The 112,483-nt window shown below is 63.5% G+C and carries 106 protein-coding genes, 2 tRNA genes, 1 other RNA gene and 1 riboswitch (2 of these 110 only partly in view); of the genes, 66 read left to right on the forward strand and 43 right to left on the reverse strand.

Annotated elements, in window-relative coordinates:
- A protein-coding gene (locus AC1DMY_RS15170) for a (Fe-S)-binding protein (RefSeq protein ID WP_477165770.1) crosses the window boundary here: on the reverse strand, positions 1-418 show its start. It extends 791 nt beyond the left edge of the window; the window shows 418 of its 1,209 coding nt (coding positions 1-418); its start codon is at positions 416-418; the stop codon falls past the left edge of the window.
- Positions 419-558: 140 nt separating this feature from the next.
- Here AC1DMY_RS15170 and rplM point away from each other — a divergent pair, with 140 nt between their 5' ends.
- From rplM to AC1DMY_RS15185, 3 genes are all read left to right on the forward strand, one after another.
- A complete protein-coding gene (rplM, locus tag AC1DMY_RS15175; RefSeq protein ID WP_046972628.1) occupies positions 559-987 on the forward strand; it encodes a 50S ribosomal protein L13 in 429 nt (142 codons plus the stop codon).
- 9 nt (positions 988-996) lie between these two features.
- Positions 997-1,389: a 30S ribosomal protein S9 gene (gene rpsI, locus AC1DMY_RS15180; protein WP_046972627.1), complete on the forward strand. Its 393-nt coding sequence runs from the start codon at positions 997-999 to the stop codon at positions 1,387-1,389.
- 66 nt (positions 1,390-1,455) lie between these two features.
- A tRNA-Gln gene (locus tag AC1DMY_RS15185) sits at positions 1,456-1,529 on the forward strand.
- 109 nt (positions 1,530-1,638) lie between these two features.
- Here AC1DMY_RS15185 and AC1DMY_RS15190 read toward each other — a convergent pair.
- From AC1DMY_RS15190 to AC1DMY_RS15220, 7 genes are all read right to left on the reverse strand, one after another.
- Entirely contained in the window at positions 1,639-2,742 is a 1,104-nt protein-coding gene (locus AC1DMY_RS15190; RefSeq protein ID WP_477165771.1) for a hypothetical protein, read from the reverse strand.
- Positions 2,743-2,897: 155 nt separating this feature from the next.
- Positions 2,898-3,536 carry a ribose-5-phosphate isomerase RpiA gene (rpiA, locus tag AC1DMY_RS15195; RefSeq protein ID WP_477165772.1) on the reverse strand — a complete coding sequence of 213 codons (639 nt, stop codon included), beginning with the start codon at positions 3,534-3,536 and terminating at the stop codon, positions 2,898-2,900.
- 26 nt (positions 3,537-3,562) lie between these two features.
- Positions 3,563-4,027 carry an EVE domain-containing protein gene (locus AC1DMY_RS15200; RefSeq protein ID WP_477165773.1) on the reverse strand — a complete coding sequence of 155 codons (465 nt, stop codon included), beginning with the start codon at positions 4,025-4,027 and terminating at the stop codon, positions 3,563-3,565.
- Positions 4,024-4,644: a 5-formyltetrahydrofolate cyclo-ligase gene (locus tag AC1DMY_RS15205; protein ID WP_477165774.1), complete on the reverse strand. Its 621-nt coding sequence runs from the start codon at positions 4,642-4,644 to the stop codon at positions 4,024-4,026. Before AC1DMY_RS15205 ends, AC1DMY_RS15200 begins: the two co-directional genes overlap by 4 nt.
- A gap of 79 nt (positions 4,645-4,723) precedes the next feature.
- Positions 4,724-4,910: non-coding RNA, 6S RNA (gene ssrS, locus AC1DMY_RS15210), on the reverse strand.
- A gap of 6 nt (positions 4,911-4,916) precedes the next feature.
- Positions 4,917-5,240: a cell division protein ZapA gene (locus tag AC1DMY_RS15215; protein WP_441605644.1), complete on the reverse strand. Its 324-nt coding sequence runs from the start codon at positions 5,238-5,240 to the stop codon at positions 4,917-4,919.
- Positions 5,233-5,472 carry a TIGR02449 family protein gene (locus AC1DMY_RS15220; RefSeq protein ID WP_441605643.1) on the reverse strand — a complete coding sequence of 80 codons (240 nt, stop codon included), beginning with the start codon at positions 5,470-5,472 and terminating at the stop codon, positions 5,233-5,235. The genes AC1DMY_RS15215 and AC1DMY_RS15220 overlap by 8 nt, the downstream gene beginning before the upstream one ends.
- A gap of 103 nt (positions 5,473-5,575) precedes the next feature.
- Here AC1DMY_RS15220 and AC1DMY_RS15225 point away from each other — a divergent pair, with 103 nt between their 5' ends.
- Both AC1DMY_RS15225 and AC1DMY_RS15230 read left to right on the forward strand, forming a co-directional pair.
- Positions 5,576-6,136: a UPF0149 family protein gene (locus AC1DMY_RS15225; RefSeq protein WP_441605642.1), complete on the forward strand. Its 561-nt coding sequence runs from the start codon at positions 5,576-5,578 to the stop codon at positions 6,134-6,136.
- A gap of 2 nt (positions 6,137-6,138) precedes the next feature.
- Positions 6,139-7,443 carry an aminopeptidase P N-terminal domain-containing protein gene (locus AC1DMY_RS15230; protein ID WP_477165775.1) on the forward strand — a complete coding sequence of 435 codons (1,305 nt, stop codon included), beginning with the start codon at positions 6,139-6,141 and terminating at the stop codon, positions 7,441-7,443.
- A gap of 101 nt (positions 7,444-7,544) precedes the next feature.
- Here the strand turns inward: AC1DMY_RS15230 and cydX are convergent, their stop codons facing one another.
- From cydX to rph, 11 genes are all read right to left on the reverse strand, one after another.
- On the reverse strand, positions 7,545-7,676 hold the full coding sequence (cydX, locus tag AC1DMY_RS15235; protein WP_121882642.1) for a cytochrome bd-I oxidase subunit CydX: 132 nt from the start codon (positions 7,674-7,676) through the stop codon (positions 7,545-7,547).
- 15 nt (positions 7,677-7,691) lie between these two features.
- Positions 7,692-8,822, reverse strand: coding sequence for a cytochrome d ubiquinol oxidase subunit II (gene cydB / locus AC1DMY_RS15240; protein ID WP_477165776.1), 1,131 nt, complete (start codon positions 8,820-8,822; stop codon positions 7,692-7,694).
- 10 nt (positions 8,823-8,832) lie between these two features.
- Entirely contained in the window at positions 8,833-10,419 is a 1,587-nt protein-coding gene (locus AC1DMY_RS15245; RefSeq protein ID WP_477165777.1) for a cytochrome ubiquinol oxidase subunit I, read from the reverse strand.
- A complete protein-coding gene (locus tag AC1DMY_RS15250) occupies positions 10,416-10,658 on the reverse strand; it encodes a hypothetical protein (protein WP_477165778.1) in 243 nt (80 codons plus the stop codon). Before AC1DMY_RS15250 ends, AC1DMY_RS15245 begins: the two co-directional genes overlap by 4 nt.
- 329 nt (positions 10,659-10,987) lie before the next feature.
- The gene (locus AC1DMY_RS15255; protein WP_477165779.1) at positions 10,988-12,532 is read right to left on the reverse strand and encodes a glucosyltransferase domain-containing protein; all 1,545 of its coding nucleotides are present in this window, start codon (positions 12,530-12,532) and stop codon (positions 10,988-10,990) included.
- Positions 12,533-12,562: 30 nt separating this feature from the next.
- On the reverse strand, positions 12,563-13,888 hold the full coding sequence (gene pepQ / locus AC1DMY_RS15260) for a Xaa-Pro dipeptidase (protein WP_477165780.1): 1,326 nt from the start codon (positions 13,886-13,888) through the stop codon (positions 12,563-12,565).
- Positions 13,889-14,988: 1,100 nt separating this feature from the next.
- Positions 14,989-15,348: a PilZ domain-containing protein gene (locus tag AC1DMY_RS15265; protein WP_477165781.1), complete on the reverse strand. Its 360-nt coding sequence runs from the start codon at positions 15,346-15,348 to the stop codon at positions 14,989-14,991.
- Positions 15,345-17,630, reverse strand: a complete 2,286-nt coding sequence (locus AC1DMY_RS15270; RefSeq protein WP_477165782.1) for a DUF1631 family protein — start codon at positions 17,628-17,630, stop codon at positions 15,345-15,347. The genes AC1DMY_RS15265 and AC1DMY_RS15270 overlap by 4 nt, the downstream gene beginning before the upstream one ends.
- Positions 17,631-17,711: 81 nt before the next feature.
- Entirely contained in the window at positions 17,712-18,878 is a 1,167-nt protein-coding gene (gene hemW, locus AC1DMY_RS15275; protein ID WP_477165783.1) for a radical SAM family heme chaperone HemW, read from the reverse strand.
- A gap of 3 nt (positions 18,879-18,881) precedes the next feature.
- Positions 18,882-19,481 (reverse strand): RdgB/HAM1 family non-canonical purine NTP pyrophosphatase, encoded by a 600-nt coding sequence (rdgB, locus tag AC1DMY_RS15280; protein WP_477165784.1) that lies wholly within the window; start codon positions 19,479-19,481, stop codon positions 18,882-18,884.
- Between the two features lie 11 nt (positions 19,482-19,492).
- Entirely contained in the window at positions 19,493-20,224 is a 732-nt protein-coding gene (gene rph, locus AC1DMY_RS15285) for a ribonuclease PH (RefSeq protein ID WP_477165785.1), read from the reverse strand.
- Positions 20,225-20,300: 76 nt separating this feature from the next.
- Between rph and AC1DMY_RS15290 the strand changes: the two genes are divergently transcribed.
- The 7 genes from AC1DMY_RS15290 to AC1DMY_RS15320 all read left to right on the forward strand — a co-directional run bounded on the left by AC1DMY_RS15290 (position 20,301) and on the right by AC1DMY_RS15320 (position 25,597).
- Positions 20,301-21,161 carry a YicC/YloC family endoribonuclease gene (locus tag AC1DMY_RS15290; RefSeq protein WP_477165786.1) on the forward strand — a complete coding sequence of 287 codons (861 nt, stop codon included), beginning with the start codon at positions 20,301-20,303 and terminating at the stop codon, positions 21,159-21,161.
- Positions 21,158-21,799 carry a guanylate kinase gene (gmk, locus tag AC1DMY_RS15295; RefSeq protein ID WP_477165787.1) on the forward strand — a complete coding sequence of 214 codons (642 nt, stop codon included), beginning with the start codon at positions 21,158-21,160 and terminating at the stop codon, positions 21,797-21,799. Before AC1DMY_RS15290 ends, gmk begins: the two co-directional genes overlap by 4 nt.
- Positions 21,800-22,044: 245 nt before the next feature.
- Positions 22,045-22,881 carry an ABC transporter ATP-binding protein gene (locus AC1DMY_RS15300; protein WP_477165788.1) on the forward strand — a complete coding sequence of 279 codons (837 nt, stop codon included), beginning with the start codon at positions 22,045-22,047 and terminating at the stop codon, positions 22,879-22,881.
- Entirely contained in the window at positions 22,878-23,648 is a 771-nt protein-coding gene (gene mlaE, locus AC1DMY_RS15305; protein ID WP_441604506.1) for a lipid asymmetry maintenance ABC transporter permease subunit MlaE, read from the forward strand. Before AC1DMY_RS15300 ends, mlaE begins: the two co-directional genes overlap by 4 nt.
- 58 nt (positions 23,649-23,706) lie before the next feature.
- On the forward strand, positions 23,707-24,567 hold the full coding sequence (mlaD, locus tag AC1DMY_RS15310) for an outer membrane lipid asymmetry maintenance protein MlaD (protein WP_477165789.1): 861 nt from the start codon (positions 23,707-23,709) through the stop codon (positions 24,565-24,567).
- Positions 24,568-24,620: 53 nt separating this feature from the next.
- On the forward strand, positions 24,621-25,295 hold the full coding sequence (locus AC1DMY_RS15315; protein ID WP_477165790.1) for an MlaC/ttg2D family ABC transporter substrate-binding protein: 675 nt from the start codon (positions 24,621-24,623) through the stop codon (positions 25,293-25,295).
- A gap of 17 nt (positions 25,296-25,312) precedes the next feature.
- On the forward strand, positions 25,313-25,597 hold the full coding sequence (locus AC1DMY_RS15320; protein ID WP_477165791.1) for an STAS domain-containing protein: 285 nt from the start codon (positions 25,313-25,315) through the stop codon (positions 25,595-25,597).
- Positions 25,598-25,670: 73 nt separating this feature from the next.
- On the opposite strand, the gene AC1DMY_RS15325 is transcribed toward AC1DMY_RS15320, so the two are convergent.
- Positions 25,671-26,519, reverse strand: coding sequence for an MlaA family lipoprotein (locus AC1DMY_RS15325; protein ID WP_477165792.1), 849 nt, complete (start codon positions 26,517-26,519; stop codon positions 25,671-25,673).
- 203 nt (positions 26,520-26,722) lie between these two features.
- Here AC1DMY_RS15325 and rpoZ point away from each other — a divergent pair, with 203 nt between their 5' ends.
- From rpoZ to AC1DMY_RS15360, 7 genes are all read left to right on the forward strand, one after another.
- Positions 26,723-27,013, forward strand: coding sequence for a DNA-directed RNA polymerase subunit omega (gene rpoZ, locus AC1DMY_RS15330; RefSeq protein ID WP_046972139.1), 291 nt, complete (start codon positions 26,723-26,725; stop codon positions 27,011-27,013).
- Between the two features lie 130 nt (positions 27,014-27,143).
- Positions 27,144-29,306, forward strand: coding sequence for a RelA/SpoT family protein (locus AC1DMY_RS15335; RefSeq protein ID WP_477165793.1), 2,163 nt, complete (start codon positions 27,144-27,146; stop codon positions 29,304-29,306).
- Between the two features lie 121 nt (positions 29,307-29,427).
- Positions 29,428-29,811 (forward strand): RidA family protein, encoded by a 384-nt coding sequence (locus tag AC1DMY_RS15340; RefSeq protein ID WP_477165794.1) that lies wholly within the window; start codon positions 29,428-29,430, stop codon positions 29,809-29,811.
- Between the two features lie 80 nt (positions 29,812-29,891).
- Positions 29,892-32,009, forward strand: coding sequence for an ATP-dependent DNA helicase RecG (recG, locus tag AC1DMY_RS15345; protein WP_477165795.1), 2,118 nt, complete (start codon positions 29,892-29,894; stop codon positions 32,007-32,009).
- Between the two features lie 176 nt (positions 32,010-32,185).
- Positions 32,186-33,112, forward strand: coding sequence for a nucleoside hydrolase (locus AC1DMY_RS15350; protein ID WP_477165796.1), 927 nt, complete (start codon positions 32,186-32,188; stop codon positions 33,110-33,112).
- Positions 33,113-33,219: 107 nt separating this feature from the next.
- Positions 33,220-33,465, forward strand: a complete 246-nt coding sequence (locus tag AC1DMY_RS15355) for a type B 50S ribosomal protein L31 (protein ID WP_046972144.1) — start codon at positions 33,220-33,222, stop codon at positions 33,463-33,465.
- Positions 33,466-33,722: 257 nt separating this feature from the next.
- Positions 33,723-35,018 carry a citrate synthase gene (locus tag AC1DMY_RS15360; protein WP_477165797.1) on the forward strand — a complete coding sequence of 432 codons (1,296 nt, stop codon included), beginning with the start codon at positions 33,723-33,725 and terminating at the stop codon, positions 35,016-35,018.
- Between the two features lie 144 nt (positions 35,019-35,162).
- On the opposite strand, the gene AC1DMY_RS15365 is transcribed toward AC1DMY_RS15360, so the two are convergent.
- Both AC1DMY_RS15365 and AC1DMY_RS15370 read right to left on the reverse strand, forming a co-directional pair.
- The gene (locus tag AC1DMY_RS15365) at positions 35,163-35,837 is read right to left on the reverse strand and encodes a hypothetical protein (protein WP_477165798.1); all 675 of its coding nucleotides are present in this window, start codon (positions 35,835-35,837) and stop codon (positions 35,163-35,165) included.
- Positions 35,838-35,922: 85 nt separating this feature from the next.
- Complete coding sequence (locus AC1DMY_RS15370) at positions 35,923-38,451, reverse strand: penicillin-binding protein 1A (protein ID WP_477165799.1); 2,529 nt, start codon at positions 38,449-38,451, stop codon at positions 35,923-35,925.
- 249 nt (positions 38,452-38,700) lie between these two features.
- Here AC1DMY_RS15370 and AC1DMY_RS15375 point away from each other — a divergent pair, with 249 nt between their 5' ends.
- The 11 genes from AC1DMY_RS15375 (at position 38,701) to AC1DMY_RS15425 (ending at position 51,076) form a co-directional block, all read left to right on the forward strand.
- On the forward strand, positions 38,701-39,759 hold the full coding sequence (locus AC1DMY_RS15375) for a pilus assembly protein PilM (protein WP_046972148.1): 1,059 nt from the start codon (positions 38,701-38,703) through the stop codon (positions 39,757-39,759).
- Complete coding sequence (locus AC1DMY_RS15380) at positions 39,759-40,481, forward strand: PilN domain-containing protein (protein WP_477165800.1); 723 nt, start codon at positions 39,759-39,761, stop codon at positions 40,479-40,481. The genes AC1DMY_RS15375 and AC1DMY_RS15380 overlap by 1 nt, the downstream gene beginning before the upstream one ends.
- Positions 40,481-41,170, forward strand: coding sequence for a type IV pilus inner membrane component PilO (locus AC1DMY_RS15385; protein WP_477165801.1), 690 nt, complete (start codon positions 40,481-40,483; stop codon positions 41,168-41,170). The genes AC1DMY_RS15380 and AC1DMY_RS15385 overlap by 1 nt, the downstream gene beginning before the upstream one ends.
- Positions 41,167-41,703 carry a pilus assembly protein PilP gene (locus tag AC1DMY_RS15390; RefSeq protein WP_477165802.1) on the forward strand — a complete coding sequence of 179 codons (537 nt, stop codon included), beginning with the start codon at positions 41,167-41,169 and terminating at the stop codon, positions 41,701-41,703. The genes AC1DMY_RS15385 and AC1DMY_RS15390 overlap by 4 nt, the downstream gene beginning before the upstream one ends.
- 54 nt (positions 41,704-41,757) lie before the next feature.
- Entirely contained in the window at positions 41,758-43,881 is a 2,124-nt protein-coding gene (locus tag AC1DMY_RS15395; RefSeq protein WP_477165803.1) for a type IV pilus secretin PilQ, read from the forward strand.
- Between the two features lie 156 nt (positions 43,882-44,037).
- Complete coding sequence (locus AC1DMY_RS15400) at positions 44,038-45,033, forward strand: AAA family ATPase (protein WP_477165804.1); 996 nt, start codon at positions 44,038-44,040, stop codon at positions 45,031-45,033.
- Positions 45,030-45,962: a DUF58 domain-containing protein gene (locus AC1DMY_RS15405; RefSeq protein WP_477165805.1), complete on the forward strand. Its 933-nt coding sequence runs from the start codon at positions 45,030-45,032 to the stop codon at positions 45,960-45,962. Before AC1DMY_RS15400 ends, AC1DMY_RS15405 begins: the two co-directional genes overlap by 4 nt.
- On the forward strand, positions 45,959-46,492 hold the full coding sequence (locus tag AC1DMY_RS15410) for a DUF4381 family protein (protein WP_477165806.1): 534 nt from the start codon (positions 45,959-45,961) through the stop codon (positions 46,490-46,492). Before AC1DMY_RS15405 ends, AC1DMY_RS15410 begins: the two co-directional genes overlap by 4 nt.
- A complete protein-coding gene (locus AC1DMY_RS15415) occupies positions 46,489-47,469 on the forward strand; it encodes a VWA domain-containing protein (RefSeq protein ID WP_477165807.1) in 981 nt (326 codons plus the stop codon). The genes AC1DMY_RS15410 and AC1DMY_RS15415 overlap by 4 nt, the downstream gene beginning before the upstream one ends.
- Complete coding sequence (locus AC1DMY_RS15420) at positions 47,466-49,382, forward strand: VWA domain-containing protein (protein ID WP_477165808.1); 1,917 nt, start codon at positions 47,466-47,468, stop codon at positions 49,380-49,382. The genes AC1DMY_RS15415 and AC1DMY_RS15420 overlap by 4 nt, the downstream gene beginning before the upstream one ends.
- Complete coding sequence (locus tag AC1DMY_RS15425; RefSeq protein WP_477165809.1) at positions 49,379-51,076, forward strand: BatD family protein; 1,698 nt, start codon at positions 49,379-49,381, stop codon at positions 51,074-51,076. The genes AC1DMY_RS15420 and AC1DMY_RS15425 overlap by 4 nt, the downstream gene beginning before the upstream one ends.
- Here AC1DMY_RS15425 and AC1DMY_RS15430 read toward each other — a convergent pair.
- Positions 51,060-51,581 (reverse strand): O-acetyl-ADP-ribose deacetylase, encoded by a 522-nt coding sequence (locus tag AC1DMY_RS15430; protein WP_477165810.1) that lies wholly within the window; start codon positions 51,579-51,581, stop codon positions 51,060-51,062. The genes AC1DMY_RS15425 and AC1DMY_RS15430 overlap by 17 nt on opposite strands.
- Before the next feature lie 74 nt (positions 51,582-51,655).
- Between AC1DMY_RS15430 and AC1DMY_RS15435 the strand changes: the two genes are divergently transcribed.
- From AC1DMY_RS15435 to AC1DMY_RS15445, 3 genes are all read left to right on the forward strand, one after another.
- Positions 51,656-52,120 (forward strand): MarR family winged helix-turn-helix transcriptional regulator, encoded by a 465-nt coding sequence (locus AC1DMY_RS15435; protein ID WP_477165811.1) that lies wholly within the window; start codon positions 51,656-51,658, stop codon positions 52,118-52,120.
- Positions 52,121-52,417: 297 nt separating this feature from the next.
- A complete protein-coding gene (locus AC1DMY_RS15440; RefSeq protein ID WP_477165812.1) occupies positions 52,418-53,548 on the forward strand; it encodes an efflux RND transporter periplasmic adaptor subunit in 1,131 nt (376 codons plus the stop codon).
- Between the two features lie 8 nt (positions 53,549-53,556).
- Positions 53,557-56,658 (forward strand): efflux RND transporter permease subunit, encoded by a 3,102-nt coding sequence (locus AC1DMY_RS15445; RefSeq protein ID WP_477165813.1) that lies wholly within the window; start codon positions 53,557-53,559, stop codon positions 56,656-56,658.
- 163 nt (positions 56,659-56,821) lie between these two features.
- Here AC1DMY_RS15445 and AC1DMY_RS15450 read toward each other — a convergent pair whose 3' ends face one another.
- The 3 genes from AC1DMY_RS15450 to AC1DMY_RS15460 form a co-directional block, all read right to left on the reverse strand.
- On the reverse strand, positions 56,822-58,261 hold the full coding sequence (locus AC1DMY_RS15450; protein ID WP_477165814.1) for a M20/M25/M40 family metallo-hydrolase: 1,440 nt from the start codon (positions 58,259-58,261) through the stop codon (positions 56,822-56,824).
- A gap of 140 nt (positions 58,262-58,401) precedes the next feature.
- Positions 58,402-58,818 (reverse strand): large-conductance mechanosensitive channel protein MscL, encoded by a 417-nt coding sequence (mscL, locus tag AC1DMY_RS15455; RefSeq protein ID WP_477165815.1) that lies wholly within the window; start codon positions 58,816-58,818, stop codon positions 58,402-58,404.
- Between the two features lie 79 nt (positions 58,819-58,897).
- Complete coding sequence (locus AC1DMY_RS15460; RefSeq protein WP_477165816.1) at positions 58,898-59,584, reverse strand: fumarylacetoacetate hydrolase family protein; 687 nt, start codon at positions 59,582-59,584, stop codon at positions 58,898-58,900.
- A 226-nt stretch (positions 59,585-59,810) separates the two neighbouring features.
- Between AC1DMY_RS15460 and AC1DMY_RS15465 the strand changes: the two genes are divergently transcribed.
- From AC1DMY_RS15465 to AC1DMY_RS15485, 5 genes are all read left to right on the forward strand, one after another.
- Entirely contained in the window at positions 59,811-61,058 is a 1,248-nt protein-coding gene (locus AC1DMY_RS15465; RefSeq protein WP_477165817.1) for an efflux RND transporter periplasmic adaptor subunit, read from the forward strand.
- A 72-nt stretch (positions 61,059-61,130) separates the two neighbouring features.
- On the forward strand, positions 61,131-61,817 hold the full coding sequence (locus AC1DMY_RS15470) for an ABC transporter ATP-binding protein (protein WP_441604476.1): 687 nt from the start codon (positions 61,131-61,133) through the stop codon (positions 61,815-61,817).
- 10 nt (positions 61,818-61,827) lie between these two features.
- A complete protein-coding gene (locus AC1DMY_RS15475) occupies positions 61,828-62,994 on the forward strand; it encodes an ABC transporter permease (protein WP_477165818.1) in 1,167 nt (388 codons plus the stop codon).
- Between the two features lie 10 nt (positions 62,995-63,004).
- Positions 63,005-64,324 carry an ABC transporter permease gene (locus AC1DMY_RS15480; RefSeq protein ID WP_477165819.1) on the forward strand — a complete coding sequence of 440 codons (1,320 nt, stop codon included), beginning with the start codon at positions 63,005-63,007 and terminating at the stop codon, positions 64,322-64,324.
- 94 nt (positions 64,325-64,418) lie between these two features.
- A complete protein-coding gene (locus tag AC1DMY_RS15485) occupies positions 64,419-65,504 on the forward strand; it encodes an alpha/beta hydrolase (RefSeq protein ID WP_477165820.1) in 1,086 nt (361 codons plus the stop codon).
- On the opposite strand, the gene yedA is transcribed toward AC1DMY_RS15485, so the two are convergent.
- From yedA to AC1DMY_RS15500, 3 genes are all read right to left on the reverse strand, one after another.
- A complete protein-coding gene (gene yedA / locus AC1DMY_RS15490; protein ID WP_477165821.1) occupies positions 65,479-66,393 on the reverse strand; it encodes a drug/metabolite exporter YedA in 915 nt (304 codons plus the stop codon). The genes AC1DMY_RS15485 and yedA overlap by 26 nt on opposite strands.
- Before the next feature lie 126 nt (positions 66,394-66,519).
- Positions 66,520-67,398: a methylated-DNA--[protein]-cysteine S-methyltransferase gene (locus AC1DMY_RS15495; RefSeq protein WP_477165822.1), complete on the reverse strand. Its 879-nt coding sequence runs from the start codon at positions 67,396-67,398 to the stop codon at positions 66,520-66,522.
- Positions 67,399-67,563: 165 nt separating this feature from the next.
- Entirely contained in the window at positions 67,564-67,836 is a 273-nt protein-coding gene (locus AC1DMY_RS15500; protein ID WP_477165823.1) for a hypothetical protein, read from the reverse strand.
- Between the two features lie 78 nt (positions 67,837-67,914).
- On the opposite strand from AC1DMY_RS15500, the gene AC1DMY_RS15505 reads away from it, so the two are divergent.
- Positions 67,915-68,259 carry a Rieske (2Fe-2S) protein gene (locus tag AC1DMY_RS15505; RefSeq protein WP_477165824.1) on the forward strand — a complete coding sequence of 115 codons (345 nt, stop codon included), beginning with the start codon at positions 67,915-67,917 and terminating at the stop codon, positions 68,257-68,259.
- Between the two features lie 56 nt (positions 68,260-68,315).
- On the opposite strand, the gene AC1DMY_RS15510 is transcribed toward AC1DMY_RS15505, so the two are convergent.
- The 5 genes from AC1DMY_RS15510 to AC1DMY_RS15530 form a co-directional block, all read right to left on the reverse strand.
- A complete protein-coding gene (locus tag AC1DMY_RS15510) occupies positions 68,316-70,403 on the reverse strand; it encodes a YjbH domain-containing protein (protein ID WP_477165825.1) in 2,088 nt (695 codons plus the stop codon).
- Between the two features lie 80 nt (positions 70,404-70,483).
- Positions 70,484-71,260, reverse strand: coding sequence for a capsule biosynthesis GfcC family protein (locus tag AC1DMY_RS15515; RefSeq protein ID WP_477165946.1), 777 nt, complete (start codon positions 71,258-71,260; stop codon positions 70,484-70,486).
- Positions 71,260-71,964, reverse strand: coding sequence for a YjbF family lipoprotein (locus tag AC1DMY_RS15520; protein ID WP_477165826.1), 705 nt, complete (start codon positions 71,962-71,964; stop codon positions 71,260-71,262). The genes AC1DMY_RS15515 and AC1DMY_RS15520 overlap by 1 nt, the downstream gene beginning before the upstream one ends.
- 47 nt (positions 71,965-72,011) lie before the next feature.
- Complete coding sequence (locus AC1DMY_RS15525; RefSeq protein WP_477165827.1) at positions 72,012-73,112, reverse strand: polysaccharide biosynthesis/export family protein; 1,101 nt, start codon at positions 73,110-73,112, stop codon at positions 72,012-72,014.
- Positions 73,113-73,194: 82 nt separating this feature from the next.
- Entirely contained in the window at positions 73,195-73,518 is a 324-nt protein-coding gene (locus tag AC1DMY_RS15530; protein ID WP_477165828.1) for a hypothetical protein, read from the reverse strand.
- A 307-nt stretch (positions 73,519-73,825) separates the two neighbouring features.
- Here AC1DMY_RS15530 and AC1DMY_RS15535 point away from each other — a divergent pair, with 307 nt between their 5' ends.
- The 10 genes from AC1DMY_RS15535 to AC1DMY_RS15580 all read left to right on the forward strand — a co-directional run bounded on the left by AC1DMY_RS15535 (position 73,826) and on the right by AC1DMY_RS15580 (position 86,936).
- Positions 73,826-74,266: a low molecular weight protein-tyrosine-phosphatase gene (locus AC1DMY_RS15535; protein ID WP_477165829.1), complete on the forward strand. Its 441-nt coding sequence runs from the start codon at positions 73,826-73,828 to the stop codon at positions 74,264-74,266.
- A 110-nt stretch (positions 74,267-74,376) separates the two neighbouring features.
- Positions 74,377-76,578, forward strand: coding sequence for a polysaccharide biosynthesis tyrosine autokinase (locus AC1DMY_RS15540; protein ID WP_477165830.1), 2,202 nt, complete (start codon positions 74,377-74,379; stop codon positions 76,576-76,578).
- A gap of 260 nt (positions 76,579-76,838) precedes the next feature.
- Positions 76,839-78,275: an undecaprenyl-phosphate glucose phosphotransferase gene (locus tag AC1DMY_RS15545; protein ID WP_477165831.1), complete on the forward strand. Its 1,437-nt coding sequence runs from the start codon at positions 76,839-76,841 to the stop codon at positions 78,273-78,275.
- 101 nt (positions 78,276-78,376) lie between these two features.
- The gene (locus tag AC1DMY_RS15550; RefSeq protein WP_477165832.1) at positions 78,377-79,213 is read left to right on the forward strand and encodes a WecB/TagA/CpsF family glycosyltransferase; all 837 of its coding nucleotides are present in this window, start codon (positions 78,377-78,379) and stop codon (positions 79,211-79,213) included.
- Between the two features lie 7 nt (positions 79,214-79,220).
- On the forward strand, positions 79,221-80,489 hold the full coding sequence (locus AC1DMY_RS15555; RefSeq protein ID WP_477165833.1) for a hypothetical protein: 1,269 nt from the start codon (positions 79,221-79,223) through the stop codon (positions 80,487-80,489).
- Positions 80,490-80,545: 56 nt separating this feature from the next.
- A complete protein-coding gene (locus AC1DMY_RS15560; protein WP_477165947.1) occupies positions 80,546-81,604 on the forward strand; it encodes a glycosyltransferase in 1,059 nt (352 codons plus the stop codon).
- Between the two features lie 42 nt (positions 81,605-81,646).
- Positions 81,647-82,930 carry an O-antigen ligase family protein gene (locus tag AC1DMY_RS15565; protein ID WP_477165834.1) on the forward strand — a complete coding sequence of 428 codons (1,284 nt, stop codon included), beginning with the start codon at positions 81,647-81,649 and terminating at the stop codon, positions 82,928-82,930.
- A 3-nt stretch (positions 82,931-82,933) separates the two neighbouring features.
- Positions 82,934-83,539: a phosphatase PAP2 family protein gene (locus tag AC1DMY_RS15570; protein WP_477165835.1), complete on the forward strand. Its 606-nt coding sequence runs from the start codon at positions 82,934-82,936 to the stop codon at positions 83,537-83,539.
- A 26-nt stretch (positions 83,540-83,565) separates the two neighbouring features.
- Positions 83,566-85,767, forward strand: a complete 2,202-nt coding sequence (locus AC1DMY_RS15575; RefSeq protein WP_477165836.1) for a hypothetical protein — start codon at positions 83,566-83,568, stop codon at positions 85,765-85,767.
- An 80-nt stretch (positions 85,768-85,847) separates the two neighbouring features.
- Positions 85,848-86,936 (forward strand): acyltransferase family protein, encoded by a 1,089-nt coding sequence (locus tag AC1DMY_RS15580; protein ID WP_477165837.1) that lies wholly within the window; start codon positions 85,848-85,850, stop codon positions 86,934-86,936.
- Between the two features lie 20 nt (positions 86,937-86,956).
- On the opposite strand, the gene AC1DMY_RS15585 is transcribed toward AC1DMY_RS15580, so the two are convergent.
- From AC1DMY_RS15585 to AC1DMY_RS15605, 5 genes are all read right to left on the reverse strand, one after another.
- Positions 86,957-88,774, reverse strand: coding sequence for an SLC13 family permease (locus tag AC1DMY_RS15585; RefSeq protein ID WP_477165948.1), 1,818 nt, complete (start codon positions 88,772-88,774; stop codon positions 86,957-86,959).
- Positions 88,775-89,615: 841 nt separating this feature from the next.
- Positions 89,616-90,341: a tRNA (guanosine(46)-N7)-methyltransferase TrmB gene (trmB, locus tag AC1DMY_RS15590; protein WP_477165838.1), complete on the reverse strand. Its 726-nt coding sequence runs from the start codon at positions 90,339-90,341 to the stop codon at positions 89,616-89,618.
- A 2-nt stretch (positions 90,342-90,343) separates the two neighbouring features.
- Positions 90,344-91,144 carry a thiazole synthase gene (locus AC1DMY_RS15595; RefSeq protein WP_477165839.1) on the reverse strand — a complete coding sequence of 267 codons (801 nt, stop codon included), beginning with the start codon at positions 91,142-91,144 and terminating at the stop codon, positions 90,344-90,346.
- Between the two features lie 60 nt (positions 91,145-91,204).
- Entirely contained in the window at positions 91,205-91,405 is a 201-nt protein-coding gene (gene thiS, locus AC1DMY_RS15600; RefSeq protein ID WP_046972188.1) for a sulfur carrier protein ThiS, read from the reverse strand.
- Between the two features lie 89 nt (positions 91,406-91,494).
- A complete protein-coding gene (locus AC1DMY_RS15605; RefSeq protein WP_477165840.1) occupies positions 91,495-93,831 on the reverse strand; it encodes a DUF6600 domain-containing protein in 2,337 nt (778 codons plus the stop codon).
- Between the two features lie 332 nt (positions 93,832-94,163).
- Here AC1DMY_RS15605 and AC1DMY_RS15610 point away from each other — a divergent pair.
- The 6 genes from AC1DMY_RS15610 (at position 94,164) to AC1DMY_RS15635 (ending at position 98,547) form a co-directional block, all read left to right on the forward strand.
- A tRNA-Gly gene (locus tag AC1DMY_RS15610) sits at positions 94,164-94,237 on the forward strand.
- A gap of 88 nt (positions 94,238-94,325) precedes the next feature.
- A complete protein-coding gene (locus AC1DMY_RS15615) occupies positions 94,326-94,781 on the forward strand; it encodes an ATP-dependent zinc protease family protein (RefSeq protein ID WP_441604448.1) in 456 nt (151 codons plus the stop codon).
- Entirely contained in the window at positions 94,778-95,695 is a 918-nt protein-coding gene (gene rimK, locus AC1DMY_RS15620) for a 30S ribosomal protein S6--L-glutamate ligase (protein WP_477165841.1), read from the forward strand. Before AC1DMY_RS15615 ends, rimK begins: the two co-directional genes overlap by 4 nt.
- Before the next feature lie 117 nt (positions 95,696-95,812).
- Positions 95,813-96,298 (forward strand): hypothetical protein, encoded by a 486-nt coding sequence (locus AC1DMY_RS15625; protein WP_477165842.1) that lies wholly within the window; start codon positions 95,813-95,815, stop codon positions 96,296-96,298.
- A gap of 292 nt (positions 96,299-96,590) precedes the next feature.
- Positions 96,591-97,277 (forward strand): response regulator transcription factor, encoded by a 687-nt coding sequence (locus AC1DMY_RS15630; protein WP_046972192.1) that lies wholly within the window; start codon positions 96,591-96,593, stop codon positions 97,275-97,277.
- A complete protein-coding gene (locus AC1DMY_RS15635; RefSeq protein ID WP_477165843.1) occupies positions 97,261-98,547 on the forward strand; it encodes a sensor histidine kinase in 1,287 nt (428 codons plus the stop codon). Before AC1DMY_RS15630 ends, AC1DMY_RS15635 begins: the two co-directional genes overlap by 17 nt.
- Positions 98,548-98,821: 274 nt before the next feature.
- On the opposite strand, the gene AC1DMY_RS15640 is transcribed toward AC1DMY_RS15635, so the two are convergent.
- From AC1DMY_RS15640 to metF, 3 genes are all read right to left on the reverse strand, one after another.
- The gene (locus tag AC1DMY_RS15640) at positions 98,822-99,739 is read right to left on the reverse strand and encodes a branched-chain amino acid transaminase (protein WP_477165844.1); all 918 of its coding nucleotides are present in this window, start codon (positions 99,737-99,739) and stop codon (positions 98,822-98,824) included.
- A gap of 96 nt (positions 99,740-99,835) precedes the next feature.
- On the reverse strand, positions 99,836-100,444 hold the full coding sequence (locus AC1DMY_RS15645) for a DUF4124 domain-containing protein (protein ID WP_477165845.1): 609 nt from the start codon (positions 100,442-100,444) through the stop codon (positions 99,836-99,838).
- 28 nt (positions 100,445-100,472) lie between these two features.
- Positions 100,473-101,300: a methylenetetrahydrofolate reductase [NAD(P)H] gene (gene metF, locus AC1DMY_RS15650; protein ID WP_477165846.1), complete on the reverse strand. Its 828-nt coding sequence runs from the start codon at positions 101,298-101,300 to the stop codon at positions 100,473-100,475.
- A gap of 206 nt (positions 101,301-101,506) precedes the next feature.
- On the opposite strand from metF, the gene ccoN reads away from it, so the two are divergent.
- The 10 genes from ccoN to AC1DMY_RS15700 are packed head-to-tail and all read left to right on the forward strand — an operon-like array spanning position 101,507 to position 110,335.
- Entirely contained in the window at positions 101,507-102,952 is a 1,446-nt protein-coding gene (ccoN, locus tag AC1DMY_RS15655) for a cytochrome-c oxidase, cbb3-type subunit I (protein ID WP_477165847.1), read from the forward strand.
- Positions 102,953-102,962: 10 nt separating this feature from the next.
- A complete protein-coding gene (gene ccoO, locus AC1DMY_RS15660; RefSeq protein ID WP_477165848.1) occupies positions 102,963-103,604 on the forward strand; it encodes a cytochrome-c oxidase, cbb3-type subunit II in 642 nt (213 codons plus the stop codon).
- A 1-nt stretch (position 103,605) separates the two neighbouring features.
- Positions 103,606-103,746, forward strand: a complete 141-nt coding sequence (locus AC1DMY_RS15665; RefSeq protein ID WP_477165849.1) for a cbb3-type cytochrome c oxidase subunit 3 — start codon at positions 103,606-103,608, stop codon at positions 103,744-103,746.
- Complete coding sequence (ccoP, locus tag AC1DMY_RS15670; protein ID WP_477165850.1) at positions 103,743-104,678, forward strand: cytochrome-c oxidase, cbb3-type subunit III; 936 nt, start codon at positions 103,743-103,745, stop codon at positions 104,676-104,678. The genes AC1DMY_RS15665 and ccoP overlap by 4 nt, the downstream gene beginning before the upstream one ends.
- Complete coding sequence (locus AC1DMY_RS15675; protein WP_477165851.1) at positions 104,675-104,983, forward strand: hypothetical protein; 309 nt, start codon at positions 104,675-104,677, stop codon at positions 104,981-104,983. Before ccoP ends, AC1DMY_RS15675 begins: the two co-directional genes overlap by 4 nt.
- Entirely contained in the window at positions 104,980-106,533 is a 1,554-nt protein-coding gene (locus AC1DMY_RS15680) for a 4Fe-4S dicluster domain-containing protein (protein WP_477165852.1), read from the forward strand. The genes AC1DMY_RS15675 and AC1DMY_RS15680 overlap by 4 nt, the downstream gene beginning before the upstream one ends.
- Complete coding sequence (locus AC1DMY_RS15685; protein ID WP_477165853.1) at positions 106,530-107,012, forward strand: hypothetical protein; 483 nt, start codon at positions 106,530-106,532, stop codon at positions 107,010-107,012. Before AC1DMY_RS15680 ends, AC1DMY_RS15685 begins: the two co-directional genes overlap by 4 nt.
- Positions 107,013-107,014: 2 nt before the next feature.
- Positions 107,015-109,420: a heavy metal translocating P-type ATPase gene (locus AC1DMY_RS15690; RefSeq protein WP_477165854.1), complete on the forward strand. Its 2,406-nt coding sequence runs from the start codon at positions 107,015-107,017 to the stop codon at positions 109,418-109,420.
- Positions 109,417-109,623: a cbb3-type cytochrome oxidase assembly protein CcoS gene (gene ccoS, locus AC1DMY_RS15695; protein ID WP_477165855.1), complete on the forward strand. Its 207-nt coding sequence runs from the start codon at positions 109,417-109,419 to the stop codon at positions 109,621-109,623. The genes AC1DMY_RS15690 and ccoS overlap by 4 nt, the downstream gene beginning before the upstream one ends.
- Positions 109,613-110,335: a sulfite exporter TauE/SafE family protein gene (locus tag AC1DMY_RS15700; protein ID WP_477165856.1), complete on the forward strand. Its 723-nt coding sequence runs from the start codon at positions 109,613-109,615 to the stop codon at positions 110,333-110,335. Before ccoS ends, AC1DMY_RS15700 begins: the two co-directional genes overlap by 11 nt.
- A gap of 134 nt (positions 110,336-110,469) precedes the next feature.
- Here the strand turns inward: AC1DMY_RS15700 and ahcY are convergent, their stop codons facing one another.
- Positions 110,470-111,903: an adenosylhomocysteinase gene (gene ahcY / locus AC1DMY_RS15705; RefSeq protein WP_477165857.1), complete on the reverse strand. Its 1,434-nt coding sequence runs from the start codon at positions 111,901-111,903 to the stop codon at positions 110,470-110,472.
- A gap of 38 nt (positions 111,904-111,941) precedes the next feature.
- Positions 111,942-112,041: riboswitch (S-adenosyl-L-homocysteine riboswitch) on the reverse strand.
- Between the two features lie 140 nt (positions 112,042-112,181).
- On the opposite strand from ahcY, the gene AC1DMY_RS15710 reads away from it, so the two are divergent.
- A protein-coding gene (locus tag AC1DMY_RS15710) for a S9 family peptidase (RefSeq protein ID WP_477165858.1) crosses the window boundary here: on the forward strand, positions 112,182-112,483 show its 5' end (the start). The gene runs 2,200 nt beyond the window's last position; only the first 302 of its 2,502 coding nucleotides appear in the window; its start codon is at positions 112,182-112,184; its stop codon lies beyond the right edge, outside the window.

Genomic DNA, 112,483 nt, shown 5'->3' on the forward strand with positions numbered 1-112,483 from the left:
CGGCGAGACGCGGCTTCCAGTGCGCCAGGCCGGTCGAGCCGCCTACACGCGCCGCCAGTCTCAACAGGCTGGGCTGCTTGAGCATCGCCAGCAATTGCTTGGGGCGCCGCGGCGACGGGCCGATCAGCGCGCGAGTTTCCACCAGCAATTCGTCGTATTTGACGTTGGCGGGGCAGACGCGCTGGCAATTGAGACAACCCAGGCAATGGTCCAGATGGATGCGCAGGGCGTCCGTAGGCTCGGCGTCGCCCCGCGCCAGCGCGGCGGCAATGGCGATACGGCCGCGCGGGGACTCCGCTTCATTGCCGTCCAGACCGTAGGTCGGACAGGTGGGAAGGCACAGGCCGCACTGCACGCACTGGTCGGCAAGAGAGGCGATCTTCTGTTTTCGAGTGTGAGGGGGCTTTTCAAGCGCCATGGTCGTCATGCTATCATTGCCAGCTCGCATCCCACCGGTCGGTGGGCTTGCGCGATTGATGAAAACTCCGTTATCATCTCGCGCCTTTGTTCCACCGATTATGTGAACCGCCCTAGAGGCGGCAGACTAGGTATTCTGAAATGAAAACGTTCAGCGCCAAGCCGGAAAGCGTCAAGCGCGATTGGTTCGTGATTGACGCCACGGACAAGACGCTCGGTCGTCTGTCGACCGAGATCGCCCGCCGTCTGCGTGGCAAGCACAAGCCGGAATTCACCCCGCACGTCGACACCGGCGATTACATCGTCGTGGTCAACGCTGAGAAGGTGGCCGTCACGGGTGCCAAGCTGGACGACAAGATGTACCACCGTTTCACCGGTTACGTCGGCAACCTCAAGACCATGAGTCTGAAGGACCTGCTCGCCACGCATCCGGAGCGCGTCATCGAGATTGCCGTCAAGGGCATGCTGCCGAAGAATCCGCTCGGCCGCGCGATGTACCGCAAGCTCAAGGTGTACGGCGGCGCCGAACATCCGCATACCGCTCAGCAGCCGCAGGCGCTGGAACTCTAAGGAATCATTATGGCGATCCAGCAGAACTACGGCACCGGCCGCCGCAAGACCTCCGCCGCTCGCGTGTTCCTGCGCAAGGGCAGTGGCGCGATCACGGTCAACGGCAAGACTCTCGACCAGTTCTTCGGTCGTGAAACCTCGCGCATGATCGTGCGTCAGCCGCTTGAGCTGATCGAGGCGACCGACAAGTTTGACGTCAACGTGACCGTCGCCGGCGGCGGCATCACCGGCCAGGCCGGTGCGATCCGCCTCGGCATCGCTCGCGCCCTGATCGAGTACGACGAAAGCCTGAAGTCCCAGCTCCGCAAGGCTGGCTTCGTGACCCGCGACGCCCGCGAGGTCGAGCGCAAGAAGGTCGGTCTGCATAAGGCCCGCCGCGCTACCCAGTTCTCGAAGCGCTAATTCTCCTCGGAGAGTTGCTTCGACGGTCCGGTGCACCAAGTCAGAGCGCACCGCTCCGCAGGGTTTTGGGAGATCGTCTAACGGTAGGACAACGGACTCTGACTCCGTTTATCTAGGTTCGAATCCTAGTCTCCCAGCCAAAATAAAAAGCCCGCCTAAATGGCGGGCTTTTTATTTTGGCTGGGAGGGTCAGGAGGCGGACCTCGTTCGACAAATTTGTCTGGAACAAATTTGGACAACGCGCAGCGGTTATCGCGGTACCAGCATCGGAGTCGCCCCGCTTACAGCGTGCCTCTGGCTGAGGCGGGTCATCACCAGCACGAGCTGTGGATTGTCGAAACTGACGTCGATGCCATCCACTGTCCTGAACGTTGGCAACGGAACCTTGGTTGCCTTGCCATCGGAGTCGATCCTGTAAAGACCATCCGTACCGACGGCCCAGAGTGAGCCGCCGCTGGCAGTGAGGCCAAAAAAGGCCACGGTCTGCGGCAGTTGCCCACGTTTCCCATCTTTGATGGCGAACGAGGTGCTGAAGGGTTTCTCGAAAAGCGGGCGCACGTCGTCCCCACACACCTCGACGATGCCTCCGCGCTCCATCATCAAATGGACGAGCCCAACCGCAACGGCATCGCATCTCGTGTTCCATGGTTCGGTGGCGATGCCGTGGACCGAATCGCATGCCGCGTTCAAAGGGCCGCTGCATAAGTCGCTGCTGTCCTTGCGCTCGATGGCGGCGACGACCCCGCTGGCTTTGTCGATCCGTTGCAGTCCGCCGCCCCATTCGCCGGCGTTGATGGCGACCAGCAGGGTCGTGCTGGTGTCGTGCACGGCAGTGACGGTACCAAAAGGCAGCTTCGCGGCAAGATTGGTGACGCGCATCGTGCCGCTCTTTCCCAGTTGAATGACGCGTGCCGACGTCAGCAGGGTCGTGTCGTTTGCGCTGCAACTCATGGCGGCCAGGCCCTCATCCTGGCGTGTCACGGTTGAGATCGCGTTCCATGTTGTTCCACCCAACTGGCGAATCGTCCAGTCACCGGTGTTGGTGCCGGTAATGACCTGAACCTGGTCACCGGCAGCGCACACGTCAAGAACCGGTTCGGGAAAGTCGAGTGTGACGCGCTTATCGGCGTTCGGTGTGATGGTCGACAGTTCCCCCGCGTCGGAGAGCAGCCAAAGGCGGCCATTGGAAAAAAGCGCACGCATGAGAAAGGATTGTTGGTCCTGTCGTACCGGCTCCGTGGCTTGCGCGTGCATCGGAGTGCAGGCGATCAGCGTCGCCAACATCGTCGACGCTACGGTGACCGTGACGCCGGTGAACATGGCGAGCCGGCGCGGGAAAACCGTCGAGCCCATGTCGTTCCTCCCCGTTGTTTCGCCGAGGATAAGCGATTGCCGGCCGCAAGGGCGGCCCGCCCTTGCGGTGACGCTCGAGAGGCACTCCCTCGCCAACGAAAAACGCCGACCTTCGGGCCGGCGTTCTTCATGACCTAGATAGCCCCGGGCAGGGATCACATCACCCGATCACCCACCAACACCACATCCGCCGCCCGCCGCGCGAACAGGCCTACGGTGACTACTCCCGGAATCTGGTTGAGGTCATTCTCCAACCCCACCGGATCGACAATCTGCCACCCGTGCACGTCGATCACCCAGTTCCCATTGTCGGTAACCACGCCATCGCGCCACACCGGGGTGCCGCCGCGCTTGACGATTTCACGGCCGACCAGGCTGCGCGCCATCGGAATCACTTCGATCGGCAGCGGAAACTTGCCCAGCAACTGCACCTGCTTGCTCGAATCGATGATGCAGACGAACTTGGCGCTCGCTTCGGCGATGATCTTCTCGCGCGTGAGCGCAGCGCCGCCGCCCTTGATCAAGCGCTTGTGCGTATCGCACTCGTCGGCACCGTCCACGTAGAGGTTCAGCGGACCGGTGGCGTTGAGGTCGAGCACTGGAATACCCAGGCGCTTGAGGTGCGCGGTGGACTGCTCGGAGCTGGAGACCGCACCTTCGATGCGGTCCTTGAGGTCCGCCAGGGCATCGATGAAGAAGGCAACCGTGGAGCCGGTGCCGACGCCCACGATGGCTCCGTTTTCGACGTAGCGGATGGCGGCTTCGCCGGCCTGGCGTTTTTCGTTGGCGCTCATGATGTGGATCCGATAAGAGGTAAGCGTTATTCCATCGTCAGGATATGGCGCCATTCCTCGGCGCCTACCGGCATGACGGAGAGTCGGTTGCCTTTGCGCACCAGTGCCATGTCGGCGAGTGCGGGCTCGGCCTGCAGCTGCTTGAGCGTGATGGTGTGCTTGAACTTCTTGACGAACTTCACGTCCACCAGCATCCAGCGCGGATTGTCGCGCGAACTGCCGGCGTCGAAGTATTTGCTCTTGGGGTCGAACTGGCTCGGATCGGGATAGGCATCGGTGGCGACTTCGGCAATGCCGACGATGCCGGGTTCGGCGCAGTTGGAGTGATAGAAGAAAACCTTGTCGCCCACGCGCATCCCGTCGCGCATGAAGTTGCGCGCCTGGTAATTGCGTACGCCGTCCCAGTGTTCCTGGCCTTTGCCCTTGAGATCGTCGATGGAAAAAGCGTCTGGCTCCGATTTCATCAGCCAGTACTGCGTGGTTTTACTCATGCGTGCGCCTCTCCATCTTCGCGCGTGGCGTGGCAGTCGATCAGTTCGCGATCCGTGGCGATGAAATCGAGCGGCACGTCCCAGGGCTCTTCACCGATCTCGGGCAGTTCCTGGAACGCATAAGCGATGCCAACCAGCAGTGGTTCGGTGGGGCGCACCTGTTCGTTGAGGAAGGCAAACGCGCGATCGTAGTAGCCACCTCCCGTGCCCAGCCGGTTGCCGCGCCGATCGAAGGCGGTCAGCGGCAGCAGCACGAGGTCGAGCTGGAAGGGTTCCAGCAGTTCCTTCGGCTCGGCGGGTTCAGGAATGCCGTAACGATTGGGCTCGACGGCTTCGCCCGAATGCCACGGTGCAAACCGCAGCTGATGATTCGGACCGATCACCGGCAGCAGGAATTGTTGTCCCCGCGTCGCCAGCGGCGGAATGATCAGGTTGAGCGGCAGCTCTCCGTCGTGGGCCCAATAACCGGCGACACGGGCATCGGTGAGGTATTCGGGCAGCTGATCGAGGCTGCGGCGCAGCCCCTGGGCGGCGGCGATGCGCTGGGCCGGCGCCAGGGCGCGGCGCTGTTCGGCCAGTTGCCGGCGTAGTTCGCGTCGCTGGGCGTTGGCGTCCACGTTCGCGTCTCCTGCGGTGCGAGCGAGTGGCCTTTCGAACTTACGGCGCCCAAGGGCGCCGTAAGTTAAGGAATAGGTGGCGTTAACCGCGATGCCGCTGCCCACCGAACGACCTTGATCCACGATGGATCAGGTGGGAGGGCGACATGGTCTCGAGGCTTTCCGCACGCGGCGGACATGCACAACAACCGATGAAAAGCCGACCCGGGGCCGTATTTAGGAACAAGGCAAATGTAAGAGTGTGCTGGCGCACACCGCAGATAACGCCGTGACTATTTTATGGTGCCGTCTAGTGCGGCTTCAAGCTTGCGACGCAGTGCAGTAATACCGTCAGTCACGCTCTGATCAGAGCCGGTGTGCTGCTTGCGCAGCGCAAGGAACTCATGCGTGACGCTGATGGCGGCAAGTACGGCAAGGCGATCGAAGCCTGGCGCCTTGGCGTTGGCACGCAATTCGCGCATCTTGCGATCGAGGTAGGCGGCCGATTCCAGCAGGCCTTCGCGCTCTTCCGGCGCGCAGGCGATCAGGAATTCGCGATCCACCAGGCGCAGGGCGACCGGTTCGTTGGCGGTGGTACCCACGCTGCTCTCAGCCATTGCTCTCAAGCGCCTTCAGTCGCTGGATCATTGCTTCGACGCGGCTGCGCGCCTGTTCGTTGCGCGCCATCAAGCCGGCCCGTTCGCTGGCCAGTTGTTCCTGGCTGTGACGCAGGCTACGGTTTTCTTCCGTAAGACGGCGTACCGCGTCGATCAGGCGATCGACCTGCTCGCCGAGTACGGCAAGCTCGTGCTTGACAGGATCTGGCTTGACGGAATCGGGCGCGCTCATGGGCCGGAACTATAGCAGGAGGTCTGGCCAAAGCAGCAGGCTCAAAGGCGTTTCGGGAACCAGTGCATTAAACTGCCCGCTTGTCTTGAAGAGGAACCAGGCCATGAGTGCGAACGAGCTGATCGGCTACGACGAACTGGACGCTGCCGCCGCCCGTCTGCAGTTGGCGGAAGACGCCAGCGGCCTGCATGGATCGCTATGCGGTTTCCTGGCGGGAGGCGGCCGGATCGGGCGCCAGTCGCTGGTCGAAGCGCTGCATCTGGATGCCGAAGCGGCCACCCCGTCGGCCGGTGATCAAGGCGTGCTCGATCGCCTGGTCAAACAGACCCAGGCCGAACTGGCCGATCCGGAACTGGGCTTCGAGCCGATGTTGCCGGCGGACGATCGTCCGTTGACCGAACGGGCCGACGCCCTGGTCGACTGGTGTCGCGGGTTTCTTGGCGGCTTCGGCCTGGCTGGTGCGGAAACGCATAGCAAGTTGTCCGAGGAAGCGCAGGAAATCCTCAAGGACCTGGGCACCATCGCGGCGTCGTCGTTCGAATTCGGCGATGAAGCCGAGGACGAGGATTCGCTGATCGAAGTGCATGAATTCGTGCGTCTGGGCGCGATGCTGTTGTTCGCCGAATGTTCTAACCGCGGCCCGAACAGCGACACCGTGCATTGACCATGTCGTCCGAGGAATACGCCCGTCGCCGTCGCCAGTTGATGCGCATGGCGGGCGACGACGCGGTGGTCCTGGTCGCTGCCGCACCCGAGCGCGTGCGCAACGCGGACGCCAACTGGCCCTACCGCCAGGACTCGGACCTGCACTATCTCTCGGGTTTTCCTGAGCCCGAAGCCGTGCTCGCCTTGATGCCGGGGCGCAAGCACGGGGAGGCTGTGCTGTTCTGTCGCGAGCGCGATGCAGAACATGAGCGCTGGCACGGCGAGTCCATCGGCACCGACCGTGCCGTCAGCGAGCACGGCATGGACGACGCGTTTCCGATCGACGATATCGACGACATCCTGCCCGGCATGATCGAGGGCAGGGCGCGCGTGTACTGCCACTTCGGCCGCGAGCCGGAGTTCGACGCCCATCTGCTGGGCTGGATGCGCCGCCTGCGCCAGTTGCGCGGCGGCGGCGTGGTGCCGAAGGAATTTGTCGCGCTGGGGCACCTCCTGCACGACCTTCGCCTATACAAATCGCGTGGCGAGCTGAAGCTGATGCGTTCGTCCGCCAACATCGCGGCCGAGGCGCATCGGGCGGCAATGCACGCGGCGATCGCCGGGCGCCATGAATACGAAGTCGAGGCGGAAGTTCTTCGCGTGATGCGCCGTCACGGCGCCGTTCCCGCGTTCCCGCCCATCGTGGCCAGCGGCGCCAATGCCTGCGTGATGCACTACACGGCCAATCGCGCCGTGTTGCGCGATGGCGATCTGTTGCTGGTGGATGCGGGCGCCGAAGTGGACTGCTATGCCTCCGACATCACTCGCACCTTTCCCATCAGCGGTCGTTACAGCCGCGAACAGCGGGCGCTGTACGAAGTGGTGCTGGCGGCGCAACTGGCGGCGATCGACGAAGTGCTGCCCGGGCGCGCGTTCAATGCCGCGCACGAAGCCGCCGTGCGGGTGATCTGCGAAGGCTTGTGCGCGCTGGGCCTGCTCAAGGGTTCGGCCGACGACGCCATTGCCGAAGGAAGCTACAAGCGCTTTTTCCCCGCCAAGACCGGCCACTGGCTGGGCCTGGACGTCCATGACGTGGGCGACTACCGCGTGGACGGCGAACCCCGCGTGCTCGAGCCCGGCATGGTGGTGACGGTGGAGCCGGGTATCTATGTGCCACCGGGCGATTTCACCGTGGCCGAGCGCTGGCGCGGCATTGGCATCCGCATCGAAGACGATGTGGCAGTGGTGAAGGAAGGCAATGACGTGCTGACGCGTGACGTGCCCAAGGATGCGGACGAGATCGAGGCCTTGCTGGCCTCGCGCTAACCGACCTACCTCTGTGGGAGCGCACCCTGTGCGCGACTGCCGCGGCATGCAAGCTCGACGCAGTCGCGCACAGGGTGCGCTCCCACAAAAAAATCAGTGCCTCACTTTCCTGCCGGACGCGGCTCCTTGCGCTGATGCGCCTCATCGTCCGCATGCACCTCGTACCACATCGCGTTGAGGATGCCGAACGCGCAGGCAAGGCCGAGGCCGAGCATCCAGGAGAAATACCACATGGCGTCGTTCCTCTCTCAGTAAGTGCTGCCGGAATGGCGCACGTGCTCCAGCGTCACGCGACCGCGCATCACGCGGTACACCCAGCTGGTGTAGATGATGATCAGTGGCAGGAAGATCGCCGTCATGGCGAGCATCAGGCCCAGCGTGCCCTTGCTGGAGGAGGCATCCCACACCGTGAGGCTGGAACGCGGATCCAGCCGCGACGGCAACAGGAACGGAAACAGTGCAAAGCCGGCGGAAAGTATCGTGCCCGCCACCATCAGGCTGCTGCACAGGAAACCGCCCAGTCCTTTCTTGCCGACCGTGAGCTGCACGCCGATGGCGCCGGCGAAAGCGACGATCGGGGCAAGCCAGAACGAGGGATGCTCAAGGTAGCTGGCAAACCAGCTGCTGCCGTGCGCGACCTGCTTGTAGAGAGGATTTGACACGCCGTCCCTGACCACCGGCCCCACGATCGCGTAGCCCGCCACGCCGTAGGCCAGCCAGATGCCCGCCGCGACGTAGACCACTACATAGGCCAGCGTGGCCCAGCGCGCGACGCGTACCGCCCGGTCGGCGACCACGTGGTCGGCCTTGTAGGCCGCCCAGCAGGCCCCGTGCGCCAGCAACATGCTCAGCGAGACGAGACCGGCCATCAGCGCGAATGGGTGCAGCAGTTCGAAGAAACTGCCGTGCCAAGTCATGCGCAGGTCGTTGTCGAACTGGAACGGTGCGCCGAGGAAGAGATTGCCGAACGCCACCCCGGAAATCAGCATCACCACGATGCCCGAGGTGGTCAGCACGCCATCCCACAGGCTACGCCAGCGCGGATCGTGCACCTTCCCGCGAAAGTTGAAACCCACCGGCCGCAGGATCAGGGCCAGCAGCACCAGGAAGATCGCCAGGTACATGCCGGAGAACGACACCGCATACAGCTGCGGCCACGCCGCAAATGCCGCGCCGCCGCCCAGCACAAACCACACCTGGTTGCCTTCCCAGGTGGGCTCGATGGTTTCCAGCATCACCAGTCGTTCGTCTTCGGTCTTGCCCAGCACGCGCAAGAGCGCGGCGATGCCGAAGTCAAAGCCATCCATGATGGCGAAGCCGATCAGCAAGGTGCCGAGCAAGGCCCACCAGATCACGCGTAGCGTTTCATAGTCGAACATGACGTTCTCCTCAGGCGCCTGCGTGGGCGGCAACGTTGGTGATGGGCGGCACCGGTTCGGAAGGTGGCCACAAGCCCAGGCCATCCGGCCCCTTCTTCGCGTACTTGACCATCAGCACGGCGTCGATGACGGCCAGCACGCTGTAGAACAGCACGAAGCCGCCCAGCGAGGTCCACACCTGGCCCGTGGTGACGCTGGATACGCCCAGCGCGGTCGGCAGTACGCCTTCGATCGCCCACGGCTGGCGCCCGTATTCGGCCACGATCCAGCCCAGCTCGGTGGAAATCCACGGCAGCGGCAGGCTCCATAGCGCGAGCTTGAGATACCAGCGACGCTTGTCGAGCTGGCGCGTGCTCGCCTGCCAGAACGAGAACGCGAACAGCACAATGAAATAGAACCCCAGGCCGACCATGATGCGGAACGACCAGAACAACACCGGCACATTCGGAATGGTGCTCTCCGCCGCCTTCTGGATATCGGCCGGCGTCGCTTTGCGCGGATCGTCCATGAAGCGCTTGAGCAGAAGGGCGTAGCCCATGTCCTTGTCGTGCGCCGTGAGGATGGCCTGGGCCTGCGCGTTGTTCTTGTCGTCGCGCAGGACGAGCATCGCATCATAGGCCTGGATACCGGTGTTGATGCGGCCCTTGGTGTCTTCCACCAGGTTGACGATCCCGGGGATCGGCTTGTCGATCGAGCGCGTGCCGATCAAGCCCATCACCCACGGAATGCGCAGTGCGTAGTGGGTGGTGTGGTTCTCCACATCCGGCAGGCCAAACAAGGTGAACGATGCGGGCGCCGGTTCGGTTTCCCACATGGCCTCGATGGCCGCCATCTTCATCTTCTGGTTTTCCGAAACGGCATAACCCGATTCGTCGCCCAGCACCACCACGGAGAGCGCCGCGGCCAGGCCAAAACTTGCCGCCACTGTCATCGAGCGCTTGGCAAAATCGACGTTGCGACCGCGCAGCAAATACCAGGCGCTGATGGAGAGCACGAACATCGAACCGATGACGTAGCCGGCACTCACCGTGTGCACGAACTTGGCCTGCGCGACCGGGTTGAACATCACCTCGCTAAACGAAGTCACCTCCATGCGCATGGTCTGCACGTTGAACGCCGAACCCACCGGGTTCTGCATCCAGCCATTGGCGATGAGGATCCATAGCGCGGAGAGGTTGGTGGCAAACGCGAGGAACCAGGTGGTGAGCAGGTGCGCCATGCGCGACATGCGGTCCCAGCCCACGAAGAACAGGCCGACCAGGGTCGCTTCCAGGAAGAATGCCATCAGGCCTTCAATGGCCAACGGCGTCCCGAAGACATCGCCCACGTAGTGCGCGTAATACGCCCAGTTCATGCCGAACTGGAATTCCATGGTGACGCCGGTGGCGACACCCATGGCGAAGTTGATGCCGAACAGCACGCCCCAGAACTGCACCATGCGCTTCCAGACTTCGCGCCCGGTCATCACGTAGACGGCTTCCATGATGGCCAGCATCCACACAAGGCCGAGCGTGAGCGGTACGAACAGGAAGTGATAGAGCGCAGTCAGCGCGAACTGCAGGCGTGAGAGCGTGACGACCTCGGGATCAATGATCATGGGCTGCCTGCTTGCGATGAGGAAGAAGAGGACGCCGGCGCGAGCAGATGCTCGATGGCGGCGGGACGGGTATCGGGGCGTGCGTAGTGTGCGGCGACCGCCCACCAGACCAGGGAAATGAACACGATCTTGGCGAGCACCAACGCGATCAGCTTGCGCGCCAGGCGACGCAGCGGCGACTTCGGCAGGTCAACGGGAGCCGACACCGGCGCGGCCGGTTCGGCAGACGGCATGGACATGCAGCAAGCCCCTAGCTGTACCTTGAAGCGAGCATACGCAACCCATGTGAAGTTGTCGTGCGGAGGGTTGCCGCAGCGGCGGATCGCCGCCGAGACGCTCTGCCGCGCCACTTTCAAGGCGTTTGGGTGTAGGTGCCTTTAAGTACGCGACTGCCCGGGCATGGATCGCCGCCGCCATGCCGTTCTCGTCCGATCAGCTTCCGGGCGCCGAGGTGCAAGAACGGAGTGGCGCCGAGGGTGCCGGCCCGAGCGATGTCCATCAGGCCGGTCCGCCGGCGGTGCATGCTCGGCTTCGGTGAGGAGGATGCTGTCCGGCTTCCGCGGAAGTCTCAGTGACAGCTCTTTGGGCGGCCGGAGGGAAAAGTCGCCACAACCGTGTCGTCCACGATTCGCAACGCGTAATTGCTGGAGACGTTGTTCACGGAGGCCTTACAGATCTGGGCAAGGATGGACGCAACGCGGAGCTGTGAATCGGGTTCGCGCGCAAGCTCAGGCGTTTCCCGCAGGTAATAGCGAAGATAATACGCTGTGCGAAAGTCGGCTTGCTGGAGGTAGGGGGAAACGAGTGTGTTGATCAGAGGAAACTGTTGCGCTGCCCGCAGAGTGACCGGGGCGAGCCCCACAGAGCCGTCGATCAGGATGAATCGAATGGGTTGCTTGGCTGCAATGGCCGCCACGTCGTTTGATAGCTGGGCCACCACTCTGTCCTCGAAGGATTTCTGCGCTGCGAGCGCATTGCCGTAGATGGCCGCAAAACTGGCCATTCCCAGCGCCCAGAGCCCCGCGCATGTCAGGATCCAACGGTCTGAAAGCCGCCACGCACGCATGAGAAGGCAGCTGCTCACGAGGCTGGCACACAATAGTGCTCCCACACCCATGAAAACCCTCGGCATGACCACCGGGCTACGCAGCGGAAGCATGGGCAGCGTAATTGCCAGAACAGCGAAAACGGGTATGAGCAGGCCGGCGCCCAGCCAGGCAAGGCGTTGCACGTGTCCTGTCTGGGGCCTTTGACGGACATAGCGGATGGCCGCCAGGACAGGCACGGTACCAGCCAGCAGAAGCAGTGCCGCTGCGCAGCGCACCCAGTGGATATTGAACGAATGGGCGATATAGCTATAGAAATTGCCGGCGTTGGCTTTCAACGCCCCTAGTTCTCGGAAACTGCCGATCGTGGCGCTGTGTTGCTTCAGCCAGTCATCGATGGCCGGCGCCACGATGATCTGGTACGCCACTACCGCCACGACGCACTGGGCCATGCGCCAGCCCATGGCGCTCAGCAGTTCGCGAGGATCGCGTCCATCAAGCTGGGCGACCACCCATTCAACCAGTGCAAATGTGAGAAACGCACTGAGGGCAGGCTGGTAGAGGCACAGGCTGGCAAATAGCGAGATTTGCCCGAGCGCGCGTCCTTTGTAGTCACCCCTGCACGCGAGGAAGGGAAGCAGGGCGAACAACAATGCCAGGGACATTCCCAGGGCATCGAACCGATAGGACAAGTTCTCCAGGTAAAACGGTTGTGCCCCAAGAGGAAAGCTGACCAGTGCAGCAAGCCAGGGAGAGCCCAGACGATATCGCCGCGCAATGAGCACTCCGATGGCGGATAGCACAGCTATCGCGCCCATCTGCGGCAGCGGGGAAATATCCACCAGTTGCCGCAGATTGAACTGAAGCAGCCGCATCACCAGCGTAGCCAGCGGGCGGCCGTTGATATCCCAGCCGTAGAACCCTGTTATCGCCCTGGCGACATCGTCGTTGTAGTAACGATCGGCCCGCAAGATCGGAAACAGGATGAACAGGAAAAGCAGCGCAAACGAAACGTAAAACGTGCGCCAAAGAGTTGGATTGGCCGTCGTGGCGGTTTGGGCTTGCATGGGCATCCGTTTCCCTTGGAATCGTGTCAATTATGACGTCGCAAAGGCATCTCGCGTAAGGTTTTCGGGCGCGCTGTCGGTGCACACGACGTCGTCTTCGATGCGGATGCCGCCGTAGGGGCGGAAGCGATCCACCTGGGCCCAGTCGATCTCGCTGGCCGCCGGCTTGGCGCGCAATTCCTCCAGCAGCATGTCGATGAAGTAAAGGCCCGGCTCGATCGTCACCACCATGCCCGCTTCAAGCACCCGCGTCATGCGCAGGTAGGGATGGCCTTGAGGGCGGGCGATGGTGCCGCCCGTTTCGGACGCCTGGAAGCCGGCGACATCGTGTACCTGCAGGCCAATGGGATGACCCAGGCCGTGCGGGAAGAATGCCGAGGTGACGCCCGACGCCACGGCGCTCTCCGCGCTCATGCGCACGATGCCGTGCTCGCGCAGTACGTCGGCCAGCACGTGATGCGCATGGATATGCAGTTCCGGATAACTCTGGCCCACGCGCACCTTTGCGGCGAAACCCCGCTGCGCGACATCGACGCTGTCGATCAGTGCCTGGAATTCCGCGTGTCCCTTGGCTGCATACGTGCGGGTGATGTCGCTGGCGTAACCCGCGGCGCTGGCGCCGGCATCGATCAGAAAAGAGCGGCTTTGTGCCGGCGGCTGGCGGTCGAAGTGCGTGTAATGCAGCACCGCGCCGTGCTCATTGAGGCCCACGATGCTTGAGTAAGGCAGCTCGGCGTCGTTCTGGCGCGCGGCGGCGAGATAGGCGAGGTGGATGCCAAATTCGCTTTCGCCTGCGCGGAACGCCTGCTCCGCAGCGTGATGGGCACGCGCGCCGATGCGGCTTGCTTCGCGCATCAGTTCAAGCTCGTAAGGCGTCTTGTAGGAGCGGTGCCAGTGCAGGTAATCGAGGACCGCCTGTGGGTTGTTCGCTTCGGCGCCAGGTACGCTCGGACACTCAGGTCCCAGGATGGCGCGACGGGTCTTGGCATCCGGCAGCAGCGCCACGGCGTCGGTCGCTTCGCGCACGATCTCGATATCGAAATGCTCGACCCAATAACCGCTCGGGGCGGCCGGCACGACGTGCCAATAATCCTTGGGCTGCAGGAAGATCAGCTTCGGCTTCTGGCCCGGCGTATAGACGATCCAGCTCCCCGGCGTGTCCGTGAGCGGCAGCCAGTGGCGGAAATGCGGGTTGGCGACGAAGGGGTAGTCCTGGTCGTCCAGGAATTTGCGCAAGGGCGTCCCCGCTGCAATCACCAGGTGATCGAAGCCGCCGCCCAGGGCTAGCGCCTTGTCGGCACGATCGCGCAGCGTGGCGAGGTGCTGGGGATAGAGCGAGGCGAGACGGTCGTGCATGGTGACTCCGGGCGGCGGCGCCTGGCGGTGTTGGGTGCCGGGCGGGTGGGGGAGGGGACATGATGGCGCGGAGGGGAGGGGATCGCTAGTTGACGGTGTTGGGGCTGGCGCTGGTGGCTTCACCTCGGCGTGCTGGCACACTCGCCTTTTTGTTCGTCGTCCGTGCCCGTAACGGTTTTTTTGGTCGTCATCCCGGCGCATGCCGGAGGCGCGTTTCAACAGCCGAATGGCTGGTCATCCAGAGCCTCGGCGTTTGGTTTTAGCGATATCGCGACTTGGCCCGCCTGCCGCGGGCTTCCGTCCTCCTGCCGGCGACGCGAAGCTAGTCCCCTCTTTGGGAAGGCCGGGTCACTTTTCTTTGCTTGCCCACGCACGCGCTTCGAGCGCGTGTGAACGGCGAAGCCGGCCCGAAGGGCGGAGGGCAGGATGCCCGGAGTAAAGAAAAGTAACCAAAAGAAAGGGCCCCCGGGGTCAAGAGCCGCATCAAGAGCCGCGCTACACCCGGTGCTGCCGGGCATTCTTGTAGGAGCGCACTTGTGCGCGACCACCCAACGGAGAGGTAAACCCTGGCGCCGCGGTCGCGCACAAGTGCGCTCCTGCAAGGGAAACGCTGGCCTGTGGATGGCGGATCAAAGWGCCGGCGCGGCAGGGGTTGGAGCGATGCCAAAAGCCGTTGCGCAGCGAGGCAGCGCTTTAAGCCCTCTTCGCGGTGTAGCCCAATCGCCTGTCGGACGATCGCCACGCTTCCGAACCCCTTGAGCGACAGGCGATCGTATCCAGCACGACGCTACGAGCCCTTGCACTTTTAGGCCACTCTCTTTGGGTTACTTTTCTCTTACTCCGGGCATCCTGCCCTCCGCCCTTCGGGCCGGCTTCGCCGTTCGCATGCGCTCCTGCGCATGCGTGGGCCAGCAAGAGAAAAGTGACTCGAACGGCGGCAGCCGTTCGAAACGCCCGCCGCGTAGGCGGCCAGATCGCCGTAACGCGACAGCCGGAGACTGGCGAAACCGGATGACCTGCCATTCGGCTGTTGAAAAGCGCCTCCGGCCTCCGCCGGAACGACGAGAAAAATCGCCCTACGCCGCGACGACAAGCAACCCCTAACCCCTCTCCGGCTGCTCCAACCACGCATCCAACATCGCCGCATCCGCATCATCGATCGCCACGATGCGATAGCCCGACCACACCTGCCCGGGGCTGGCAGCGGCTTCGTGCCACTGCTCCTGGATGCCGACTTCGATACTCTGCGGCGCACTGCCCAGGCCGGGCAGGGAAAGGCTGACCTGATAAATCGCCTCGCTGCGTGGCGGATGGGTGCTGATCAGCAGCATGCCGTTGGCGGAGAGATTGCCCAGATGGCCGATCGGTTGGCCAGAGATCACGTCGGTGACCACGGCAGTGAAATTGGCGCGTTTGCGCAGGGCGCGGCGCTGATCGATGGAGGCAATGTTCTCGCTCACGTCGATGCTCCGCTGCGCGATGCGACGGGTTGGCCGCTGGTGATCTGGCGCAGGTGGCTGGTGAGTGCATGCCAGGCGCGATCGAGCAGATTTTCGCGCACCGGAGGCATTTCGCGCACGCGGCCACAGGCCATTTCGTGGGCGAGCTGTTCCAGCGTCATTTCCTGGCCGCGCAGGCCGCGACGGGTGACAAACAGGCTGTTGCCCGATACCGGCGAATACCAGGCCAGCTTGCGTTCGGTGATGCGCCCGTTGGACGGATCGATGAATTCAAACCAGCTGCCGAAGGGCAACTGGCGCAGGCGCTGGCGGATGCGGCGCTCCGGTGACTCGGGCGGCGGTGTCGGAGCCGGCGGTGCGGCGGGAGCGGCCACCGGCGTTTCCAGTGCGGCATGCTCGCCCAGTCGCTGATGCTGTTTCAGCTTGAGCGCGAGCTCGGTGGTCGTCGCCGCTTCGTTGGTGGCCGGGCTGTTGGCCGGAATACCCAGCAGGCGCTGCGCGACTTGCACGGATTCCTCGGCGTGCATGCCGATCTGTTGCAGGCCCGATTCCACCTCGGCCTGCAGCAGGTTGCGATCGAGCACGGGCTGCTGGCCAAGCAACTGATCGGTAATGCGCAGGCGCAGCGTAAAGGCTTCGCTGTCTTCGCCGTGGCGCAGCAGGGTGAGCGCGAGTACGTCGGACCAGGCGCGCTCCAGCAGCGTGCGCAGCAAGCCGCGTGGATTGCACTTGTCGAAGCGCTCGGTCATCAACTCGGCGGCGCGATGGCGCGCCTGTTCGAGCCGTTCGCGGCCTTGCATGGCCTCCACCTGGCGGCGTTCGGCAATCTGCGCCTTGCGGTTGAGCAGGCCCAGATGATGTTCGATATCGGCCAGCAGGCTGGTGTAGAGGCCGGTGCTGGGTGGCTCGCGGCGTGCACGGTCGACCAGTTGGTTGATCTTCGCTTCGAGCGAGCGATCGACATCGCCTTCGGGCCCGTCCAGCCAGTCATTCGCCGCTTCGGCGACGAGGCCAAGCAGTTTGCGTGCGGGATGTTCGCGCTGGTTGAAGAAGCCTTGGTCAGCCACCGCCATGCGCAACAGCGGCAACTGGAGATCGCCGAGCAGTGAGTGTGCGTTGCTCTTGTTGGGAACCTGCCGGTCCAACTGTTCAAACAGCATGGCGACCAATTCCACTGTGTCGCCTTGCTCTTCGGTCAGATGCATTTGCGCCGAGCCTGCCGGTCGGCCCGCGTTGAGCTGGGTGATCAACTCCTCGCGCAGCGCTTGCGCGCTGAGCAGTTCGCGTCGCGCTTGCTCGGCCACGTCGCTCACGTGCAATTGCAGGGCGTCGAGCGCGAGCTGGAGTTCGCCCGGAGTCGCCGCGCGTCCGCCGTCCTGATAGCTAAGTGCGCCCTGGCCCGCGCGATGGTGCGCGAGCATTTCGCGCAGATTGTCGAGCACGGCGATGCTGTCGCTACGCGGCGCGGCCGCTGCGGCAGGCGCTGTCGCGGCGGCTGCCTGGCGGGGCAACGGCACCGGCGGATTGTCGTTCGCGCCCGGGCGAGGCTGGCGTTCGATCGGCGCACGTGTGGTCGGGAAGGCGCGCAATTGCGGCAGGATGCCGTCAGCGCGCAGATGTTCGTTGACTGTGTCGTAGAGCGTCGACAGCCCTTGCACCACAGCCAGGTCGAAGCACTGCAACAACAGCAGGCGATGTTCGACCGGCAGCTCCAGCGTGCTCATGCCATCGCGGAAGGCATTGGCCAGCGCCTGTGGCCCCAGGGGCAGGCTTTCGCCTTCCAGCGGCGGCAGGCTGGCCAGTACGGCGAACCGATAGCCAAGTTCAAACAGCGCCGTGCCATGACGCGCTTCGCCGCGCGCGACCAGTTTGTCGAGCGCCACGTTCTGTTCGTGTTCGGTGGGGTCGAGCAGCTCCAGCGGTCGGCGTGGCGCGTCGGCGTGCACCACTTCCGGCTCGTGCACCGTGCCCACGCTGCCGAAATGCTTGCGCACGCCCTCGGTGAAGCGACGCTCCACAGGCGCGCGCTGCTGTTGAATCAGCTGGCGGGAATACAGGCACTGCTGCTGTTCGGTGGGGTTGCGCGAGCGCTCGGCCTGCGCGTACAGGCGTTGCTCGGCCTCGAGGAAGCACTGGCGTAGCGGTGCCTCCAGCCAGCTGGTGCACAGGGAGTGCGTTTCTTCGATCAGGCGACGGGCACGCGGCGGCCAGGCTGCATTGTCGGGACGCGAGTCCCGATCAGATGCATGCGGCGGCCGTCGACCCTGCTGTTCGACTTCCATGACAGACCTTGGTTGATTCCCCCCGGATGGCACAGAGTCTAAAGCGGGTATGCCGTGCACGCCATCGGCCGCACGGTGGATTCAGTCAAGGAATCCGGAAATGACGTCATTGAGGAAGCGTTGGCCGAGCGCCGTGGTGTGCAGACGGCCCGGGTCGTCCACCAGCCAACCCCGTTGGCGGGCATGGGCGAGGGCGCCGGCGATGCGCTCGGGCGGCAGGCCGGTGCGCTCGACAAAGTCGGCCATGGGCACGCCGTCGATCAAGCGCAAGGCGTTGAGCATGTACTCGAATGGCAGCTCGTCCTGGGCTACGGCCGCGCTGCCGCCGATGCGTCCTGCGCCGCCGGGCGTCGCCAGATAGGCCTTGGGAAGGCGGGTCTTCCAGCGGCGGATGATCTGCCCGCTGGCCACATCGGTGAGCTTGCCGTGGGCACCGGCGCCGATGCCGAGGTAATCGCCGAAGCGCCAGTAGTTGAGGTTGTGCGCGCAGCGGCGGTCGCTCTGGGCGTAGGCGGATATCTCGTATTGCCTATAGCCGGCGGTGGCGAGCTGTTGTTCGCAGGCCTCTTGCATGGCCCAGGCGTGATCGTCGTCCGGCAGCGGCGGCGGGTTGGCGGCGAACGCGGTGTTCGGCTCCAGTGTGAGCTGGTAGTGCGAAATATGCGTGGGCCGCAGCGCGACGGCGCGCGCCACATCGGCCAGCGCGCCCTCCAGGGTTTGCTCCGGCAGCGCATACATCAGGTCGAGATTGAGATTGGCATAGCCCGCATCCTGGGCGGACTTCACTGCCGCTTCGGCCTCACTGGCCGAGTGGATGCGGCCGAGCCGGCGCAGCTTGGCGTCGTCAAAGCTCTGGATGCCGAACGACAAGCGGTTTACCCCGGCGGCCAGATAGCCGTCGAAACGTCCATGCTCGACCGTGCCGGGGTTGGTCTCCAGCGTGATCTCCGCGTCGGTCGCCAGCTGCAGGCGGGCGCGCACGCCGTCGAGAAAACGGTCGATCAGATCCGGCGCGAACAGGCTGGGCGTGCCGCCGCCGAAAAAGATGGTCTGCACCGTGCGCCCGTGTAGCGCGTCGCCGAAATCGATCAGGTCGGCGTCGAGGTCGGCGAGCAATGCGTCCACATAGCTCTCATACGGCGGCGTTTCGCCGCGCACGCCATGGGAATTGAAGTCGCAATACGGGCACTTCTTCACGCACCACGGCATGTGGACGTACAGCGACAGCGGCGGCGCGATCAGCGACATGGCTTAACCATGCGTCTCGCCGAGCTGGCTGCGAAGCAGCGCCAGCGCGCGGCCGCGATGACTGATGCGATTCTTCAGTCCAGGCGGCAGCTCGGCGGCGCTGACGGCTTCGTCTTCCGGCAGGAACAACGGGTCGTAGCCGAAGCCGTGCGCGCCGCGCTGTTCGGTGAGCACATGGCCATGCCAGCGACCTTCGGCGACCAGCGGGGCCGGATCGTCGGCGTGTTGCAGCAGCACCAGCACGCAGATGAAGAACGCGCCACGCTGTTCGGTCGGCACGCCATCCAGTTCTCGCAGCAGGCGCGCGTTATTGGCCGCGTTGTCGCCGTGCTTGCCGCTGTAACGGGCCGAGTAAAGCCCCGGCGCGCCGCGCAGATGGTGCACGCACAGGCCCGAATCGTCGGCCAGCGCAGGCAGCCCGCTGATGCGCGATGCATGACGCGCCTTGAGCAGCGCATTCTCCACGAAGGTGAGGCCGGTTTCCTCGGCGTCGGGCACGTTGAACGCCGATTGCGGCTCGACCTGCAGGCCGCTGTCCGCCAGCAGGTCGTTGAACTCCGCCAGTTTGCCGGGATTGCTGCTGGCCAGGACGATGCGTGTCATCTGCGCAACCGTCAGGACACTTCGAGCGCGGCGCGCTGCGCGGCCACCAGTTCGGCGATGCCTTTTTCCGCAAGGCCAAGCAGCGCGTCCATCTCGTCGCGGCGGAACGCATGGCCCTCGGCCGTGCCCTGCACCTCGATGAAGCCGCCGCCGTCGTTCATCACCACGTTCATGTCGGTGTCGCAGTTGGAATCTTCGGCGTAGTCCAGGTCGAGCACCGGCACACCCTGATAAATGCCCACCGAGACGGCCGCGATCGCGCCCACTACCGGGTTGCGGCGCAGGTTCTCGCGCTTCATCAGCAGGTTCACCGCGTCCACGAGTGCTACGTAAGCGCCGGTGATCGCCGCGGTGCGGGTGCCGCCGTCGGCCTGAATCACGTCGCAATCGAGTGTGATCACGCGCTCACCCAGGGCCTGCCGATCCACGCAGGCGCGCAGGCTGCGGCCGATCAGGCGCTGGATTTCCATGGTGCGGCCGCCTTGGCCGCCGCGTGCGGCTTCGCGCTGCATGCGGGTGTTGGTGGCGCGGGGCAGCATGCCGTATTCGGCAGTGATCCAACCCTCGCCCTTGCCACGCAGCCACGGCGGCACGCGGTCTTCGATGCTGGCGGTGCACAGCACGCGGGTGTCGCCGAAGCTCACCAGCACCGAACCTTCGGCGTGGCGGGTGTAGTGGCGTTCGATGGTCACGGTGCGCAGCTGGTCGCTGGCGCGGCCACTGGGGCGGCTGGGAGAGCTCATGGGAATGGGGGCCATTGGGCAAGGCAGGGCGGGAAAGTTTACCATTGCCGCCTTTCCCGATATTGGCAGACTCCCGATGACCCGCAGCATGACGGCTTACGCCTCCGCCGAGACGACCGGCCCCGCGGGCACGCTCAGCTGCGAATTGCGCACGGTGAACCACCGCTACCTGGAGCTGAGCCCGCGCCTGCCCGACGAATTGCGTGTGTTCGAGTCGGCCCTGCGCGAGCGCATCGCCGCCAAGCTGTCGCGCGGCAAGGTCGACGTCACCGTGCGCCTGCGCGGCGAAGCCCGCGCCGAATCCATGCAGGTCAACGCCACCGCGCTGGCACGCCTGTCCGAGCTGGCGATGGACCTGGAATCGCGTTTTCCGCGCATGAACATCGAATTCACCGAGCTGCTGCGCTTCCCGGGCGTGCTGCAACAGTCCGAGGTGGACCCTGAGGTGCTGCAGGCCTCGCTGCTCGACGTGCTGGATCGGGCGCTCGAAGCGCTCACCGCCACTCGCGAGCGCGAAGGCGCCAAGCTGGCCGAGCTGCTGCTGGAGCGTCTGGACGCGATTGAGCGCATCGTGGCCGAGGTGCGCAGCTTCATGCCGCAGATCCGCGAAGGCCTGCGTGCCCGCCTGGAATCGCGCCTGGCCGATCTCAAGCAGCCGGCCGATCCGGGTCGCCTGGAGCAGGAACTGGTACTGCAGATCACCCGCAGCGACGTCGATGAAGAACTCGACCGCCTGACCACCCACATCGTCGAAACCCGCCGCGTGCTGGGCACCAGCGAGCCGGTCGGCCGCCGCCTGGATTTCCTCATGCAGGAATTCAACCGCGAAGCGAACACGCTGGGCTCCAAGGCCGTGGACGTGCGCAGCACCAATGCCGCGGTGGATCTGAAGGTGCTGATCGAGCAGATGCGCGAACAGGTGCAGAACATCGAATGAACGCGACCACGCCTCACGCGCAAGACACCCAGTGCACCCTGTTCGTGGTGGCTGCGCCCTCGGGCGCGGGCAAGTCCACCCTGGTCAACGCGCTGCTGGAGCGTGAGCCGTCGATTTCGCTGTCCATCTCGCACACCACGCGTCCGCCGCGTCCGGGCGAGCAGTACGGCCGCCACTATTATTTCGTGGAGCGCGAGGTGTTCGAGCAGGAGGTCGCCGACGGCATCTTCCTCGAGCACGCCGAAGTGCACGGCAATCTTTATGGCACCTCGCGCACCACGGTGGACACGCTGCTGGCGACGGGCTGTGACGTATTGCTGGAAATCGACTGGCAGGGCGCGCGGCAGATCCGCCAGAGCAAGCCCGACTGCGTGAGCGTGTTCATCCTGCCGCCGTCGCGCCCCGAGCTGGAGCGCCGCCTGCGCGGCCGCGGTTCGGACAGCGCGGAAGTGATCGCACGCCGCCTGCACAATTCGCGTGAGGAAATCGCCCACGCGCATGAGTTCGATTACATCATCGTCAACGATGATTTTGATGCGGCGCTGGACGATTTGCAGGGCATCGTGCGGGCTACCCGCCTGCGCTCGGCGTTGCAGCTGAAGCGCCATGAGACGTTGATCGAGGAACTCCTGGCCTGAGGCGGCCGCCACCCCACTGTGGGAGCGCACCCTGTGCGCGACTGGTGGGTCATGGTGTTCCTCGCACGTCGGTGGCGCCTGTCGCGCAGAGGGTGCGCTCCCGCAAGGTGTGCTCCCGCAGGAACTCCAGATCCGCGCCAAGGTCTTGTTCCGTTAGCCATTACTGACCGCTACGACGATTCGTACATGGTCTTCACGCCCCTATTCAGCTAACTTGTCGCCTTTACCCAGGCCCCTCATCGCCCATGACCGACTCCATTAGCGCCAAGCCCGAGGACAGCACCCTGGTGCGCGTCCGTGGCCTGACCACGGTGCTCAATGGCAAGAAGGTGTTCGATGCGCTGGATATCGATATACCGCGCGGCAAGATCACCGCCATCATGGGGCCCAGCGGTACCGGCAAGACCACCCTGCTCAAGCACATCACCGGGCAGATGCGCGGGGATGCGGGGCAGGTCCTGGTGGACGGCAACAACGTGGCGACGATGTCGCGCGACAAGCTATTCGAGCTGCGCGAGCGCATTGGTTACCTGTTCCAGAACTCCGCGTTGCTCACCGATTTCGATGTGTTCGAGAACGTGGCGTTCCCGCTGCGCCAGCACACCGAATTGCCGGAAGTGCTGATCCGCAACATCGTGCTCACCAAACTGCAGGCAGTGGGTCTGCGCGGTGCGGCAGGGTTGATGCCGACGGAGCTGTCCGGCGGCATGGCGCGTCGCGTGGCGTTGGCGCGTGCGATCGTGTTCGATCCGATGCTGATCCTGTACGACGAACCATTTGTCGGTCTCGATCCGATCGCCTTGAACCAGGTGCTCAAGCTGATCCGCACGCTCAACGAGACGTTGGGCATTACCAGCGTGCTGGTGGCGCATGAGCTCGAAGCGATCAAGCAGGTGGCCGATCACATTTACCTGATCGCCAACGGCAAGGTGGTGGCGCAGGGCGATCCCAAGACCATTGCCAACGACGGTTCGCCGTGGACGCGCCAGTTCTTCGGCGGCGACGCGGACGGCCCGGTGCCATTCCAGTATCCGGCCGGCGACCTGGGCGTATCGCTCGGTTTTCCAGGGAAGAACGCATGATCGCGACGGGTTCCGAAAACATCGTGGTGCGCTCGCTGTCGCAGATCGGCGACTGCGGACTGTTCCTGCTGCGCATGATCGCGGCCATTCCGCGCAGCATGCGCCACTACCGCGAAACGATCCGCCAGCTGTGGTTCGTGGGCGCGATGAGCCTGATCATCATCATGGTCTGCGGCCTGTTCGTGGGCATGGTGCTGGGCTTGCAGCTGTACGACGTGCTGTCGATCTTCGGCGGCACCTCGGCCACCGGCACGGTGGTCGCCATCGCCATCTATCGCGAGCTCGGTCCGGTGGTGACGGCGCTGCTGTTTGCCGGCCGCGCGGGTACCTCGGTGACCGCCGAGATCGGCCTGATGCGCGCCACCGACCAGATCGCCGCGATGGAAATGATGGCGGTCGATCCGATTGCCTATGTGGCCGTGCCGCGCTTCCTCGCAGGCGTGATCGCCATGCCGCTGTTGGCCTGCGTGTTCTGTGCGCTGGGTATCTTTGGCGGGCACCTGGTGGGCGTGAGCTGGCTGGGCATCGACAACGGCACCTTCTGGTCGAACATGACCGCTACCGTCGAGGTGGTGAAGGACGTCGTCAACGGCGTGATCTGGAAAAGCGTCGTGTTCGGCATCGTGGTGTCGCTGATCGCCGTGTTCCAGGGCTACACCACGCCGCCAACCAGCGAAGGCGTGGCCTATGCCACCACCCGTACCGTGGTCGCTTCGTCCATCGCCATCCTGGCGCTCGATTTCGTGCTCACCGCGTTCCTGATGTGAGTGAGCCGATGAGCGCCGACCTGACCGTATCCAACCCCCATTTCATGAGGATCGTGCCGTGAGCCAGAGACAATCGTATGCCGTCGGCACCGGCCTGTTCATCGTGCTCGGCTTTGCCGCGCTCGGTTATCTCGCCACGCAGACCACCTCGGTGGCCAATTCCAGCCGCGGCCCCAGTTACACCGTCGAGGCGCACTTCGCCAACATCGGCCAGCTCAAGGAACGTGCGCCGGTGAAAGTGGCGGGCGTGCGCGTCGGCCAGGTGCAATCGATCGTGCTCGATCCGGGCAAGGAAACGGCCGATGTGAAGCTGGCGATCGACCAGCGCTACAACCAGATTCCGGACGATTCGGTCGCCACCATCTTCACCAGCGGCCTGCTGGGCGACCAGTACGTCGGCCTGCGCTACGGCAGCTCCAAGAAGACCCTGGCCGACGGCGGCGAGCTTGCGCTCACCCGTCCGGCGCAGCAGCTGGAGGAGATGCTCGGCAAGTTCTTCGGCGCTGGCGGCGTGGCGGACAACCTGGGCGGCAGCTACGTGGTCAAGGCCCGCTTCACCAACGTGGGCGCGCTCTCGGTGGGTGCGCCGGTGAAGATGGCCGGTGTGGCCATCGGCAGCGTGCAGTCGATCAACGCCGACCCGGTCAAGCTCGACGCCCTGGTCACCCTGGCGATCGACAAGCGCTACAGCCAGATCCCGGACGATTCCGCCGCCGCGGTGTTCACCAGTGGTTTGATCGGCACCCAGTACGTTGCGATCCAGCCCGGCGGCTCGCCGGACGCGCTCAAGAACGGCGATGAGATGGTGCTGACCCAGTCGGCCATGCAGATCGAAGACCTGATCGGCAAGTTCCTGGTCAGCGGCTCGTCCTCGGGCAAGCCTGCCGACGGCGGCAAATCCGACGGCGACAAGCATTGAATCGGCCCATCGCGTACCGATATTCCAACGAGACATCTTCCAGGAGTTTTCCCATGTTGCGCAGTCTGGCCATTGCCACCGCCATCGCCCTTGGCACCGTGATCGCCGCGCCTGTCTTTGCCCAGGATGCGACGCAGGGTGCCGCTGCCCAGCAGACGCCGGTGCAGGTGGTGCAGGCGGTGTCCGACGATCTCGCCAAGGCGATCGATGGCCATCAGCAGGAGCTGAAGACCAATCGCGAGAAGTTGATCAACGTGATCGACGACGCGTTCCTGCCGCACTTCGACATCGACTACGCCTCGATCCTGGTGCTCGGCCAGCATGCCCGCGAAGCGACGCCGGAGCAGCGTTCGCGCTTCGCCAAGGCGTTCTACGACTCCATCACCCATCGCTATGCGGAAGGCCTGCTGGACTACACCCGCGGCCGCGTGAAGGTGCTGCCGTTCACCGGCGACATGAGCGACAAGCGCACCATCGTGCGCAGCCAGGTGGTGCTGGATGACGGCAAGACCATCGCCGTCGACTACGCTTTCCGCAAGGACAAGAACGGCACCTGGAAGGCCTACGACGTGATCATCGAGGGCATTTCGTACATCACCAACTACCGCAACCAGGTCGATGCGGAAATCCGCAAGGTCGGCATCGAAAAGCTGATCAGCAACCTGGAAACCCAGGGCGATCAGGCGCTGAAGGAAATGGAGCAGGAAGGCAAGGGCGCCAAGCAGTGAATGCGGCTGCAGCACCCGTGCGCATCGATGAAGGCTCACCGGGCAGCGTACGCGTCTCCGGCGAGCTGACCTTCGGCAATGCGGCGGCGGCGCTCAAGGCCATTGATACGGCGGTGGCGCGCGACGGCCGCTCGGAGCTCGATCTGTCCGGCGTCACCCACAGCGACAGCGCCGGCCTGGCCTGTGTGCTGGCGGTGCTGGCGCAGTCGGCCGAGCGTGGGCGCAAGCTCAAGGTGAGCAACATGCCAGAGGGCATGCATCTGCTGGCCAGTGTGTGCGAAGTTGAGGGTCTCATGGCCTAAGCGTCACTCGACGCTGGGCCGGAGACGAAAAAAGGGGCCTTGCGGCCCCTTTTTTTGGGCGAGAGAAGGACGATCAGTCCTTCTTCGCGGCCGGTTGCTGATCCTGCGAAGCCTGCGGCTGCTTCTTTTCCCACTTCTGCTGTTCGTCGAGCAGTTCGTCCGGGTCGAAGCTCTTGTCGTGCAGGCCCTGCAGCTGCTCGATCACCTCTTCCGGCGGGTTGCCGTAGTAAATCTTGTAGATGCGCTGCTGGCGATAGGCATCGCGGATGAAGGCATACGGATCGTAGGCGGAGTTGAGGAAGCTTTCCGCATCGATGGCGCTGGAGCGGATGGTCACCAGGTACATCAGCTCAGGCAGGTATTGCTGGCCGAACTCGTAGTGGTTGTTGCGCGAGAAATAGCTGATCGGATCGAAGAAATAACCGTCGACCGGCACCTGCCAGAAGTCGCGCGCCGTGGTCGGCCCGAAGAACGGCAGCATCAGGTACGGGCCATCCGGCACGCCCCAGCGGGCCAGGGTCACGCCAAAGTCGGTGTCATCCAGCGGAATGCCGAGCTGGCTGGCCGGATCGAAGAAACCGCCGATACCCAGGGTCAGGTTCACCAGGAAGCGGCTGCTGCCCTGCAGCGCCTGCTTCGGGCGCGCCTGCAGCAGGTCGTTGGCCACCGTGATCGGCATGCGGATATTGGTGAAGAAATCGGCCATGCAGCGACGGATGGTCGGGTTGGTCACCTTGCGGTAACCCACGGCGACCGGGCGGATGATCGCCTTGTCCAGGTCGTTGTTGAAGGCGTAAACCTTGCGGTTCATGTGCTCGTACGGATCATCGGTACGAGGCTTGGCAATGCTGCAACCAGCAAGCAGGGCCACGGCGACCAGGGGCAGGCTGCGCATGGCGAGAGAACGGAAGGCGGACGGCATGGAGGCGACAGTCCTGGAGGGGCCGGAGGGAGTACAATATTGTACTGTTGGGTTTTTTATTATGTACAGGCCCCCTTTAGTGTTAGGGCGCCGGGCTGCAGGCGGTGTGAACCCCGCATCATAGAGCCTTGCTGCATTGCCAGCAAAGCCGCCGCTGGCTACACTGACAGGTGATAAGTCGTTTTATTTTCTGAGGATTTCAGATGGCCCGCATTACCGTCGAAGACTGCCTGCAGGTAGTCGACAACCGCTTCGAACTGGTGCTGATGGCGACCAAGCGCGCCCGCCAGCTCTCCAAGGGTGCCGAACCGGCAGTGCATCCCGACCACGATAAGCCGACGGTGCTCGCCCTGCGCGAAATTGCCGACCGTCGCATCGACCAGGCCACGATCGACGAGATCGACAAGTCCGAGCGCGAGCGCGCCGAGCGTGAAGCGCTCGAGTGGGCTGCCGCCGAAGTGGACGACGATCTCTCCAAGGGTGGAGATGACTGATGGAGGGCGGCTGTAGCCAGCAACGCCCCGGCGCCGGCTCGTCCGGCGCTTTGCGCTGCGGGCTTCATGTCGCCACCCTCGCTTCCCTTAAACGAAGCGAGGCGGTCGCCTGAGCGGGGACCGAACAACCATGCCGGCCGTCACGGACTCCTCCTCGGATACGTCGACGCTGCCGCCGTACGTGTTGGCTCTGAAAGAGCGCGTGGCCTACCTGCCCGAATCGCAGGTGGCCCGCGTGGTGCGCGCCTACGAAGTGGGCGCCGTGGCGCACGAGGGGCAGGCCCGCAAGAGCGGTGAGCCCTATATCACCCATCCCGTGGCCGTGGCCGGCATCCTGGCCGAGCTGGGCATGGACGCCGAGACGATCATCGCGGCGATCCTGCACGACACCCTGGAAGACACCTCGCTGAGCCGCACCGAGCTGGCCGGCGAATTTGGCGAGACTGTCGCCGAACTGGTCGATGGCGTCACCAAGCTGGACAAGATGAGCTTTTCCAGCCGCCAGGAAGCGGATGCGGAAAGTTTTCGCAAAATGCTGCTGGCGATGGCGCGCGACCTGCGCGTGATCCTGATCAAGCTGTCCGACCGCCTGCACAACATGCGCACGCTGGGCGCGAAAGACGCCCCGTCGCGCCGCCGCATCGCCCGCGAAACACTGGAAATCTACGCGCCCATCGCGCAACGCCTGGGCATGAACAAGTTCAAGGCGGAGCTGCAGGATCTGGGCTTCCGCGCGCTTTATCCCGACCGCTACCGCGTGATCAGCGAGCGCATCCGCGCGGCGTTGGGCAATCGCCGCGAAGCGATGGGCAAGATCGAGGCCGCGCTGTCCACGCGCCTTGGCGCCGACCACATCACCGCCAAGGTGGTGGGCCGCATCAAGTCGCCGTGGAGCATCTATTCGAAGATGCGCAACGAGCACAAGAGTTTCGCGCAGCTGATGGACGTCTACGGCTTCCGCGTGGTGGTCGACTCGGCCATGAGCTGCTACATGGCGCTGGGCGCCGTGCACGGGCTGTACAAGCCGGTAGACCGACGCTTCAAGGACTTCATCGCCATTCCCAAGGCCAACGGCTACCAGTCGCTGCACACCGTGCTGCTTGGGCCGTTCGGCGCGCCGATCGAGGTCCAGGTCCGCACGGCGGAAATGGATTCGGTGGCCGAGCGCGGCGTGGCGGCCCACTGGGCGTACAAGACCGATTCGGGCCCGGCCAACAGCGCGCAGGCGCGCGCTCGCGAGTGGCTGTCGTCGCTGGCGGACAGCCAGGCGAACACGGTGTCGTCGTCCGAGTTCATCGAGAACGTCAAGATCGACCTGTTCCCGGACGAGGTCTATCTGTTCACGCCGCGCGGCGACATCCTCGCGCTGCCGCGCAATGCCACCGCGCTCGATTTTGCCTATGCCGTGCACACCGACGTGGGCGACCACGCCGTGGCTGCGCGTGTGGACAAAAAACTCGTGCCGCTGCGCACGCGCCTGGAATCGGGCCAGCTGGTGGAAATCATCACCGCGCCTTCCGCACTGCCCAATCCGGCGTGGCTGGAATCGGTGGTGACCGGCAAGGCGCGTACGGCGATCCGCCAATACCTCAAGCACCTGCAGCATGAGGATGCCGTGGACTTCGGCCACCGCATGCTCGATCGCGCGCTTGATGCGCTGGGCACCAGCCTCGATGCCATTCCGCCGGCCGTGCTGGATCGTTTCCTGGAAACCTCCAAGCTCAAGCGCCTGGAAGAATTGCTCTCGGACATCGCGCTGGGCAATCGCATCCCGCATCTGGTGGCCAGCCAGCTGGTGGCCGCGCGCGGCAAGAAATCCTCCGATGTGCAGCAGTCGCCGCATGTGATGGAGAAGATCCGCATCACCGGCGCAGAGCGCGGCGTGCTGAGCTTCAGCAATTGCTGCCATCCACTGCCGGGCGACGAAATCATCGGCTATCTCTCGTCGGGCAAGGGCATCGTGGTTCATCGCGTGGAATGCCCGAACGTGGTGGAACTGCGCAAATCGCCCGAGCGCTGCGTGGCGATCGAGTGGGATCGCGATGTGCAGGGCGATTACCGCGCCGAGCTGCGCATCGAAGTCATCAATCGCCCGGGCGTGCTTGCCACCGTGGCAGCGGCGATCGCAGCTGCGAACTCGAACATCGAGAACGTGGAATACGTGGAGCGCGATGCGGCCGCGGCCACTTTGTTGTTCGCGCTCGAAGTGAAGAACCGCAAGCACCTGGCCGAAGTGATCCGCCGCGTGCGCCGCACCGGCGTGGTGAGCGGCGCCTACCGCTATCCGCTGTAAGCGGGAGTGAGTGGAGAGGAGTGAGAAGTGAGAGAAGGCTTGCGCTCTCTCCCACCTCTCACTCCTCTTCCCTCTCTCCTGCCTTTAGACTGTGAGGCTAGAGCAACCACGAGGCCTCCCCATGACCCGCAGCATCATCACCACCGACAAGGCGCCCGCCGCCATTGGTCCGTACTCGCAGGCTGTGCGCACCGGCAACACGGTGTATTTCTCGGGCCAGATTCCGCTCGATCCGGCCACCGGCCTGATGGTGGAAGGCGATATCGCGCTGCAGGCGCGCCAGGTGTTCGTCAACCTCAAGGCGGTGGCCGAGGCAGCGGGTGGTTCGCTGGAAAAGATCGTGCGCGTTGGCATCTACGTGACCAACCTGGGTCACTTCGCCACCGTCAACGAGATCATGGCCGAGTATTTCCAGGCGCCATTCCCGGCGCGCTCGACCATCGAAGTGTCCGCACTGCCGAAGCTGGCAGACATTGAAGTGGACGCCATCATGGTGCTCGACTGATCGAACCGCACGCCTCGCGCTGACAAGTGGCCGCGTGCGGCCGGCTGCAGCGCGAAGGGTCGCTCGGTTAGGCTTCGTCGATGCCGCCCAGTCGCGCCAATGCCGCCACGATACTTTCCGATCCCGGCGCCACGCCGGTATCGGCGTTGCCCGGGGTAGGCCCGGCGCTGGCGGAAACGCTGGCGCGCCTGGGTCTGGAGCGCGTGCAGGACCTTTGGTTCCACCTGCCATTGCGCTACGAAGACCGCACCCACCTCACGTCCATCGCCGATTTGCGCCCTGGCGAGCGCGCACAGGTGGAGGGTGTCGTCGAGGCGGTCGAACGCGGCTTTCGCTATCGGCCGCAGTTGAAGGTGGCGATTACCGATGGTTCGCAGCAGACCTTGGTGCTGCGCTTTTTCCATTTCAACCGCAGCCAGTCCGAACAGCTCAAACCAGGCACGCGCCTGCTCTGCTACGGCGAAGTGCGGCAGGCGGCGCTCGGCCTGGAGATGGTGCATCCGCAGTATCAGCGACTGAGCGGTGACGAGCCTGCCGTCGTCGATGAACTGCTGACGCCGGTCTATCCGACCACCGAAGGCTTAGGGCAGAAGCGGCTTGCCGGCGTAATCGCCAAGGCGCTGGCGCTCCTGCCGCAGGACGCGCAGCTGGAATTGATCCCCACCGAGCTATGCGTCGCCCACGGTTTGACCTCGCTGCGCGAGGCGCTGCTCTATGTGCATCGCCCGCCGCCGGATGCCCACCTCGGCCAGCTCACCACCGGCCGCCACCCCGCGCAGCAAAGACTGGCGTTCGAGGAATTGCTCACCCAACACCTCAGCCTCAAGCGCATGCGCGCAGCCGTGCGTCGGCGCCATGCGCCGCGCCTGCAAGGCACGGGCGAATTGCGCCGACGATTGCTGGCCAACCTGCCATTCGGGCTTACCGGTGCACAGCAGCGCGTGAGTGCGGAGATTGCCAAGGACATCGCCCAGGCCAGCCCGATGTTGCGACTGGTGCAGGGCGATGTGGGCAGCGGCAAGACCATCGTGGCTGCGCTGGCGGCATTGGCTGCCGTGGAGTCCGGCCAGCAGGTCGCCTTGATGGCGCCGACCGAACTGCTTGCCGAGCAGCACCTGCAGCACTTCCGTCACTGGCTGACGCCGCTGGGCATCGAAGTGGCCTGGCTTGCGGGCAAAGTGACCGGCAAGGCGCGTCAGCAGGCCCTGCAGCGCGTGGCCGCGGGCGCTCATGTGGTGATCGGTACACATGCCCTGATGCAGGAAGGCGTGTCCTTCTCGCAGCTTGGCTTGGTCATCGTGGACGAGCAGCATCGCTTTGGCGTGCAGCAGCGCTTGTCGTTGCGCGACAAGGGAGCGGACCACGAGAGCGGCCTGGTGCCCCATCAATTGGTGCTGACTGCCACGCCGATTCCGCGCACGCTGGCCATGAGCGCGTATGCGGATCTGGATGTATCGGCGATCGACGAACTGCCGCCCGGTCGCACGCCCGTGCAGACCATTGCGATTTCCAATGCGCGCCGTTTTGACGTGATCGAACGCATTCACGCCGCCTGCCTCGAAGGGCGCCAGGCGTACTGGGTGTGCACGCTGATCGAAGAATCCGAACAGCTGCGCGCACAAGCAGCCGAAGTGGCGCACGCGGAGTTGTCTACAGCACTGTCCGATTGCCGCATCGGCCTTATCCACGGGCGCATGAAGCCCAAGGAAAAGCAGGCCGTGATGGATGCCTTCAAGGCGGGCGAGCTCTCGGTGCTGGTCTCCACCACCGTGATCGAAGTGGGCGTGGACGTGCCCAACGCCAGCCTGATGGTGATCGAAAACAGCGAGCGGCTCGGGCTGTCCCAGTTGCACCAGCTGCGCGGGCGAGTCGGCCGCGGCGCCATCGCTTCCAATTGCGTGCTGCTGTATCAGCCGCCGCTTGGCCAGCTCGCGCGCGAGCGGCTGCAGGTGATGCGCGATACCAACGATGGTTTCCGCATCGCGGAGAAAGATCTCGAGCTGCGGGGCCCGGGCGAGGTGCTGGGCACGCGGCAAACCGGCCAGCTGAGTTTTCGCATTGCCGACCTTTCGCGCGATGCGCATCTGCTGCCGGCGGTGCAGGAAGTTGGTGCGGTGCTGTTGGCACATCACCCGCAACAGGCCGAGGGGCTGATCGCGCGCTGGATCGGTGCGGCCGCCCGCTACGCCCATGCCTAGCGTGGAACGTTCTCTGTGTGGGGGCGCACCCTGTGCGCGACGGCCTTTCGCCGGCGCCTTGCAGGATGAGTCGCGCACAGGGTGCGCTCCCACAATAAATTGCGTTGCCGCTTCACGCTTGCGCCTGACCGTAGAACGCCTAAGCTAACCGGTTCGCTCCCTAACGCGAGTTCCCCATGACCCAGCTGCAACTGTTGATCGACACCGACCCGGGCGTAGACGATGCGCTCGCCATCTTGATGGCGCATGCGCATGCCGACGTGCTCGGCCTGACGATCGCGGCCGGCAACGTCGGTCTCGCTCATACGGTGCGCAATGCGCGCACGCTGGTGGATCTGGTGGGCAAGCCGACGCCGGTGTTCCCGGGTTGTCCGACGCCGCTGGTGCGTATGCCTGAAGAAGATGCCGTGCACGTGCATGGCAGTGACGGCCTGGGCGATGTCGGCTTTCCTGAGCCGCGCAGCGTGGCTGCCGATGAGCACGCCGTGCACGCGCTGATCCGTCTCACCCGCGAGCATCCCGAGCTGACCCTGGTGGCGCTTGGGCCGCTGACCAATCTCGCGATGGCCGTGCGGCTCGACCCCACTTTGCCGGCGCGGGTGAAGCGATTGGTGATCATGGGCGGCGCAGTCACCGGCCTCGGCAACACGGGCAAGATTCCTGCGGAATTCAATATCGGTTTCGATCCCGAGGCGGCGCACGTCGTGTTCGAGACCTTTCCGATGTTCGATCTGGTCGACTGGGAAGTGGTGCTGCGCCATGCCTTCGACGACGATCAATTCAACCGATGGATCGCCGCCGGCGACCAGCGCGCGATCTTCTTCGAGCAGGTGTTCGGTACGGCGCGGGCGTTCAATGCCAAGCGTGGCCGCCGCGGCGTGATCGCGGCAGATGCGCTGGCGATGGCGGTGGCGATCGATCCGGCCATGGTGACGCGCGCAGAAGAGCGCCACGTCGCCGTCGAGATGGATGGCCGCCTGACCCGTGGCGCCACCGTGGTGGACTGGACCGCTCGCCTGGGCCGACCGGCCAATGCGCGCATCGTCATGGAAGTGGATCAGGCCCGCTTTGCGGCCATGGTGCGGCAGGCGCTGGGCGCCTGAAAGGCCTGGCGGGGCGGCCTCGCCGGTCCAAGTGACTGAGCGACTTGCCAATGGGGGCGACCCATGGTTAAAATGCCGCTCTTTTCACCCACCGCTTTGAGTCAGTCATGAAGCCCGATATCCATCCCAATTATCGCCAGGTGGTGTTTCAGGACCTGTCGTCCGATTTCGCGTTCCTGACGCGTTCGACGATTTCCTCGAAGGACACCGTCAAGTGGGAAGACGGCAACGAGTACCCGCTGGTCAAGGTGGATATCTCGAGCCATTCCCATCCGTTCTACACCGGCAAGCAGAAGTCGCTGGACACCGGCGGCCGCGTCGACAAGTTCCGTCGTCGCTACGCGCAGAAGTAATCGCGCGAAGCCATCTGCTGTCACGCTGCGGCCACGCAGCGTACGCAAGCTGAAACGCACGGGGCGAGCTGATGCTCGCCCCGTGCGTTTTTGCGTCCGCCCATCCGACCATCCGCTAGGGCATGTTGGCGGGTCGATATGCGATAATCGGCGGCGAGGTGTCGCAGCCATCCCCCTACGCGACATCAACCCTACCTCGTCGGCCATCGCCTTCGCGCGACACGTCGGCGACGACATAAGCGTGAAGGAGGTTTTCCGTGTCCGATTCCAAGATCGTCAAGTTGGTGGATGAGTCGACCAACCGCAGCAGTGAACTGCCCCTGCTCAGCGGCACGTTAGGTCCCGCATGCATCGACATCGGAACGCTGTACAAGGACACGGGACATTTCACCTACGACCCGGGTTACGGCAGCACCGCCAGCACCAAGAGCGCCATCACCTATATCGATGGCGACGAAGGCGTCCTGCTCTATCGCGGTTACCCGATCGAGCAGCTGGCCGAGAAGTCCAGCTTCCTTGAAACCTCCTACCTGCTGCTCAATGGCGAGCTGCCGAACAAGGACCAGTTCTCCAAGTTCGAGCACGACATCACGCATCACACGATGATGCATGAGTCGCTGAAGGACTTCTTCAAGGGCTTCCACCACGACGCGCATCCGATGGCCATGCTGGCCGCTTCGGTGGCTTCGCTGTCGGCCTTCTACCACGACGATATCGACGTCGATAACGCCGACGACCGCAAGCTGGCCGCGATCCGTTTGATCGCCAAGATGCCGACGATTGCGGCTGCCTGCTACCGCTACTCTATCGGCTGGCCGTTCCGCTATCCGCGCAATAACCTCGAGTACGTCGACCGCTTCCTGCACATGATGTTCGAAGTGCCGAGCGAGCCGCTGGAGATGAGCCCGGTCGCCGCCAAGGCACTGGATCTGTTGTTCATCCTGCACGCCGACCACGAGCAGAACGCTTCCACCTCGACCGTGCGTCTGGTCGGTTCCACCGGCGCCAACCCGTACGCCTCCATTGCTGCCGGCATCACGGCGCTGTGGGGTCCGGCCCATGGCGGCGCGAACGAAGCCGTGCTGAAGATGCTCGAAGAGATCGGCACCGCCGACAAGGTCGAGACGGCCGTCAAGCGCGCCAAGGACAAGAACGACAACTTCCGCCTGATGGGCTTCGGCCACCGCGTGTACAAGAACTTCGACCCGCGCGCGAAGATCATCCGCGAGATGTGCCACAAGGTGCTCAACGAGCTGGGCGTCAACGACCCGCTGCTCGACGTGGCCATGAAGCTGGAAGAGGCGGCGCTGAAGGACGATTACTTCGTCGAGCGTAAGCTCTACCCGAACGTCGACTTCTACTCGGGCATCATCTACAAGGCCCTGGGCATCCCGACCGAGATGTTCACGGTGATGTTTGCCATCGCCCGTACCTCGGGCTGGATCGCGCATTGGATCGAGCAGCACGAAACGCCGGGAGCGCGCATTGGCCGTCCGCGTCAGATCTATACGGGTGCCGACGTGCGCAATTACGTGGCTAGCGACAAGCGTTGATTCGCTGGTTCATTGCATGAAAAAAAGCCCCGGTTCTCCCGGGGCTTTTTTTTGTGGGTCTGGGCAAGATTGTGTCGCGCACAGGGTGCGCTCCCACAACAGCCCTCATCCCTGTGGGAGCGCACCCTGTGCGCGACAGGCCTGTCAACGAAGCGCCGACGACAACATCCTCTCAAACTCATCGTCGTTATCGGCTGTAGCCAGCAATTCCTCGACGGCCGCCAGCGACGCCCTCCGCATCGGTTTCTCATCGATGCGATCCAGCGGCGCCTGCTTCAGCGCATCGCGTGGCAACACGGTGATGTCGAACGGCAGGCCATCCGCGGCAAACAGCAGCACAGGATATTCCTCCTGCTCGTCACGGGTGATGCGCAGGCGGCGCGTCTGTTGGGTGATCGGAACGCCGCGTTCCTGCATGAACAGCACGACGTTTTCGGCCGTGTCGCTGAAGACATGCAGGCAGACGGCCGAGTGGGCATCGGCGGTGCCTTCGAGTACGGCGCCGACCAGTCGTGGATCGAAGCGGTCAAGGAAGCGCATGGCTTCCACCGCGGCCTCGCGCCGTTCCTGCAGCAGCTGGGGCTGGGATTCGGCGTGGAAGATGCGCTGGTGTTCCCTCAGCGCGTCTTCGATTTCGTTGTTGCGCGGCAAGGCCTGTGCATCGAGGATGCCGAGCCGTTCGGCAGCCTTGACCTTGGCGTGATGGAAATCGCGGATGCCGTGCTCGCTCATCAGTCGCGCCGCTTCCTGGGCGACGCGAAGACGATTGCGCTGCAGGCGATCCTGCGCGTGGATGCGGTGGTGCTGACCTCGTGCCATGCCTCATTCCCCCGGCAATCTGGCGCCCGTCGTTGCGGACGCCAGCGGCAGCACGGTCAAGTGACGGAACCGGCGCTGCCGACGATTAGAAGATGTCGTAGGCGTGCTGCTGATCCTGGTCCTCCTGCTGCTGGTTGGCCTGGTTACGCAGTCGATCCACGTCTTCGACCTTGAAGATCTCCGACATGATGTTCGGGTCGTCCGCGCCGGCGGGCAGGCCGCTCTGGCGGTCTATCTGTACCGTAGTGATACCGGGCGGCAACGGCAAGATGGAGGCCGGCTGGTCCTTCAGCACCGCGCCGGTATAGCTCATCCAGATCGGCAGGGCTGCCTTGGCGCCGAACTCGCCTTTGCCCAGCGAGCCGAAGTCGTCGAAGCCCACCCAGACCGAGGTCACCAGATCGCCGTTGAAGCCGACGAACCACGCGTCGCGGTGATCATTGGTCGAGCCGGTCTTGCCGGCCAGGTCGGTGCGGCCGAGGGCGGCGGCTGCCGCGCCGGTACCGCGCTTGACCACATCCTGCATCAGCGAGGTGACCAGATAGTCGTTGCGCACCTCGATCACCTGTGGCGCCAGCACCGGCGGATGGGTGCCGTCGCCATGGGCATCGGCCGGAAGCACGGCGTCGCCGACGCCCGCTACGCTGCCGGAGGTCGTCGGAGCACTGGCGGCGGCGGCCACCGAGTTTCCTGGCGCGGCCCCGGTATTGGCCGGCGGCGGGCCGGGCGGACGGGTATCGAGCAGGCGTTCGGCGCAGGTGCGGCAGGCGCGGGCCGGATTGGCCTGATAGACCGGCTTGCCGTCGCGATCGTCGATTTCGCTGACGAAGTACGGGGTGACCAGATAGCCGCCATTGGCGAACACGGCGTAGCCGCGGGCCATGCTCATCGGCGACACCGAGGCCGTACCCAGCGCCATCGAGAGGTTGCTGGGCAGTGAATCGAGGGCAAAGCCGAAGCGGGTGGCGTAGTCGCGGGCGAAACGCACGCCGATCGCATCAAGCAGTCGCACGGACACCAGGTTCTTGGACTGCACCAAGGCTTCGCGCAGGCGGATGGGGCCGTCGAACTTGTCGTCGTCGTTGGACGGCGTCCACAGGCCGCCAGGGCGCGACGGGTCGGGCAGGGCGAGCGGTGCATCGTTGACGATGGAGGCGGGCGTGAAGCCCCGCTCGAAGGCCGCTGAGTAGATGAAGGGCTTGAAGCTCGAGCCCGGCTGGCGGGCGGCCATCACGGCGCGGTTGAACTTGCTGCGCAGGAAGTTGAAGCCGCCGACCAGAGCCTGCAACGAGCCGTCCTCAGGGTTGAGGGAGACCAGCGCGCCCTGGGCGGCCGGGATCTGGGTGAGCACCCACTGGCCCTTGTCGTCGCGCGACACCCGGATGATGTCGCCGCGCTTGAGCACGGTAGAGACGCTTTTGGGCGTGGCGCCCACGCGGGTGTCGTCGATGCGCGGACGAGCCCAGCTCATGGCGTCCATGTTCAGCTGCACTTCGTCACGGCTGGCGAGATAAACGCTGGCCGCCGTGGCCGATACCTGGGTAACGATGCCCGGCTGCATGCCGGAGATGTCGGTATAGCCTGCCAGCGCGCGTTCGAGTTCGTCCGTCCCAGCGTCGGCAGCCAGCTCCTGGTGGGCCTCGGGACCGCGCCAGCCATGGCGGTGGTCGTACTCCACCAGGCCCGAGCGCATGGCGTCCACCGCGGCCTGCTGGCGCTTGCTGTCGACCGTGGTCTTCACCACATAGCCTTCGGTGAGGGCGTCGTTGCCCAGGCGGTCGAGCACCTGCAGGCGCACCATTTCCGCCAGATACGGTGCATCCACCTCGATCGCCGGCTCATGCGGCGAGGCGTTGATCGGCTCGGCGACGGATTGCTCGTACTCGGCCTTGGAGATGAAGCGGTTCTCCAGCATCTGGCCCAGCACCCAGTTGCGGCGCGCCATCATGCGCTTGGGGCTGTTGAGCGGGTTCACCAGCGAGGGCAGCTGGAAGGTGGAGGCCAGGGTGGCGCACTCGGCCACGGTGAGCTGGTCCAGGGTCTTGCCGTAGTAATAGGAGGCCGCCGCGGCCACGCCGTAGGAGCGGTGGCCCAGGAACATCTTGTTGAGATAGAGCTCCAGGATCTGGTCCTTGCTCAGCTCGCTCTCCATGCGCAGGGCGATGAAGATCTCGGTCAGCTTGCGCGAATAGAGCTTTTCGGGGCTCAGGAAGAAGTTGCGCGCCACCTGCTGGGTGATGGTGGAGCCGCCCGACCCCTTGTCGCCGCCCGAGGCCACCACATGCCAGCTGGCGCGGGCGATGCCGTGCCAGTCCACGCCCGGGTGCTGGTAGAAGCTGGCGTCCTCGGCGGCGAGCACGGCGTGCTTGAGCCGGTCGGGCACCTGGTCGATCGCCACGGGGATGCGGCGAGTCTCGCCGAAGCTCGCAATCAGCTTGCCATCTGCCGAAAGCACCCTAAGCGGCACCTGCATGTGGTAGTCCTTAAGGACCGCCACGGAGGGGAGCCGGGGGGAAATCAGCCAGTAGGCCACGCCGACCGCCGCGACACCCAGCAGCAAACCTGTAAAAGCCAGGACGAGGATCCAGCGCAGCAACCGCTTAAGAATTTGCATGATTTGGGTGTTTGCGAGACGTGAGTCAAAACAAGTCAGAGTATAGATGTAGCAGTATCCACGGCATGAACCGAGCCCGTCACAGCAAGAAGCAGGCCAGCGGCCCAGTCGCCCAACCTGTGGATGCCGTCACGCGAATCAGTCGAGAAAAAGCTCGTAGGCCGTTGCCAATACGTTAATTTTTGGATTAAATGCCGATGCGCATCAGACCAATCTGAGTCTGGACGCACAGGGGCAAGGGGGAACATCGTGGGGCTCTTTACACCCAAGAAGCCGCCACTTGTCGGCGTCGACATCAGTTCGACGGCCGTCAAGTTGCTGCAACTCAGCCAGGCCGGCGGTCGCTATCGCGTGGAACATTACGCGGTCGAGCCACTGCCCCCCAACGCTGTAGTTGAAAAGAATATTGTCGAGGTCGAGGCCGTGGGCGAGGCGATTCGGCGCGCGTTGGCGCGTTCGGGTTCCAAGCTCAAGCACGCGTCCGCGGCGGTGGCAGGTTCGGCCGTCATCACGCGCGTGATCCCGATGCCGAGCGAATTGTCCGAGGATGACTTGGAAGGCCAGATCCAGGTCGAGGCCAACCAGTACATCCCGTATCCGATCGAGGAAGTCAGCCTGGACTACGAGATCCTCGGTCCGGTGCGCGACAACCCCGAGATGAACAACATCCTGCTTGCCGCGTCGCGCACCGAGAACGTGGACATGCGCGTGGCCGCGCTCGATCTGGGCGGCTTGTCCGCCAAGGTGATCGATGTCGAAGCCTTCGCCATGGAGAACGCGTTTGCGATGGTGGCCGACCAGTTGAACGTCGGTCGCGACGCGCTGGTCGCCGTGGTCGACATCGGCGCCACCATGACCACGCTGTCGGTGCTGCGCAACCAGCGCACCATCTACTCGCGTGAGCAGGTGTTCGGCGGCAAGCAGCTCACCGACGAAATCATGCGCCGCTACGGCCTCTCCTACGAGGAAGCCGGTCGCGCCAAGCGCAAGGGCGGTCTGCCCGACTCTTACGAGAGCGAGGCGCTGGAGCCCTTCAAGGAATCGCTGGTGCAGCAGATCAGCCGCCTGCTCCAGTTCTTCTTCGCGGGCAGCGAATACAGCAAGGTCGATCAGGTCGTGCTGGCTGGCGGTTGCGCATCCATCGAAGGCATCGGTCCGATGCTCGAAGACCAGCTTGGCGTGCCCTGCGTGGTGGCCAACCCGCTGGCGCGCATGTCGCTGTCGCCTCGCGTGCAGGCCCAGTCGCTGGCACAGGACGCCCCCGCGTTGATGATCGCGGTCGGCCTCGCGCTGAGGAGCTTTGACTGATGGCACACATCAACCTACTTCCGTGGCGCACCGAGCGCCGCAAGCAGCGCGAGCGCGAGTTCTTCATGCAGTTGGGTGCGGCGGCCGTGGCAGCCGTGCTCGTCGTCTTGGTGTGGTACGGCTGGATGGACGGCCGCATCAGCAGCCAGAACGACCGCAACACCTATCTGCAAGGCGAGATCAGGCAGCTGGACGAGCGCATCACCAAGATCAAGGACCTTGAAAAAGTCCGCGAAAGCCTGCTCGCCCGCAAGCAGATCATCGAGCAGCTGCAGGCCAACCGTTCGCAGATGGTCCATCTGTTCGACGAACTGGTGAAGACCATTCCCGCCAGCGCCCGCCTCAATGGTCTCAAGCAGACCGGCGATTCGATGACGCTGGACGGTGTCGCGCAGTCCAACGCCAGCGTGGCCGAGTACATGCGCAACATCGAGTCCTCGCAGTGGATGGGCCATGCCGATCTGCGCAAGACCGAGAACACGCATGGCGACAGCCGTCTGCCTTACGCGTTCGGACTGGACGTGGCGCTGAGCCGGCCCAAGAGCGACGACAACGGCGATGGTTCCAGCGACGGCCACGCAGCACCGGCCTCTGCCAGTTCCACGGCCCAGCCGGCCGCGGCCCATGACGCGCAGCCCAAGGCCGCGACGGTGACAGCACCGGCGACGCCGGCCGCCGCGCCCGCAGCAGCCACCCCTGCAGCCAACGGAGGAGCCAAGTAATGAAGTTCCTCAATGATCTGCAGAGCCTGGACCGCAACAACATCGGCGGCTGGCCCAAGTCGGTCAAGATGTTCTTTACCGGTTTGCTGCTCGCCATCATCGTGCTGGCCGGCTGGTACTTCTTTGTCAGCGATCAGCAGGACCAGCTGCAGACTGCCGTTTCCAAGGAAGACCAGCTCAAGAAAGAGTTCGCCGACAAGCAGGCCAAGGCGGTCAATCTCGAGGCTCTCCAGCAACAGCTGGACGAGATGCAGGACATGCTGCGCCAGTTGCTGCGCCAGCTGCCCAGCAAGACCGAGATGCCCGAATTGCTGATCGATGTTTCGCAAACGGCGCTGTCGGCCGGCCTGGAAACCGAGCTGTTCCAGCCGGGTCCGGAGTCGCCGAAAGACTTCTATGCCGAGAAGCCGATCCAGTTGCGCATGGTGGGCACCTACCACCAGTTCGGTACTTTCATCAGCGGGGTGGCTTCGCTGCCGCGAGTGGTGATCCTGACCATGCACGACGTGTCGCTTACGCCCAAGAACCCGAGCCCGAAGGGTGGCGCCGCCGCCAACGGCTTGCTGGTACTGCAGGGCACGGTGAAGACCTATCGCTATCTGGACGAAGACGAGAGTGCGTCGGCCAAGGCGGCCAACGCCAAGTCCACGCATGGCAAGCCGGCCGCGAAGACGGGGGGGCAGAAATGAGCAAGTTTGCTGCCATCAGGCCTGTTTCCATGAGGAAGGCTTCGCTGGTGATGTGCGCCGTCCTGACCCTCGCCGGTTGTAGCGGGCAGGACGACCTCCACCAGTGGGTCGCCCAGGAAAAACAGAAGAGGGGCGCGCCGATTCCGCCGCTGCCCGTCATCAAGACGTTCGAGACCTTCCAGTACAACGACCAGGACAAGCGTGATCCGTTCAGCCCGAGCACGGCCGAACTCCAGGGCAGCGCCAACACGGGACCACGGCCGGACGAAAACCGCGCCAAGGAACCGCTGGAAATGTTCGCGCTGGACAGCTTGAAGATGGTCGGCACGGTGGGGTCGGGTACCGCAACGGAAGTGCTCGTGAAGGACCCCGGTGGCGTGATCCATCGTGTCCATCGCAACGAATACATGGGCCAGAACTATGGTCGGGTCACCGCGGTAGCCGATGACCATATCGACCTGGTGGAACTGGTATCCAATGGCAACGGTGGCTGGATGGAACGTTCCGCCAGCATCGCGCTCAGCGAGAAATAAGAAACAGGGGCTGATGCAATGACCAACCAAATCAAAACCGTTCAGGGCCGTGTCATGCGCCAGGCAAGCCGTTATGTGGTTATGGGCCTGCTGACGCTGGGCGCCGCCTGGTCGAACGCGGCGCTTGCGGCCACCAGCACCCTGAAGGACATCAGCTACGACACGCTGCCAGGCGGCCGTGTCGAGCTGCATCTGAACTTCGCCCAGGGTCCGGTGCCGGAACCGAAAATCTTCACCACCGGGAATCCACCGCGCATCGCGGTCGATTTCCCCGACACCGATAACGCGGCGGCTCGCCATCTCGACATCGGCAAGGGGGCAACGACCGGCGTCTCGGCGGTTTCCGCCGGCGGGCGCACCCGCGTGGTGGTCGAACTGGTGCGTGACTCCACCTATCGTTCCCGCGTCGAGGGCAACAGCCTCGTGCTCACGGTGAACAACGGTACCGATGCACAGACCACCACCACGGCATCGACCATCGATCCGTCCAAGGCGTTGCCGTCGATGGCCAGCGGTCCGGCGGTGTCCAACATCGACTTCCGCCGCGGTCCCAATGGCGAAGGCCGCATCCTGATCGACTTCAGCGCCGCCGGCGCCAGTGCCGACATGAAGCATCAGGGCGACAAGGTGATCGTGGATATCAGCCACGCCAACCTGCCGCCCAACCTGGCCCAGCGCCTGGATGTGCTCGATTTCGCCACGCCGGTGCAATCGATCGTCACCAAGTCCAATGGTGGCGGTGCGCATATGGAAATCAGCACCAAGGGTGTGGTCGAAACCTCGGCCTACCAGAGCGGCAACCAGTACGTGGTGGAAGTGGCGCCCAAGAAGAAGGATCCGAAGGCTGAGGCCGCGCTGGCCAAGGGCCAGGAGCCGGTCTACACGGGCAACCGCGTGACCTTCAACTTCCAGGACATTCCGGTGCGTTCGGCCCTGCAGCTGCTGGCTGACATCTCCGGCCTCAACCTGGTGGCTTCGGACACCGTAGGTGGCAGCGTCACGCTGCGCCTGGTCAATGTGCCCTGGGATCAGGCCCTCGACGTGGTGTTGCGCGCCAAGAGCCTGGACAAGCGTCGCAACGGCAACGTGATCTGGATTGCTCCGCAGGAGGAGTTGGCCAAGTACGAGCAGAGCGTCGCCGATGCCCGCATGAAGGCCGAGGACAATGCCGAACTCGTCACCGACTATGTGCCGATCAGCTACGGCAAGGCGAAGGACATCGCCAAGCTGCTGACCACGGGCACCCAGCAGAGCTCGGGTGGCGGCGGCAGCAGCACCAATGCTTCTCGCGGTTTCCTGTCCTCGCGCGGCAGCGTCTCGTTCGACGATCGTACGAACACCCTGCTGATCAACGACAACCCGCAAAAGATCCGCGAGTTGCGCGCGCTGATCGCCGTGCTGGACAAACCGGTACAGCAGGTGCTGATCGAGTCGCGCATCGTGATTGCCACCGACAACTTCACCCGCGAACTCGGCGCCAAGTTCGGCGCGCAGGGTAAGAAGGTGAACCCAAGCGGCCAGACCCTTTCTACGGGCGGCACCTCCAATGGCGACGGCACGGCTGGCGGCATCAACGTCAATCTCCCGACTGCCACGCAGGGCGGCAGCTTCGCCCTGGGCATCCTCGGAAAGAACTACGCCCTGGACCTGGAGCTCTCGGCCGCGCAGACCGAAGGCCGTGGTGAAGTGATCTCCAGCCCGCGCGTTATCACCGCCAACCAGCAGGAAGCGGTAATCCGCCAGGGTCAGGAAATCGGTTACGTGACCTACCAGAACACCTCCACCGGTGCAGCTGGTAGCGGTACCGCCACGGTGCAGTTCAAGGACGCCGTGCTCGAGCTGAAGGTCACCCCGACCATCACCTCCGACAACCGCGTGTACCTGATGATCAACGTGAAGAAGGACGCGCTGGCGGACTTCATCACCGTGCCGGGCAGTGGCCAGGTGCCGCAGATCGACACGCGTGAGATCAACACCTCGGTGCTGGTCGACAACGGTCAGACGGTGGTACTGGGCGGCATCTACGAGATCACCAAGCAGAACAACGCGACCAAGGTGCCTGGTCTGGGCGACATCCCGGGTCTGGGTGTGCTGTTCCGCAATACCTCGCGCGAAAGCGACAAGGCGGAACTGCTGATCTTCGTGACCCCGCGCATCCTGAGCGAAAGCCTGCAATAAGCGCGCAACCATCGCAAAATCGACAAGGGGCGGCCTCGGCCGCCCCTTTGTTTTTTTGCGCGCCCGATGCTGTCAATGGGGGTCGGAAGTCATGGGTAGTAAACTTCCGGAGCCAGTTAAGGTCTGTGGTTACGTTCAACCTTGATGGATTCCCCGATGGACATGCCCGAGGCCCCCACCTCATCCAGCCTGCAAGAGGCCTTCCTGCGCGTTCGCGATGAGCTGCAACGCAGCGTCATTGGCCAGCCGCACCTGATCGATTGCCTGCTGGTGGCCCTGCTGGCCGATGGCCATCTCCTTGTGGAAGGCGCGCCTGGCCTGGCCAAGACCACCGTAGTCAAGGCACTGGCGGCCTGCATCGAGGCGGATTTCCACCGAGTGCAGTTCACTCCCGACCTGCTGCCGGCCGATCTCACCGGCACCGACGTGTTTCGTCCGCAGGCGGGCAGTTTCGAATTCGAGCGTGGCCCGCTGTTTCACAACATCGTGCTGGCCGACGAGATCAATCGCGCCCCGGCCAAGGTGCAGTCGGCCTTGCTCGAAGCGATGGCCGAGCGTCAGATCACGGTGGGACGCAGCACGTGGCGTCTGCCCGAGCTGTTCATGGTGATGGCGACGCAGAACCCGATCGAGCAGGAAGGCACGTTTGCGCTGCCCGAAGCGCAGCTCGACCGCTTCGTGATGCACGTGACCATCGGTTACCCCGACGCCGCCGCCGAGCTGGCCATCCTGCAGCTGGCCCGCGAGCAGGCGCGCAGGAGCCTGCACCCGGTGCCGGTGGCGCCGCCCAGCTTGACCCAGACCGACGTATTCAACGCGCGCGACGCCGTGCTCGATGTGCACATGGCGCCGGCGCTGGAGGAATACATCACGCAACTGGTGCTGGCCACGCGCGAACCGGGCGTCTACGGCGCGGAACTGAAGCGCTGGATCGCCTGGGGCGCCAGCCCGCGAGGGACGATCGCGCTGGATCGCTGCTCTCGCGCCCACGCCTGGCTGGCGGGTCGCGATTTCGTGCTGCCTGAAGACGTGCACGCCATCGTCCACGAAGTGCTGCGCCACCGCGTGCTACTCAGCTACGAGGCGGAGGCCGAAGGTATACGCAGCGATCAGGTGATACGCCGCGTGCTGGATCTTGTGCCCCTGCCGTGAGTGCCGTTGCCCCCATCACACCGGACGGCGACGGCCGTACCAGCGTGCGCCTCGCCGAATTGGTGGCCTTGCGTGCACGGGTCGCCAAGGCGGCGCTACCCAGGCTGGAGAGCCGGGCGATGCGCTCAGGCCAGCAGTCCAGCCGTCTATACGGCCGTGGCATGGACTATGCCGAGTCGCGTGTCTACCAGCCGGGCGACGACGTGCGACGCATGGACTGGCGGCTGACCGCACGCAGCGGACGCCTGCACACGAAGTTGTTCCAGGAAGAACGCGAGGGGCGCCTGCTTATCCTGCTGGACGCGCACGAGAGCATGCGATTTGGCACGCGCGTGCGCCTCAAGTCCGTTCAGGCAGCGCGTGCTGCGGCGCTGGCGGCCTGGTACGCCGTACGCGCAGGCGAGCGTGTGGGGTTGATGTCGTTCGGCAATGGTCATCGCATGCTGCGACCGCAGTCGGGCACGCGCGGCGCGCTCGCGGTCTGCGGCGCGCTGGCGGACTGGGATGCCAGTTATGCGCCGATCCCGGGCGAGCCGCTGTCCGATGTGCTGCTGCGTGCAGGGCGGCTGATGCATGGCGCCAATCGTGTGTTGTTGATCAGCGACGGACTGAGTTGCGACGAAGGCGCGCATGGGCACTTGTTGAAGCTCTCACACAAGGCTGGCATCCGCGTGCTGGTGGTGGCGGACGCGTTGGAGCTGGGCCTGCCGCCCGCGGGGCGCTATCCGATGGAGCATGATGGCGTCCGCCGAGACGTGGCCCTGTTTGGCGAGCGGCAGCGCCGCGAGTTCCAGCAGGCCCTTGGTGCAGGGCAGAGCCGATTGAATGGCATGGCGCAGTCGCTGGGCCTGCCACACAACACCATCGATACCGCCGCCGATCCGCTGGATGCCGTGATGTCGCTGCTGGCGCCCGGAGTACGTCGATGAGCGCGCCGGCCGCCGCACAACAGACCGGCCCCTTGCTGCGTGATATTCATCTGCCGCCGCCGCCCTCGTGGTGGCCGTTGGCGCCCGGCTGGTGGGGCCTCATGGTGCTGGTCCTGCTCGCCGTCGGCGTGGCGATCTGGTGGTGGCGTCGGCAGCGCCGCCGCGCTGCCGACGAACGGCGCGTCCTGGCTGAGGTCGATCAGGTGCTGTCGCTGTGGCGCGAACAACCGCAGGCGCTTGCCAGTGGATTGCACCAGCTGTTGCGTCGAGGCGCGCTGCGCATCGATCCGACCGCCGCGCAGCAGCATGGAGCGGCATGGAGCCAGACTCTGGCCCGGATGCCCGTCGATGCCGGCGCGCTCGAGCAGCTAAACGGTTTGGAAGCGGCCATGTATCGGCCCGCGACGTCGTTGGATCCCGACGCCGCTGCCAGCGCCACGCGCCGCTGGTTGCAGCTGGCGTGGCGCCACCGCGTTTCATCGGCTGGGCAGGATTTACGCGGCAGCACCGCGGGCGGGATGCTGTCATGACCGAGTTCGTCTGGCCGTGGGTGATCGTGCTGGCGCCTCTGCCGTGGCTGCTGCGCTGGTGGCTGCGTCCGGCCTCGCCTGGGCAGGCTTTGCATATTCCTCATCCTGGCGTGCATCTGGACACGCCCGAGCGACAGGGGCGCGGCGGCTGGCGTACGTGGCTGCTGGTGCTGGCGTGGCTGGCCCTGCTGGCGGCGGCCGCACGCCCTCAATGGGTGGGGCCGCCCCAGGCCCAGCAACGCAGCGGACGTGCGCTGATGTTGGCCGTCGATCTATCCGGAAGCATGCGTACCGACGACATGCAGCTGAGTGGACAGCCGGTCAGCCGCTTTGGCGCGGTGGAAGCGATTGCTGGCGATTTCATTGCACGGCGCAGCGGCGATGAAATGGGTTTGATCCTGTTCGGCAGCCGGGCGTTTCTGGTAACGCCGCTCACTTATGACCTGCAGGCGGTGCGCGCTCAGCTGCAAGGCGCGGCGGTCGGTCTGGCCGGTACGGAAACGGCGATAGGCGATGCCATCGGCGTGGCAGTGAAGCGGCTGGCCGGACAGCCGGAACAGGCGCGAGTGGTCGTGCTGCTGACCGACGGCGTCAACAACGCCGGCAATATCGCACCGCTCGATGCTGCGCATGCGGCGAAGGCGGCCGGTGTACGCGTCTACACCATTGGCATCGGCGCCACGGAAATGAGCATCCCCGATCTGTTTGGCACGCATACGGTGAACCCGTCGGCGGACCTGGACGAAGGCATGCTGAGCACCATGGCGACGCAAACCGGTGGTCGCTATTTCCGCGCCACCGACGCCAGCCAGCTAGCCGATGCCTATCGCGCCATCGATGCCCTGGAGCCGATGCCGCAGCAAGGTCCTTCGCTGCGGCCGCGCCATGAGTTGTTCCGCTGGCCGCTCGGCTTTGCGGTGTTCGCGTGGTTGCTCGCCTTCGCACCGCACGTACGGCGTCGGGAGGCGTTTGCATGAGCGAGGCGCTGCAGCAGTTTCATTTTCTGCGGCCGTGGTGGTTGCTCGCCTTGTGCGCGCTGCCTCTGTTGATCGCGCTCGCCGCAGGGCGACACGGTGCCCGCGAACAGTTGTCGCGACTGGTCGATGCCGAGTTGCTGCCGTTCCTGTTGAAAGGGAATCCCGTGCGCCGGCGCGCGACGCCGTGGCTGCTGGCCTGCGGCTGGGTGCTCGTCACGCTGGCGATGGCAGGGCCCACCTGGAGCCGCGTGGCGCAACCCCTGTATGCGAAACGCGCTGCACAGGTCGTGGCCGTGTCGATGTCGCAGCGCATGTTGGCGCGCGATGTGGCGCCGAGCCGGCTGGATCGCGCGCGCTACAAGGTGCGCGATCTGCTCGCCAGCAATCACGATGGACTCAACGCGCTGATCGCGTACGCCGGTGAGGCCTTCGTGGTGGCGCCGCTGACTTCCGATGGCTCGGCGCTCAACGATCTGCTGGCGGCACTCTCGCCCGACACGATGCCTGTCGATGGCGATGATTCGGCCCAGGCCATCGAGCGCGGCGTCAGCCTGATCCACGACGCCAAGGTCGGCGGCGGCTCACTGGTGCTGGTCACTGATGATGCTGACGCCGCGGCGCAGGCAGCAGCGCGCAAGGCGCTTGCGGATGGCGTGCGGGTGTCTGTCCTTGGCATCGGTACTTCGCAAGGTGGCCCGGTGCCGCTATCGGACAACAGCTTCCAGCGCGACGCGCAAGGCAGCGTGACGCTCGCGCGACGCAACGACGATGCCCTGCGCGCGCTCGCCGCCAGCGGCGGCGGGCAGTACGTGCCGATGACCGACGACGATCGCGACATACGCGCGCTCGACGGCGAATTGCGTGCGGGCGGACCGGCGACGCTTGCTGCCGATCTGCATGGCGACGAATGGCAGGATCGCGGGCCATGGCTGCTGCTGTTGTTGCTGCCGCTGGCGGCCATGTCGTTCCGCCGCGGTTGGCTGCTGCTGCTCGCGCTCGCTTTGCTGCCGGCGATGCCCCGGCCAGCGCAGGCGAGCACCTGGAGTGATTTGTGGCGTCGCCCCGATCAACAGGCCGCCACGGCGCTGCAGCAGGGCGATGCCAAGCGTGCCGAGCAGTTGGCGCGCGATCCCGCTTTACGCGGAGCGGCCGCTTATCGCGCCGGAGACTACGCCGCGGCAGGCCATCAACTGCGTCCGCTGCCTGGTACGGACGCGCAGTACAACCTCGGCAATGCACTGGCCAGGCAGGGCGACTACCAGGGCGCTCTGGATGCGTACGATCGAGCACTCAAGGCTGACCCCAGCAACGCCGATGCGTTGGCCAATCGCAAGGCGGTGGAAGACTGGATGCGCCAGCAGCCGAAGAACCCGCAGAACGACAATGGCGCGAAGGACAACAAAGGCAAGGCAGGCTCCGGTCCCTCGACCACGCCGCCCGACAACGCGCAAGGCCAGTCGGGTCAGCAGCGCGACGAGAGTAAACAGGATCAGGGGCAAGGCAAGTCCTCACCGGATGCGCACGGCGGTTCGGAAGGCCAGAGCCACGATCAGAGCGAGCAGGGGCGCAACCAGACGATGGACAAATCGCCCGACCAGGACGGCGCCAATCAGCCGCAAACGCCTGAGCAGCAGGCGCAGGAGCGAGCTCGCCAGGCCCAGGCGCAACAGGCGCTGCAAAAGCAGATGGATGAGGCGCTGGGCAAGCAGCAAGCCAACGAGAAGGCGCGCGACGGTACGCACGAACTCGGCGCCATCGAGAAGGACGATGCTCAAGCCAAGCTGCCTGCGGATGTGCGGCAGGCGCTGCAACGCGTACCCGACGATCCGGGCGCGCTGCTGCGTCGCAAATTCGAACTTGAATACCGGCAGCGCCACGGTGGCGCGTCGCCGTCAGAAGGTGACTCGCAGTGACGTCCCGTTATCCCCGTATCTTGCTGTGTTGCCTCGCGTGCCTGTGGCCGCTGGCGTCGATGGCCGCAGACGTGCAGGCAACCCTGGATCGCAATCGCGTGGAACTTGGCGAGACGGTCACGCTGAATCTGCGCGCCAGTGGCGGCGCCATGGCGGCCACACCCGATCTGAGCGTGTTGTCGCAGGACTTCGCCGTGCTTGGCTCCTCGAGCAACACCAGCATCAGCATCATCAACGGCCAGCGCGCCGCGCAGGTCACCGTAGGTGTGGCGTTGCGCCCGTTGCATGTGGGCACGTTGCGCATCCCGGCGTTGGCGTTTGCCGGCGGGACGACTGCACCGGTGGAACTGGAAGTGGTGCAGCCCGATACAAGCGCAGCAGCGGCGGGTCGCAAGGATGTGTTTGTCGAGGCGACGGTCGATCCCGCCAGCGCCTACGTCGGGCAGCAAATGGTCTATACGGTGCGCTTGTTCTTTGCCACCGATCTGACCAGCGGTGCCTTGGAAGATCCGCAAGTGGCAGGCGTCGACTTCCGTCGCCTCGGCGATGAAATCAATTACCAGGCGGAGCGGAGCGGTCGTCGCTACAACGTGATCGAACGCCGCTACGCGGCCACGCCGCAACGCGAAGGGCACTTGCAGATTCCAGCGGTGGCGTTCCAGGGCGAGTCGGTCAATATGGCCAACCCGGATGCCTTCTTCGGCAACGGCACGCCGATCACCGCAGCGTCACCGGTAGTGGATATCGATGTACGGCCGGCGCCCACGCAGGCGGCGCAGGCGGCATGGCTGCCCGCCCGTTCGCTCAGTCTCACCTTGGACGGCGGGCCGTCGCATGGCGATCTGCACGTGGGCGAACCGTTGAACCTGGTCATGAACGTACAGGCCGTCGGTCTGCCGTACGAGGCCTTGCCGGCGCTCAGTCTCCCCTCGCTTGATGGCGCCACCGTGTATCCGGATAAGCCGGTCAATGGCACGCGCGTTGAAGGGCAGTGGCTGGTGGGCCGTCGTCAGCAGAGCTTTGCCGTGGTGCCCAATCGCGCCGGCAAGCTGAGCATTCCGGAAACGACGCTGACGTGGTGGAACGTCGTTGAGAACCACGCCGAAACGACGCGCATCCCAGCGCAGACGTTCAACGTGCTGGCTGCTCCAGGTGCACCGGCGACGCCTGCCGCGCCGGCGCCGCAAATCAACACCACGCCTGTCGACGCCGCGCCGGCGCAGGCTCCCGTCGTCGGCCAGCATGTGTGGTGGCGCAACATCGCGCTCGCCAGCTTTGGCTTATGGCTAATGACGATGCTGGCCTGGCTGGTCTGGCGCCGTCGGCGCGGCAGGGCTGCACCGGCTGCTTTCCCCCTGGAAACCAAGGGCACCACACCGCATCTGCGCACCGCCTTCCTCGCCGCCGCGCGTGGCAAGAATGCGGCGGAGCAGGCGAGCGCTTTGCTCGCCTGGGCCCAGGCGGAAAGGCCGATGCTGCGGAACCTCGGTGAACTCGCTAAGGCGTTGTCAGCCGGTCCCCAGCGAGAGGCCATCGATGCCCTGCAACGCAAGCACTACGCCGGCGCGGACGAAACCGGGCTGGGCGAACGCCTCACCGCGGCATTCAAGCATGGATTTGCGTGGCAGCCCCTGGAGCAGGCATCGAATGTCTCGCCACTGCCCCCGCTCTATCCATTCAACGTGCGTCGTTGAGCGCCTCGCGCCAGATGGCGGCCATGTCCTCGCTGAAGCAGCAGACCCGCACGTCAGAGGGGCCGCCCTGCGGCGCGTCCAGCAGGCTGCGCACGGCTACTCGAGCCGCCCGATGGGGCGGATAGCCGTAGACACCGCAGCTGATCGCGGGAAAGGCGATCGAGGCCAGGTCATATTCGGTCGCCAGCGCCAGGCTTTGCCGATAGCAGCTGGCCAGCTGTTCAGGTTCGCCGCTCTGGCCGCCGAGCCAGATCGGGCCGACGGTGTGGATGATGTAGCGCGCCCTGAGGTCGAATCCGGCAGTGATGCGCGCCTCGCCGGTGGGGCAGCGCACCCCGGGACTGAGCTCGGGTATGGCCTGGCAGGCCTCCATCAGCCTCGGACCAGCCGCCCGATGGATGGCGCCATCCACACCGCCGCCGCCCAGCAGGGTGCTGTTGGCGGCGTTGACGATGGCATCCACGTCCAGTGCGGTAATGTCGCCGACAATGATGTCTATGTTCATGGGCATTGGCTTCGTAAATAGTTGCGACGTATGCTTGGGCTACGACACCGTCCCGTAGGGAACTACCCATCGCCATGACTAAGGCAGAAGACATTTCGTTTGGCTATTTGCTCAACGATGTCACCTTGCTGTTCCGCAAGCACTTCGACAGGCGCGCCGTGAAATTCGGGTTGACCCGCGCCCAGTGGCGGGCCACCAAGATGCTCTACCACCGCGAAGGCCTGCGCCAGACCGAGTTGGCCGAATCCTTGGAGATGGAGCCGATCGCGGTGGGCCGGGTGATCGATCGCCTGCAAGCTGCCGGTTTCGTCGAGCGCCGCCCCGACCCCAAGGACCGCCGCGCGTGGCGGCTGTATGTCACCGACCAGGCTCGCGGCGTCATCGCCGACATGGAGCTGATCGCCAAGGGCGTGCGCAAAGACGCCACCCAGGGTATCAGCGTGCCTGAGCTGGAACAGGCGCTGGGCGTACTCAACCGCATGAAGGAAAACCTGCAGGCGCTGGACAACGGCGTCAGCCCCGACGACGGCGAAGCCTGATCCGCCACCCCAGGCCTTTTGGCAGGTGTGCGTCATGCTGTCGTCACACTATGTTGCGATGAACATGTCGTCTGCCTGACGGCGGACGGTTTGCCAAGTGCTGTCGGTCGTGCGGGTCACGGACGCTGGCTGCATCACAATGCCTGGTGCGACGCACCGGGGAAATGAGGGATGCCCATGTAAAGAGGGCATGCTTCGGTGCGGCATTCCCCTTTTTTGGACAGGCAGCGCAGCCTTTTGTGGCGGCGTCCCGGCGCATGACGGGTGCGCCGGTAGCGGTGGGTGGTCGGAGACATCATGCAAGGTTCGTCCCGCAAGAAACTCGTAGTGCTGGCAGCGATCATCGTTGCCGTGATCGTGGCTGCGCAGATGTTCCGCGGCGGCGAGCGTGCCGCAGCCAAAACGCCTGCCACGCCGACTTCGGTGCCGGTGAAAGTGGCCAGCGCGCACCGCGGCGATCTCGATCTCACCTTGAAGGTGATTGGTCGCGCCGAAGCCTTTTCGACAGTGAACGTGCAGGCGCGCGTCAGCGGCCAATTGCAGGCCTTGCTGTTCAAGCCCGGCGGGCAGGTGAAGCAAGGCGACACCATCATCCGCATCGATCCCAGCCTGCTGCAGGCGCAGCTCGACCAGGCGCTGGGCAATCAGGCCAAGGACCAGGCGCAGCTCGACAACGCCAATACCGTCATCAAGCGTTACCAGCCCCTGCTCGGCAAGGGCTATGTCTCGCAGATGGACTACGACACGTACAAGGCCAACCAGAGCATCTACACCGCGGCGGTGAAAGCAGACCAGGCGGCCGTGGAACTGGCGCGCACGCAGCTGAGCTACACCCAGATCCAGGCGCCGTTCGACAGCATCGCCGGCGCACCGCTGGTCTATCCCGGCGCGCAGCTCACTGCCAATGACACCTCGATCGTCGTGCTCAATCAGATACGCCCGATCCACGTGACCTTCTCCGTACCCGAGACGGGCCTGGATGGCATCAAGGCCAGCATGACGCGCGGCAAGGTGCCCGTGGCCGTGAACATTCCCGGCACCAAGTCGGCACCGATGGGTGCCGAGCTGGACTTCATCAACAACTCGGTGGATACCACCACCAGCACCATCCAGCTCAAGGCGCGCTACGCCAACGACGACGACCGGCTCACGCCGGGACAGTTCGTGGAAGTGGCGTTGCCGACCACGCGCCTGAGCAACGTGGTGACAGTGCCGGTAGTCGCCTTGCAGAACTCGCCGCTGGGCAGCTTTGTGTTCGTGGCGAACGCGGACGGCACGGTGCAGCAGCGCATGGTGACGGCCGGCCCCACCACGGGCGCGCAGATCGTCATCGAGAAGGGCTTGAACGGCAACGAGACGGTGGTGACGGACGGCCAGCTGCTGCTGGTCGACGGCGCCCACGTGCACGTCGTGACTGACAAGGGCTGAGGCAGCACATGAACCTGCCTGCCCTGTGCATACAACGCCCGGTGATGACCACGCTGCTGATGGTGGCGTTGCTGGTGTTCGGCGTGGTGGCGTATCCGAAGCTGCCGGTCAACGAACTGCCCAATGTGGACTTCCCCACCATCACGGTGAGCGCCAGCTTGCCGGGTGCCGCGCCGGAAACGATGGCGACGGCGGTGGCGACGCCGCTGGAAAACCAGCTCTCGACGATCGCCGGCATCCAGTCGATGACCTCGACCAGTGCGTTGGGCGCCACCTCGATCACGCTCACCTTCGAACTCGATCGCAACATCGATGGCGCGGCGCAGGACGTGCAGGCGGCTATTTCCGCCGCGCAGCGCCAGCTGCCCACCAACATGCCCACGCCACCGACCTTCCGCAAGGTGAATCCGGCAGACGCACCGATTCTCTATCTCACGTTGCGCTCGCGCACGCAGCCGCTTTCCGTGGTCGATGATTACGCCGAGACCCAGCTGGCGCAGCGCCTGTCGATGATCGACGGCGTGGCGCAGGTGAGCGTGTACGGTGCGCAGAAATACGCGGTGCGCGTGAGCGTCGACCCGCAAAAGCTGGCGGCCAGCGGCATCGGCATCGACACGGTGCAGAACGCGATTGCCGCCGCCAACGTGAACCTGGCCACGGGTTCCTTGAACGGCAATCGCCAGCTGCTGCAGATCCGTTCGGATGGCCAATTGCAGCGGGCCAATGCGTACAACAGCATCATCGTGGCCTATCGCAATGGCGCGCCTGTGCGCTTGTCCGACCTGGGCAAGGCCGAGGACAGCGTGCAGAACGACCAGGTCGCCAGCTGGTACAACGGCGAGCGCGCCATCGTGCTCGCCATCCAGCGCCAGCCGGGTTCGAACACGGTGGCTACCATCGATCGCATCCGTGCGGTGCTGCCCACGTTCGAAGCGACGTTGCCGCCGTCGATCAAACTGGCCGTGCTGTACGACCGCTCGGTATCCATCCGCGAATCGGTGAACGACGTGCAGTTCACCCTGCTGCTCGCCGGTGCGCTGGTAGTGCTGGTGATCTACCTGTTCCTGGGCAATGCATCTGCCACGCTGATTCCTGCCTTGGCGTTGCCGGTGTCCATCGTGGGTACGTTCGGCGCGATGTTTGCGCTGGGCTACAGCCTGGACAATCTTTCGCTGCTCGCCCTGACACTGGTGGTCGGCTTCGTGGTGGACGACGCCATCGTGATGCTCGAGAACATCGTGCGTCACGTGGAAGAGGGCATGGATCCGTACGAGGCGTCGCTGAAAGGCGCCAGCGAAATCGGCTTCACCATTTTCTCGATGACGCTGTCGCTGGTGGCGGTGTTTTTGCCGGTGATGTTCATGGGCGGCATTGTCGGTCGCCTGTTCCATGAGTTTGCGGTGACGCTGAGTGTGGCGATCCTGATCTCGGGCTTCGTCTCGATCACGCTTACGCCGATGCTGTGCAGTCGCTTCCTGAAGCATGCCGAGCACGAGAAGAAGGTGAAGGTCGTGCTGTGGTTCGACGCGGGTTTCGAGCGCGTGCGTCGCGGTTACGTCAGTTCGCTGACCTGGGCCGTGCATCATCCGCGCAGCATCATGGGCCTGTTCGTGGCCAGCCTGCTGGCCACCGCGGTGCTGTTCGTGGTGGTTGACAAGGACTTCATCCCGGCCGGCGACTCGGGGCAGCTCAACGTCAACGTCGAGGGTCCGGACGACACCTCGGTGTCCAGCATGGCGCAACGCCAGCAGCAATTGGCCAAGATCGTGGGCGAGGATCCGAACATCCTCAGCTATATGTCCTCGGTGGGCAGCGGTGGTGCGCGCACGACCACCAACAACGGTTCGTTGTCGCTGACGCTGAAGCCCGCCAGCGAACGCCCGCAGGGCATCAACGAAATCATCCAGGAGCTGCGCGCCAAGTTCGCCAAGGTGCCGGGCATCCGCGCCTATATCCAGAACCCACCGCCGATCCAGGTGGGCGGGCGTCAATCGAAGGCGCAGTACCAGTACACCTTGCAGTCGATCGATACGCCGTCGCTGTACGACTGGTCGGGCAAGGTGATCACCGCCTTCAGCAAGCTGCCCGGTTTCCAGGACGTCACCAGTGACCTGGATCTCAACGGCCCGTCGGTCGTGGTGAATGTGGATCGCGACAAGCTGGCCACGCTGGGTCTGAGCATGGATCAGGTCCAGACTGCGCTGGGTTCGGCGTTCGGCGCCAATCAGATTTCCACCATCTACGGCGCGTCTTCGCAGTATTGGGTGATCCTGCAGGTTTACTACGCGCTGCAGAACGATCCGGACGTGCTGTCGCAGATCTACGTCACCTCGAGCAGCGGCGGATTGGTGCCGCTCAATGCGGTGGCGAGCTTCGAGCGCAAGCCGCAGGCGCTCACCGTCAATCACCAAGGCCAGATTCCCGCCGTGACGGTTTCGTTCAATCTCGCGCCGGGCGTGAGTCTCAGCGAAGCGGTTGCGAGCATCGATGGCGCGATGAAGCAGATGAACCTGCCGCCGACCATTACCGGCAGCGTGCAGGGCACGGCGCAGGCGTTCCAGGACTCGATGCAGGGCATGGGCTTGCTGCTGGTGATGGCGCTGTTCGTGATCTATCTGGTGCTCGGGATTCTGTACGAGAGCTTCATCCATCCGTTGACGATCCTTTCCGGACTGCCGTCGGCCGGCGTGGGCGCGCTGCTGACGCTGATGATCTTCCACGCACCGCTCGATCTGTTCTCGTTCGTCGGCATCGTGATGCTGATCGGTATCGTGAAGAAGAACGCCATCATGATGATCGACTTCGCGCTGGAGAAGCAGCGCAGCGAAGGCACCGCGCCGGCGCTGGCGATCGTCGAAGCCTGCCAGGTGCGTTTCCGCCCGATCATGATGACGACCATGGCCGCGTTCGCAGGCACTTTGCCGATTGCGCTGGGGCTTGGTGCCGGTGCTGACACGCGTCGCCCGCTCGGTCTGGCCGTGGTGGGTGGCTTGCTGGTGTCGCAGGTGCTCACCTTGTATCTGACGCCGGTGATCTATTTATATCTCGATCGCTTGAATGCGCGGTTGTCGCGCAAGCGGCGCGTGGGCGAAGCCGAAGCAGCCCACTGAGCGTCACCTCACCTCCTGTGGGAGCGCACCCTGTGCGCGACTGCGGCGAGGCGTCGTCTCCGCTTCGTAGGTTTGTCGCGCACAGGGTGCGCTCCCACAGTGGATGGCTGGACAAAAAAAAGGGCGGCCGTGGGCCGCCCTCTTGATCACACGTGGTGAGCGATCACTCTTCCGCCCCGTCTCCCGCAAACGCCCCCGGTGCCGAACCGAAATCGCCATCGGCCTGCGCAGCCATATACGAGAACGCGGCATACACCGCCACGTTCTGCGCCAGCTCCTTCGGATCGATCTTGTCGAGCGTGTCGTTGGCGGTGTGGTGGTAGTCGAAGTAGTCGGTGCCGTCCTGCACCAGCGACAGCGCGGCCATGCCCTTGCCGTGCATCTGCGACAGGTCGGAACCGCCGCCGCCCGGCTTCTTGGCATCGTAGTCCACGCCGATCGGCGCCAGCACCTTGGCGATCTGCTCGATCGCGCCGCGCGCTTCGGGCTTCACGCTGGCGGTCATCAGCCACACTTTGCGCGCGCCGAAATCCGACTCGGTGCCGAGCTGGAACTTCGAGACTTCCTTGGCATGCTTGTCGGCATACGCGCGACCACCCCACAGGCCCATCTCTTCGTTGGCGAAGGCGATCACGCGAATCGTGCGGTCCGGACGCTGCGGCATGTCGTGGATAAGCTTGCCGGCGGCCATGGCGATGGCCACGCCGGCGCCGTCGTCGATAGCGCCCGTACCCGGATCCCACGAATCGAGATGGCCGCCGATCGCGACGACCTGGTCCGGATGCTTCTTGCCGGTGACTTCGCCGATCACGTTGGCGCCGGTATAGCTACCGTTGAAGCCGACATCGAGATCGAGCTTCACGCTGACGGGCTTGCCGTAGCCGAGGATGCGCGTCAGCTGGTCGGCATCGGGATTGGAGAGCGCGGCGGCGGGGATGGCCTCTTTCGGGTCGGTGAAGCCGGTCACGCCGGTATGCGGCGTGCGGCTATTGGCGTCGGTGCCGGCCGAGCGCAGCAGGAAGCCGGCAGCGCCCATCTTGGCGGCAATCACTGGACCACCGACGCGCACGCCCGAACCAATGGCGTAGTCAGCGCCATCCTTGTGACGCTGCATGTGCGCATCGACGTAGACGATCTTGCCCTTCACGCTGGCGGGGTCAGCCTTCTTGAGCGCATCGAGGCTGTCGAAGCGCACCACTTCCGCGGTGAGGCCGCCCTTGGGCGTGCCGGCCGAATAGCCCAGCGCGATCAGGTCCAGCGGCTGCGGAAACGGCGCCACGATAGCGGCGTGTTCGCTGCGGCGCTCCCACAGCGGATAGGTGACCTGCTCGGTGTAGACCTTGTCAAAGCCCAGCGCCTTGAACTTGGCGATGGCCCATTCGCGGCCGCGCTGATCGGCCGGGCCGCCAGCAATTCGCGGGCCCACTTCGGTGGTCAGCGACTCGACGATCTGGTAAGCCGTGTTGTCGTTCATCGCCTTGTCGCGCAACTGTTCGGCCGTCTTTACTGCTGCGGCGGGAACCGTGGTCTGGGTGGCGGCGTTGGCCGAGCCGATGGCAAACATCAGGCTGGCGGCGAGCAAGGTGAGCGGCAGTTGACGCATGGGGACGTTCCTTGGGCGGAAACTTCGATTATGGCCCGCGTGCCTGTGGCTGCTTAGGCCAGAAGTCACGGTGCGGGGGCAAAAACAGCAAAACAAAAAAGGCGCCGTGGGCGCCTTTTTTGCGCAATGTTCCTCGTCGCTTACTTCGGGTTCTGCGCCTTCAGCAGGTCGCGGATCTCGGTGAGCAACACCACGTCCGCCGCCGGAGGGGCGGGGGCGGCTTCCTCGCGGCGGGTCAGTTTATTGATCGCCTTGACCACCAGGAAGATCGCGAACGCAATGATGATGAACTGGATCAGGGTATTGATGAAGTTGCCGTAGCCAATAGCCACTTCGGCAATCTTGTGCGCCGGATCGGTATTGTCGGCGGGTTTGAGCACCCATTTCATCTGCGAGAAGTCGATGCCGCCGGTGAGCAGGCCGATCGGCGGCATGATGATCTGGTCCACCAGCGAGGTGACGATCTTGCCGAACGCAGCGCCGATGACCACACCGACCGCGAGGTCGATCACGTTGCCGCGCATGGCGAATTCTTTGAACTCTTTGAACATGCTCATGCATCTCTCCCTGGGCTTGATGGCAGCGACACTCTAGCGCAGCGCAATGTGGACGCGGCATGTAGCCGCGTCCGCAAGTTCAAACGACCTTGCCTTCGAGCGTGGCCACACCGGCCAGTTCCGCGTGAAACCGGTCGCCGCGCTGCATCGCTGAAACACCGGCGGGGGTACCCGTGAAGATCAGGTCGCCGGCCTTCAACTCGAACAGCGTCGACAGCAGGGCGATGATCTCGTTCACGCTGTGCACCATGTCGCCGAGACAGCCGTGCTGGCGCTCCTGGCCGTTCACGGTCAGGGTGAGTGCGGTATCGGCATCCAGCGTCACCTGGCTGGCCGGGCGCAGCGCGGAGACAGGCGCGGAATGGTCGAAGCCCTTGGCCACGTCCCACGGATGGCTCTTGGCCTTGGCCACGGCCTGCAGGTCGCGGCGGGTCAGGTCCAGTCCTACGCCGTAGCCCCAGATCAGCTGGCCGGCTTGCTCGGCGGTCAGGTCACGTCCGCCCGCGCCGAGTGCCACCACCATCTCCACTTCGTGATGAAGGTCGTGGGTCGCTTGCGGGTAGGCGACGTCGGCGCCGTCGGTGACCACGGCGTCGGCTGGCTTGGTGAAGAACAGCGGGGTGTCCTTGTCCACCGTTGCGCCCATTTCGCGGGCGTGCTCGGCGTAGTTGCGGCCGATGCAGAAGATGCGGCGCAGCGGGAAACGTTGGTCGCTGCCGACGATCGGCAGGCTCGGAACAGGCGGGGGAGAGATGGCGTATGACATGGGCCGAAAGGGTATCACTGCTGACCAGGCCTGCCAGTCCCCTGTCACGTCAGCTTTTTTCGATCCGGGCTTGCGAGTACAACCGGGCCGTTCTCTGCCCTCGATCAAGTCAGCCCGGGTGACAGCTGTCACCGCCTTTGGCTGATGAGGGCCTCTGGAGGCGGAAGAGTCGCTCCAGCATTGTGTATCGCATCATGGAACCGGCTCGGACCGGCAGGGAGAGCGTGTGGCGAATGCGGATCTATTGAAGGAACTGCGCATCGAGAAACACCTGCGCGAGGAGCATGGCCAGGGACCCGGTCGTTGGCCGTGGATCGTCGGCGGCGTGCTGCTCCTCTTGCTGGTGCTGGCCGGAGTGGCCTGGCTGCTGTTGGGCCGGCAGGCGATCGAGGTGCAGACCGCGCAGGCGCAGTCGCCGGTGGCCAATGCGGCGGCCGGTGCCGTGCTGCAGGCGACCGGATATGTCACCGCACGGCGGCAGGCGACCGTGTCGGCGCAGATCACCGGCACGCTTACCGATGTGCTGATCGAAGAGGGTGATCACGTGAAGCAAGGCCAGGTGGTAGCACGCCTCGATGACTCGCAATATAAGGCTGCTCTTGATGCGGCCCGTACGGCGGCGGCCGCCTCGCATGCCTTGGTGTCGCAGTACCAGGTGCAGCTGGCGCAGAACGAGCGCGATGCAGTGCGCAACGAAGGGCTGGCAGTGAAAGGCCTGGTCGCCAAACAGGTCGCCGAGCAATCGCGCACGCTGGTCGACAGCACGCGCGCCCAGTTGCTGTCGCAGCAGCGCAGTGCAGCCTCGGCCGATGCGCAGGTGGTGGAGGCCCGGGTGAACTTTGACTATTGCGTGATCCGCGCCCCGTTCGACGGCGTGATCACTACCAAGGACGCACAGGTCGGCGAAATCGTCTCGCCATTCTCGGCAGGTGGCGGCTTCACCCGCACCGGCGTCGGCACCGTGGTGGACATGGATTCGCTGGAAGTGGACGTAGACGTCAACGAGGCCTATATCGGCCGCGTGGAGCCGCATATGCCCGCCGAGGCCGTGCTCGACGCTTATCCGGACTGGAAGATTCCGGCTCACGTCATCGCCATTGTTCCGGCCGCCGATCGCGGCAAGGCCACCGTGAAAGTGCGCGTGGCGCTGGAGAAGAAGGATGGACGCATCGTGCCTGACATGGGCGTACGCGTGTCCTTCCTGGAAAAGAAGCAGGATGCGCCGCAGGCACAGGCTCCGCAGGGCGCACTGGTGCCGACCGCGGCCATCGCCCAGCGCGATGGCCATGGCGTGGTGTTCATCGTCAGCGGCGACACCGTGCAGCAACGCACGGTATCCGCAGCCGCCTCGAAGATTGGCGACCAGAGCCTGCTGCCGACAGGTGTGCAAGTGGGCGACACCGTGGTGGTGTCGCCGCCGGAGCCATTGAAGGACGGCGATCGGGTCAAGCTGGCGGCGAAGGCCGCACAGTAATCCTGCTCGTCAACGCGTGATCGGATGCATCGCCATGAGCGATGCCTGGCAATTCGCATCAGGAGCTAACGCATGAGCACGTTGATCGAAACCCGCGACCTTTCCAAGGTGTACGAGCGCGGCAAGCAGAAAGTGGAAGTGCTGCACCACATCAACCTCGACATCGCCGAGGGCGATTTCCTCGCGCTGATGGGACCGTCCGGCTCGGGCAAGACGACGTTGCTCAATCTGATCGGCGGCCTGGATACGCCCAGCGGCGGCAGTATCACCGTGGCTGGCCAGCGCCTCGATCAACTCGGCGGCGGCCAGCTGGCGAAGTGGCGCGCTGCGCATGTGGGCTTCGTGTTCCAGTTCTACAACCTGATGCCGATGCTGTCGGCGCAGCGCAACGTGGAGTTGCCGCTGCTGCTCACCAAGCTCTCGGCCGCGCAGCGGCGCAAGAATGCGTCGATCGCACTGCAGCTGGTGGGACTGGATGAGCGCGCGACGCATAAACCCAGCGAGCTCTCCGGCGGCCAGCAACAGCGCGTGGCGATCGCTCGCGCCATTGTTTCCGATCCCACGCTGTTGGTTTGCGATGAGCCCACGGGCGACCTCGATCGCCAGTCCGCCGAGGAAGTGCTCGGGTTGTTGCGCGTGCTCAACCGCGAGCATGGCAAGACCATCGTGATGGTCACGCACGATCCCAAGGCGGCCGAATACGCGAACCACACGCTGCATCTGGACAAGGGTACGCTGGTCGAACAGGCACTGGCGTGAGGATGCGACGATGAAATATCTCCATCTCATCTGGGCGGCGCTGTTTAGGCGCAAGACCCGCACCTTGCTCACGCTCGTCTCGATCATTGCCGCGTTTCTGCTGTTTGGCATGCTCGACGCGGTGCGCACCTCGTTCAACCAGGCGGGGCAGAGCGCCAATGGCGCACAGCGCCTGCAGACCGGTTCGAAACTCTCCTTCATCCAGACCTTGCCGCAATCGCTGGAATCGCAGATTGCGCAGGTGCCCGGCGTGAAGATGGTGACCTACGCGAACTGGTTCGGTGGCGCGTATCAGGACCCGCATAATCAAGTCTTCAGTTTCGCGGTGGAGCCGAACTACATCGATCTCTATCCGGAGATCGAGGTGAGTGCAGCCGAGCGCAAGGCGTTTGACGACACGCGCACGGGCATCCTCGTCGGCGAAAAGCTGGCCAAGCGCTTCAACTGGAAAGTAGGCGACAAGATCCCGCTGCAATCGACGATCTTCCCGGATCGCCAGGGCAGCAAGAACTGGACCTTCGACATCGTCGGCATCCTGCATTCGAAGGACAAGAAGAGCGGCGGCTTCTTCGATCAGATGCTCTTGCTGCACTGGAAGTACTTTGACGAAACCACGCCATTCAATCGCGGCACGGTGGGCTGGTATGTCACCCGCGTCAGCGACGTGAACCAGGCCGACAAGGTGGCCAAGGCGATCGACGCGATCTCGGCCAATTCCGATCACGAGACACGTACTCAGACCGAACAGGCGGCTACCGCCAACTGGATGAAGCAGCTCGCGGATATCGGCCTGATCGTGGGTTCCATCATGGGCGCGGTGTTCTTCACCCTGCTGCTGCTGTCGGGCAATACCATGATGCAGGCGGTGCGTGAGCGCACCAGCGAGCTGGCAGTGCTCAAGACGATCGGCTTCTCCAACCACGCCGTGCTTGCCATCGTGCTGGCCGAATCGGTGCTGCTGTTGTTGCTTGGCGGCGTGATCGGTCTTGGCTTGGCCTCACTGATCATTCCCATCGTGAGCGCCGGCAGCGGCGGCATGCTCAACCTGCCCAGCGTGGGCGCGGGCAGCTGGATCCTCGGCCTGGTGCTGATGATTGCGATCGGACTGCTGGTGGGCGTGCTGCCGGCCATGCGGGCGATGCGGCTGAACATCGTCGATGCGTTGGCTGGCCGCTAAGGAGAGCGATATGAAGAATTTCCTGTTCAATCTGGGTCTGCTCGTCCTTATCGCGATCGTGCTGTGGGCCTGGGTGATGCTGCCCTGGCAAGGCGTTATTTTGCTGGCGGTATTGTTCGCGCTGTGGATGGCGCTGACCCGCAGCGGACGCCGCGCGGCATCGGTGGCGAGCGTCGGCATCAGCACATTGAGGCAACGCATTGGCTCGTCTGCCGTGATCGTGATCGGCATTGCCGGCGTGGTCGGCGTGCTCGTGGCCCTGCTGGCGATGGGCGAGGGTTATGCGGAGACGCTGCGTAAAACCGGCAGCGCCGACACCGCCATCGTGATGCGTGGTTCATCGGCGGCGGAAGTGATGTCCGTGCTCGATCACGACAGTGTCACGCTGATTCCGCAGGCAGCGGGCATCGCCAAGGACGGCAAGGGGCAGCCCATCGCCTCGCCGGAGCTGGTCGTGGCCGCCAATCTTCCGCTCAAGGGCAGCAACCCGGACGACGAAGGCAGCGTGCAGTTGCGCGGCGTCGGCGACCAGGCATGGGCGGTTCGACCCAATGTGAAAGTCATTGAGGGACGCAACTTTCAGCCTGGCATGCGCGAGTTGATCGTGGGCAAGGGCGCGGCCAAGCAGTTCGAAGGTCTCACTCCGGGGCACACGGTTAAACTGGGCAATCAACAGTGGACGGTGGTTGGCGTGTTCTCATCCGGCGATGCCATGGATTCGGAAGTGTGGGGCGATGCGAGCGTGGTAGCCGACACCTATCGTCGCGGCAGCAGTCGTGCCTCGGTGATGGTGCGGTTGGCTGATCCCAAGTCCTACGACAAGTTCAAGGCCGAGCTGGAAGGCAATCCGCAGCTGAAGGTGGACGTCAGCACCACCTTGGATTACTTCAGCAAGCAGTCCGAAGGCATGACCAAGGTGATCAAGGTCGTCGGCATCACGGTAGGCCTGATCATGGCCATCGGCGCCATGTTCGGCGCGCTCAACACCATGTTCGCGGCCGTCGCCGCCCGTGCACGCGAAATCGCCACCTTGCGTGCGATCGGTTTCCGCGGCTTGCCCGTGGTGGTCGCGGTGATGTTGGAAACCATGTTGCTCGCGCTGATCGGCGGCTTGCTCGGCGGCCTGCTCGCCTGGGTGATCTTCAACGGCTACAGCGCTTCGACGCTCGCTGCGGGCACGGTGGGTAAGCTGAGCTTCGAGTTGCGCGTGTCGCCGGCGCTGCTGTGGACGGGCCTCAAATGGGCACTCGCCATCGGATTCATCGGTGGCATCTTCCCGGCTATCCGCGCCGCACGATTGCCGGTGACCACGGCGTTGCGCGAACTGTAAGAGCGGCGGTGGCGCGGCCTCGCCGCGCCACCGCTTGCGAATCCGACGGCGCCGCGCAACGCTGGCGCCGTCGGTGACGCCTTGGGAGATCGTCATGCGCAAGGGATATGCGATGGGGCTGGTGCTGCTGCCCTGGCTTGCCGGTTGTGCAAGCTATGTGACCGATAAGATTGAACATCCGGCGCGCAGCCATACGTCGCTGCAACTCGCCATCCACGAAAACCTGCGGCAGCAGGGCTTTGTGCACGCATCGATACGTACTCCCGATGGTGTGCGCATTGCCTATTGGCTGGGTCAACCGCATGCATACGTCACGCATGAAACCTTCAGGGCATCCGCCGACGGCACGAGTCTCCAATGGCAGTGGCAAATGCCGCAGGCGCCCTTCGACGATTCGAAGCTCCCCGTAAAAGGCAGCATCGTGTTGCTCCACCCGTGGGAAGGCGAGGGCGCCATGCTGGCGACCTGGGCCTATCGGTTTGCATCGGCAGGCTACGTGACGGTGATGCCGGATCTGCGCGGCCAGGGTGATTCGGACGTCGTGCCAGTCGGCTACGGGCCGCGCGAAGGCAAGGACGTGGCCGAACTGGTGCGCAGTCTTCGTGCATCGGGCCGGTTGCCTCAGCCGTTCTTCCTGATGGGCGTGTCCTATGGCGCGACCGCGGCGGTATTCGCGGCCAGCGAGCTCGCTAATGTCGACGGTGTGATTGCGCTGGAACCGTATGGCAATGCGGCCGATGTCATTCGTCGCGCGCCATCGACGGGCTTGTTCGGTCCTCGTTGGCTGGGCCATGCGATAGGCGGATCCAGCGTGGATGCGGCCATAGCACGCGCATCCAGCGATCTGGGCGTCGATCTGGAACACATCGACACCGCAAGCGCGTTGCAGCTCGCGCCGTGCACTTTGCTGCTGCGCGGCGCTGGCGACCCGCTCGTGTCGGCGACGGCCTTGAAAGCACTGGCTGCCAGTTCACCGCAGGCGCGCTATGTCGAAGTATCGAGCGAAAATCATCTCAGCCTGCCGTTGCGCACAGACCGCCTGATGCAACCCCTGCTCGACTGGATGCATGCCTTAGCGTCACCTCACACGGCATGCCCGACCTTGACTCCGCTGCCCGCGTCGGAAAGCGCGGGCTCCAGAACAGCTCCGGGAGTCAGCGGCGTTGGCGGGCCAAGGTAATGGCGCCCACGCCTAGCAGGATGATGGCCATGCCGATCAAGTCATACGGTCCCACGCTTTCACCGGCGAGCAACACGCCGAACAGCACGGCCACCGGCGGGTTCACGTAGGCATAGCTGGTCGCCAGGGCAGGGCGCGCGTGCTTGAGCACATACAGGAAGGCGCTGAACGCGATGATGGAGCCGAACACCGCAAGATAGACCAGCGCCGCAGTGGCGCGCGCGGTGGGATGGGCGGGAAGCTGTTCGCCGCTGGCAAAGCCCACGATCAACATGGCCACGCTTGCGCAGAGCATCTGCGCCGCGGTGTTCATCGGGCCGGCCGGCATATCCTGCCGGCGGCTCCAGGTGGCGCCGAAGGCCCAGCTCATCGCGGCGACCAATAGAGCGATGGCGCCAAGACGCGAACCGGAAAGACCGGCGCCCAGGTTGAGCACGATCACGCCCACGAAACCAATCACCAGACCCACTGCTTCACGGCGCGACGGCCATTCACGATAGAGACCAGAAAACAGCGCCGCGAACAGCGGCATGCTGGCCACTGCCACGGCGGCAATACCCGAGCTCACCCGCTGCTCGGCAAAGCACACCAGGCCATTGCCCACGCCCAACAGCAAAATGCCGGTGATGGCTGCGTTGCGCCACTGGCGGGCCGAGGGAAGCGCCACACCGCGCAGGCGAAGGAAGGCAAACAGCGCAATGCCGGCGCCCAGGAAACGGATGCCCGCGAGCAGGAAGGGCGGGTAGCTTTCCAGGGCATAGCGAATGCCCAGGTAGGTCGAGCCCCAGATGATGTACAGCGCGAACAGCGCCAAAGGCACCAGCACGCGTGGGTCGGCCAAGGATGCTGGCGCCGCAGGAGCGACGGAGGTGGTCGTGGTATCTGTCATGGCAGGCTGCGCGGGGAGCATCGCGGGGTGGATGCCGCTCATAGTTTACAGGCACATCCAACATAGTCCCGGCGCAGCGGCGGCAGAAGCGAGGCTTCCGCAAGGCAGCGTTGAGCGCCGCTCAAGTCAGGCGGCCGAGCGCTTGCCTTCTCGGTGGCCGCCACGCTGCTCGCTGGCAAGCAACTCCCGCTTGCGCTCCACGCCCCAGCGCCAGCCGCCGAGCGAGCCGTCTTCGCGGACGATGCGATGGCACGGCACGATCAAGGCGAGCCGGTTGTTGCCGCAGGCATTGCCGATGGCGCGGGCGGCCCGGGGCATGCCCAGTTCCGCGGCCAGTTCGCCATAACTCTTGGTGGTACCGGCGGGAATCCGCGTGAGCGCGTTCCACACACGCCATTGGAATGCCGTGGCGGCGACATCGAGCGGCGGGAGATCTGGCGCATCGGCCGTGCTCCAGCCGAGTTCGCGAGCGATGCGCGCGATCACCGCCTCCAGCCACTCCTCGCGACCGGCATCCACGCGCTCGCGTGTCGCGTGAGGGAATTCGTCAGCGAGTCGCTGTTCGAGCTCCGCATCAGTATCGCCCAAGGTCACCGAGCAGATGCCGCGGGACGTGGTCGCGACCAGCAGGCGGCCCAGGGATGTCTCGGTGGTGGTATAGCGGATCGCGGCGCCCGCACCGCCGGCGCGATAACTGGCGGGCGTCATGCCGAGCAGCCGGTCGCTATGTTCGTAGACGCGGCTGCCGGAGCCGAAGCCGGCGTCGTAGACCGCATCGGAGACCGCCGCGCCCTGGCGCAACGCCGTCTTGAGCTGGCCGAATCGGCGTGCGCGGTGATACTCCGCCGGGCTCATGCCGTAGCGGCGACGAAAAGCCCGTTGCAGATGGCTGGGACTGAGGCTGGCGGCCTCGGCCAGCGCCTGCAGGGTAGGCGCCTCGTCGGCGCTTTCCAGCAGCTGGCGGACCTGTTCGAGCGTGGATTCGTTGGTGTGGCGCGTCGTCATGGTGGACATCCGAAGAACCGATGAGTCCAGCCTAATGCCGCCCTTGCTGGCCAGCCATCCGGATCTTGCGCGGGCGGGCATCCTTGGCGCATGGCACAACGCCGACGTCGGCCGTGCCGACGTTTCAGGACTTGCGTATGGCCGGATGGCCCGCAGGCCGGATCATCAATGCGCGACGTGATGCGTGCGCTGCAGCACCACGAATTCGCCTTCGATGACTTCGGGCTTGTGGCTGCGCGTGCCTACAGGCGACACGGCACTGCGCTTGCGCGACCATTGGCGCAGCGCGAATACCATCGCGCCTCCAATCAGCAGCACGCTCGCTACCACGAGACCGAACACCAGCAGGATGCCCACCACGGCGAGACCCACGAGCAGCGACAAAGCGCGGATCAGGGGATGGCGGGAGCGACGCGGCATGGGCAGTGAAAAGCGCATGTGTTAAAAATCCGTGTGGTAAAATCAACGACTTACGTGCGTAACGATGGGGCCTTAGGGCGAAAGAGGCAAGTGCCGATGGATACAGCGACACCCGACCAGGCGCTTTGCCGACTGGACGATATTCCCGATGGCGGCGCCATCGCCGTTGATGCCGTCCTGCGCGACGGCGAGGAGAGCGTGATCGTGCTGCGTCGCGATGACGCGGCGTATGCCTATCTCAATATTTGTCCGCACGCCGGACGCCGCCTGGACTGGGCGCCGGGCAAGTTCCTGATCAAGGGCAACTTGCTGATCTGCGCCGCGCATGGCGCGTCATTCCAGGATGTCGATGGGCTTTGCATCGGCGGCCCCTGCCGCGGCGAGCATTTGCGCAGCGTGGGCGTGCGCGTTACCGATGGCGAGGTATGGCTCGACGGCTGAGGCGCGCGCCGAGTCATTCGCAGACGATGGCCCGGCGTGTATCCGGGCCTGAGTCGTTACTCGATGATCTTGTCGAGATTGCTGTTGAAGTTGTCCAGATCGCGATCGCTGGTGAGCGAATAGAGCGAGTAACGCCGGCCCAAGCTCGCGCCGCCGTCGCGGATCAGCGGATCCCAGACAAACGTCGCGCGCGACAGCGTGGAGCGGGGCAGCATCAGGTCGAAGGGAATCGACACATAGATGCCCTTGTCGAAGCTGCCTTCGCCAAACTGCGCTGCCGATACATTGGTCTTGGTCGCGTACGCGCCCATGCGCACGCCGTTGCGGAACTCGCGCGATACGTCGACCGTCGCGCCCCAGTCGCCCGCCAGATAACGACCGGCGCTGACCGAGACGAGCACGTCCTTGTAACCCAGGTCGAAATAGCCGGTCACGTGGCCGGTGACCACGTGATAACCGCGGAACGAGAAGTCCTGGTCGTAGCCGCGCTGCTTGACCCAGTTGATGTCCGAACCGATCGCCCAGCGCTCGCCAAACGGGCGATAGAGCACTTCGCCGCCCACGCCGCCAAACATGCTCTCCAGCATGCCTGCGTATGCCATGCCGTACAGATCCTGACCAAGCTGCCGCGTGCCGGTCAGCTGGAAGATCGGCATGGTGATGGTCGAGCTGGTGATGTACTTGCGCACATCGGTGCGCACGCGGGGCAGGTCGCTGGGCGCGTCGTATTTGAACTTGTCGTAGTTGTCGAGCAGATCCACCGACGCCACGCCGCTCCACCAAAGATTGGGCGTGAAGTGGAAATCGATGTTGTAGATGGCGGCGATCTGATAGAGCAGGAAAGCGTCCGGGCCGCCGAGACTCTGCGCATAGGCCAGCGCAAACGACTGGTCGAAACGCTTGAGCGGGGCGCGATACAGCACATCATCATTACGCGGCGTCGGCGCGTTCTGCTCCACGCTTTGGCGGAACTCGCCCAGCGAGATGTCGTGATCCAGCAGCTCATCGAAGCGCTGGCGGTTGACGCTGGTCTCTGCCGTTGTGAGGCCTTCCTGCTGCTCAGCGATGGTGAACCAGTCGATGCCGGCACCAAGCTCGTTGTCGAGCACGCGCGCCGCACGGCCCACGCTCTTGGCACTATAGAAATAAGTTTCCTGCTCGCCCTTCACCACGACCTCGCTGCCGCGACGGGTGATGCTCGACACCTGGATGCCTGCGTTGTCGCGCAGCGTGCGCGCGACGTTCGCCCAGTCGACCTGCTCCGGCGATTGCGTCGCCGCTGCGGTGTTTCGCTTGGGCGGCGGGGGATCCAGCAACTTGGTTGGGCCGGTGCCTTCGGCCATGTTCGCGTGCAGGGTCAGGCCCAACATCACCGTGTTGCCGCGCTCCAGTGCCACGCTCAGGTCGAGGTTGTGACTTGGGCGAAACACGGCGCCGACGTTCACGGGCGAACTCTGCCGCTGATTGTTGAATCTTGGCTCGTGTTGGTAGTTGTTCCCGTCGTACTCGGCTTTGAGGAGCAACCAGGTCCATGGGGTCTGATAGCTAATGCCGCCAAATAGTGCGGCTGGTCCGCGGAAATAATAGTTTCCGCCAAATTTACCGGCATTATTTACGTTGCTGGTTGCGATGGGGCGAGTATTGAAGCGATCACTGAAAATTGAAAACGGATTGGATATGTCACCACGAGCGCCGAGATAACCCCATCCCATGCCCAGACTTGCATCGATAGGGCCAAGACGCTTGCTCATGACGACATATTCGCCGGAAAAAAGCCCGGTGCCGCCAATATCACGGGCACCGACGCTAAGGTCCGGGAGATAGCGGCTCTCGGTGAAGAGCCGAACCTTTACGTCGATCGACTTGTCTTTGTAGCTTTGGTGGCCGCTCAAGGAAGCCTGCCCATACAAAAGATTGCTCACCGCGGTGTACCGGAAGATGCCTTCCAGCCACGGCAACGGCTGCAGCGAAACGTTGTAGCGGTCGTACGGCTGCACGTGGCTCGCCGTCAGTGCGATTTCACCTTCGTCGGCCATGCGCGCAGTCGGTGTCTGCCACAGGCCAACACCGCCAAAATCACTTTGCGTGGGTGCGTTGTCGGCATACGCCGTACCCAGCAGCAAACCGCCGACGAGTGGCAGCAAGCAACCGCAGCGGCGCCGCAGCTGACTGCGGCCTCGGGACGTGGTGGTGATCCCCGAGGGACGTCCTGTCCGCTTGCGCATTATCGATCGCCTTCCGCCGCGTGCAGCGGCTGGGTGGCCAGAAAGGCCGCCAGTTCCTGGTTCAGCTCCGGCGACACGCTGTGCAAGCCGGTTTCGCGCAGCGGCACATAGATCACCGCGCCTGGCGCCAACGGCATGGGTTGGCCGCGATTCCATAGACCCGCACCCTGCTTCGCGACGCGGCCATCCGGTTGAATCACGAAGATCCAGTCACCGTCGGCCTGATCGGACGGTTTGCAGGCGTCGAGATAGTCCGGCGCGTTTTGCAGCGCCACAAGCGGCAATACGCAAGTCTGCTTCACTGCGCCAACCACTCGGATGGTGGTCGGGCGGCGCGGATAAAAGAGTGTGTCGCCTTCGCCGACAGGGCGATTCTCGGCAGCATTCACTTCCACGGAGCGCGGGTCGAGCAAGGCCACTTCACGCCCTGTCACGGGCATCGGCTGCAACCAGTCGTGTAGTGAGGCGAGGGTGTCGGCCAAGGCGGACCGGCCATCGCGCAGCGCCTGCAGTCGCGCGCTATCGAGGTCGAACAGCAGGCCGGCTTTCAGGCGCGTCTGTTCCACCTGGTGCGAGGGTCGCTGCCACGACGCGCCCAGCGGATAGGCATCAGCGCTCAAAGGACTGGCCAGGGCCGCATCGCTCAGGCGCGCGTGACCGGAAAGTTGCTTCAGGCCAGGAGCCACCACGGCACCGGTGATCCGGACATCCACCGCGTAGGCGGCGAACGGGAAGATCATTGCCGCAAGCAGCATGCGGACGAAGTGTCGGTGCATCACGCTTTGCTCCCGCGATACGGGCGCAGCTGCACCAGCTTGATGGTCATGCCTGGCATGACTTCCTGCTCGCTCATCCACACGAAGCCGTCGCTGGGATCGACCCAGTAGCGGTTGCTGACGCGATAGCCGGCGGCCTTGGCGGATACTTCTTCGGTCACCTGCAGAACGCGGTGCGGCGTACCGAGGATGTCGATGCTGGTTTCGCCAGCGGGCTTCAGCGTCGCGTGCACCGGAATGCCGTAGCGATAACCCGGCGACCAGTCGTCGATGCGGTCGTAGCTGGCGGTGGCGCCCAGTGTTTGCAGGCCACGGACGAAAGGATCGTTGGCTGGGTCGATTCGGCTGCCATCGAGATTCTGTGCAAGACCGATGGTCTGCACCACGCGCCCGTCTTCCAGCACGAGGGCAACGCCGCTCGTGCCGTACCAATACTGGCGCGCACCGACCACGTTGCCGAGGATCAGAATCGCGTCACCGTGCGCGGTGATGGCGCGCATCTGGAAATAGGGCTTGGCTTGCACCTGCTCGGCGGTGGGCGCCAGCTTGGGTGATCCGTTCCAAACCAGACGCATGGTATCCACGGTGGAACGCGAGACACTGGTACATCCGGCGAGCAGCAAGCCCGCCGCCGCCATCACGGCAAGTCGCTCCACGCATTGGCGCGCGAACGAACGATGCCCTCGCGCGAGACGCAAGGGCATCGCAAAGGCCGGCTCGCGCCGGCCGTGTTTCGGGCGCCGCGACAACATTAGTGGTCGAGGTTGTACGAGGCGTTGGCCGCGTTGCTGATGATGCCGGTCAGCGGCAGTAGCTGGGACAGGAACCGGTTCCAACGCGTCACGTCGGCGGGCCCAACGAACACCACATCGCCCGGCTTCACCTTGAACTGGTCCGCCAGGATGAAGGCATCCGGCGAGCGCGCGTCCAACTGATAGACCGTGCCCCTGGCCGTGTCCAGATCCTCGATGCCGCGGATCACATACACCGCCTTGCCCTTGGAGGTGGATGGATTGAGTCCACCGGCACGGCCCAGCGCCTGGGTCAGGGTGAGGTCGGTGGTCTTGAACGTGAGCGCCATTGGGCGGTTCACTTCGCCAATGACGTAGACCTCATGGCGGTCGTTGTACGGCAGAAACAGTCGGTCGCCTGGCTTCAGGTACACGTCCTGAGCCATCGCCTTGTTGGTGTTCAGCGCATCAAGATCGATTCGGTAGTCGCGACCGTCGCGCGAGAGCACGAGGCCCGAGAGATCGGCCTGCTCGGTGTTGATCGTCGCCGCGCCCAGCGCCTGGGCCAGCGTCGTAGGAATGGCGGTGATCGGCTGCGGGTCGGTCTTGACGAAAGCGCCCTGGAAGGTCACGCGCTGGCTGCCATAACCAATGACGTTGACGTCAACCTGCGGCTTCTCCACGTATTTGGCCAGCTTGTCGCTGATGGCCTTGCGCAGGTCCTCGATGGTCAGGCCGGACACCTTCAGTTCGCCCACATAGGGGTAGAACAGCGTGCCGTCGGAACGCACGAGACGACCGTTGGCGAGTGTCTGCTGCTGCGGGCCGGCAGGCGAAGTCAGCTCCGGGTGATCCCACACCGTGATGTACAGCGTGTCGCCTGCGCCGATGCGGTAGGAGTCGGGCTTGTAAGCAAGCAGCTCCGACGGCAGCGCCGATGCGGCGCGCCCAGCCTTGTCCATCGCCAACTGCTTGGGCGTGATGGGCACGATGTCGACGCGACTGTTCTCGTCCCCACTGCGCGTCATGCTGTGTGTGGACATGTGCTGGCCGGGAGCCCAAATGCAGCCGTGCAGCAGGAGGGTCGCGGCGGCGAGCGCCACGGCAGTGCGTACGTTCATGACTTCGGTTTCTTTGAGTTACAGACAGCACACAACCGTGCCGGACGAATCCAGCACGGATGTGTCATGTACTGCGGAGTGGTTAGTGGGTGCCGGTGGTGCCGGTCGTACCCGTGGTGCCGCCCGTGCCGCCGGTACCACCGCCGCTCGGCGGGGTGTTCTGGTTACCGTGGCTATCGCTGCCACCGCCGGCGACGGCCGTGGCCACTGCGGCCGCGCCAAGCACGGCAGCGCCGACATAAGCCGCCGTCAGGGTGCCACTGGCTGCGCCGGAAGCACCGGCTGCGCCTGCCGCGCCAGCCTGCGGGGCTGCTTCCGGAGCCGGAGCGGCCGGAGCCGGAGCGGTCTGGGCAAAGCTCTGGCCGATCATGGCCGTCATCAAAACAACAGCAAGCAACTTCTTCACGAGAACTCCATTCTGGTGGTGATCGGGCACATCTAAACACAACCTTACCGGAAAATGAACGGGACGATCTTGATTAGCAATCGGTGACGGCCATCAAACTTGTGGCTATGATTGTAAGCTGAGCGCAAGAGATCTGTTGATATTTTGTGATCTGATTCACTTGACGGGCAAGGAGTTGCGCCTCCCGTCCAGATAACAAGATCGGCATACGACGCGTTCTTACAGGGGTCTGCCAGTACGACCAAGCACGCGCCTAGCGCGAGGCTGGCGCGTGGGCAGTGGTCGCGTATTGGAAGAGTTGGTGTTTGTGTTCAAACGGATTTTGATCGTCTGCGTGGGGAACATCTGCCGTAGTCCTACGGCCGAATACCTGTTCCGTCATCACCTCTCCGCGGCTGGTGCTTCCATCGAAAGCGCCGGCCTGGGCGCGTTGGTGGGCAAGCCGATGGATGCGCAGGCCCTGAATATTCTGGGTGAGCACGACGTGGATGGAGGAGCGCACCGTGCGCGCCAGGTCACGGCATCGATGCTCCGCGACACCGACCTGGTGCTGGCCATGGAACGCGAACACGTCGGCAGCCTGATGCGCATGGCGCCCGAGGCCAGCGGCAAAGTGATGCTGTTGGATCGCTGGGGGCAGGGCGGCGATATCCCCGACCCGTATCGCCAAAGTCGCGAAGCATTCGAACACGTTTACCAGTTGATTGATGGCGCTGTGCAGAAATGGCTGCCGTACTTGCGAACGTAGCGGCGCGAGAAATAGGTAAGAAAGTACCCAAAAAAGCAGTATCGGAGAGTTCCGATATGAGGCATCGCGAACTTCAACCATCCTATCTGGACTTCCTGGACTAGCTCAGAATGACCGCAACTCAGACCGCTGCGCCGCAAGACGATGAGATCGACCTGCGCGAACTGCTGGGCACGCTGCTTGATCACAAGTGGCTCATCGGTATCGTTACCGGTGTGTTCTTCGTGCTCAGCGTGGGCTATGCCGTGCTCGGCACGCCGATCTACGAAGCCGATGCCTTGGTGCAGGTGGAGCAGAAGGTGCCGGACCTGCCGGGCCTGAGCGCGATCACGCAGACGCTCGGTGCGTCGAGTTCGGAGGCGACTACTGAGATCGCTCTCATTACCTCGCGCTCGGTTCTCGGCAAGGCCGTAGACGAACTCAACATGCAGATCGAAGTCGCGCCATATCACTTTCCGGTCTTCGGTGGCTGGGTTGCGCGCCATTTCGTGCCTGACGAGCCTACCGATCTCGCCTCGCCGCTCATGGGCTTGAGCCGCTATGACTGGGGTGGGGCAAAGTTGGATATCTTCCAGTTGAAGGTGCCGGCCACCCTCGAAGAAAAGGAGCTCATGCTCGTCGCGAGTGAGCACGGCGGCTACACGTTGTACTACAGCGGCGACCTGATGCTGACCGGGCAGGTTGGGAAAATCGCCAGCGGTCATGGCTTCACCATGCAGGTGCGCGAACTGCGCGCTAATCCAGGCACGCACTTCGCAGTAATTCACCATACGGCGCTCGCGGTCGTAAATCAGCTGCAGCTGGACATCAATGCAACGGAGCAGGGCAAGGATTCCGGCATCATCCAGCTCATGTATAACCACGAAGACCCGGAGCTGGCGACCCAGCTGCTGGATCACATAAGTCAGGCCTACGTAAAACAGAACGTCGAGCGCAATTCGGCTGAAGCTGCCAATAGCCTCAAGTTCGTCCGCGAACAGCTGCCGCGCATCCGTCTTGACCTTGACAAGGCTCAGAGCGCGCTCAATGCCTTCCAGACCAAGGCACGCTCGGTAGATATCACCATGCAGACCAAGGGCTTGCTCGACCAGGCCGTGGCCATCGAGACCAGCATCCAGCAGTTGCGCATGCAACAAGCGGATATGGAGCGCCGATTCACTGTCGAGCATCCGGCATACAAAGCACTGCTTGAACAGATTGGTCAGCTGCAAGCGCAGAAGAACAGCATCGACAAGCAAGTGGGCGGGTTGCCCGATACCCAGCAGGAACTGCTTCGCCTCACACGCGACTGCGAGGTTCTCAACGCCACCTATACCGGCTTGCTCAATCAGGCGCAGCAGTTGGACATTGCGCGCGCCGGAACCGTAGGCAATGTGCGCATCATTGACCCTGCGGCGGTGGACATCTCCAAACCGGCCAAGCCCAAGAAAGCGCTAGTGTCCTTGGGCGGCACGTTCCTTGGCGGTTTCCTAGCGGTGGCGTTCGTGCTGCTGCGTCAAATGCTCAGTCGCGGCGTGGAAGATCCTTCGGCGATTGAGCAGCTGGGTCTGTCTGTTTACGCATCGATTCCTAGCAGCGTCGCGGAAAAACAGAGTTTCATGCAAGGGCGTCGGTCCCGGTCGGATGGTAAGCAAAAGCTGCTCGCTATCAACGCGCCGGCGGACTTGGCCGTGGAAGCGCTTCGCAGTTTGCGAACCAGCCTTCACTTTGCGCGCATCGAAGCCAAGAACAACATTCTTATGATCTCGGGTGCCAGTCCGGGTGCAGGCAAAACCTTCATATCTTCCAATCTGGCGGCGGTGATTGCGAAGGGCGGTCAGCGCGTGCTGCTCATTGACGGCGACATGCGCAAGGGCGCCCTGCACACCGTAGTTGGCGGACGTCCCGACAAGGGGCTATCGGAATTGATTGCCGGTCAGATATCCGTGGAAGATGCGGTGCGTCAGGTGCCGGATGCGGAGGGCTTGCACTTCATTTCCCGCGGGAAGGCGCCGCCAAACCCTTCTGAACTGCTGATGCATGGCCGGTTCGCTGACCTGTTAGAAGCGCTGAAGCCCAAGTATGACCTTGTGATCATCGATACGCCGCCGATCCTCGCGGTCACTGATGCCGCGATCATGGGACATCACGTCGGCACCAGTTTGCTGGTGATCCGTTTTGGCCTTAACCAGGCACGCGAGATCGCGCTGGCCAAGCAGCGCTTCGAACAGAACGGTGTGCAAATCAAGGGCGCCGTATTCAATGCCGTGGAGCGCAGGAGCACGGGCTACTACTCGTACGGTTACTACGAATACAGCAGCAGTCCAGCGTAAGCAGGTTCGAGAAACTTCTTGTGGAAAATTGTGACCGGGCCTGCGGGTCCGGGTAGTACGAACAGTCTATTGGTTGCTTGACGTGCGATCAGTGATGATCGCGCGGCTCTTTCACGGGGGGAGTGAATGAGGGGCAATGAAAGCAAGCGGCGCAGCCCGACGGAAGGGCGGTCTCGCGCGGGTGATCCGCAGCAGTGCCCAAGGTGGAGCTGCCGTGGAATTACAACGGTCGCAGACAGCTACATGGATGGAGTGCGGTGATGTTGACGATTCCAGGTCTTCCGCAGCTGAAAAGGGCGGAATCCCATTTCTTTTCAAAGTACGCAGCTCTTCTGGACATTACGCTGCGAGTGAGCGACGTGGTCGTGATCACTCTGGTGGCGTTGGCAGTTTATCGCCTGGAGTTCGGAAATCTTGAGATGGGTCTTCACTACACTTCCGGTTTGATACGGACTGTGTTGGTTGCATTGGTCGTCTTTCCTGCTGCCGGCTTGTATCGCAGCTGGCGTGGCGAGAACCTGGCGCAGGAAATCGTCCGTCTATGGGCTGCATGGTCCGGCGTCATGGTCATTCTGCTGGCCATGGCGTGGGCCCTTAAGACCACCGACGCCTATTCACGCATCGCGGCCGGCGCGTGGTTTGTCACCACTGGTGCCGTGCTGACGCTCGACCGCGTGTTGCTGCGCTGGACGCTGGGTCATATCCGCGTGCGAGGTGTCGATTCGCGCCGCGTGCTGCTGATTGGCAGCACGCAGGCGGGGCAGCGCATTGTTGCCGCTGCGCGTGGCAACGCGTGGATGGGTCTCGATGTACTTGGCTACATCAGCACGCCGTACGACCAGGTGGATATTGCCGGCGTTCCTGAGCTTGGCGATTTGTCTGAGCTTGCCGCCAAAATCGCCGAGCATGCGCCAGACCAGATATGGATCGCTCTGCCGATGCGTGCGGAAGAGACGATCCAAAAGGTTCTCCAGTTGACGCTTGATACGTCGACAACTGTTCGCCTCGTACCTGATTTTTTCGGGTACGAACTCATCAACCACCATACTGTGGCTATAGCAGGCGTACCCGTCATCACCCTGCGTTCAAGTCGCGTCGAGGGGCATGCAGGTCTTTTGAAGGCTATTGAGGATCGCTTGCTAGCGCTACTGCTGCTGTTGGTACTAAGTCCATTGATGCTCATCCTCGCCCTAGCCGTTCGGGCGAGTTCTGCCGGGCCAGTCTTCTTCAAGCAAAAGCGTCATGGCCTGGGCGGCAAAGAATTTGATGTACTGAAATTCCGTTCCATGCGGATTCACACCGAAGATCGTGGCGAATTGACACAGGCTAAGCGTAACGATGAGCGAGTCACAGGCGTGGGTCGAATTCTTCGCTCCAGCAGCCTCGATGAACTTCCCCAGCTGATCAACGTTTTGCGTGGAGACATGTCGATTGTTGGACCCAGGCCGCATGCGGTCGAGCACAACCGTCATTTCAGCGAGAAGCTCCGGGGCTACATGCAGCGCCATGGAATGAAGCCAGGTATTACAGGCTTGGCGCAAGTCAGTGGATTTCGCGGCGAAACCGACACACTGGACAAAATGGCCAGGCGCGTCGAGTGCGATATCTCCTACATCAAGCATTGGTCGCTGTGGCTGGATCTCAAGATCATCATGAGCACGCCACTCGTTTTGCTCCGGGGTGAGAATGCCTACTAACACCCTGCAGGACATCGCTCCACATTGAAGCCGATTGTGCTTTTGAAATCTTGCCCGAAAAGGGTCTGCCGGCCTGACGTAATCTTGGAAGAGTAGTGTCAATGAAGTTGCAACGAACGCCCGCTCGGACTTCGCACGACAATCGCGCGGTGCGCACGATCTGCGTTGGCGGGTTTGACACGGCCTTAGTGGGGCGAGTCGAATTGGCCGATTTGATGGTCGGCGACTGTTTTGCTGCGCGCGCATCCAGCGCGCTATCGGTCCCAAAGTTGATATTCTCATCCAATGGCCAAGGCATAGCGCTTGCTGGCTCTGATCCTTCGTTCGCCCGCGTAATGGCACAGGGGGATGTGATACATGCAGACGGCATGTCTGTCGTCTATGCAAGCCGGCTGACCGGCTTTCGCTTGCCCGAGCGCGTGGCGACGACCGACTTTTTTCATGATGCCGCTCGCGCCGCTTCCGTCGCTGGGCTCAAGTTCTTCATGTTAGGCGGCACCGAAGATGAGAATCGTGCAGCGGTAGAGGCAATTCATCACCTCTATCCAAGCCTCAACATCGTTGGACGTCACCACGGATACTTCGAAGCTCACGAAGACGCGCGTGTATGTAGGCTAGTTCAAGAAAGTGGTGCGGATGTGCTTTGGGTGGCGTTGGGCAAGCCGCGCCAGGAACATTGGTGCGTTCGCAACAAGGATCGACTCGCTGGCATCGGTTGGGTCAAAACCTGTGGTGGTCTTTACGCCTTCTTGTCCGGACGGGCGCCGCGCGCGCCTATGTGGATGCAGGCGCTGGGCATGGAATGGCTGCATCGCGCCCTCAACGAGCCGCGACGTCTACTTTGGCGTTACCTGACGACAAACCCCTACGCGATGTACCGCATGTTGCGTTACACCCGGCGGGGAATCTCATCGGCTGAAGCGGAAACGCATCGCTAGGCATCGCATGATCATCTCTTTGATTGAAAGCGTTCGACGCGCCACGCGAAGCCTAGCTGGCCCGATTGTCTTTGCCGGCTCTAATTTCTTCGTTGCCATTTTGCTGCAACGGTCGGTCGATGCGCGGCAATTCGGCTTCTACGCCTTTTGTCAGGTCGTGGTGGCTGCGGGGCTCGGCATATCCAATGGGCTGCTTGGCAACCCGTTGACTGTATTGCTGGCCCGGTCGCCGAACGGCAAGCGGGAGATCATAGGCAGCTTCTTTCGAGGGAGCCTAGTTTACAGCCTGCTCGGCTTGGTCTTGTCCCTCGGATTGATGCGGCTGGCTGGCGCTGGCGGGCTCTCGCTTCTTCTCATGGGGTTGCTCACCTCAATCAGTTGGTTGCGGTGGTTTGTCCGGTCGATGGAACTTGCACTTCAACGTCGGTCCGCGGCGTCACAAATGGACGTCTTCTTTGGGGCCATCTCGATAGGGGGAGTGCTGGCAGTCCGTCTACTCCGACCAGTGGACCTGGACGATGTACTCACCATCCTGATTCTCGCGAGCCTGATTTCTCCCATGGGTTCCGTCGTCCAACTTCGTCAGATGTGTGTTGACGGATGGCGTGGGTCATGGCGAATTTTCATTGAATCCCTCTCCACTCATGGCGGCTGGGCGGCATTTAGCAATATGGCCACACAGGTAAGCGTCAATTCTCACGCATACCTTATTACGCTCATGGTCGGCGCGGCAGCGTTTGCCCCAGTAGCGTTGGCAACTATCTTGTTTCGCCCGTTAGGAGTGGTGCTGACGGGCCTCATCCAATACGAACAGCCTCGCATGGCAGATCACATTGGATGCCACGACTGGCGTGGCCTCAGGGGGGATGTGGCTTTCGTGCGAAACCTGGTTGCGCTCGCGTGGCTTGGAAATTCCGCAATTGTTGCACTGCTGCTGATCAAGTTCCCTGCGCAAATAAGTCGCGACAATGTCTACGACCTGCGCACGCTTGTCATGGCGACCGCTTTGGTGAGTGCCATCACGCTACTTCGCTCACTGCGTGAGCCGATGTCTGCTGTCTTGCAGGCCGCCGGTCGCTTCCGCGAGCTGGCAAAGATCGCGGCCATTTGCTGCCCAGTACCGATGGTACTGTCGTGGGCTCTGCTGCTCGCATGGCCCAGTCACGTATCGCTGTCGCTGCTTGGTGCGCTCTTGGGCGAGATTGCCAACCTGATCCTGGTCTATGGCTACTACACACGATTCAAGATGACGGCGCCGCAAGTGAGCATGGCATGAGGGCGAGATCTGGTAATTCGGCACCTAGCCGTAGCGTCGTCATAGTCTGCACGCAAATGGAGGCGGGTGGAGCCCAAATTTTGGCGACGTCGATGGCTAGGCATCTGGTATCTGCAGGTATCAACGCCAAGGTGGTCTTTCTTTATCGAAAGCGAGGGACCTTCGACGGTGATCCAAATATAGAAGTGCTCTATCCGTGCAAACCCTCTTTGTGGGGCTACCTGAAGATCGTTGTACGCCTTGTCATGCTGGTTCGAAGGAGTCGGCCGGACGCCATTATCGGCATGGCACATTACTCGTCACCCCTGGCCACGCTGTCGGGATGGCTCGCCGGAGTGCCTCGAAGAATCGCTACTCAGACCAGCCAGCCGAGCAGGTTGAACAAGTTTGCACGGGGTTTGGATTGGATGTGCGGCACCTTTGGCATTTACACGTCGAACGTGTCCGCGTCAAAGAGCATCGAGCGTGCCTTTGATCAGTTCCCCTTAGCCTATAGATCCCGCTTGAAAACCATCTATAACGGCGTATCGGTTCAACCGGTGTCCCTGACCAAGGCGCAAGCGCGTGAGGAATTTGGCTTAGATCCCACCGCGTTTCTGTTGGTTACTTGCGGTCGCCTAGCGGCGGTCAAGAATCACGAGCTCCTTCTCAAGGTCATAGAGCGTACGCCCAATGTCCACCTGGCTATTCTTGGGGAGGGCGAGTTGAGGCATTCGATTGAGGAGAGCGTTGCGGCCAAATCCATCGGCAGCCGGGTCACGCTCTTGGGAGAGGTGCCACCCGATCGGGTCCCCAGATTCCTGCGTGCGGGGGACGTATTCGTCTTTCCATCGCATTCGGAAGCCTTCGGGATGGCTGCCGCGGAAGCCATGATGGCTGGATTGCCGATTATTGGATCCAATTATCCTTCGATTGCGGAAGTGATAGGCGATGCCGGTCCGCTGCTCGACGCTATGGATGTTGATGGATGGATGAGCGCCGTGAAGCTGTTCATTTCAAACCGTGCGGCACTCGCGGACTCGTCAGCTAAAAGTCTGGAGCAGGGTGGAAAATTCACCATAGAAGCGATGGTGTCGTCGTATTGCGAAGAGTTCTTTGGGGGGCAACAGAAATGAGCGGGCGGGATTCGAAGACTCCAGAAGTTGGAGCTTGGCTACATGGCTAATTTCAGCGAGAAATGCAATCGCTTGCTTGTCTATCTTTGGATGCCCCTTTCTGTAGGCTCGACCGTCTTGGGGAGTGGTGAGGAAGGGCGCGTGCAGATTCATCACGTGCTGATTCTACTGCCGTACGTTTACGCAGTTTTGCTATCCGTGGCACAGAAAACGCTGTCGTCGACAAACGCATATCTAGCGGTCTTGTTTCTTTACGTGGCTGTTTCAGGCGCGCTCACAAACTACGCGGACCTAAGCTTTTGGCTGAAGTTGTTCTCCTTCTTCGGCGTAATGGCCTTGGCAAATCATTTATCCAAGGTAATGTCCATTGAGGAATTTGTCTGTTGCAGCGTTAAGTCACTTACGGTCACCTTTGTTTTATCCCTGGTGTTCGCGGCTGCCTTTCACAATATCGCCTTCAACGTAGTGGATGACAAGCTATCACTGAACTCATTCTATTCGCAGAAGAACACTTACGGTCGGCTTGTTTATTTTCTGATCTTCTTCTATGCATGCCGACACATGCTCCAAAGGCGGCGATGGCGCTTTAGGGATGTGGCTTTTATTGCGTTGACTCTGGCCGCGCTCGTCCTGAGCAACTCAAGAACATCCCTAGGTGTGGCAGTTATGGTCCTAGGTCTACTCGGAGTGGCGCAATGGAGCTGGATCAATCGCACCTTTAGGGCGTCCTTAGTTATGCTCGTCGCCATTTGCGTGGGTCTTGTACTTTTTGGCGTGATAAGTTTTGTTGGCGTTGGGGATAACCACGACTCAGTCTCGATACTTGGCCTACTCGTGCCGCTATCTGGCCGGGCAACGATATGGGACGGCGTCATTACTGGCCTTAATACAGAGCACCGATGGTGGTTTGGATTCGGTTTGGAGGGGTTCTATAACACTCCCTACGCTAAGTACGTCACCGACATTGGGTTGGGAAAGGACTTTGTCCCTGGCGACTCGCACAACGGTTACATTGATCTAGTCGCCAATCTCGGTCTGGTTGGTGCCGTTATTTACTTCGTCATCATTTCTCGTTTTCTTGGCCTTGTACGGCGCATCAATACGCCGGGGGTAAGGGGAATGTTGTATATATTTGTCATTATTTACCTGTCTTCGAATTTCACCGAGTCATTCTTTGTCAAGACGTCGAATATCACGTCATTCATGTTTATGCTAATGTTCTTGTACGCCTATAAGCTTGGTCCGCGGAAGTCGGTTGCCACTAGTGCAAATTCGCCATTGACGATGCGCAATGAGAATTTGCCGCTCCTTGCAAATCGCGGATAACCCGTGCTCATAGATACCCTTGGAATCCCTTTTTCTGCCTGGAGCAGTATTTCTGCCCTAGGTGATCTGGCAACAATAGTTCCGCTGGCCGCTGTCATCGCCACTCATCTGGTGCAGAGCGCCGTTGGACGGTCGATATCACCGTGTTGGATCTTGACGTTATTGGCGGTCTCGTCCGTCGTGGCGATAAGCAAATTGATCTTCATGCTGTGTCAATGCCAAGAAGAGTGGCCGCATTTCTCTGGAGTGAGCGGTCATTCCGCCTTGGCGGCGACGGTTTGGCCTTTCTTATCTGTTTTGTTATGCAGGCCCGACCGCCGGTGGCGTCGGGTCATGGGGACTACTCTCGGGATTCTCTTGACGGCCCTGGTCGCTGTTTCGCGCGTGGCGTTGCATGCCCACAGCATTTCCGAGGTGGTGGCGGGAGTCGCGGTCGGCAGTACAGCTTGCATCTATCTTCTATGCAGAATGCGTGGGCATTGGCGATCGCCATCGACAGGCGTAACGGTTGCTTTGACCGTGCTGATCGTATTGCCATTGACTTATGGATATCGCTTTCCGTCCCAGCAAGCGCTGGCCTTTGCGGTCAAGCTCCTCGGTGCGGCTTAGAAACATCGAAACGAAGGTGATGCCAAATGGGCTTGTTTGACGTTCTTTCAAAATGGTCTGGCCGTTCCGAGGCGGCTCCTCAGGCCGGGGCCGAGCGTTTGAACCAGCGAGAAGGCACAACGGTCTGGGATCAGGCGACCTACGCGGCGAACCAGTTCGCGGCTGCGCAGGCCACCGGCGTCGTTGTATACAGGACCAAGGGAGACATGCTCGCTGACACCAGTCAGCGGTCAGGGGCTGCGGCTTGGGTGTTGCTCGACGCTGATCCTGTTAACAACGCCAGCTACAGCTGGGACGGTACGAGTTGGCGCGGTGCCTTTGACCGCCTGGCTCTTGCGATCGGAAATGGCTCGGGCTTCCAGCAGGCTGGCGACGGCGCCGTTCTACGGCCTTTACAAGACAAGAGTCGTGATCAGGTGCACGTCAAGGATTTTGGTGCCCGAGGTGATGGGGCGGACGACACCGTAAACCTGCAAAAGGCGATTGATAGTACGCCTGATGGCGGTGTTCTAGCATTCGCACGGACCAGGGCTCCCTTTCAAACTGAAGAGCTTCGTATTGGCCGAAGCATTCGTATCGAAATGAACGGTGCAAAGTTCGCGCTGAAGGGAAGTCGCCTCTTCGTTCTCAGCGCCGACGTGGAATTTTGCGAGATAGTTGGATGTGGTGGCGTGGACGTTGGGGTCGGCCCTGGCGCGGAAAGTACTCGTGAGTTCTTTTCTGATTGGACCCTGACGGATCAGAGGGACTACTCCAACATCAACAGCGGCGCCCGGCATTGCGCCCAGCGTCTGGTGATTGAAAGAAATATTGTCAATGCAGCGAAGATTACGGTCGTCGGGAGCCACCGATCCTTGAGGATCGCCGGCAACGTCTTTGTGACCAGTTCGTCCGACCCATTCGCGTTGCCGTACGTGCTTATGGTGGCACCAGGCAAAAACGCCCCCGATCGCGCCTATGGCGAGTTCGTCGTGGCGGACAACCATTGGGATGTATGGTCACCGAGCCAAGCCGGTCAGTCGTCACGATTTTTCGATGGGAACTACGACATCCTGAAGTTGGCGAGGGGAACTACGGGCCTAAAATTGCGGGGCAATTTCATTCGCAACGGAAACCCCGATCAGTACTGCCCGCAGGTAGATGTCTTTACCGGTGCACACTTCTTAAACTCATCCGGCAACACGTTTATCAACGTTCAGCTCCATCGAAAGCAGATGGTCGGGGCGGTATCGAATCCAGATTTTGGGATGGATACCTATGCCAACGATCAGTGGATCGTACAGTCGGGTTTTAAACTTGCGTACGCCACTGGGCCGCATGCTCGCAACAATCCAATCTATCTACATGGTGCAAGGGCCGAGTTCGTTGGTTGCAAGGTACTCAATGAGTGCGATGCTCCAATGAGTGTGTTCTTTCTTCCGGCCTTCTCGAGTACTTATCCCGGGTTCGGAGTCAAGGGTACGACTCATGTCACGGTCATAGGTGGAATCTATGACTTACGTTCGGACATTTCGACCAATGACAGTGCATTCATGCATGGTGGAGCGTCGATCCCTGACCAGGCTAATGAGTACATCAAGCTGTTGGGTCCAACCATAATTGGTGGACGGAGGCTGCTTCGAAGCACAACAAGCGGATGTCGCTTTCGAAATTGCCAACGAGGATTTGTCACGTGGACACACGGTGGCAGCGAAGAGAACGCCGACGTGGACGTCGACTTCGATTATCCACAGGTGGCGGTCGGCAATATGTACGACAATGGGGCGCACGAGGTGGCTACCCACGATGCGAACGATCAGTGCTTCGGCTATATCCGCATCGCTGCATCGTCAAGTGAGTCCCTGAACATCAATGCTTTTTCAGCCGTCCGTTTTGATGGGGCGGGAGCATTGAGGGACTTGAGTGGAGGGCGCGTGGGGCGGCGCCTTACCATACACAAGATTAAAAGCGCGGGTGCCGTTTTGCATGGTACGTCGGTTGGCGCCATTCGACTGAGCGGCGGGACCGACTTTGCCATGGACCCATACTCCGTGCTTCATGTCGAACTGCAGCCAGACGGTGTTTGGAACGAAGTCGGTCGGGTAGATTCGAGACGGAAGATAGGTCCTACTGCACACCGCCCTGAGAGCTTTGCTCCAGGCGAAGCCTTCTCCTATTTCGATACAACTATTGGGAAGCCCGTGTTCTGGAATGCGGGTTGGTGGGATGCGATGGGTGGGCGGGCCTAAGGGCGTCGCACCGACACGACGGAATATTCCATCTAAGTACCGGATTGTTCCCATGTTCGAGGGCACAAGGAAGCTGCACGTTGAAAGAGATCAAACCCCTAACTTCCCTTCGGGCTTTCTTTGCCCTCTGGGTATTGGCATTTCACTGGTTCTATCTGTATCCGGTTGCCTCAACGCCATTTTTCTCACTGGGATTTTCCACGCCGCTATTCGACAAGGGATATCTTGGCGTGGACGGATTCTTTGTGTTGAGCGGTTTTATCCTCACGTACAACTATGGGCAGCCGGGGAAGTCCCTTGATTACAGGGATTTCCTGGTCAATCGCTTGGCGCGCATTTATCCAGTGCACCTTGTTTGCCTTGGACTGGCTGTCACCCGAATTTTTGCCAAGCAAGCGCTCATGCATAAGCAGATCATCGGCGCCACGGGCAATACCTGGGGGGACTTGGTTGCCAGTCTTTTTCTCGTGAACTCGTGGTTTCCTTGGCAAAAGAACGGTTGGAACGACGTCGCGTGGTCTGTGAGCGCCGAATGGTTCGCCTATCTGGCATTTCCCATTTTCATCATGGCTGCAAAGTTACGGCGATCGAGCGTGACATTGGCCGCCATCGCGCTGTGCGCCTGTGTTCTGTGTTGGGTTGAGCTGACGAACAATGGCCTGCACTTGTCCAATCCCCATGGTTTGTCGCGACTTGTCCCGGAGTTCTACTTTGGCTCGTTGATTTGCGTGTTGCGCAGACAGCTGTTCGGATTGGCCACAGTTAGATTTGGCTCCATCATTGCTCTCGCCGTCGTCGTGTTAGGCATCGTCTCCAATTCGGATGCGTTAGCCGTCGTCGGTCTAGGGGGCATCATTCTTGGGCTCGCGAGTGAGCGTGATCTTCTGCGAAGGCCATTGTCGATTCGACCCTTGATCTATTTGGGCACAATCTCCTATTGCCTCTATCTCGTGCAACGCACGCCACAGAACTTCTGGGACCTGCTGCGCCAGAAGGTGCACTTTTTTGCCGTTATGCCAATCGGAGTGAGCGTCGGTTTGCTGTTGATGCTCTGCATAGGCAGCGCGTCCGCACTTCATCATCTCGTGGAAAATCCGATGCGCAGGATCATCAAGAGGGCTTTCGCCGGCGAGAGGGGCATGGGCAGCGCAGCGGGCAAGATTGCTTAAGCAGCCCTTGTGTTGACGGCTCAGTGATACATCAAATTAATCGTCACCAACGTCAACACCAGCACGATGGCAGTTAGCGGGAGTCCTACGCGAAGAAAGTCTTTGCCGCGGTAGCCGCCGGGGCCGGCGATCATCATCAGGGCGGGGTGGCCTGAGCTGAGCAGGAAGGTGTTGGAGGAAGAGACGGCGACGATCAGCGCGTAGGCGGATGGATTATTGCCAGTGGCGACGGCGACGCTGATGGCGATGGGGACCATCATCACGGTGGCGCCTACGTTGGACATCACCTGCGAGAACAGCAAGGTGAGGATGGCCAGCGACAGTTGCAGGATCCAGTGGTTGGTGTGGCCGAGCTGTTGCAGCACTTCTTGCGCAAGCCATGCGGCGGCGCCGGTGGCGTCCATCGACCAGCCCAGCGGAATCAGGCAGGCGGTGACGAAGATGGTCTTCCAGTTGATCGCCTTGTACGCCTCGTCCATGTTCAGCACGCCGGTGAGCAGCATGCCGATGGCGCCGGTCATCATGGCTACGGATAGGTCGAGGTGCGTAAACAACGCAAGGCACTTGGCGAGCAGGAAGAAGCCGACCGCCTGCCAGATTTTGCCGGGGCGTTGTTCTTCTTTCGGAATGTCGGTGACGATCACCAGGTCGCGGTCTTCGCTGGCGAGCACCAGATCGCGCCAGCTTGAGTGCAGCACCAGCGTATCGCCTGCGCGCAAGCTCACCGAGCGCACGTCGTCGCGATACACCTGGTCGCCGCGATTCACGGCGAGCACCGAGATGCCGTAGCGCTTGCGCAGTCGCAGGTCGCCCACGGTCTGCTTGAGGAAGCGCGAGCTCGGCGGAATCACCGCTTCGGAAATACCGGCACGCGACGGGTTGAACAGCTCGCCCAACTGCCGCATGCGCGGCGAGAGTTTGCACAGCTGGTTGTTGGCGAACTGGTTGAGCTGGTCGCGCGGGCCGAGCACGCCAAGCACCGAGCCCACCCAGATGACGTGATCCGCCGGCGGCGCCATGCGCGCATCGTTGCCGCTCTTGATGGCCAGGATCAGCGGCGCGCCGTACAACTGCTCGACTTCGCCGATGCTCATGCCCACCAGCGGGCTTTCAGCGGTGACGGTGAGCTCGGCTGTTTCACCAACGATGCCGTAGGTGTCGGCAAAGTAGCTTTCGGTACGGCCCGGGGTCACCTTGAGTCGTTCGTCTTCGCGCTCAGGCAACAGTTTCTTGCCGAAGAAATAGAAGAACGCCACACCGGTGAGCGCCAGCACCAAACCGACGGGTGTGACGCTGAAGAGGCCGAACTTGGGAATCGTGTGAGCGCCCGCAGGCAGGTTCGCATTCGAGCTGGCGACCAGGTCGTTCAACACGATCAGAGGCGAATTGGCGATGAGCGTGGTGTTGGTGGCGGTGAGTATGCAGAACGCCATCGGCAGCAGCAGGCGCGAGATCGGGACGCCGGTGCGTGCTGCGAGGCGGCTGGTGACGGGGATCATCAGCGCGGCCAGCGCCTGGCTGGGAATCACGGCGCTGAACAGGCTGGTGACCAGGTTGATCACCAGGCCCAGGCGCGATTCCACGCCGCGCGCCATGCGCATCACGAAGCTGGCGGTGAGGGTGAGCACGCCGGCGCGGTCCAGTCCCGCACCCATGATCATGATCGCGATGATCGCGATAACGGCATTACCGGCGAAGCCGTTGAATACGCGGTCGGAAGGAATGAGTCCGGTGAGGCCGATCACGACCACCACCAGCAGGGCCACCATGTCGGCGCGGATCCACTCCAGCACCAACATCAGCATGGTGAAGCCCACCAGCCCCAGTACCAGGATCATTTCAGGGGTGAGGGCGAGTCCCACTAGGGTGCGCCCCCGAATTGGGCGTCCTGATGACGGCTGGATGTGGGCAGTGGGAGCTTCACGCTACGACGACTCGTCCCTGTTTGAGACGTGAGTATAAGCGCGTGGTGAGGTGGGCTGGTGAACCTAGGCTGCAAAGTGGGGCGCGATATTTGTTTTCTTTGCTTTTGGCGAGAGGTTTGGGAGGGCGTTGTGATTTCGCCGTCATGCCGGAAGCTGCCGGGATCCAGAGCCTCGGACTTCGGTTGTCGCCTTATCGCCAGCGTGCCGCCTGCGCGGCGGGCGTTTCGAGCGGCTGCCACCGCTCGAGTCACTTTTCTCTTGCTGGCCCAAGAGAAAAGTAACCCAAAGAGAATGGCCTATAACGCCCGCAGCATTGTGCTGGGATAAGCCCGAGCGCTCGAGGAGGGTTGTTGCGGGACACCCATGGGAGGCCACACAGCGGGCACTTCAATGCGCTGCGCAATGCGCCCGAATCGCTGAGGACTTAAAGCGGGGCCTCGCTGCGCATCGGCTTTGGTCCTCTCTCGCTCCGTCGCGCCGGCTTGTCTGCGGGAGCGCACCCTGTGCGCGACAGCCACGCTCGGGTGTACCGCTCCGTAGGCTTGTCGCGCACAGGGTGCGCTCCCACAACATGGCCGACACCCACGATCCTGCGCAACCTTGTAGGAGCGCACCTTGTGCGCGACCGCAGCGCTGGGGCGTGCCGCTCCGTCGGCTGGTCGCGCACAGGGTGCGCTCCTGCAGGCACTCTATGGCTAGGACCGCCTCGAGAGAAACGCGGTCCCCTTCGGGAAGAGGAGGCAAAGCGCTATGTTCAGCGCTTGCGGTACAGCAAATCCCACACCCCGTGACCCAGCTTCAAACCACGGCGCTCGAAGTGCGTCTCGATGCGCCAAGCGGGCTTTTCGGCGTATTGGCCGGGGCCGACGTCGTTGCGCCAGTCGGGTGCCGCTTCCATCACCTCAAGCATGTGCTCGGCATAGGGCTGCCAATCGGTAGCCAGATGCAGCAAGCCGTTGGGGGCCGTGCGGGAGGCGAGCAGGGCGACGAAGTCGGGCTGGATGATGCGGCGCTTGTTGTGGCGCTTCTTGTGCCACGGGTCCGGGAACCAGATGCGCGCTTCGGCGAGGGTGCCAGGCGGAACCTCGTTTTCCAGCACTTCCACCGCATCGTGCTTGTACAGGCGCACATTGCTGGCATCGCGCGCGGCCAGTGCGTTCATGAGGCGGCCCACGCCGGGGCCGTGCACTTCCACGCCGAGGAAGTCGCGGGCGAGGTCGTGTTCGCTGGCCCAGGCCAGCGCCTCGCCGTTGCCGAAGCCGATCTCCAGCACCAGCGGCGCAGCACGGCCGAAGCGCGATGCAAAGTCCTGCGACCTGCCGCTGTAATCGATGCCAAAGCGCGCCCAGTGGTCGTCGAACGCCCGCTGCTGTGCCGGCGTCATGCGGCCTTCGCGCAGCACGAAGCTGCGGATGCGGCGCATGAAGGGCGGCTGTTCGGCGCCGTCGTGATCGCCGTCGTGGTCGTGCATGTCGCTCATGGTCAGCCGATGGTGCCGTCGATCGGGCTGGACGCGGAGGCGAAGCGCTTGCGCGGAATGCGGCCAGCCTTGAAGGCAGCGCGCCCGGCCTGGATCGCCAGCTTCATCGCATGCGCCATCAACACGGGATCCTTGGCGCCGGCGATGGCGGTGTTCATCAGCACGCCGTCGCAGCCCAGCTCCATCGCGATGGCGGCATCCGAGGCGGTGCCCACGCCGGCGTCGACGATGATCGGCACCTTGGCGTTCTCGATGATTTCCAGCAGGTTGTAGCGGTTCTGGATGCCCAGGCCCGAGCCGATCGGCGCGGCCAGCGGCATCACGGCCACGCAGCCGATCTCTTCCAGGCGCTTGGCCAGGATCGGGTCGTCGCTGGTGTAGACCATCACGTCGAAACCGTCGGCCACGAGCACTTCGGCTGCCTTGAGCGTTTCCACGACATCGGGAAACAGCGTGCGCTGGTCGCCCAGCACTTCCAGTTTCACCAGCTTGTGGCCGTCGAGCAGCTCGCGTGCGAGCTTGCAGGTGCGCACGGCATCGACGGCGTTGTAGCAGCCGGCGGTGTTCGGCAGCAGGGTGAATTCTTCGGGTGGGAGCGCGTCCAGCAGGTTCGGCTGGCTGGCGTCCTGGCCAAGGTTCACGCGGCGGATGGCGACGGTGACGATCTCGGCGCCGGCGGCCTGGCTGGCGCGGCGGGTTTCGTCGAAATCCTTGTACTTGCCGGTGCCGGTGAGCAGGCGCGAGCCGTAGCTCTTGCCGGCGATGATCAGCGGATCGGAAGCGTCGAGCGTCTTGATATTCATCGTAAGGTCTTCAGTCTGCGGCGACGCCTGGGCGTCGCATGAACGCGCATGCCGGGGCGATCAACCGCCGCCGATGGCATGGACGATTTCCACGTGGTCGCCGTCAGCCAGGCTGTGGCTGGCATGCAGGCTGCGCGGGACGATCTCTTGGTTCACTTCCACGGCGACGCGGCGCTGGCCGTAGCCGGCGTCTTCAAGCAATTGGGCGACGGTGGTGGCGGGGGCGCAGTCGCGCGGACTGCCATTGAGCGTGATGTGCATCCGTCCATTGTAGCGGCTGCCGGCGCGAATGCCGCCCTGGAAACGAAGAGGCCCGGCGGTGCCGGGCCTCGAGAGGGCGGTGCAGACCCTCAACGCTGTTGGTCTTCCCGACGCGGAGCCGCCCGGTGCTCCTCGTGATTGGACTGCTGCTGACGCTGCTCCGGCCGTGCCTGCTGGGGTTGCGGCTGAGGATTGCCGCGGGGCGCCTCGTTGCGCTGCTGCATCTCCTGCCGCTGTTGCATTTGCTGGCGTTGCTGCATGGCGTCGCGTTGCTGCATCTGCTGTTGCATCGCCTGGCGCTGCTGGGCTTCCTGCTGCTGCATTTGCTGCCGTTGCTGCGGGGCATCGGGTGGCTGCAACTGCGTCTGCATCCTCTCACGCTGCTGCTGGACTTCCTGCTGCTGGATTTGCTGGCGCTGCTCCAATTGCTGCTGTTGCGCCGCCTGTCGCTGCCGCATCTGCTGTTGCTGCATGTCCTGGCGCTGTTGCACGGCGCTGTCCCGCTGGAACCGCTCGGCGTTGTCCTGGCGCGCCTGCTGCGGCTGGGCCGGTTCGATGCGCGGCGGCGTGGGCAGGCTGCCCGGGGGCACCTGCTGGCTGCGCATGCGATCGGATTCCGCGCTGGGGATAAAGCTCACGCCCGGCCGCGGCTGGTTGTTCTCGTTGCGTTGGATCGGGGGCTGGCCGTTTGGTCGTACATAACGCGAGGACTGCAGCTCGCCCGGACGCATGGCCGCCGGTTCGTTGTCGCCGCGAGGCTGCGGACGCGCCATGGACCCGGCCGGGTTGCCGCGCATTGCCGGGTTGGCCTGGTTGCCGGAAATCTCCTGCGGGCGATTGGCCGCGCCGGCGCGCATGCCGGGACCCTGGCCGTTGAGCAGTCGCACGTTGTCCTGCGCGGGAGCCATGCGCGGGTTGCCGGCGACATTGGCCGGGCGACCGCCAAAGTTCGCGGCGGGCGGCGTGCGCGCCACCACTTCACGCTGGAAGCCGCCGGCCGGCAAGGGGCGCGCGTTGTTCGCACGCGGCGGCGCAAAGCTGGCGCGTACCGGTGCGATCCCGGCGACGCCGCGCGGGGCGATCTGGGCGCCGGCGAAGCGTTGCGGATCCATCCCCGCCATATGCTGCCGTGCATTGCGTGCGGCGACGAAATCCTGGCCAGGCATCGCGCGGAACGCATGCGGCACATCGCGGTTGATGTAGCGCTCGTTAGGCGCCGCGCGTCCGTCACGGTAGTAGTTGTAGCGCTCGTTGATGTGGTTGATCACCAGGTTGCGGTTGTTGCGCACATAGATATTGTTGACGTTGACGTTGGTGTAGTAACCGCGGCTGGCGTGATACCACGGGTTGTAGACCTCGCCCGGGCCCAGCGGGAACCAGCCGACCGGACCGCCCACGCCGATGGAAATGCCAGCGCCGCCGCCCACGAAAGCCACCAGCGCCGGTGCATAGACCGGACGCACGCCGACCGGACCCGGCACCCAGCCCCAGCGTCCGCGCAGATGCGCCCAGCGGCCATAGTGGTAAGGCGCAAAGCCCCAGGGCGCCGCGTCCACCCAGGTCCAGCCCCAGGGGCCGACATACGACCAGTGACCGTCGCTGTACGGCGACCAGTCGGCACCCACGTTGGCGGGGTACCAGACCTGGCCGTAGTCCGAATCGGGCTGCCAGTTGCCGTATTGATCCAGGTCCTGGGCGCCCACGACATCCGGCGATACGTACTGGTTGGTCGGCGCCGCTGCGTACTGCTGGTTGCGGCTGTCCACCCAGTTGTCGAAGTCGTCGCCGCCCTGGATATCGTTGATGGTCACCACGCTCAGCGAGGAGTCGACGAACTCGTAGGAGCGGCCCGCGCCCACCAGGCGTTGCGCGCCGCCTTCGCCGTAGACCGTGGCGTGGCCGTCGAAATCGATCACGCGGGTGGACTTGCCGTCGTCGCTGATGTCGACGCGGAAGCTGCCAGGCTGGTCGATCACCAGCGCGACCGTCGGCGTGTCGATTTCATAGCTCTGGCCCTCGTCCAGGCCCCGCACCGCGAGATTCACCGTGCCCTGGGTGAGCTCGACCTGGGTGAGCTGGTCGTTGAGGGTGAGAAAGCCGACGTTGGAATCGTCCGCCATGCGCAGCGTGCCGCTGTCCAGTTCCAGTTCGGCGCGCGCGCCCTGGCTGGTGGCCAGGCGGTCGCCGGTGGTCAGCGGGCGGTTGAGGCTGGCATCGCCCCAATCCTTTTCGCCAGCGGGGAGGAGACCGACGTCGCCAGTGCGGTAGGACAGGCGTGCCACACGCGATGGCGGATCGCCGGCGCCATTGTCATCGGGGGGCGCCTGCGTCTGCGCCTGGCTAAGCCCGCCGGCGCAGATCAACAGGGCCGCTGCCATCCATCGCCAGCCCTGCGGCGATGTCAGGAAAGCAGGAAGCACACGCATCGGGTTCTCCGGAGCTGGACGCGATGGTTATCGCAGAATGGTTTCGTCGCCCGCAAGAACGCATGGGGAATCGCCGGCGCCGACGTCTGCATTATGCGGATGAGCGATCCATCCCTAGCAAGGACCGGCAAGGCCGCGCCAAAAAGTGGTTCAGCCGGCCGCCATGTCCGGTTCACGCCGGGTTGGGAAAGCCGTATCCAGGCATACCAGGAAATTCGCGCGATCAAGCTTTGGCTCGCTCGCCCGGGGCACTTGGCCATCCGGCGTCCGTCTTGATCGACGGGCCGGCGGTTCCCAAGCCCCGCGGAGGCGGGTTACCATCGCCAAACGTTGCGGGTGTAGCTCAATGGTAGAGCTGTAGCTTCCCAAGCTACTGACGAGGGTTCGATTCCCTTCACCCGCTCCAATGTTGGTCTCGACCCCGTTGCTCTCGACTCCATTGCTCTGGACCCCACCGAGCTCCCTACACGTAACCCTTGCGGCGTGCGCTGATCATGGCGGATGTGACTACCCTCGGCTGGCGGGAGCGCTTGGCATTGCCGATGCTCGGCATTCCTCTGCTCAAGGCCAAGCTTGATACCGGCGCGCGTAGCAGTTCGTTGCACGTGGACTCGCTGGAAAGCTTCGTGCGCGCCGGCGATACGTGGCTGCGTTTTTCGGTCACCGTGGGTGGGCGTCATCGTGTTGCCGTGACTTGCGAAACGCTCGCGCTCGACCGGCGCGCGGTCACCGATACGGGCGGCCGGCGCACGCTGCGCTGGTTTATCCGCACCGACGTGGTGGTGGGCGGCGAGCGCTTTGCCGTCGACATCAATCTGACCGACAGGCGCCATATGCTGTTTCCCATGCTGCTCGGGCGTAGCGCCTTGCACGGGCGATTCGCGGTCGATCCTGCGCTTTCCTACACACAGCCTCGACCGATCCGGGCGGGCACGACGGGTGTTTCATGAAGATTGCCATACTCTCGCGCAACACTCGTCTGTACTCGACGCAGCGCCTGGTCGACGTCGCGCGCGAGCGGGGACACGTGGTGCGCGTACTCGATCCGCTGCGCTGCTACGTGCGCATTGCACCGGGCAATATGTCGATCCGCTACAAGGGCAAGGCGATCAAGGGCATCGACGCGGTCATCCCGCGCATCGGTGTCACCAGCACGTTTTACGGCACCGCGGTGCTGCGTCAGCTGGAAATGATGGGCGTGTACACGCCCAATACCTCGGACTCGGTGTTGAGCGCACGCGACAAGCTGCGCTCGCTGCAGATCCTGGCAGCCAAGGGCCTGGATATGCCGGCCACCGTGTTCGGCGACAATCCCGACGACACCGCCGACGTGCTGGCCATGCTGGGCGAGCCGCCTCACGTGATCAAACTCAATGAAGGCAGCCAGGGCACCGGCGTGGTGCTGGCCGAGAAGCGCAGTGCATCGCAGAGCGTCATCGAAGCCTTCCGCGGCCTCTATGCCAACTTCCTCGTGCAGGAGTTCATCGCCGAGGCCAAGGGCACCGATCTGCGCTGTTTCGTGGTGGGCAAGAAGGTGGTCGCTGCCATGCAGCGCGAGGCCAGCCCTGGCGAATTCCGCGCCAACATCCATCGCGGGGCCACCGCCAAGGCCGCCACGCTGAGCGCCGAGGAGCGCCGGATTGCCGTACGCGCCGCCGCGGCCTTGGGGCTCGGCGTGGCCGGCGTGGACATGCTGCGCTCCAAGCGCGGCCCGCTGATCCTGGAAGTGAACGCCTCGCCCGGGCTGGAGGGCATCGAGGCCGCCACCGGTGTGAATGTGGCGGGGGCGATCATCCAGCTGCTGGAAAACGAGTCGGGCGCCGCGGCGGTCCCGGTCAAACGGCGCTCGCAACGGGCCGGCTGAGTTCTTTTGTGCCGGACTACCACTTTCGGCCTTTGACCCCGCGCCGAATCCCGGCCTAGCATTGGGGTTCCTGCAGGGCGCATCCCGAGGGGGGATGCCGCAGGGTGGAGGAAACCAATGAAGCGGAAGTACTGGCTGCCGGTCGCGGCGGCGATGATGCTCGTGTTGCAGGTGGCGACGGTTCACGCAAAGGAAACCAAGCCTGACGTCAAGGCCACTACCAAGGATGAATTCGCTGCGGTAGCCGACCATGTTCGTCAGCAGATGGCTCCCGGCGGTCGGTTCGATTCCGTGAAGGCCAACGACCAGACCACGGTCAACCGTGACTTGGGCGCGATGGAATCGCTCTACGACAAGTTCGGCACGGTCGACGCGATGGATCAGGCGTCCAAGATCCAGCTTTTCAACAACCAGTCCGAAGTGAATGCGATCCTGACCCGCAACGACGCCAATCGCGAAGTATGCGAGCAGGTCAAGCCGATGGGTTCGAACATTCCCAAGACGGTGTGCAAGACCCAGCGCGAGATCAACCTCGAGAATGATCAGTCTCAGCGGATCATGCAGAACATGCAGCAAACCAAGAACGCGGTTGGCGGCCACTAAGCCCATTAACGGTGTTGTGAGTACCGGTTAACCACCGTGTAACTGCGGGACACCTATAAAGTCCCCACTGCAATTTGTTGGCACTTCCGCAAGGTCTGGTGACAGCAGATTTCGGTATCGGGGCAGTAGCTTGAGCCCAGGCGAGCGACCACGAGTCGAGCGGCCTGGGCTTTTTTCTTGCCCGATGCCCGGCCTCGTTCAGCTTTCTTCCCCGCGAGGCCCCTTTCCCCACCACAAGCTTGTTAAGCTTGTTGCCTCGGCCGGCCTCATGCCGGCTGCGTATGGAGGACGCATGCGCGTACTGGTGATCGAAGACAACAGCGATATCGCCACCAACATCGGCGATTATCTGGAAGACCGCGGCCATGTGGTCGATTTCGCCGGCGATGGCGTCACGGGGCTGCATCTGGCCGTCGTGCATGACTTCGACGTGATCGTGCTCGACCTGACCTTGCCGGGCATGGATGGCCTGGACGTGGCCCGCAAGCTGCGCCACGAAGCCCACAAGCAAACGCCGATCCTCATGCTCACCGCGCGCGATGCGCTGGAGCAGAAGCTCACCGGCTTTGAGTCCGGCGCCGACGACTACATGACCAAGCCGTTCGCCCTGCAGGAACTGGCAGCGCGCCTGGAAGTGCTGGCGCGTCGCGGCAAGGGTCCGCAGAGCCGCGTCCTCAAGGTGGGCGACCTCACCTACAACCTCGACACGCTCACGGTCACCCGTGAAGGCAAGTCGATCCAGCTCAACCCGATCGGGCTGAAGCTGCTGCAGGCCCTGATGGAGGCGAGCCCCTCGGTGGTGACCCGCCAGGATCTGGAGCAGCGCGTGTGGGGCGAAGAACTGCCCGACAGCGATTCGTTGCGCGTGCATATCCATGGCCTGCGTGCGGCCATCGACAAGCCGTTCGACAAGCCGCTGATCCACACGCGTCACGGTATCGGATATCGAATGGTCGAACCGGATGCAGTCCAGGCGTAAGCTCAGGTTTCGCCTGGTTGTCTCCTTCGCGCTGTTCGGTTTCGGCCTCAGCGCGTTGTTTGCGTTTGCGGCGCTGAATATTCGCAGTCGGGTGGAGGACCAGTTGGTCAACTCCAGCCTGATCGACGATGCGAAATACGCCAACCAGTTTGCCCAGGCGCACCCCGATGCGCCCGGGCCCGGGTCGCGCCTGATCACCGGCATGACCAAGAGCGAGCGCACGCTCTATAAGGCGCCGTTGACGTGGCAGAACCTGGATACGGGTGTGCACGACATCAACGAGGTCGCGGATGACGGCACGCAGCACCACTACAAGCTGGCGGTGTATCGCGAGAACGGCATCATCAGCTTTGTCCGTTACGACGTATCGCGTGAAGAGCTGGGCAAGCGCCAGCTGGTCATCAGCGTGATTGCCGCGGTGTTCCTGTTTGGCCTGCTGTCGTTGGTGCTTGGTTTTTGGCTGTCGAGGAAGGTGCTCAAGCCGGTCAGCGAGCTGGCGCGTCGCTTGCGCGACTTCCGCAAGAACGGCAAAGCCGAGCCGCTGGCGCCGCACTTTGCCGATGACGAGGTGGGCGAACTCGCGTTCGCACTCGATGAGTACTCGCAACGACTCACCGCGATGGTGGAGCGTGACCGCGAATTCAACTCTGACGTGAGCCATGAGTTGCGCACGCCGCTGGCTGTCATTTCCAGCACCACTGAACTGCTGCAGGGCTCGCCTGATCTGACCGACAAGTTGCGCGAGCGCCTCAAGCGCATCGAGCGTTCGTCGCGTCAAGCGACCGAACTGATCGAGGCGCTGTTGCTGCTATCGCGTGCGGAACGTCGCGGCCCCACCCGTGGCGAAACTACGGACGTGGGTAAGGTGGCGTCGGATGTGATCGAAAGCCAGCGCCCTCAGATGCGCGACAAGCCGCTGGAAGTGGAACTGCGGGTCAAGCAATCGGCAAGTATCAATGCGCCGGCGTCGGTGCTGGCCGTGGCGCTCACCAACCTGATCGGCAACGCCATCAAGTACACGCTCGAAGGCCGTGTCACGGTAGAGGTGAGCGCCGATCGCATCGAAGTGATCGATACCGGCCCGGGCATCAAGCCTGAAGATGCCGAGCGCCTGTTCCAGCGTGGTGTGCGTGGCGAAGGTGCTGGCGGTAGCGGTGCGGGATTGGGCCTGGCGATCGTGCGCCGCCTGTGTGATCTCTACGGGTGGGACGTGTCGATGCGTCCGCGTACCGATACCAACGGGGCAGTTGCGAGCATCGTGTTCGGCTGATCGAATTACGCAGGGTTTGCTTCGCTCTTCTGCTCGTCATTCCGGCGCAGGCCGGAATCCAGTGGCGATGCGTTTTAGTTTTCGCGCGAGCTTTCAGGGCAGGCTGTCATGACGCGTCAGCCGGGCACAGACGCTACTGGTTTCCGGCCTGCGCCGGAATGACACCTAAGGAAGGTAGCGATTGCCCCGCCAGCGCGCCAACACGCAGCGCCCTCAAAACAAAAGCGGCGCCATCACAGCGCCGCTTTCATGAAAGCCGCTTTCCTTCAAAAACTCAAAGCGGCTCCAACCAACCCCACTGGTCGTTGGTCTTGCCATTGAACAAGCCAAAGAACAGCTCCTGCAGGCGACGCGTCACGCGGCCGGCCTTGCCGCTGCCGATCTGCTTGCCGTCGACCGCGCGAATCGGCGTGATTTCCGCCGCCGTGCCGCACATCAGCAGTTCGTCACACAGGTAGAGGTATTCACGCGGGATATCGCGCTCGACTACCTCGATGCCGTCCTCGCGGGCCAGCGTCTTGATCGAGTCGCGCGTGATGCCGGCAAGAATGGATGCGCTGGCCGGGGTGGTGTGCAGCACGCCGTCGAACACCAGGAACAGGTTCTCGCCCGCGCCCTCGCTGAGCAGACCGGTGGAGGCCATGGCGATGCCTTCGCCGAAGCCCAGGCGGCGCGCTTCACGCGCGATCAGCTGGCCGGAAAGGTAATTGCCGCCGGCCTTGGCGCCGGCCGGAATGGTGTTGGGCGCAAAGCGCTGCCAGCTCGACACGCAGGCATCGATGCCGCTTTCGAGGGCTTCTGGGCCGAGGTAAGGACCCATCGGCCAGGCGGCGACGGCCACGTCGATCGGCGTTTCCGCCGACAGGCCGAAGCCACCCAGGCCGCGGTAGGCCACCGGGCGCAGGTAGGCGGCCGAGAGACCGTTCTTGCGCACGACTTCGCGGCAGGCGGCAGCGAGTTCGTCCTGCGAATAGGGCACGACCATGTCGTAGATCTTGGCCGACTGGTAGAGGCGCTTGAGGTGGTCGGTCAGGCGGAAAATCGCCGCGCCGTCCGGCGTGGCATAACTGCGGATGCCTTCGAACACCGACGAACCGTAGTGCAGCGCATGCGCCATCACGTGGGTGGTGGCGTCTTGCCAGGGCTTGATGGCACCGTTCTGCCAGATCCAATCGGGGTACTGCTGCGCCATGGGGGATCTCCGGGGAAAAATCGCGCCATGATACCGCGGCGGCGTGATGGGCGATTTTGCGCAGCACCAAAGGGGGAAGATCAGCGCCCCTGGAATTCAGCCCGAAGCGCGCAACCAAAGGCAGCCGGAGCGCCGCACCACGCTGAAGCGGGTCTCATGTGCCACGCCGCTGCCATCGCCCGATGCCGTGCGCACGACCAATTGCTGATCGCCGCCCGATGAGGGTGGCGACCGCGGCGCATCGGCGGCAGGCGAGTTCAACATCGGGTCGTCGCTGGGGGGCGGCGGCGAGTCGCCGATTTCCGAGGCCGTCCCGATGTCGAGCAGCGGACGCTGCATCAGCGAGCCAAGCGAGCGGATATTCGCGACCACGGCATCGCGACCATAGCCGTTCCAGATCATCAGGCCGGCCAGGCGATTGGGGTCGCGCGCAGCGAACGCGTCGATCATGCCCTGCCGCAGCGCGCCCACCGACGTGGCGCAGCTTACCGGCGGCGGCGTGGTGGTTCCGAGGGTCGAGACGGCCTGCGTTACCGGTGGTTTCGCGTCGACGGGCGGCGAGCTTACCGGCGTCGCCTGCAAGGCGGCGCACGGCTGATCGGTGAACAGCGGATTGCCGTCCGCGCCGATGCAGCGATGAATGCCATCCTGCGCCATGGCGCACAGCGGCAACAACAGCAGTAGCGCCCAGCCGATTCGCCTCATCCATCGAGCTTACGCCCGATGCCGTTGCTTATCCGTGCAGCCGGTCGAGGATCGCGAGCGTGGCACGCGCGCGGTTCAAGGTATAGAAATGCAGAGACGGCGCGCCGCCTTCCAGCAAGCGGCGGCACATTTGCGCCACCACGTCGGCGCCCAGCTCGCGGATCGAGGCGGCATCGTCGCCATGGGCAAGCATGCGCTTGGCGATCCAGCGTGGAATCTCCGCACCGCAGCCATCGGAGAAACGCTTGAGCTGCGAATAGTTGGAGATGGGCATGATGCCGGGCACGATCGGCACCTTCACGCCAAGCCGTCGCACGTCGTCGACGAAGCGGAAATACGCATCGGCGTTGAAGAAGTACTGCGTGATCGCGCCATCGGCGCCGGCGTCGACCTTGGCCTTGAAATGGCGCAGGTCGGCCAGCGCATCGTCGGCCTGCGGATGCATTTCCGGATAGGCGGCCACTTCGATATGGAAATGATCGCCCGAATGCTCGCGGATGAAACGCACCAGCTCGGAGGCATAACGGAAGTCGCCGGGCGTGGCCATGCCCGAGGGCAGGTCGCCACGCAGTGCAACGATGCGGCGATAGCCGGCCGCGCGGTAGTCGTCGAGCAGTGCGCCCAGTTCCGCGCGCGTCCCGCCCACGCAGGAAAGATGCGGCGCCACGTTGAGACCGTGGTCGGTGTGCAGGCGGTGCACGGTTTCACCGGTGTAGCTCAGCGTTGACCCGCCTGCACCAAACGTCACCGAGACGTACTCGGGCGAACGCGACTTGAGCAGCGCAGCGGCCTGGTCGAGCTGGGTGCGTTGTTCGTCGGTCTTGGGCGGGAAGAACTCAAAGCTGATGCTCGACATCGGGGTGGTCCCTGCGGTGGCGGTGGGCGAGAGTATATATCTCTTTCTCGCGATATAGAGATGTCTGGAAGAGGGCGGCCATTCAGGCCCCACCTGCGACAAACCGCGGCAGCCGATTCCCGCGCCGCCATTGATCCAGATCAATTGGCCAGTTCCGCCCGGCCCCCAGACTTCCCGCCGTTCAGTTATGCCTAGGAGTGGGCTTCATGGTGGGCGTCGAGGGGACTTACAACGACAAGGTCATACGGCAGTTTTCCGTGATGACCGTGGTCTGGGGCGTGGTCGGCATGCTGGTAGGCGTTTTCATCGCTGCCCAGCTGTATTGGCCCGCCCTCAATTTCGACGTGCCGTGGCTCAGCTACGGTCGTCTGCGCCCACTGCATACCAATGCGGTGATTTTTGCGTTCGGCGGTTGCGCGCTGTTCGCGACCAGCCTGTACACCGTGCAGCGCACCTGCCATGTGCGGCTGATCTCCGACAGGCTTGCCTCGTTCGTGTTCTGGGGCTGGCAGCTGGTGATCGTGGCGGCGGCGGTATCGCTGCCGTTGGGCTACACGCAGGGCAAGGAATACGCCGAGCTCGAGTGGCCGATCGACATCCTGATCACCATCGTGTGGGTGGCGTACGCGGTGCTGTTCTTCGGCACCATCGCCAAGCGCAAGGTGAAGCACATCTACGTCGCCAACTGGTTCTACGGCGCGTACATCATCACCATTGCGCTGTTGCACATCGTCAACAACCTGGCCATTCCCGCCGGCCCGATGAAGTCCTACTCGGTGTATTCGGGTGCGGTCGATGCGATGGTGCAGTGGTGGTACGGCCATAACGCCGTGGGTTTCTTCCTGACCACTGCCTTCCTCGGCATGATGTATTACTTCGTGCCCAAGCAATGCGATCGGCCGATCTATTCGTATCGCCTGTCGATCGTGCACTTCTGGGCCCTGATCGCCATCTACATGTGGGCGGGTCCGCACCATTTGCAGTACACCGCATTGCCCGACTGGGCACAGAACCTGGGCATGGTGTTCTCGCTGGTGCTGCTGGCGCCGTCGTGGGGCGGTGCGATCAACGGCATCCTCACGCTGTCGGGCGTCTGGTACAAGCTGCGCACCGATCCGATCCTGAAGTTCCTCGTCGTCTCGCTCTCGTTCTACATGATGAGCACGTTCGAGGGGCCGATGATGTCGATCAAGACGGTCAACTCGCTCAGCCACTACACCGACTGGACCATCGGCCACGTGCACGCGGGTGCGCTGGGCTGGGTCGCGATGATTTCCATCGGCTCCATCTACGCGATGCTGCCGCGCCTGCTGCGCCTGCCGAAGATGTATTCGATCAGGCTGATCGACCTGCACTTCTGGCTGCATACCATCGGCGTGGTGGTGTACATCGCCGCGATGTGGATCGCCGGCGTGACGCAGGGCCTGATGTGGCGTGCCACCGACCCTGACACCGGCACGCTTACCTATGCGTTCGTCGAAGCGCTCAATGCCACCAAGCCGTATTACGTGGTGCGTGTGGGCGGTGGCGTGATCGTGCTGGGCGGCATGCTGGTGATGGCATGGAACGTATTGAAGACTTTCCGCCTGGCCGCCGCGAGCACCGAGCCGCAACCGCTGCTCATGCCCGATGCCGCCGATGCGCGTGCCTGAGGGAACAGACATGAGCAATGCACACGCTAAACTCGAAAAAAACATCGGCCTGATGGGCATCCTGGTCGCGGTCGCGGTGTCCTTTGGCGGACTTGCCGAAATCGTGCCGCTGATGTTCCAGGCGGAAACGATCAAGCCATTGCCGGGCATCAAGCCCTATCCGGCGCTGCAGCTGGCGGGCTTTGACGTCTATGTCCGCGAAGGTTGCTACAACTGCCACTCGCAGATGGTGCGCACGCTGCGCTTTGAAACCGAGCGTTACGGCCACTATTCGCTGGCGGGTGAATCGGTCTACGACCATCCGTTCCAGTGGGGCAGCAAGCGCACCGGTCCCGATCTCGCCCGCGTGGGTATGCGCGGCTATTCCGACGACTGGCATCGCGCGCATCTGCACAATCCGCGCGACGTCGTGCCGGAGTCCAACATGCCCGGCTATCCGTGGCTGGCGGACAACAAGCTCGATGGCCAGGAAGTCGCCACGCATATGCGCGCGCTCAAACGCATCGGCGATCCGTACAGCGAAGAAGAGATTGCCGGCGCGGCCAAGGCGGTCGAGGGCAAGACCGAGCTCGACGCGGTGATCGCTTATCTGCAGGCGCTGGGCACGCATGTGTCGCAGGCCGACATGCAGGCTGCCGAAGGAGCGGAGTGAGATGGTCCCTGGACTGATTACCGCGTTCCTGCTGGTGCTCTTCGTCGGCGCCTGTATCTGGATCTGGCGGCCGGGCACGAAGCCCGCCATGGATGCCGCCGCGCAAATGCCGCTGAACGATGACAAGGAGGAAATCGCATGACTTCCGGATGGACCTGGTACGTCATCGCCATCGTGGTGGCCAACCTGATCGGCTGCGTGTGGCTGTTGCGTACCAATACGCGCCGCAGTCCGACCGATCCCAAGCCTGATGAAACCGGCCACGTGTGGGACGGCAACATCACCGAGTACAACAAGCCGCTGCCACGTTGGTGGATCAATCTGTTCTACATCACCATCGTGTTCGCTGTGGGCTACCTGATCTGGTACGGCGTCGGCACGTTGCAGGGCCTGGGACATTGGAGCTCGCAAAAGGAGTGGGCGTTGGAGTCGGCGGCTGAAGATGCACGCCTGGACGACACCCTGAAGCTTTACGCCGGCCAATCCATCGACGTGCTGGCCAAGAACCCGCAGGCGGTCGCGATGGGCCGCACGATCTTCATCAATCGCTGTGCGGCTTGCCATGGTTCAACGGGTCACGGCGCCACTGGCTTCCCGGATCTGACCGACGACATCTGGCATTGGGGCGGCACGCCGCATCGCATCCTGGAGACGATCCAGGAGGGCAGGCAGGCGGTCATGCCCGCCTGGGCCACCACGCTCACGGCACAAGGCGGACCGACGGCGGTCGATGACACGATTGCCTATGTGTTGTCGCTGTCCAAACCGGCGCAAGCCAGGGACGAGGCAAGCGAGCGCGGCGAGAAGCTGTTCCAGACCACCTGCGTGGCCTGCCATGGGCCGCAGGGCAAGGGCAATCAAGTCGTGGGCGCGCCCGATCTCACCGATAGCTATTGGCTCTACGGCAGCAGCAAGGCCTCGCTGCACAAGACGTTGAACGAAGGCCGCCAGGGCGTCATGCCTGCGTGGAAGCCGGTGCTTGGCGATACGCGTACACGTTTGGTCGGTGCCTATGTGTGGACCTTGTCGCCGCACAAGGATGCGCCGCCGGCAGGTGCGGTGGTCGCCGAATGATCGACAGGAATACCGCCGTCACTCACGAGCGCGAGCCCGCACCGGTCGCGCAGCATCTTGGTGCCTTGCTCTGGCCCAGCTTCTTCGTGGCGGGCGTGGTGACGGTGGTGTTCTTTGCCTTCATCGATCCGATCGCCTTGCGGGACATCACCTTTCCCTCGCTGAAGATCGGGCGCGAACTCGGCTACACGCTGGGTTTCTTCCTGATCTGGCTGGCCACGGCCTCGTCCAGCCTGTTTACCTGGATCCTGCTGCGCCCTAGCCGCGCGGTGCGATCACTTCCCCGTTCCGGTAAGACACCATGAGCCGCCGCATTCCGCTCCAGGTCATCGATGACGGGAGCGATTCGTACTACGTCAGCGAACGCAAGGTCTATCCGCGTGACGTCTCGGGCCGCTTCAATCGCCTGCGGGTGGCTGCGGTCCTCTGGTTGCTGGGCATGTACTACAGCTTTCCCTGGCTGACATGGCAGGGCCGGCAGGCTGTCTTGCTGGATCTGCCTGCGCGCAAGTTCCATGTGTTTGGATGGCTGTTCCTGCCGCAGGACTTCCTGTTTCTGTCGGTGCTATTGATCATCGCGGCGCTGGCGCTGTTCTTCTTCACTGCGCTCGCCGGCCGCTTGTTCTGCGGCTACGCGTGTCCGCAAACAGTCTGGACCGAAGTGTCCCTGTGGATCGAGCGCTGGTGCGAAGGTGATCGCAACAAGCGCATCAAACTGGATGCCGGCGGCTGGACGCGCGAAAAGATCCTGCGCAAGAGTGCACGCCACGCGCTGTGGATCGTGTTCTCGCTGTGGACCGGCTTCACTTTCGTGGGCTACTTCAGTCCGATTGGCGAGCTGGCGCGCCGTACGCCTTTCCAATGGGGCGGATGGGAAGCGTTCTGGATCCTGTTCTATGCTTTCGCCACCTGGGGCAATGCGGGCTTTCTGCGGCAGCAGGTCTGCAAGTACATGTGTCCTTACGCGCGCTTCCAGAGTGCGATGTTTGACCGCAACACCCTGCTGATTGCCTATGACCCGATGCGGGGCGAGCCGCGCGGGCCACGCAAGCGCGGACTGCAAAGCGTGCTTGAACGTGCACGGGGTTTGCTCGACACGATCACGGCCTACGACTACGTGTTCCGCGCCAGCCAGCACCCTTCCGCGGCGGACAATCGCGCACAGGCCGGCGGCACGATCACGCTGGCCGCCTTGGGCGAAGAGGCCAAGCCGCTGCCCAGGTTCGCGCTGGAGGAGTTGGGCGACTGCATCGACTGCACCATCTGCGTGCAGGTTTGCCCGGTCGGCATCGATATCCGCAACGGCCTGCAATACGAATGCATTGCGTGCGGCGCCTGTATCGACGCCTGCGACGAGGTGATGGGCAAGGTCGGTTATCCCACGGGACTGATCCGCTACACCACCCAGAACCAGATCGATGGAAAGCCAGCCAGCGTCGTGCGCGTCCGCATCCTGGTCTACGGGGTGTTGCTATTCGCCCTGATGGGCGGCTGGCTCTACGGCGTGACCCATCGCAGTCCACTGATGGCCGAAGTGCTGCGCGACCGCAATGCGATGTACAGCGAGGCCGCCAATGGCGACATCCAGAATGCTTACACGCTGAAGTTGGTCAACAAGGCGCAACAGGCGCATCGCTTCGCCATTGAAGTGCGCTCCGCCGACGTCGCCGAGATCCGATTGGGCGGGGGAACGAAAGCGGTACTCGCGCAGAGCGGCGAAGTGCTCTCGATACCACTCACGGTGTCCGCCACGTCGGAAACGACCGGGCGTCATGAAGTGACATTCCACGTGCGCGATCTCGACGCCGCTGCTTCCGTCGATGTCAAAAGCAGCTTCTTTGGACCTCTGCCATGAACCAGACACGCAGTACCTGGCGCGAACCGATGGTGTGGATGCTGGTGGGCCTGCCACTGGCATCGGTGGCCATCGGATTCGCCTTGCTGTTTGCAGCCGTGCACCCCGGCCGCGAAGACATGGAAACCGTCACCCAGGCCACCCATGTGGGCAGGATGCTGGTATCGGCGCAGGATGCGCCTGTCACCGAAGTCGCCACCAAGGGCCTGGTACTTCGATTGAAGGGCGACATGATCGAGGCCGTACCGATGGATGGCGACTTCCCGCGGGGCGGCAAGCTGCGGCTCACGCTCAAGGCCAGCGAGTCGCAGGCCGTCGACCGTACCGTGGAACTGTCGCCCAGCGAATTAGGCTGGCGCGGCGTGGGATCGATGGACGGTGGACATGACTGGCTGGTCGAGCTGAGTCCCGACAACGCGGCCTGGTCGCTGCGCGGACACTGGACGGCGCAAGCACGAGCCACTCGCCTGACGCCCTGATCGTGGACCGCGCCGTCGACGCCGACCCGGCGGGTCGGACACTGCTCTGCTACCACTGCGGCGAATCGCTGCCGCATGAGCCGCTGCAGCTCGACGTCGATGGCGTGCCTCGTGGTTTCTGCTGTCACGGCTGCGTCGTCGCCGCCGAGTGGATTCGCCATTCCGAGCTCGGCGACTATTACCGGCTACGCAGTGCTGCGGCGGCGCGCGTTGAAGACGTGCCCGATCTCGCCAGCTGGGATCGCGATGACTTGCTGGGTGAACACGCCTCGCCCGTGGCCGGTGGCCTTGAAATCACCTTGCTGACGGACGGCATGCGCTGCGCGGCCTGTGCGTGGCTGATCGATCAGGCACTGCGGCGTGAGCCGGGAGTTTTCGACACGAGTGCCAACGCGGTGACGGGGCGTATCCGCATCGGCTGGAACCCGGTGCAGGCGCGACTGTCGCAGCTGCTTGGACGCCTGGCGATGCTGGGTTATCGCCCTTACCTGGCCACGGGCGCCGCACGTGAGCGCGAGCGCGTAGCCGAACATCGCCGTTGGCTCACGCGTTTGGGCGTCGCTGGCCTGGGTGCGATGCAGACCATGATGTTTTCCGAGGCCTTGTACCTGGACTTCGGCCATCACATGGCCGGGGCGACGCGTGACTTCTTTCGCTGGATCGCCTTCCTGGTCGCCACGCCCGTGGTGTTCTACTCAGGCTGGCCGTTTCTGCAGGGCTGCTGGCGCGAACTGCGACAGCGCCGTCCAGGCATGGATACCTTGATCGCCAGCTCGACGATGCTGGCTTACTTTGCGAGCGTGGTGGAAACCGTCCGTGGCGGGGCGCAGATCTGGTACGACGCCGCGACCATGTTCGTATTCCTGTTGCTCACTGCGCGACTGCTGGAGCAGCGCGCGCGTCGCGTCGCCAGTGCACAGGTGGATGCGCTTGCGCGAGCACGACCTACATTGGCGGTGCGCGAACGTGCCGATGGCGGCAGGGAATCGGTGCCGGTGGCATCGCTTCAGGTCGGCGATATCGTCTGCATAGCGGTGGGCGAGGTCGTGCCCGCCGATGGTTGCCTGCTTACGGCGGAAGCATCGTTTGAAGAAGCATTGCTCACCGGCGAGTCGCGTCCGGTCACCCGCGCCAAGGGCGCCACGATCTACGCAGGTACGGTGTGTCGCGAAATTCCTGCACGGCTTGAGGTGATGCAAACAGGGTCGGCAACGCGCTTGTCGCAGCTAGCGCGATTGGTCGAGCAAGCGCAATCGGAACGCCCGCACCTGGCGCGCATCGCCGATCGCATCGGCAGTGCGTTCGTCTCGGTGCTGCTGGTGCTGGCGGTGATCCTCTACGCCGCCTGGCGCTTCTACGATCCGTCCCGTGCCTTCGAAGTCACACTGTCGCTGCTGGTCGTCAGTTGTCCCTGCGCGCTTTCCTTGGCGGTGCCTGCCGCGTTGGCGGCAAGCCATGGGGCGCTGGCACGCATGGGCGTGCTCTCTATCCGCGCTGGCGGACTGGAACAGCTTGCGCGGGTCAGCGACATGGTGTTCGACAAAACCGGCACTCTGACCCGTGTGCAGCTTGCGGTGGGTGAGGTACATGCGTTTGCGGAGATATCGTCCGCCATGGCCTTGCAGATGGCAGCCGCGTTGGAACGCGACAGCACCCATCCGATTGCCCTGGCCTTCGCCGATACGAATACAACGCTGCAGGCGCATGACCGGCGCACGGTGACGGGGCAAGGTGTGCTTGGCAAGATCGAAGGCAACGTGTGGAGACTGGGGCGCGCATCGTTTGCGGGGCGGCGCGAAGACGATGGCCAGCTGTGGCTCGGCGATGGCCAGCGGTTGGTCGCGCGGTTCTCGCTGCAGGAGAGCTTGCGCGTGGGCGCTGCCGAGGCCATCACTGCGCTGCAGGCGCTTGGCGTCGAGATCTATCTTGCCAGCGGCGATGCGGCCATGCCGGTGCAGCGTCTGATGACCGAGTTGAAGATCGGCAGGGCGCATGCCCGACAGTCGTCCGAGGACAAGCTGGCGCTGGTGCGTGCGCTGCAAGCCAAGGGGCGCGTGGTGGCGATGGTGGGCGATGGGCTGAACGATGCGCCGGTGCTCGCCGGTGCCGATGTATCGATCGCCATGGGCGAGGGCGCCTCGCTGGCACAGCGCGCCGCCGATATGGTGCTGACCTCGCCATCGCTGCTGCGCCTCCCTGAGGCCATTGCGCTTTCACGGCAGACGCAGCGCATCATCCGCCAGAACTTTGCCTGGGCGGTGGCCTATAACGTGCTCGCGCTGCCCCTGGCCATGACCGGGCACGTGACGCCAGCCATCGCGGCCCTTGGCATGGCGCTGTCCTCACTGGTCGTGACCATCAATGCACTTCGATTGACGCGTTCGCGAAAACCAGAGGCGACGCGATGATCATCCTGCTCATGCTGGTGCCGCTGAGTTTGATGCTGCTTGCCTTCGCGATCGGTGCGTTCGTGTGGGCCGTGCGCAAGGGGCAGTTCGACGACATGGATACGCCGGCGCTGGATATCCTGCGTGACGACAGCCGGCCTGCGCCGTCGTCTTCTGCAGAGGGGAATCTCCCGGGCAAGGACGTCGACCGTCGTGGCAATTGACTCGCTGGCCCTGTCGGCCGCGCTGCTCACGGGCGTGCTTGGCGGTGTGCACTGCGCTGCCATGTGCGGTGGCATCGCTACGGGTTTCTCGATGTGGTCGCCTCGCCACGGACTGATGGCGTCGGTGCAGTTGAATGCGGGTCGCGCGCTGGGCTACGCGCTGGCGGGCGCATTGGTAGGCGGACTGGGCGACGGCGTGTTGCGCTTGTTCGAATGGCATGCGTTGATCGTCGGTTCGCGCGTTGCGATGGGGTTGGTGCTGATGTTGGTAGCGTGGCGCTTGCTCGATCAGCGGGGGCGCCCGCGTTTCCTCGGGCGCCCGGCGACACGCGTATGGCGCTGGCTGCAACCGTTGCAGCGACGTTTGCTCCCAGCGAATACGCCTCTTCGACGACTTGTTGCCGGCATGCTGTGGGGATGGATGCCCTGTGGCCTCAGTGGAACATTGCTTGCTGCTGCGTGGTTTCAAGCGAGCGCTGCCGGCGGTGCGGCCATCATGGCGGCGTTTGGTCTGGGCACGTGGTTGATGATGGTGCCGCTCACCTGGTCCGGCGCGCGTGTGGGACGTTGGATGCAGCACGCAGGAGCGCGTCGTGGCGTGGCGGCGTTTGTATTGCTGGCTGGCGTGATGACGATGGCGGGGCCGTGGTTGATGCAGGTGCCTTCGCTGCATGGCCTCATGGGTTGGCTGGGATGCGGGCCGCTTCGTTGAGTCGCGCACAGGGTGCGCTCCCACACGTTGGCGGCATCCCTGTGGGAGCGCACCCTGTGCGCGACGCCGTTCGCCTCGCGGCCAGAAAAAGGCCGCCTTTCGGCGGCCTTTTCGATCTGCCCAAAGGCAAGCGATCAATAACGGTAATGATCCGGCTTGTACGGGCCTTCCACCGGCACGCCGATGTAGGCAGCCTGGTCCGGGGTCAGCTTGGTGAGCTTCACGCCGATCTGCTCAAGGTGCAGGCGAGCCACTTCCTCGTCCAGCTTCTTGGGCAGGCGATAGACCGTCTTGTCGTAGAAGTCCTTGTTCGCCCACAGGTCGAGCTGGGCCAGCGTCTGGTTGGAGAAGCTGTTGGACATCACGAAGCTCGGGTGGCCATGGGCGCAGCCCAGGTTCACCAGGCGGCCTTCGGCCAGCATGTAGATGCTGCGACCGGTCTGCTCGAACGTATAGCGATCAACCTGCGGCTTGATGGTTTCGCGCGACACGCCCTTGGCGGTGTTCAGGCGATCCATCTGGATTTCGTTGTCGAAGTGGCCGATGTTGCACACCAGGGCGTTGTTCTTCATCGCCGCCATGTGCTCCAGCGTGATGATGTCCTTGTTGCCGGTGGTGGTGACGTAGATGTCGCCCAGGCCCAGGGTGTCTTCAATGGTGGTGACCTGGAAGCCTTCCATCGCAGCCTGCAGGGCGTTGATCGGGTCGATCTCGGTCACGATCACGCGAGCGCCGAAGCCCTTGAGCGAATGCGCGCAACCCTTGCCCACGTCGCCGTAGCCGCAGACCACGGCCACCTTGCCAGCGACCATCAGGTCGGTCGCGCGCTTGATGCCGTCGGCCAGCGATTCGCGGCAGCCGTAGAGGTTGTCGAACTTGCTCTTGGTCACCGAGTCGTTGACGTTGATGGCCGGCACCAGCAGCTTGCCGGCTTCGGCGAGCTGGTAGAGGCGATGCACGCCGGTGGTGGTTTCTTCGGACACGCCCTTCCATTCGGCGGCGATCTTCTTGAACCAGCCCGGACGGGCGGCGGCGGTGCGCTTGACCAGATCCTTGATGACCTGCTCTTCGTGGTTGCCGCTGGGCGTGTTGACCCAGTCGCTGCCGTCTTCCAGTTCCACGCCCTTGTGGATGAACAAGGTGGCGTCGCCGCCGTCGTCCACGATCAGCTGCGGGCCGAGCTCACCCGGGTGGGTCAGCATGTCGAGCGTGCACTCCCAGTACTCTTCCAGCGTCTCGCCCTTCCAGGCGAACACCGGCAGGCCACCGGCGGCGAGGGCCGCGGCGACGTCGTCCTGGGTGGAGAAGATGTTGCACGAGGCCCAGCGCACCGACGCACCCAGCTCACGCAGGGTTTCGGCGAGCACGGCGGTTTCCTTCGTGCAATGCAGGGAGCCGGAAAGGCGCACGCCCTTGAGCGGCTTTTCCTTGGCGTAGCGGGCGCGGATCTGCATCAGGCCCGGCATTTCTTCTTCGGCCATGCGGATGCGGCGGCGGCCGAGTTCGGCGAGCGACATATCGCGGACCTTGAAGTCCTGCGAGGCGGAATCCTTGGTAACTGCGTTCATTTGGCTTAGCTCCGGGTGTTGCGGCTGAGAGCCGCATCGTTGTCCGGGCGCCGTTACAGTGAAAATCCGTCGAGCCTGGCCGGGTTCGTGGAACACATGGGTGTGCACGGAGCCGCGGTCGCAGCGCCCCTCGACGGGACGCATGAGTATAGCGTCCCTCGATGATGGTTTCGTGGCCGGCGGCCGTCCGGTTCAGCCGAACCATGACTGATGGCCTGGTTCGGCCGGCCGCCCAGGGGGTAATGTCGCAGGAGTCATGACACAGGGGATCGTCTCGTATGGATAGGTCGCTGCGCCCTTTCATCATCGCCGGCTTGCTGCTGGTTGCCTCACCGCTCGTGCTCGCCGATTCGAAGGCCCCAGCGCCCGTCACGGCGCCGGCGTCGGGCTATCTCACACCGCCCGCGCCCTTGCAGGCATTAGTGGATGCACCGCGTCCGCCACAGCTGTCGATCAGCCCGCATCGCGACCTGCTGGCCCTCACGCAGACGCCGCCGCTGCCGGGCATCGACGTGGTCGCGCAGCCGGAGCTGAAACTGGCCGGCCTGCGCATCAATCCGCGCACTTATGCGCAGAGCCG

The organism is Dyella sp. 01L423, from assembly GCF_056399945.1.

What these genes read in the sequence shown, in the direction of transcription:
- rplM (WP_046972628.1), top strand. Translation starts at nt 559, where the DNA reads ATGAAAACGTTCAGCGCCAAGCCGGAAAGCGTCAAGCGCGATTGGTTC.
- rpsI (WP_046972627.1), top strand. Translation starts at nt 997, where the DNA reads ATGGCGATCCAGCAGAACTACGGCACCGGCCGCCGCAAGACCTCCGCC.
- AC1DMY_RS15190 (WP_477165771.1), bottom strand. Translation starts at nt 2,742, where the DNA reads ATGGGCTCGACGGTTTTCCCGCGCCGGCTCGCCATGTTCACCGGCGTC.
- rpiA (WP_477165772.1), bottom strand. Translation starts at nt 3,536, where the DNA reads ATGAGCGCCAACGAAAAACGCCAGGCCGGCGAAGCCGCCATCCGCTAC.
- AC1DMY_RS15200 (WP_477165773.1), bottom strand. Translation starts at nt 4,027, where the DNA reads ATGAGTAAAACCACGCAGTACTGGCTGATGAAATCGGAGCCAGACGCT.
- AC1DMY_RS15215 (WP_441605644.1), bottom strand. Translation starts at nt 5,240, where the DNA reads ATGGCTGAGAGCAGCGTGGGTACCACCGCCAACGAACCGGTCGCCCTG.
- AC1DMY_RS15220 (WP_441605643.1), bottom strand. Translation starts at nt 5,472, where the DNA reads ATGAGCGCGCCCGATTCCGTCAAGCCAGATCCTGTCAAGCACGAGCTT.
- AC1DMY_RS15225 (WP_441605642.1), top strand. Translation starts at nt 5,576, where the DNA reads ATGAGTGCGAACGAGCTGATCGGCTACGACGAACTGGACGCTGCCGCC.
- AC1DMY_RS15230 (WP_477165775.1), top strand. Translation starts at nt 6,139, where the DNA reads ATGTCGTCCGAGGAATACGCCCGTCGCCGTCGCCAGTTGATGCGCATG.
- cydX (WP_121882642.1), bottom strand. Translation starts at nt 7,676, where the DNA reads ATGTGGTATTTCTCCTGGATGCTCGGCCTCGGCCTTGCCTGCGCGTTC.
- cydB (WP_477165776.1), bottom strand. Translation starts at nt 8,822, where the DNA reads ATGTTCGACTATGAAACGCTACGCGTGATCTGGTGGGCCTTGCTCGGC.
- AC1DMY_RS15245 (WP_477165777.1), bottom strand. Translation starts at nt 10,419, where the DNA reads ATGATCATTGATCCCGAGGTCGTCACGCTCTCACGCCTGCAGTTCGCG.
- AC1DMY_RS15250 (WP_477165778.1), bottom strand. Translation starts at nt 10,658, where the DNA reads ATGTCCATGCCGTCTGCCGAACCGGCCGCGCCGGTGTCGGCTCCCGTT.
- AC1DMY_RS15255 (WP_477165779.1), bottom strand. Translation starts at nt 12,532, where the DNA reads ATGCAAGCCCAAACCGCCACGACGGCCAATCCAACTCTTTGGCGCACG.
- pepQ (WP_477165780.1), bottom strand. Translation starts at nt 13,888, where the DNA reads ATGCACGACCGTCTCGCCTCGCTCTATCCCCAGCACCTCGCCACGCTG.
- AC1DMY_RS15270 (WP_477165782.1), bottom strand. Translation starts at nt 17,630, where the DNA reads ATGGAAGTCGAACAGCAGGGTCGACGGCCGCCGCATGCATCTGATCGG.
- hemW (WP_477165783.1), bottom strand. Translation starts at nt 18,878, where the DNA reads ATGTCGCTGATCGCGCCGCCGCTGTCGCTGTACGTCCACATGCCGTGG.
- rdgB (WP_477165784.1), bottom strand. Translation starts at nt 19,481, where the DNA reads ATGACACGCATCGTCCTGGCCAGCAGCAATCCCGGCAAACTGGCGGAG.
- rph (WP_477165785.1), bottom strand. Translation starts at nt 20,224, where the DNA reads ATGAGCTCTCCCAGCCGCCCCAGTGGCCGCGCCAGCGACCAGCTGCGC.
- AC1DMY_RS15290 (WP_477165786.1), top strand. Translation starts at nt 20,301, where the DNA reads ATGACCCGCAGCATGACGGCTTACGCCTCCGCCGAGACGACCGGCCCC.
- gmk (WP_477165787.1), top strand. Translation starts at nt 21,158, where the DNA reads ATGAACGCGACCACGCCTCACGCGCAAGACACCCAGTGCACCCTGTTC.
- AC1DMY_RS15300 (WP_477165788.1), top strand. Translation starts at nt 22,045, where the DNA reads ATGACCGACTCCATTAGCGCCAAGCCCGAGGACAGCACCCTGGTGCGC.
- mlaE (WP_441604506.1), top strand. Translation starts at nt 22,878, where the DNA reads ATGATCGCGACGGGTTCCGAAAACATCGTGGTGCGCTCGCTGTCGCAG.
- AC1DMY_RS15315 (WP_477165790.1), top strand. Translation starts at nt 24,621, where the DNA reads ATGTTGCGCAGTCTGGCCATTGCCACCGCCATCGCCCTTGGCACCGTG.
- AC1DMY_RS15325 (WP_477165792.1), bottom strand. Translation starts at nt 26,519, where the DNA reads ATGCCGTCCGCCTTCCGTTCTCTCGCCATGCGCAGCCTGCCCCTGGTC.
- rpoZ (WP_046972139.1), top strand. Translation starts at nt 26,723, where the DNA reads ATGGCCCGCATTACCGTCGAAGACTGCCTGCAGGTAGTCGACAACCGC.
- AC1DMY_RS15335 (WP_477165793.1), top strand. Translation starts at nt 27,144, where the DNA reads ATGCCGGCCGTCACGGACTCCTCCTCGGATACGTCGACGCTGCCGCCG.
- AC1DMY_RS15340 (WP_477165794.1), top strand. Translation starts at nt 29,428, where the DNA reads ATGACCCGCAGCATCATCACCACCGACAAGGCGCCCGCCGCCATTGGT.
- recG (WP_477165795.1), top strand. Translation starts at nt 29,892, where the DNA reads ATGCCGCCCAGTCGCGCCAATGCCGCCACGATACTTTCCGATCCCGGC.
- AC1DMY_RS15350 (WP_477165796.1), top strand. Translation starts at nt 32,186, where the DNA reads ATGACCCAGCTGCAACTGTTGATCGACACCGACCCGGGCGTAGACGAT.
- AC1DMY_RS15355 (WP_046972144.1), top strand. Translation starts at nt 33,220, where the DNA reads ATGAAGCCCGATATCCATCCCAATTATCGCCAGGTGGTGTTTCAGGAC.
- AC1DMY_RS15365 (WP_477165798.1), bottom strand. Translation starts at nt 35,837, where the DNA reads ATGGCACGAGGTCAGCACCACCGCATCCACGCGCAGGATCGCCTGCAG.
- AC1DMY_RS15370 (WP_477165799.1), bottom strand. Translation starts at nt 38,451, where the DNA reads ATGCAAATTCTTAAGCGGTTGCTGCGCTGGATCCTCGTCCTGGCTTTT.
- AC1DMY_RS15380 (WP_477165800.1), top strand. Translation starts at nt 39,759, where the DNA reads ATGGCACACATCAACCTACTTCCGTGGCGCACCGAGCGCCGCAAGCAG.
- AC1DMY_RS15385 (WP_477165801.1), top strand. Translation starts at nt 40,481, where the DNA reads ATGAAGTTCCTCAATGATCTGCAGAGCCTGGACCGCAACAACATCGGC.
- AC1DMY_RS15390 (WP_477165802.1), top strand. Translation starts at nt 41,167, where the DNA reads ATGAGCAAGTTTGCTGCCATCAGGCCTGTTTCCATGAGGAAGGCTTCG.
- AC1DMY_RS15395 (WP_477165803.1), top strand. Translation starts at nt 41,758, where the DNA reads ATGCGCCAGGCAAGCCGTTATGTGGTTATGGGCCTGCTGACGCTGGGC.
- AC1DMY_RS15400 (WP_477165804.1), top strand. Translation starts at nt 44,038, where the DNA reads ATGGACATGCCCGAGGCCCCCACCTCATCCAGCCTGCAAGAGGCCTTC.
- AC1DMY_RS15410 (WP_477165806.1), top strand. Translation starts at nt 45,959, where the DNA reads ATGAGCGCGCCGGCCGCCGCACAACAGACCGGCCCCTTGCTGCGTGAT.
- AC1DMY_RS15415 (WP_477165807.1), top strand. Translation starts at nt 46,489, where the DNA reads ATGACCGAGTTCGTCTGGCCGTGGGTGATCGTGCTGGCGCCTCTGCCG.
- AC1DMY_RS15420 (WP_477165808.1), top strand. Translation starts at nt 47,466, where the DNA reads ATGAGCGAGGCGCTGCAGCAGTTTCATTTTCTGCGGCCGTGGTGGTTG.
- AC1DMY_RS15430 (WP_477165810.1), bottom strand. Translation starts at nt 51,581, where the DNA reads ATGAACATAGACATCATTGTCGGCGACATTACCGCACTGGACGTGGAT.
- AC1DMY_RS15435 (WP_477165811.1), top strand. Translation starts at nt 51,656, where the DNA reads ATGACTAAGGCAGAAGACATTTCGTTTGGCTATTTGCTCAACGATGTC.
- AC1DMY_RS15440 (WP_477165812.1), top strand. Translation starts at nt 52,418, where the DNA reads ATGCAAGGTTCGTCCCGCAAGAAACTCGTAGTGCTGGCAGCGATCATC.
- AC1DMY_RS15445 (WP_477165813.1), top strand. Translation starts at nt 53,557, where the DNA reads ATGAACCTGCCTGCCCTGTGCATACAACGCCCGGTGATGACCACGCTG.
- AC1DMY_RS15450 (WP_477165814.1), bottom strand. Translation starts at nt 58,261, where the DNA reads ATGCGTCAACTGCCGCTCACCTTGCTCGCCGCCAGCCTGATGTTTGCC.
- mscL (WP_477165815.1), bottom strand. Translation starts at nt 58,818, where the DNA reads ATGAGCATGTTCAAAGAGTTCAAAGAATTCGCCATGCGCGGCAACGTG.
- AC1DMY_RS15460 (WP_477165816.1), bottom strand. Translation starts at nt 59,584, where the DNA reads ATGTCATACGCCATCTCTCCCCCGCCTGTTCCGAGCCTGCCGATCGTC.
- AC1DMY_RS15470 (WP_441604476.1), top strand. Translation starts at nt 61,131, where the DNA reads ATGAGCACGTTGATCGAAACCCGCGACCTTTCCAAGGTGTACGAGCGC.
- AC1DMY_RS15475 (WP_477165818.1), top strand. Translation starts at nt 61,828, where the DNA reads ATGAAATATCTCCATCTCATCTGGGCGGCGCTGTTTAGGCGCAAGACC.
- AC1DMY_RS15480 (WP_477165819.1), top strand. Translation starts at nt 63,005, where the DNA reads ATGAAGAATTTCCTGTTCAATCTGGGTCTGCTCGTCCTTATCGCGATC.
- AC1DMY_RS15485 (WP_477165820.1), top strand. Translation starts at nt 64,419, where the DNA reads ATGCGCAAGGGATATGCGATGGGGCTGGTGCTGCTGCCCTGGCTTGCC.
- yedA (WP_477165821.1), bottom strand. Translation starts at nt 66,393, where the DNA reads ATGACAGATACCACGACCACCTCCGTCGCTCCTGCGGCGCCAGCATCC.
- AC1DMY_RS15495 (WP_477165822.1), bottom strand. Translation starts at nt 67,398, where the DNA reads ATGACGACGCGCCACACCAACGAATCCACGCTCGAACAGGTCCGCCAG.
- AC1DMY_RS15500 (WP_477165823.1), bottom strand. Translation starts at nt 67,836, where the DNA reads ATGCGCTTTTCACTGCCCATGCCGCGTCGCTCCCGCCATCCCCTGATC.
- AC1DMY_RS15505 (WP_477165824.1), top strand. Translation starts at nt 67,915, where the DNA reads ATGGATACAGCGACACCCGACCAGGCGCTTTGCCGACTGGACGATATT.
- AC1DMY_RS15515 (WP_477165946.1), bottom strand. Translation starts at nt 71,260, where the DNA reads ATGCACCGACACTTCGTCCGCATGCTGCTTGCGGCAATGATCTTCCCG.
- AC1DMY_RS15520 (WP_477165826.1), bottom strand. Translation starts at nt 71,964, where the DNA reads ATGCCCTTGCGTCTCGCGCGAGGGCATCGTTCGTTCGCGCGCCAATGC.
- AC1DMY_RS15525 (WP_477165827.1), bottom strand. Translation starts at nt 73,112, where the DNA reads ATGAACGTACGCACTGCCGTGGCGCTCGCCGCCGCGACCCTCCTGCTG.
- AC1DMY_RS15540 (WP_477165830.1), top strand. Translation starts at nt 74,377, where the DNA reads ATGACCGCAACTCAGACCGCTGCGCCGCAAGACGATGAGATCGACCTG.
- AC1DMY_RS15545 (WP_477165831.1), top strand. Translation starts at nt 76,839, where the DNA reads ATGTTGACGATTCCAGGTCTTCCGCAGCTGAAAAGGGCGGAATCCCAT.
- AC1DMY_RS15550 (WP_477165832.1), top strand. Translation starts at nt 78,377, where the DNA reads ATGAAGTTGCAACGAACGCCCGCTCGGACTTCGCACGACAATCGCGCG.
- AC1DMY_RS15555 (WP_477165833.1), top strand. Translation starts at nt 79,221, where the DNA reads ATGATCATCTCTTTGATTGAAAGCGTTCGACGCGCCACGCGAAGCCTA.
- AC1DMY_RS15560 (WP_477165947.1), top strand. Translation starts at nt 80,546, where the DNA reads ATGGAGGCGGGTGGAGCCCAAATTTTGGCGACGTCGATGGCTAGGCAT.
- AC1DMY_RS15565 (WP_477165834.1), top strand. Translation starts at nt 81,647, where the DNA reads ATGGCTAATTTCAGCGAGAAATGCAATCGCTTGCTTGTCTATCTTTGG.
- AC1DMY_RS15575 (WP_477165836.1), top strand. Translation starts at nt 83,566, where the DNA reads ATGGGCTTGTTTGACGTTCTTTCAAAATGGTCTGGCCGTTCCGAGGCG.
- AC1DMY_RS15585 (WP_477165948.1), bottom strand. Translation starts at nt 88,774, where the DNA reads ATGATCCTGGTACTGGGGCTGGTGGGCTTCACCATGCTGATGTTGGTG.
- trmB (WP_477165838.1), bottom strand. Translation starts at nt 90,341, where the DNA reads ATGAGCGACATGCACGACCACGACGGCGATCACGACGGCGCCGAACAG.
- AC1DMY_RS15595 (WP_477165839.1), bottom strand. Translation starts at nt 91,144, where the DNA reads ATGAATATCAAGACGCTCGACGCTTCCGATCCGCTGATCATCGCCGGC.
- thiS (WP_046972188.1), bottom strand. Translation starts at nt 91,405, where the DNA reads ATGCACATCACGCTCAATGGCAGTCCGCGCGACTGCGCCCCCGCCACC.
- AC1DMY_RS15605 (WP_477165840.1), bottom strand. Translation starts at nt 93,831, where the DNA reads ATGCGTGTGCTTCCTGCTTTCCTGACATCGCCGCAGGGCTGGCGATGG.
- AC1DMY_RS15615 (WP_441604448.1), top strand. Translation starts at nt 94,326, where the DNA reads ATGGCGGATGTGACTACCCTCGGCTGGCGGGAGCGCTTGGCATTGCCG.
- rimK (WP_477165841.1), top strand. Translation starts at nt 94,778, where the DNA reads ATGAAGATTGCCATACTCTCGCGCAACACTCGTCTGTACTCGACGCAG.
- AC1DMY_RS15625 (WP_477165842.1), top strand. Translation starts at nt 95,813, where the DNA reads ATGAAGCGGAAGTACTGGCTGCCGGTCGCGGCGGCGATGATGCTCGTG.
- AC1DMY_RS15630 (WP_046972192.1), top strand. Translation starts at nt 96,591, where the DNA reads ATGCGCGTACTGGTGATCGAAGACAACAGCGATATCGCCACCAACATC.
- AC1DMY_RS15635 (WP_477165843.1), top strand. Translation starts at nt 97,261, where the DNA reads ATGCAGTCCAGGCGTAAGCTCAGGTTTCGCCTGGTTGTCTCCTTCGCG.
- AC1DMY_RS15640 (WP_477165844.1), bottom strand. Translation starts at nt 99,739, where the DNA reads ATGGCGCAGCAGTACCCCGATTGGATCTGGCAGAACGGTGCCATCAAG.
- AC1DMY_RS15645 (WP_477165845.1), bottom strand. Translation starts at nt 100,444, where the DNA reads ATGAGGCGAATCGGCTGGGCGCTACTGCTGTTGTTGCCGCTGTGCGCC.
- metF (WP_477165846.1), bottom strand. Translation starts at nt 101,300, where the DNA reads ATGTCGAGCATCAGCTTTGAGTTCTTCCCGCCCAAGACCGACGAACAA.
- ccoN (WP_477165847.1), top strand. Translation starts at nt 101,507, where the DNA reads ATGGTGGGCGTCGAGGGGACTTACAACGACAAGGTCATACGGCAGTTT.
- ccoO (WP_477165848.1), top strand. Translation starts at nt 102,963, where the DNA reads ATGAGCAATGCACACGCTAAACTCGAAAAAAACATCGGCCTGATGGGC.
- AC1DMY_RS15665 (WP_477165849.1), top strand. Translation starts at nt 103,606, where the DNA reads ATGGTCCCTGGACTGATTACCGCGTTCCTGCTGGTGCTCTTCGTCGGC.
- ccoP (WP_477165850.1), top strand. Translation starts at nt 103,743, where the DNA reads ATGACTTCCGGATGGACCTGGTACGTCATCGCCATCGTGGTGGCCAAC.
- AC1DMY_RS15675 (WP_477165851.1), top strand. Translation starts at nt 104,675, where the DNA reads ATGATCGACAGGAATACCGCCGTCACTCACGAGCGCGAGCCCGCACCG.
- AC1DMY_RS15680 (WP_477165852.1), top strand. Translation starts at nt 104,980, where the DNA reads ATGAGCCGCCGCATTCCGCTCCAGGTCATCGATGACGGGAGCGATTCG.
- AC1DMY_RS15685 (WP_477165853.1), top strand. Translation starts at nt 106,530, where the DNA reads ATGAACCAGACACGCAGTACCTGGCGCGAACCGATGGTGTGGATGCTG.
- ccoS (WP_477165855.1), top strand. Translation starts at nt 109,417, where the DNA reads ATGATCATCCTGCTCATGCTGGTGCCGCTGAGTTTGATGCTGCTTGCC.
- ahcY (WP_477165857.1), bottom strand. Translation starts at nt 111,903, where the DNA reads ATGAACGCAGTTACCAAGGATTCCGCCTCGCAGGACTTCAAGGTCCGC.